The sequence below is a fragment of the Sulfurimonas indica genome (genome assembly GCF_009192995.1).
Lineage (GTDB): Bacteria > Campylobacterota > Campylobacteria > Campylobacterales > Sulfurimonadaceae > Sulfurimonas > Sulfurimonas indica.
On record NZ_SDID01000003.1, the window covers coordinates 1 to 83,380 of the forward strand.

The following is an 83,380-nucleotide window of genomic DNA, read 5'->3' on the forward strand; positions in this document are numbered from 1 at the left end:
TTCTTCAAGAAAATTGCATTTATGATTTGAACTTAGGTGATATAATTTTTTTCTACAAAAGATTCCCATATGAGATTGATGAGATTGCGCTCAAAAACCTTATAAATGACTTAAATTCAGCTTCTTATAAGTTTATACAGATATACTTTCGCCACTTAAACAAATCTCCTTCACAAATGATTTTTGTTATAAAAATTCCTACGAAAGGTTCATGAATGAAATTTACTAAAATTGCAACTCCTGAACAAATCGATCAAAAATGGGTTTTGATTGATGCTGAAGGTAAAACTTTTGGTCGTATGATCACTGAAGTAGCTACTATACTTCGTGGTAAGAACAAAGCATGTTTTACTCCAAATATTGACTGTGGTGACTATGTAGTTATCATTAACGCTTCTAAAGCAAAATTCAACGGTCTTGGAAAAATCGCTAACAAAGAGTACTTCTCTCACTCTGGTTATTTCGGTTCTACTAAGAGTGTTAAGATGACTGAGCTTTTAGAGAAAAATCCTGAGAAACTATACAAATTAGCAACTCGTGGTATGCTTCCTAAAACTAAGCTTGGTGCTAAAATGCTTAAAAAATTAAAAGTTTACGCTGGTAGTGAGCATCCTCACACAGCGCAACTAGCTAAGTAAGGAGTAATTACATGGCAGAAAAAATCTACGCAACTGGTCGTCGTAAAGCGTCTGTAGCAAAAGTATGGTTAACTCCAGGAACTGGTAAAATCACGATTAATGGTCTTTCATTAGACGCATGGTTAGGTGGACTTGAAGCGAAAAAACTTCGTGTAAAACAACCACTTGTTTTAACAAAACAAAATGAGAGCGTTGATATCGTTGCTACTACTTTAGGTGGTGGTTTCGGTGGTCAAGCTGATGCACTTCGTCATGGTATTTCTCGTGCGCTTGTAGCTTTTAACCCAGAGTTAAAAACTATCTTAAAACCTGAAGGTATGATGACTCGTGATTCACGTGTTGTTGAGCGTAAGAAACCAGGTAAACGTAAAGCACGTCGTTCTCGTCAGTTCTCAAAACGTTAGTATTCTTGTGGAATTTTATGTTCTACTAAGGTTTCTTTAGAAAACGTTAATCGTTTCACAACTTTTTTATCAAGAGATTTTCTCTTGGTAAAACCTCTCTTTTTTATAAACTCACGCAACTTACAACTTTTTATACTATAATTTCAAGCATTATGAGATTATTACTATTTTTATCCCTATTTTTTACACATATTTTTGCATCGACACTGCAGCTTGCAACTTCTGCCAATCCATCAAGGCTCAACCCTATCTTGGCAACGGACTCCTCCTCTTCGGAAATTACTGGCTTTTTATTTAATGGACTTGTAAAGTATGATAAAGACAACAGAGAGATAATTGGAGATTTGGCAAAAAAGTTTTACTTTAAAGATGATACAACACTTGTCTTTGAGTTGCGTGAGGGAGTGAAGTGGCATGATGGCAAGCCTTTTTCTGCAAAAGATGTTCTTTTTACCTACCAAACACTCATCTCAGATAAAATAGCTTCCCCATACTCTTCAGGATTTCGTTTTGTAAAAGATGTAAAAGTTTTGGATGATTATACTGTTGAAGTTGATTATAAACAGCCTTATTTTAAAGCGCTAGAGACTTGGATGATGGGCATCCTTCCAGAGCATATCTTAAAAGATGAACAAAATCTGATGAACTCTTCGTTTAATACCCATCCAATCGGTACAGGACCTTACAGGCTCACGCAGTTGGAATTTTCTCAAAACATTGAACTCTCAGCATTTGATGACTATTTTGAAGGACGTCCCAAGATTGATAAAATTGCTTTTCATGTTATAGCAGACCCGATGACACGCCTTTTAATGCTAAAAAACGGGGAACTTGACATGGGAAGTATAGAGCCGCTTGTCATGGAGAGGCAACTCAAACGTGATTTTTTTGAAAAGTTTAATATCTATGAGCAGATTTCACTCTCCTACACATACTTAGGATTTAACCTACGTAAAGAAAAGTTTGCTGACCCTCGTGTGCGTGAGGCACTCTCTTTGGCGATTAACAGAGAAGAGTTGGTTGATATTTTGTTTTTCAAACATGCAAAAGTATGTACCGGTCCCTTTCTTCCGGGAAGCAGTGCGTTCAATCCGGATATAAAAGCGCCAAAACAAAATATAAAGCGCGCACGTGAGCTGCTACGTGAGGCTGGATATGATGAAGAGCACCCTTTTACATTCGAGATAGCAACATCAAACTCAAGTTCGATTCGTCCCTATGCAGCAGAGATATTGCAGTACCAACTGCAAAAAGCAGGTGTAGTTGTAAAACTTCGTGTGATGGAGTGGCAGGCCTTTTTAAATATGATGGTTTTCCCGCATAAGTTTGATACTGTACTTTTAGGTTGGGGACTCTCTCCAACACCGGACCCATATCTTTTTTGGCATAGTGATAGTGATAAAAAAGGAGGCTTTAATCTGGTAGGGTATCATAACAAAAAGATAGATAGACTCATAGAGGAGTCCCAGTCCCTAATTGATAAAGAGAAGTTGGCAAAAATTTGGCGTGAGATGTTTACTATTATCACTCAGGATAATCCTTACCTTTTTCTCTATATTCCAAACTCCATTACCGCAGTAAATAAAGATATCAAAAATATTGAACCGGCCCTTGGCGGTATCTGGCATAACTATATTTCATGGGAGAAAAATTGATTATACTATTTGATTTAGACGGAACACTTATAGACTCAACGGAGGCTATTTTAGAGAGTTTTCATAATGCATTTGATTTTTATGGGTACCCGCATCCAAGTGATGATGCTATTAAAGCCTTGATAGGACATCCACTAGATATTATGTTTGGGCACCTTGGAGTAGAGGAAGATAAAGTGTGGGATTTTGTAACAGTTTATAAAGAACATTACAGAGACATATCAACACAAAAAACAGTGCTTTTACCTCACGCAAAAGAGGCAGTAGAACTTGCAGGCTCTTTTGCAGAACTAGGTATCGTTACGACAAAAACCGGAAAATATTCACGTATTCTAATGGAGTATTTTGGTCTGATGGATAGCTTTAAAGTGCTTATCGGGCGTGAACATGTAGAACATCCAAAACCTCACGCAGAACCTATACTTAAGGCATTGGAAGCTGTTGACATAGAAGAAAAGTCTCATGTCTGGATAATTGGAGATACTGAACTAGACATTATAGCAGCAGATGCGGCTGGTATAAACAGCATTGGAGTGCTGAGTGGATATGGTACGGAAGAGACACTGAAAAAATTCACAAATGTTATTTTTAGTGATGCATATGAAGCTGTGATGTGGTTAAAAAGTGGAAATTTATCACACAATTAACTGACATTATAATCTACACTATATCATCAAGCTATATTTAAGTGCCGGTTGCCTAAAATACAGATAAATTGAATTGATAGAGAATACTTAAATATTTCTTGACAAAATAGAAGGAGAATTTATGCTAGAAATTAGATGGCATAGTCGTGCTGGTCAAGGGGCTGTAACAGGTGCTAAAGGTTTAGCAGACGTTATTTCTACAACTGGAAAGCACGTTCAAGCGTTTGCATTCTATGGTTCAGCAAAGCGTGGAGCTGCTATGACAGCATACAACCGTGTTGATGATAAAATGATAATGAATCATGAAAAGTATATGGAGCCTGACTATGTCTTTGTAATTGACCCTGCGTTAGTATATACATCAGATGTGACTATTAACCACAAAGATACTACAAAGTATATTATCACAACGCATATGACTACAGATGAACTTATTGCTTCTCAACCGAAACTTGAAGGCAAAGAAGTATATACTGTGGACTGTATCCAGATTGCGCAAGATACTATTGGTCGTCCTATTCCAAATACACCGATGCTTGGTGCATTTATGAAAGTATCTGGAATGTATGATATAGAGTTCTTTAAAGAGAGTATGCAGAGAATTCTTGCGAAATTACCACAAAAAATCATTGATGCAAATATGATCGCTATTCAGCGTGCATATGATGAAGTGAAATAAGGAGCTGATGATGGCAAACACAGGTTGGGATGAATTTGAAATTGGAGCAATGCTTCGTACTTTTGATGGAGCGATAGAAGATATCGCCGGAACACTTCAAGAAGACCGTAATTACTCACCAAACAGCTCTTTTACTGCAAGTGTAGCTGACTGGAGAATTGAAAAGCCGGTTTTTAATAAAGACTATTGTATTGATTGTCAATTTTGTTGGGTATATTGTCCAGATATTTCTATCATTTCAAGAGATAAAAAGATGATTGGTGTAGATATGGATCACTGTAAAGGGTGTGGTATTTGTGTTGAGGTTTGTCCAACAAATCCTAAATCACTTTTAATGTTCCCTGAAAAAGCAGACGAAGAGACAGAAATAGCAAATTGGCCTGCTAAAGAAGATAAGGAGAAATAGATGGCATTTGATAAAATGGAATTAAGAGATATCGAAGTATGGGATGGAAACTTCGCTGCAGCTCAAGCGATGAGACAGTGTCAAATCGATGTTGTTGCTGCATACCCAATTACTCCATCAACTCCTATTGTTGAAGGTTATGCAAAATTTTTAGCAGATGGTTATGTTGAAGGTGAATTCGTAATGGTTGAGTCTGAGCATGCTGCAATGTCAGGATGTATCGGTGCTGCTGCTGCTGGTGGACGTGTTGCAACTGCAACATCTTCACAAGGTTTCGCACTTATGGTTGAAACACTGTATCAGGCATCTGGTATGCGTTTACCGATTGTTCTTAACGTTGTAAACCGTGCACTTGCTGCACCATTAAACGTTAATGGTGACCACTCTGATATGTATCTTGGACGTGACTCTGGTTGGATTCAGTTTGATGCATACTGTCCACAAGATGCGTATGACTTAAACTTCATCGCATTCCGTGTTGCAGAAGACCATGATGTAAGATTGCCAGCAATGGTTCACCAAGATGGTTTCATGACTTCACATACTGCACAGGGTGTACATACTATGGATGATGATACAGCATATAGCTTTGTTGGTGATTTCAAACCTATGAATGATATGCTTGATTTTGAGCATCCGGTAACGCATGGTGTACAAACAGAAGAGGATTGGCACTTTGAGCATAAAGCTCGTCAACACAATGACCTTATGACAAAAGTTTTTCCAAAAATCGAAGCTGCTTTTGATGATTTTGAGAAACTTACAGGTCGTCGTTACAACCTTGTAGAGAAGTATGACCTAGATGATGCAGATGTTGCTGTAGTTTGTATGGGTACTTCAGTTGAGACTGCTCGTGAAGTTGCAAAAGAGATGAGAGAAAAAGGAATCAAAGCAGGTGTTTTGGGACTCCGTGTTATTCGTCCATTCCCATTCTTCCAAATTCAAGAAGCACTCAAAGATGTAAAAGCTATCGCTGCACTTGACAGATCTTCACCAAACGGTGCTCCGGGAATGCTCTTTAATGAGTTGGCTGGATGTCTGTTTAACACAGATACAAAAGCTATGCTAAGTGGTTATGTATATGGTCTTGGTGGTCGTGATTTAACGAAGAAACATTTAACAGATCTTTACACTGAACTACAGGCAAATGTAGATGCAGGAAAAATCACTACTCCATTACAGCAATTTATCGGTGTTCGTGGACCGAAATTAGCATTTTTATAGGAAGATATTATGAGCGAAATGAAAAAAATTAAAAACTTAAAAGAGTTTTCAACATCGGCTGACCGTTTTGAGGGTGCAAACCTTCTTTGTCCTGGTTGTGCTCACTCTATCATTGTTCGTGAAGTTTTAAATGCTACTAATGATGATTTAGTACTTTCAGCATCTACTGGATGTCTTGAAGTTTGTACGGCAGTTTATCCATATACTTCATGGGATGCTTCTTGGATCCACATCGGCTTTGAGAATGGTTCTACTGCGGTTGCAGGTGCTGAGGCAATGTACAATGCACTCAAGCGTAAAGGTCGTCTAAAGCAGCCTGACCGTAACCCTAAGTTTGTATCATTTGCAGGTGATGGTGCTTCTTACGATATTGGTTTCCAGTGGATCTCTGGTTGTATGGAACGTGGTCATAATATCATGCACGTTGTTCTTGACAATGAAGTATATGCAAATACTGGTGGTCAGCGTTCATCTTCAACACCTATCGGTTCATCTTCCACAACAGCACCAGCTGGTCGTGTAAGTTACGGTGAGAAGAAAAACAAGAAAGATATGGTAGCTATTATGGCAAGCCATGGTATCCCATATTCTGCACAAGTTGCACCAAACAAATGGAAAGATATGGTAAAGAAAATCCAACACGGTATGGCAGTAGATGGTCCTGTATTTATCAATGCAGTATCTCCTTGTACAACTGAGTGGAAATTCGATCCTAAAGATACTATGATGCTTACAGACTTAGCAACAGATTCATTAGTGTTCCCACTCTATGAAATCATTGATGGTCATGAGTTAAATATCACTTACAGACCTAAAAATGTTGTGCCTGTTGAAGAGTATCTTGCAGCACAAGGGCGTTTCAAGCACCTCTTTAAAGATGAGTACAAGTATCTCATTAAAGAGTGGCAAGAGCGTGTAGATGCGAACTGGGCGTACTTAAACCGTCGCGAAGAAGCTCGCGTATAGTCGCGAACTTTTAGCTTCACAGCATCTTGCACTTTTCTCAGTTACGGCAGGCTATAAGCCTAGCCTTAAACTGAGGAAAGCACAATCTACTATAAATCTAAAACTTCTTTATCCCTTATATTTCAATAGTAAATTTTCTTATTTCAATTAATCATTAAACTTTTTTGCTAAAATACTTCTAATTAAATTGAAGGACTTACACAATGCCATTATTAGACTCTTTTACAGTTGACCATACAATCATGCCGGCACCTGCAGTGCGTAAAGCAAAAACAATGAAAACACCACGCGGAGATAAAATCACTGTTTATGATCTGCGTTTTTACAAACCGAACAAAGACAAAATGGATGGACGTGGCATCCACACCTTAGAGCACCTTTTCGCAGGTTTTATGCGTGATTATCTCAACTCTAAAAATGTAGAGATAATTGACCTCTCTCCAATGGGTTGTCGTACAGGTTTTTATATGTCAGTTATCGGTACACCCGATGAAAAAAGAGTGGCTAAAGCTTGGAAAAAAGCGATGAAAGATGTGCTTAAAGTAAAAAGCAAAAAAGATATTCCTGAGTTAAATATCTATCAGTGTGGTACCTACAAAATGCATTCATTGAAAAATGCAAAGAAAATTGCTTCTGATGTACTTTCTCATAAGATTGGTGTAATGGATAATGAGAAACTGAAACTCTCAAAGAAAAAACTAAAAGAGATAAGCACATCATGCTCGTAGTTGTTCCAATGGACAGTACGGATGTACAAGAAGCAAAGATTACACCGGTACTAGAAGCAAAAACATGGGCCGAGTTACGCATAGAAGAGGGTGAACTTGTTGAAGTACTGCATGCAGATGCGTTTGATGCCTTTGAAGCATGGCCAGAGGCTGTTGTAGTGTGCAGTGACGGGGAGCCTGTTATGGATTTTATCAATATGTCCATGATGGTGCTTGTTGCACATGCACAAAAGACAATTGATGAGATTGTTGAAGCTTTTCTTTTCCGTGAGTTACACGATCTAGCTTATTAGCGATGCAGTTAGAGCAATTCTTAGAGCTTTTCAATCCGCTTCCGGGGAATCATTACATCCAAGTAACAACAAAACCGGATGCTACAACAAAGGCTCTTTTAAATATGATAAAAGAGGTAGATGGTGAGTTTCGACTTGCCATCTACGCTGAAGATGAGTTTGAACTTGATAACTCTTTAGCTGATGCAAAAGTACAGTTTGTGCAAAAATTCAATGTTCCTTTTCGAACGCTTCCACGTGACAATGATATTGTCATTTTTAAAGATATCCTCACGCAGCATAGCAATCCAAAACTCCTTTTAAAAATTGCCTATACAACTCTTGCAAATACAGCAGATATTGTCATTATGGAAGCAAAAGGAAAAATGGATATAGAAGCGACAAAACAGCTCTTAGAAGATTTTGAATTTCGTGCACCTAACTATATAGATGTATTAGATGAATATGACCTGGTTATGGCAAAAAAGATGCATATGTGGGGCAATGGTTTATAAGCTCTAATTAGATAAAATACAATACAAAAAAGTTTTAAGGCAAAAAAGGTTTAAACAAGTATGAATGAGAGCAAAAATTTTTTACGTACAATAGTTGAAGAGGATCTAAAATCGGGTAAATATAAAGAGATAGTTACAAGATTTCCTCCTGAGCCAAATGGTTTTCCTCATATTGGACATGCGAAGTCTATCTTTATTAACTTTGGTATTGCACGTGATTATAATGGTCGCTGTCACTTACGCATGGATGATACAAATCCAACAAAAGAAGATACAAAATATGTAGAGGCACTTGAAGATGCTGTGAAGTGGCTTGGATATGAATGGGACGGGAGTATTCGTTTTACATCTGATTATTTTCCTAAGCTCTATGATTATGCGATTGAGCTTATTAAAATGGGTAAAGCTTATGTTGACTCACTTACAGAAGATGAGATCCGTGAGTATCGCGGAAGCGTAACAGAGCCTGGAAAACGCAGTAAGTATGCCGATCGTAGTGTAGAAGAGAACCTAGACCTGTTTGCGCGAATGAAAAAAGGCGAATTTGCCGAGGGTGAGCATGTTTTAAGAGCCAAAATTGATATGGCAGCACCAAATATGAAGATGAGAGACCCTCTTCTTTACCGCATCAGACATGCACATCACTTTAGAACAGGGGATGAGTGGTCAATTTATCCTATGTATGATTTTGCACACTGTCTTTCTGACTATATCGAAGGTGTAACTCACTCTATCTGTACTTTAGAGTTTGAAAATAACCGTGATATCTATGACTGGGTATTAGATACACTAGAGCTTAAACCACCACGACCTTATCAGCATGAGTTTGCACGTCTGAACATAAACTATACGGTTATGAGTAAAAGAAAGCTTCTAGAGCTCGTTGAGGGTGGCTACGTGAGTGGCTGGGATGATCCTCGTCTGCCAACAATTGCCGGCTACAGAAGAAAAGGCTACACGCCAGAGTCAATTTTAACTTTTTGTGATCAGATAGGGATTGCTAAAGCAAATTCAGTAGTAGATGTTTCACAGTTAGAGTTTTGTATCAGAGATGATCTGAACAAAAAAGTGCCACGTGTTTTATGTGTACTCAATCCGCTCAAAGTTACAATAGAAAATTATGAAGGAAGTGAAGAGATTGATGCTCCATACTATCCGCATGATGTACCAAAAGAGGGAAGTCGAAAACTGCCTTTCTCACGTGAGATTTACATTGAACGTGAGGATTTTGAAGAAAATCCTCCAAAAGGTTACTATCGCCTTACACCAGAGCAACCAGTACGACTTAGACATGGCTATATCATTGCATGTAAGGAAGTTGTCAAAGACGCTGATGGTAATATCACAGAGATAAAAGCAGAGTACTATCCTGACTCTAAGAGTGGACGTGATACAAGTGGCATTAAAGTAAAAAGTGCAATTCAGTGGGTAAGTGCAGCAGATGCTAAAGCCATAGAAGTAAGACTTTATGACAGACTCTATGCTACTGAATTTCCAGAGGGTGTAGAAGATATAAATCCAAATTCTCTAAAAGTTGTCAAAAATGCTCTGATCGAGCCTGCTGTTATTACAGAAAAGCCAGATGTGAGATTTCAGTTTGAGCGTGAGGGCTATTTTTATGCTGATCCAGTTGATTACAGTGATGAAAAACCGGTTTTTAATAAGATTGTAGGACTGAAAGACTCTTGGGGTAAAAAGAAGAAAAAAACAACAACAGATAATAGAGCAAAACCACAAGAGAAAAAAGTTCAAATTGACGGTGAAGTCGCTCCAATGACTCCAGAGCAGCAAGCTCTTTTTGACAAGTACACAGCAGATTTAAAACTCAATAGTGAAGTGGCAAATACACTTGCACGTGATGCATATCTTTCAAAGTTTTATGAAGAGGCATTATCTTCACTAAAGAGTCCTGTAAATCTGGCAAATATGGTTGCAAATGAAGTTGCACGTGAGATAAAAGAGCAACAGTCAACTGAGCTGAAATTTACTCCCAAGCAGATAGCCGAGCTTGTAAAGATGCTTGATGAAGAGACAATTTCAAGTAAAATTGCAAAACAGGTCTTTGAGGAGATGGCAAAATCTGGAGAAAATCCAGCTAAAATAGTTGAAGAGAAAGGACTGGTGCAGATAAGTGACCCTGCTCAAATCGCACCTATTATAGATGAAGTCATTGCAAAAAATCCGGATAATGTTGCAAAATTCAAAGCAGGAAACAAAAAACTCTTAGGCTTTTTTGTCGGTCAGGTACTCAAAGCTACAGGGGGTAAAGCAAACCCTAAAATAGTCAATGAACTAGTTGCAAAAAAGTTACAATAGAAGTAGAGACTTGTGATGAATAGTTTTGATGATGTGCAGCACTCTATAGCGCTGAGTGAAGATGGCAGTTATACTGCCTACTCAAAAGAGTATGATGAGCATTATCACTCTACAAAAGATGGGGCACTTTCCGAGTCACTCTACAAACATATCATTCCTGCATACAAGCTCACGCAGGGAAAAGATGAACTCCATATTTTAGATATTTGCTATGGCTTAGGGTTTAATACCTTAGCCACTGTTTTATATTATAAAGAACATGCTCCAGAGAAAAAACTCTTTATCTACTCTCCTGAACTTGACAGCTCTTTGGTACAATCACTTACAAATTTCAATTATCCGCAAGAGTTTGCATCTTTACGTGAAATAATAGAAGCAATATCTAGAGATGGGGTCTATAGAGATGAGACTTTAACTATAGAAGTTTTTTTAGGAGATGCGAGAGAGTATATAAAACAATTTCAAAAGAAGTTTGATATTGTCTATCAGGATGCTTTTTCTCCAAGTGCGAATCCTATGCTTTGGACAAAAGAGTATTTTGCAGATATTAAAAATGCCATGAAAAGTGATGGGGTAGTAACGACCTATTCGACTGCACTCAAAACTCGACTCGCTCTTTATGAAAATGGATTTTTAGTATATTTGAACAAAGGTGAGCACTTTCGTAATGCTACACTTGCTTCACTCAAAGAACTTGGAGATTATGAACTCGTTGATATGCAACATAAAATCAGCTGTAACCCTGGTGTAGAACCTCTAAGTGATGCTAGTGTGTAGCTATCACATCTAAAAACTCTTCACCAAACTGCTCATATTTTTTCATCCCGACACCATTGACTTCTAGCATCTCTTCTTTGTTTGTCGGCATATCATTGGCTAGATGTTTGAGTGTTTTATCGCTAAAGATGATATACGCTGGTACACCCATTTCACTTGCAAGTTCTGTTCGCTTTTCTCGCAGCTTTTCAAATAGTTCTCTGTCAAAATCAAACGCTTCAACTTGGCGTACTGCTTTTGCCTTTTTATCTACTTGTAGACGTGAAGATTTGATATCTACAAGCTTTTGAGACTTTAATATGCTAATGGCATCTTGCGTGAGCTTGAGCGTTGAAAAATCTCCAACCGTTAAAATTTTGAGTTCCAAAAGCCGCTCCACAATGACAAACCACTCTTTCTTGCTTAGGTGTCCTCCAATGTCATAAACAGAGAGTCTGTCTGCAGCATTGGCTAAAATTTTCTGTTCACTTGAACCCCGCAGGATATCGATGATGTAGTTTTTTCCAAAGTTTTGTTCTGTCTTATAGATGGCGGAGAGCAACATTTGCGCCTCTTTGGTAATATCTTGGCGTTTGTCATCAGACTCCAAGCAGTTGTCACAGCGACTTTCACAAGGCTCTAGTGTCTCATGAAAATATTCGGCTAACTGTTTATGAAAACAGATCTCACTTGTAGCATACTTGTAGATGGTATCGATCTTTAGACCAAGGTGCTCTTTGTAAGCTGCATCATCAATATCATGCAAAAAGTGTTTATGTTGTACCATGTCCCCTGCATTAAAGAGCAGCAGTGCTTCACTGTCCTCTCCATCACGTCCACCACGTCCAATCTCTTGGTAATAATTCTCCAAAGACTTTGGCAGACTCATATGCACTACAAAACGGATATCACTCTTGTCTATTCCCATCCCAAAAGCAATTGTTGCAACCATAATGTCCACTTTATCATTGACAAAGATTTTAAAGTTTTGCTCTCGTATATGTTGTGGCAAACCTGCATGATATGCAAGTGACTTATAACCTGCATGATTTAAAAAACTGCTGAGCTCTTCAGCTTTTTTGCGTGAGCTTACATAGATAATGCCGCTCTCATCTTTATGACGAAGTAGAAAGTTTTTCAGCTGAGCTTGACCATTACCTATACGTCTCTCAGCAGAGATAAAGATGTTTTTACGAAAGACACTTCCTTTTAAAAGCAGAGGATTTTGTAATCGTAGCTCACGCAGAATATCATCAGTGACATTCTGTGTTGAGGTTGCAGTAAAGGCTGCTATGGAAGTCTCTGGAAAGTTTGATTTTAAATTACCAAGCAGACGATAATCGTTCCGAAACTCATGTCCCCATTGACTGATACAGTGTGCTTCATCAATAACAAAGAAGTTAATAGGAAGTTGGCGTAGCATCTCAATAGTATTGCCGCTGCTGAGACGCTCAGGAGAGAGGTAAAGAAACTTTAGTGAGCCGTTAAATGCCTGCGTGAGTGTATCATCAATCTCTTCAAAACTTTGTGCCGAGCTTATCATAGCCGCTTCGATATTTTGTGCTTTGAGTGCTGCAACCTGATCTTGCATCAAAGCAATAAGTGGGGAGATCACAATGGTAATGCCATCCATCATCATTGTAGGAAGCTGATAAACAAGGGATTTTCCACCACCAGTTGGGAGTATCATTAATAGGTCTCTGCCATCTAGGATAGCATTCACTCCCTCTTCTTGAAGTTCTCTGAAACTGTTATGACCAAAGATGTCTTTTAAAACTTGATTTTTGATTTTTTATCCTCTAGTTGGTGCAGTATTATTTTATAGTATTTATGGTGTGTATTTGAAAAATATGACAAAGTGTCAATGATTTTTAAAAACTACTCTGAATAGCATCAACTTCATCCCATGTGAGAGAGTTTTTTGTAGTCTGTTGATGTTTGAGTATATGAGCAATATAACGTGCAAACATATCGGTTTCTACATTGACATGCGAGCCTTTTTTATAGTTCTTAAAGAGTGTCTCTTTCATTGTATGGGGAATGATTGTTAGGCGAAAACTATCATCGGCTATATCATTTACTGTAAGGCTCACACCATCGATGGTAATGGAGCCTTTTGGTACGATGTAAGGGATGAACTTTTTATCTACCTTGATAAAAATATCATAGGAATTGCCATTGTTTTTAATGGCTTCAATTTCTCCGATAGTATCAACATGCCCTTGGACGATGTGCCCTTCAAATCTATCACCCATAGCCATAGCAGGCTCGATATGAACTTCATTTTTATAGTTCTCTATGGCTAAGAGCTTTTGACTCTCTGGGCTAAGTTCCACTGCAAAGCCGTCATGATTTACTTCAATGACGGTCAGACAGGCACCATTGATGGCGATAGAGTCACCCAAAGCAGCTTTATGTTTTGATTTGATTGTCAGTTTTGAACCGACAAAGCTTTTAACAGTTGCTACTTCTCTTATAAGTCCTGTGAACAAGGTTTTTCCTTTCTGCCTCGAAAGAGGCTGGCTTTAGAATACTATCTTTCCATCTTCTTGCAGATCACGAATGATTTTTTTTGCTTTTTCATGCCCTGCATAAGCAGCTTTACGACAGTAATCAAGTGCTTTGTCATTATCCTGCTCGCATCCTATGCCCTGGTCATAAAGTAGTCCAAGGTTGTAAAGCCCCTCTGGAAGTCCTGCTTCAGCAGCACGTGAGAAGCAGATAAAACAGCGTGCATCATCTTGAACCACACCGTGACCCTCTTTGTAGAGTGTTCCAAGGTTGTTAAATGCTGCTGCGTGACCACGTTTTGCAGCCTCTTCATACCAAAAAGCAGCCTCAGAGTAGTTTTGGATACAGCCAAGTCCACGCTCAAGCATAAGTGCGACTTCATACATTGCCGGTGGTACTTCACGTACTGCTGCTTCCATATGCAATTCATGTGCTTTGAACATATCATGTTCTACCCCGCCGATGCCATTCTCATAAAGGATGGCAAGATTAAAAAGTGCATAGGGCTGTTTTGCTTCTGCTGCTTTTGTATAGAGCTCAAGTGTTTTGGCCTCATCAACCTCACATCCTTGTCCCATTTGATGCATATAGCCCAAAGATGTCATAGCATCAACGTTGCCTTGCTCGGCTAGTTCACTGTAAAGTTTATAGGCTTTTTCATAATCTTTTGCATTATATGCAGCATTTGCTTCTTGAATCATTTTTCCTCATTTTCTGTGCGAATATTTTGTCTAAAAACTGTTTTATTGCCTTTTGCCGCAGCTTTTGCCTTGCGTATTTTTTCAAGCAGATTTTCTTTGGTACTTAAGTGTTCATCGCGAATTTTATACTCACCGCTTCCATCAACTGCTTCATCATAAACAAGTATTTCTGGTACATAATCTTTAAACAACTCTTTGCTCACCTTAAAAACCTTAATTAATTGAGTTTATATTATGCAAATGATACTGAAAAATGATAAAATTCCATTTAAAATTTCGGTTTACATACAATTCAGAACTAATATTTCATACAGGCAAATTTGATTTTCTTAACGTTTGAAAAATATTAAAAATGCAAAAGCCTTGCTTCAATATCAGTTCTGAATTGTATTTGATTGTGAGGGTACAGATGAATTATGATGTAATAGTAGTAGGTGGTGGTCATGCAGGTGTTGAGGCCTCTTTAGCAGCAGCGCGCATGGGAAATAAAACGCTTTTAGTCTCTATGCTTGCTGAAAACGTGGGAGCGACTTCGTGTAATCCTGCGGTGGGTGGTCTTGCAAAAGGACACTTGGTACGTGAGATAGATGCTCTTGGTGGCGAAATGGGACTCATTACCGATGAAGCCGGAATACAGTTTCGCATACTCAATCAGACAAAAGGGCCTGCAGTTCGTGGAAGCCGTGCGCAGATAGATATGGACAAGTACCGTGTCATAGCCCGAAATAAAATACTCACAACGCCAAATCTAGATCTTGCTCAAGATACGGTTGAGTCTTTAATCATTGAAGATGGTGAAGTAAAAGGGGTAAAGACAGCGCTTTTAAATGAGTACTTCGCACCAAAAGTCATCATCACAAGTGGAACATTTTTAAACGGTATCATTCATATCGGTGAGGTGCAACAAGAGGGAGGACGTTTTGGTGAACAAAGAAGTGTAGGGCTCTCGGCATCGCTTAAAAATGATGCAGGGCTTGACATGGCACGTCTAAAGACGGGAACATGTGCTCGTATTGACAGCTCTACGATCAATTTTTCTGTAATGGAAGAGCAAGGTGGAGATGAATTGCCAAATCCATTTTCATTTAGAACAGATAGAGAGGAGTTTCGCAGAACCAAAAAACAACTGCCATGTTATATCGCTTATACAAATGAAGAGACACACAACATCATCGAGTCAAATTTTTACCGTGCTCCGCTTTTTACAGGTCAAATTGCCGGAAAATCGCCACGCTACTGTCCATCCATTGAAGATAAAATCGATAAATTTCCAGACAAAGAGAGACATCATCTCTTCATTGAACCACAAACAATGGACAATACCGAGTGTTACATCAATGGTCTTTCAACTTCTCTGCCACCGGAAGTGCAGCGTGATATGATTCGCTCAGTCAAGGGGCTTGAAAATGCAAAGATTGTCCGTTATGGATATGCCATAGAGTATGACTTTGTGGACCCACGTGAGTTGAAGCACTCGTTAGAGACGAAAAAAGTAAAAGGGCTTTATCTTGCTGGACAGATAAATGGTACAACAGGATATGAAGAGGCAGCTGCGCAAGGGCTTATGGCAGGGATTAATGCTTCGCTTGCATTGCAAGGTAAAGAGCCTCTGATTCTTCGTCGTGATGAGGCTTATATCGGTGTTTTAATTGATGACCTTGTTACAAAAGGGACAAACGAGCCGTATCGTATGTTTACCTCACGTGCAGAGTACAGACTGCTTCTGCGTGAGGAGAGTGCGGATACTCGTCTGGCTCATTATGGAAATGAACTTGGTCTTATAAATGATGAGTTTTATGAAAAAGTCAAGGAAAAAGATACACAAATCCGTTATGGTGCACAGCTTTTAGAAGAGACAAAGTTCACACCAAACAAAGAGTTCAATGCCCTTTTAGAGTCAATGGATGAAGCACCTATTAAAGATGTCTCAACCGTACAACAACTTGTAGCTCGTAAAAGTTTTACGGTAGAGAAGATGCTTAAACTTGTGCCGGAGTTGGAGAAATTTGATGAGTATATCAAAGAGGAGATCTTGGTAGAAGGGAAATATGCTCGTTATATTGATAAACAGACCCTAGAGATAGAGCGTATGAAAAAGTACCTTAAAGTAAAAATCCCGGAAGGTTTTGACTTTACAGGGGTGAGTGGTCTTTCAAAAGAGGTTCAAGAAAAGCTTGCAGCCTTTAATCCACCGACACTCCAAGCGGCTATGAATATCTCGGGAATTACACCTGCGGCCATCGAGATTTTACACATATATATTAGAATGGCGGCAAAAAAATAATGCGTACATTTTATTATGTCCATACGGGACACCGTATCGGTTTAGACAGGTTCCGTAGAGCTGCTGCAATACTGAGCACTTTACAAAATGAAGATATTACCTTACTTACATCTGATTATAGAATTGCACAGGTTGCAAGAGATTTTGGCATAGAGAAGAGTGTTGGCATTGATGTAGTTCGTAATATCCCACAGATATCACATAATGGTGATAAACTAATCTTTGACTCTAGTGAAGCAAACCCAATTATGCTCGATGACATGCGAACGTATTTCTCAAAATTTATTCGTATCAGCGATGATATCTATGATATAAAAGCCCAAGAAGAGTTTTTGATCTCGCCTTACTTAGAAGGTGAGGGAATTTGTAATGCAGTAGCAGTAAGTGATGCATTTTTCGGAGATTTTGAAAAAGATGTGGAGCTGACTTATTTTTTCGGTGATGATGATTATGAGAAAGATTTAGAGAAGCATTTTGACTTCATCGAAGATCTGAATCCTCACTTGCAATTAGGATTTTACTATTTTCTGGATTATGAAGATATGCTTAAAGAAAAATTTAAAAATAGTTTTGAGTTTGAAGAGTATGAGACAATGATACAAAGAAGTAAAATTCTGCTCACTACATCACCGCAGGCAGTTTTGGATTCCCTCGCATCAGGCGGCAGACCGGTTTATTTCCAAAGAGAAGATTATCCAAGAGATTTCGTGCCTTTTTTTGATACTTTGAATGTTCCGATTCTTAAGAATTATGATAAGAATCACTTATCTGTGATTTTAGAAACGATAAATGATAGAAAATATGAGAAAATAGAACAAAATAGTAACAAAATTGCTCAATTTATAAAAGATAGCTTAAATTTATAAATAATTAAAACTTATTTGGTATATAATAAGGCTTTAAGACTAAAAAATTTCACAAATAAGTGAGTGAACATGAAAAACAGTAGCCGTAGAGGTTTTATGGGTAAAGCATTTGGTGCCGTTGCAGGCGTTGGTGCAGTAGCTTCCTTATACGCGATGAAGAGATCTTGGGATCCTTTACCGAGTGTAAAAGCAGCTGGATTCACTACTCTTGATATGTCAGCATATAAAGAGAATGAATTAGTAACAGAAAAATGGAGAGGGAAGCCTATCTTCGTTTTAAAGCAAACTGCAGAGATGGTTAAAAAAGCAAAAAGTAATCCTAAAGATATAGAGAGACTTATTAAAGTAGGAAATGACTACTTTATGGTTTGTCTTGGTCTTTGTACACACCTTGGTTGTATTCCAGGATATAATCCGGAAGAGAAAAGTTTCTTATGTGCATGCCATGGTGGTATGTATGATTTTACAGGTGATGTGACAAAAGCTCCACCACCACGTGGTCTTGATATTCCTCCATTTAAAATTGACGGGAACAAGCTGGTTTTAGGTGAAGAAGGACCTGAATATAAAAAGATGCTAGAAAATGGCACAACACTAAGAGCATAGGCGAAAGGAAGATAAATGGCACATTTTACAAAAGCTACAAGCCTGCACGATTGGTTAAACCAACGTTTAGGTATTGATACTGTTCGCCGTGTTATGGCAACAGAGTATTGGATTCCTAAGAATATCAACTTCTTATGGGCGATGGGTATGGTTCTTGCAATCACATTTGGTCTCTTATTGATTTCGGGAATCTTTTTATTAATGTATTATCAGCCAAATGTTGCAACAGCATTTGACAGTGTAAACTATACAATCATGCAAGAAGTTGGGTATGGATGGTTATGGAGACATATTCACGGTGTAGCTGCATCGGTAGTATTCTTGATTATTTACATTCACATGTTTACGGGTATCTACTATGGTTCATATAAAAAGGGCCGTGAGATGATCTGGCTCTCAGGTATGCTTCTTTTCGTTGCATTTTCAGCTGAGGCTTTCTCTGGGTATATGCTTCCATGGGGGCAAATGTCTTATTGGGCTGGTATGGTTATTACTAACCTTTTTGCTGGTGGTAGCTTACATGCTGATGGTTTAGTTGAATGGATCCGTGGGGATTATGTTCCTGCTCAAGCATTCTTAAACCGTTTCTTTATGCTGCATGTACTTCTTATTCCGTTGGCGATTTTAGGGCTTATCGGTTTACACTTTGGTGCACTTCGTATTCCACACGTAAATAACCAAGATGGTGAAGAGATTGATTTTGAAGCAGAAGCTGCAAAATATAAAGCTGGTGATAAAGCAAATTCAAAAGTTATTGCATTCGTAAATGACTTTATGTCAAAAGATATGATGGTTGTTGGAATCTACTTGATTTTCTTCTTCTATCTTGTTTTCTATCATTATGATTTTGCAATGGATCCGGTTAACTTTGACCCTGCAAATGGTCTTAAGACTCCAGCACACATCTACCCTGAGTGGTACTTCTTATGGTCTTATGAGATCCTACGTCCGTTCTCTACTGATGTTGGTCTGATCGCATTTGCATTTGCACAGGTTATTTTCTTTGCACTTCCGTTCTTAGACAAGTCACCAAATGCAGTACCTGCATCACGCCGTGGTCTGTTTAAATTCTGGTTCTGGGCAATGTTGATCGATATGATTATTCTGACTGCTATGGGTAAAGTTCCACCTGAAGGCCTCTTCAGTACTATCGGTCTTTATGCAGCACTTACATTTATTGGTCTATGGATAGCACTTCCATTTATCACTAAATTCGAAAAAAAAGTTTAAGGAGTAAAAAGTGAAAGAATTATTTATATTAGCGGTTGTAACTGTTTTTACTCTTTTAACGTACTATTTAGTTGAGCCTTTTGCACACTCTCAAATGCATAAGCATGTAGAGAGTGAAGGTTTTGCATATAAAGATCTTCCGGCACTCACGAAAAAAGGTGATGCTGCTCGTGGTAAAGACTTAGTAATGGGTGCTGGTGCTTGTGCTGGTTGTCACGGTATCGAAGTTGAAGGCATGCCAGCTCCAATGGACCCTGTAACTGCAGCGCAGTCTTATGGTGTTAATCCACCAGATTTATCAAATGCAGGTGCTGTTTTTGATCCTAAGTTTTTAGCAGCACTTATTAAAAATCCTGCACATGCTTTAATGGTTGAGCATAAGTTTGATGCGAACAAAGGTCAAATGCATCCTATGACATCATTCTATGGTGCTGGTGGAGATTTAGACCAAGAAGTTGCTGATATGGTTGCATATTTACAATCAATTGCTCCAAAAGCTGAAGAGTTGACTCCTAAAATGGCATTTGAGACTGCTTGTGGTAGATGTCATGCAATTCACTATCCGTATGTAAAAGATGGTGAAGCACATCCAGCTTGGACTCAAATTGGTGAGAAGCCAACATTTAAGAAAAAACAAGATGCGTTGGCATTTGAGACAAAAGTTCTTGATTACCAAGATGCACTTACAAAATATATGGGTACACTACCACCAGATTTAAGTATGTACATCCGTTCACGTGGTGAGCACTACATCAAAACATTTGTTGAAAATCCTCAGAACTACCTAAAAGGTACTGCAATGCCACGTGTTGGTGTAAGTGCTGAAAGTGCTGAGAAAATCATCGAACATTTAGAAGATGTTGGTGACTCTAAACGTCATATGCGTGAAGAGATTGGTAAAAATGTAATGATCTATATCATCATCTTTGCAATCTTTGCAATCCTTTGGAAAAAAGAGGTATGGAAAGAGCTTCACTAAGCTTTCTTCCTCTTTTTGTCTCCATACCTTTGGTATGGGGACACCCTCCTTTATTACCCTTCTTAAAGTATAGCTTCGATATAATCACTCTATGAGATTTAGAGATATTAAAAAACGACAAAAAAACTCCCAAAAATTAAAAGAAAAAATAAGTGTCAGATATGCATCCTATCCAGATAGAATAAAAGCACTTATTACTGATATGTTTATGATATATGCACCTATTTTGTATCTGATTACCTATGTTGTTATGGGTGGCAAAGATGCCTTTCAATCTTCACAGATGGCACCACTTTTAGGAGTAACATTATATGGGGTCATTTACGCATTTTTACTTGCTAAGTTTGGTCAGACTCCAGGGAAAAAAGCGTATGAGATAAAAGTTGTTGATGATACTACGTATGAAAATATTGGCTTTTTTAGAGCATTGTTGCGTTTCATTGCTTTTTTATTTTCAGCAACAATTCTTTTTGGTTTACTGACACCTTTTTACAGAAAAGATAAAAAAGCACTCCATGACATTATCTGCTCTACTGTAGAAATCTACGTAGATAACAAACATAGCATTTAATATTTCTGATATTTCTGTATAATGGCTCTATAAAAAAGGGAGTTTTATATGAAAAAATTATATCTGTTGTTTATGGCACTCTTTTCGATGAGCTTTGTTGCTTGTTCGAATATGGAAATCGGTTTTGAGGAAGAGAGTATCTTTTATCGTGGTGGTGTGGTCTATATCTATCTTGATGAAGATATGAAAAGTGATGCAAAGTATCGCGTCTATATCAATAATGAAGATACGGAAATCTCGTTGATACCGGGATATAAAACACGATTTGGAATCAAGCCGGGTGACACACATATAGAGATAGTTCATGGGCGTGAGAGTGCTGCTATAAATATGCATTTAGAGGGATCTAAAAATTATTATCTCCGTGTACAAAAAGCACAAGATGGGCAAATGGAAATTGCAGAGGTAAAAAAAGATAGTATCGACAGTTCTGTACAAAGTACTCCGTTGTATGTAGATGAAAATGAAGAAAAGTCTGAAAAAACAGAAGCTAAAGTAGAGAAGTCTGCAGATACAACAGAATCTATAGAGAAAAAAGAGACTCCGCAGAAAAAAACTGAACAAGAGTCTATTGATGAGAAGTCTGTAGATAAGCCCAAAGAGGGTGAGACAACCTTTTATTATGATCCGCTTGAAGGTGAGTAAAGCTAAATTCAACTACGCAGGCTATAATACATTTAATATAAAAGATAGGAAAATAGATGCTAATAGACAGCTATGATAGAGTTGTTGATTATCTCCGTATTTCAGTAACTGAGAGATGTAACTTTAGATGTCAATACTGTATGCCTGAGAAACCTTTTTCTTGGGTTCCAAAAGAGAATTTACTCTCTTTTGAAGAGCTTTTTGAGTTTGTCAAAGTCTGTATAGATGAGGGTATCCGTAAGATACGCATTACAGGTGGAGAACCACTTTTGCGTGAGGATATAGACAAATTCATTAAGATGATTTATGATTATGAGCCTTCTATTGACCTTGCGATGACAACGAATGCCTTTTTACTTAAAGGTGTGGCACAAAAACTCAAAGATGCAGGACTGAAGCGTATCAATGTAAGTATAGATACATTGAAGCCGGAAATTGCACAAAAGATAGCCCAAAAAGATGTTTTGGCAAATGTTCTTGATGGTGTTGATGAAGCACTTCAAGTCGGTCTGAAGGTCAAGGTTAATATGGTGCCTATGAAAAATATGAATGCCGATGAGATTGTAGATGTCTTGGAGTATGCAAAAGAGCGTGGTATGACGATTCGTTTCATAGAGTATATGGAAAATGCCTATGCAAAAGCCGGTATTTCAAGAGTAACAGCAAAAGAGGTCCTGGAGATTTTGTCTCAAAAGTACAACTTTGTAGATGAAGGGTTTGAGAAGGCTTCACCATCAAGGTATTATAAGATGGATGATGGGTATCGCTTTGGAATTATTGAACCGTATGGTGATGATTTTTGTAAAGAGTGTAACCGTATCAGACTTACTGCTGAAGGACATCTCATACCGTGTTTGTATTTTGATGAGGCGATGAGTATCGCAGAGTCTGTCAAAAAAGGTGACATTAAAACAGCAGCTTTGGTTTTAAAAGAGGTTGTCAGAAACAAACCTGAAAAGAATCGTTGGGGTGGAGATGATGATGAGGTCTCCCAACGTGCTTTCTATGAAACCGGTGGATGATAGAGATAGATGATATATCTTGTTGAACACTTCTACTCTATTCAAGGTGAGGGAAAGTTTGTAGGAAGCCCGAGTCTCTTTTTCCGTTTTGGTGGTTGCAATATGCGCTGTGAGGGCTTTGGATGCAGCGAAGTAGCTCCTGATGGAGTAGAGGTTGTAGGGTGTGATACTGTTTATGCAGTGAACAAAGAGCATTTTGCAAATACATGGATACCGATCAAAGACCATCAACAACTCTTAAATGTTTTAGAGCAGTATGAACTGCCTCACGCAGTCGATATAGTCCTCACTGGTGGTGAGCCGCTTATCTATGCAAATGATGCAGTGTTTGTAAAGTTTTTAGAGGCTTTGGTAGCAAAGGGGCATCGCATAACATTTGAGACAAATGGCTCTTTGGATGTTGATTTTGAGAAATATCCGGTATATAAGAGTTGTGTTTTTGCACTCTCTGTAAAACTCTCAAACTCGAATGAACCTCTTGCAAAACGTCTGCGTGGAGATGTGATTTTTAACATTGCATCTCACGCAGAGGAGGCTTTTTTTAAATTCTCCATCGACAGAGATTCCATTAATATGGCTTTAGAAGATGAGATAGAGAGCATCACTATGCATGCACCAAAGCTCCAAGTATATTGTATGCCGCTTGGTGGAAACAAAGCAGATGTGGAGGCAAATACAGAGCCTCTGATCGAGTTTTGTAAAGCAAAAGGGTATAACTTTAGTGACAGACTTCACATCAGAATCTGGGATGAAAATAAAGGAGTGTAAGCATGATAATACGAAAACTGTTTAAATTTGAAAACGCTCATGTTGTGCGGGGGTGTTCTACTGTAAAATGCCGCAGCTCCGTACACGGGCACTCCTACAAAGTAGAGCTTCTTTTTGAATCAAATTTCTTAGACAATGGGCAGATGGTTTACGATTTTGGTCTTATGAAGCAAAACATGAAAGATTTGGTTGAGAGCTTTGATCATGCTATTGCGCTTTGGAGCGGAGATGATAAAGAGTACCTTGAAGCTATGAAAAAACACTCTGCACGTTGGGTAGAGTTACCAGTCTCTCCTTCAGCTGAACAATTTTCTCGTGTGATATTTGTAATGATAGATAAGCTTCTCTCTCTGACATCAAAAGTAAATGGAGAACGTGAAGTAAAACTTCATTCTGTAATAGTGCATGAAACAGATACCGGATATGCACAATGTTTTAAAGATGATGCGTACTCTAAAGAGATGGGTAATATTGACCTGCATGAGATATCTTTCTCCAAGCAGATACATACAGATTTTAAAGATGCAAGACTCTGGGAGAAAATTTTACAAGAAGAGAGCTTTCTTAATCCCTCTTCAGTTTAAGTCGGCACTTAAAAACTGACAAAATCTTTAAAAGTATCACTTGTAAAACTAAACTTCGTACTGATAACTTTTACGTCACTTCCCTCTTCTATAAATCCACATGATTCGCTGATAATTATGAAACTGTTTGCCTCGGCAAGAGGTGATATCATTCCTGGTGAGAACTGCTCACATACGGTAAAAAATTTTCCGTCAAAATATCCTGGAGTCACAGAGCGTCTGCCAGCACGCAGTTTATAGTTATTTTTCATTTTTGCAGTGATGGGTTGGATGAATTTCTCACGTGCTCCACTCATAGCGTAGATGATAGCACGGCCAAAAAGTTCAAAGTTCAGTGCAGCTGCCAATGGATTTCCCGGAAGATTGAGAATGACCTTATCACCAATTTTTCCAAATGTTGTCGGTTTTCCCGGTTTTATCTCTACCTTATCAAAGAGTATCTCGTACCCAAAAGTACCGAAAGCCTCTTTTGTAAAGTCTGCATCACCGACACTTACCCCACCACTTGTAATGATGATGTCACAATCAAGTGCACTCTTTATATGTGCATGAATATCTTCTAAGGTGTCGTGCGCTGTACCGATAAATTCGACTTCACACCCAAGTTCTTTGGCACGAGAGAGCAGAGTAGGTGTGTTAGTATTGTAGAGTTGATACTCTGTTACTTGCTCAAAGTGCATTTTCAGCTCATTTCCTGAAGCAAAAAGGGCAATACGAGGTTTTTTATGTACCTTTATATGACTAATGCCCTGAGAAGCAAGAAGTGTGATCTGGTGGGCATCAAGCTTTTGTCCTTTGTGTAAAAGAGCTTGTTCTTTTTTGATGTCCTCTCCTGCAAAACGGATATGTTTGGACATGGTCAGATTGTGGGGCAATTCTATACCACCCTCGCACTCTTTTGTATCTTCAACAGGAACGATACACTGCGTTCCCAAAGGGATACGGGCCCCTGTCATTATTTTGATCGCTTCTCCATGAGAGAGCTCACCTTCAAAGTTGTCTCCCGCAAAGATAGTACATTTTACTTTGACACACTTCCCACTGTCTTCTATCTTTACTGCATATCCATCCATTGCTGAATTGTCATAAGGCGGAAGATTATGCGATGCTGTGATATCTTCTGCCAAGATGTATCCTAGAGCCTCTTCGATAGGGATGATTTTTAATGATTTTGGTTTTATATTTGTATAGATTAGTTCAAGTGCTTTTTCAATTGTAACTGCCATAATGGGACTACCCCTTTTTTAAATTGACATATTATAATATAATTTCGCTATGAATGAAATGTATAACATGGGTTTAGACCTACACTCTTGGAGTGCGGTAGCAGTTTTAGGTATGATTTTTTTAAATCTTTTTATATTGATCAGTGCAAAAGATCTTGCAAAGTACAAAAGAGCCAACTCTTTGTACTGGATGCCTTTGGAGATAACAGTGCTTGGTTCACTGCTTTTTACAGGTATCGTGATGATGGCGGCAAAGCATCTTGACTTTAGTCTAGAAAATATAGCGATGATACTACTTGGTATCATTTTAATCGTTTTAGAAGCAAAACGTCTCAAAGCTCTAAAATATCTCAGCACAAAAAAAGAGCATGCGTTTAATGCTTACAAGCCGTTTGCGCGAACGATTTTGCAAGTAGAGTTTGTACTGGTTTTTCTAATGAGTCTATGGATGTGGTTGGTATAAGATGATCTACCTCTTACATGCAGATGCCGGTAAGGAGCAGCTCCGCATCAAAGGAGAAGATTTTAAGTATCTCATCAAAGTACGCCGTCACGCTGTAGGAGATGTGATTGCATTTCGCAATAAAGAAAATCTCCAAATGCTCTCTCGTTATAAGCTGAAAGATATTGCACCGCGTGAGGCTCTTTTTGAATTGCAATCTTGTGAAATTGTTATGGTCCAAGCAGAGAAAAGTCTGCATATTGGCTGGTGTGTTATCGATAACAAATCCGTTGAAAAGGTACTCGCTTCACTCAATGAGATAGGTGTGGCAAAGATCACTTTTATTTACTGTGAGCGTAGTCAAAAGAACTTCAAACCTGACTTTAAACGATATGAACGTATCATCGAGGCATCCAATCAGCAGTGTGGACGAACAGAGCTTATGGAGTTTGATAGCTGTAAAAATATAGAGAGTTTTATAGAACTCTATCCTGATACAAAAGTATTTGATTTCACTGAGAAAACCTTAGAGTGTGAGAGTGATTTCCAAACAGTACTTATCGGCTGTGAAGGTGGCTTTTCGCCACGTGAAAAAGAGTTCTTGAAAAATCAGGAAGTTTTTCGGCTTGATACTCCAATGGTACTGCGTTCAGAGTCTGCAACGCTTGCCGTAGCATCAAAGATTTTACTTTAGGTTAATTTTAAAAAATATTTAGGTATAATTCGCTCCATAAAATTCCGCACCCATACGGAATTAAAAAATATATCGATATTCGCACACAAACGAGTATCAAAAGGTAAAAGTATGAAAAAAGGTATCCACCCAGAATTAGTAGACTGTACAGTTACATGTGCATGTGGTAACAGCTTTGTTACAAAGAGTCAAAAACCAGAGATGAGAATCGACATCTGTAATGAGTGTCACCCATTCTTCACAGGTGAAGAGCGTATGGTTGATACTGCTGGTCGTATCGAGAAGTTTAGAGCTCGTTACGGAAAAAAATAGTCAAGAAACTCTCTTGCTAAGTCTAGTTCCAACTCCCATTGGAAACATAGGCGACATCTCACTCAGAGCCATTGAGCTTCTGCGTGAGGCTGATATACTTCTTTGCGAAGATACTCGCGTTACAAAAAAACTTCTCCATATATTACAAGAACGTTATGATTTTACTCCTAAAGAAAATCAAGAATTTATCTCGCTGCACTCGCATAATGAGTCAGCTTTTGTTGAAAAACTCTCTCCCTCTTTTTTTGAGCAAAATATTGTCTATGTAAGTGATGCAGGGATGCCGGGAGTGAGTGATCCTGGTCAGACACTGATTCGTTACTGTATAGAAAACGAAGTAGAGTATGATGTACTTCCGGGTGCAAATGCTGTGCTTACCGCTTTTGTGGCAAGCGGATTTTGCGAGACACAGATGCTCTTTTTTGGTTTTTTGGACCATAAAGGCAGCTCACGCGAAAAGCAGTTGCAAGAAGCGATGCAAAATGGTTATACAACAGTTCTGTATGAATCACCACACCGCCTTGAAAAACTTCTGCGTGAGATAAGTAAAGTTGATGCAAGTCGAGAACTTTTTGTAGCAAAAGAGCTGACGAAAAAATATCAAAGATATCTTCATGGATCAGCAGAAGAGATTTTACAAAAGCTTGATGGAAACTTCAGAGGTGAATGGGTTGTTGTCATTCAAGCAGGTGAGTCTCACGCAAGTTCTGCAATCAGTGAAAGGGACATCTTGGCACTTGATCTGCCTAAAAAAGTGCAGGCAAAGCTTATATCAAAAATAACAGGAGAAAACACAAAATCCTGTTATCAACGCTTACTTGAAAATTAAAAATCAGTTTTTATAAAAATATTTATCTAAGATTTACATTTTGACGTTTTTTTTGGATAAAATACCTACATGTTAATTTATGCCAAACAACCAATATACTATCTTATCAATCATTATCCGCAAAAGATAAAAACACTTTATTTGGCGAAAGAACTTGATAAAAAAGAGTATTCACGTCTGATGAAAATGGGTTTTCCTATAAAACGCATACCTAATGAAGCAGCTGTGAAGATGAGTAAAAATGCAAACCATCAGGGTTTTTTGGCAGAAGTTGAAGAGTATACACTGCATGAGTTTAAAAGCTTTTTAGATAAAGATTTTGTACTTGTATTAGCAGGTTTAACGGATGTTGGAAATATCGGTGCGATTGTGCGAAGTGCGTATGCTTTGGGTGTTGATGCTATTGTTGCATGTGGTGTGAAAAAGCTCAATCTTGAGCCACTACTGCGAACAAGTACGGGTGCACTTTTTGATATGCCTTTTGCTTTGGAGCATAATATTCATAATGTACTTAATGATTTAAAAATGTCGGGTTTTAGATCATATGGTGCAGATATGGGAGGCATAGATATTCGCCAAGCAGAGATTGTGAAAAAGAGAGTGTTGGTTTTAGGTAATGAGGGAGAGGGACTTACATCACGTGTGAGTTCAAAACTAGACACCATTGTAAGCATAAAGATGGCACATGATTTTGACTCGTTGAATGTAAGTGTAGCAGGTGCTATTTTAATGGATAGGATGAGATATGAGTGAAGCGTTAGATAGATTAAAAGATATTGGTGCACAGAAGATTTATGAAGATACACATATCCCGATAGGACATGTACAAGCTATACTCTATGAGAGTTTTGACGGGTTGAACAAGATTCAGTTTGTCGGATTTATCTCTATACTTGAGCGAGAGTATGGAGAGGATTTAAGTGCAGTTCGTTCTCGTGGAGTTGGCTATTTTGATGAAAAAAATGCACCTGATGAAGCCATCACGGATGATGCCATATTTAAATCTTCAAGTAATAAAAAAAATCTTACAATCCTTTACATCATTTTAGCGATCATACTTTTTATCATTGCCATCTCTTTTTCTATGCAATCAGCGAACGATACACTGGACAATGCCATCAAAGAGAATAAAATCATCGAAGATGCAAAGAAAAACATTGTTGTAGATGCAAACATAAGTGATAATAACAGTAGTGATGAAAATGCTTCACTGACAAATGATGAAAAGACTACAGTTGCTCCCGTAAAAGAAGAAAAAGCTCTTCCTCAGAGCTTGAAGATCATAGCAAGAACAAAAGTGTGGCTTGGTTACATTGATGCCGCGACAAATAAAAAGTACCAAAAGATTTTTGAGGGGGAGTTGGATTTAGACCCTACAAAAGAGTGGTTGCTTTATTTTGGACATGGTTATATTGATGTGATTATTAATGGAGAAGAGATAAAGTATAATGAAAAAAATACTTTGAGACTGCACTATGAAAATGGTGAGATCAAACAAATTTCCATCAATGAATTTAGAAGATTAAACAGAGGTAATACATGGTAAAACTTTTACTTTCTCTCCTTTTTCTCTACAGTTTTGCTTTTGCGCAGGATGTAGAGCCTTTGGAGGATGTAAGTGTTCAAGAAGATCCTCTGACGGTTAAAATCAAGAGCTTTTTGAATGAAAAAACCTATGAAGAGAACAAAGGTTTTATCGATGCTATTTTTGATCCCCAAAGTGCATTTTATTATAATGACAGAGTTGATGCGGTAAAGGTTGTACAAACCTTAAAAGAAAATGGCCTTTTAAAGCTTTTTTTTAACTCTCCACAAGAGTTTCAACTCAATTTCAAAACAAACGGTTCACCACTCTTTTTTGTTAAACTGATGAGTGATACACTCAGAAGCATAGGATACTACCGTTATGTAACAACAGCTTCAAATCTTGATGCTTCAGAGTTTACATGGAGTATAAACCTTACTTCAGAGTATGCAACGGATCCACTGGTACTACAAAATCAGCTTCATAAAAGTTCCTGTGAGATTATAGATATAGAAAGAAATGCCCCAAAAGAGTGGACATATATCATAGATATCTCCAATGCAAAGCTCAATGTTAAGACCCTGCATGATAAAGAAGAGATTAAACTCAAACGCTCACTCTATGCACATTGGCTCAATGTCTCAAAGATAAGAACACTCAAAATCAAAAGTTCAAGACGTAACAGTTGGTACCCTAATATTGCTTATTATGACAGCTCTTTGCATCTTGTAAAGATTATAAAAAGAGATAAAATCTACAGAGAGATTCTACTTAACATTCCAAAAAATGCAACATATATCAAAATCTCTGACCTCTATACACTCAAAAATGTAAGGGATGAACTCACGCTAATGCCAAAGGGAAGACGCTAGTTTCTCAAGAATGTTATCTTATTCTAAATATTTTTCGCTAAAATAGCATCAATAATTTTAGGGCACCTCTAAAAACTCTAACAACTCCCAGAGGGATAAAACAAAGATGAAGTTGTGAAGAACTTTTTTTGAGCCATAGCTAAAGCTACGGTGATGAAAAATTCTTTGCAACTTCGCTTTGTTTTATCCTCCCTGCGGGCATAAGAGAAAAGTCCATACTCTGCGTTAAAAGTTATTGCTTTAGCTACGGCTAGAGCTTTAAACTTTTGCCTTGATTATGAAATTTTCTCTTATGCTGAGAATTGTTAGGGTTTTTAGAGGTGCCCTTAAGAGGGCTAAATATGTTTGATGAGTTTACATTTAATAGAGTTGAGAGACTTCCGAAGTATGTCTTTGCAGAGGTAAATGACATAAAAATGGCGGAACGCCGTGCTGGTAAAGATGTCATAGATTTTTCTATGGGTAATCCTGATGGACCAACCCCAGAACACATAAGAGACAAACTTGTCGAATCTGCCCAAAAAACAAAAACTCATGGATATTCTACATCCAAAGGTATTCCAAAACTCCTCAAAGCGATTGCGGACTGGTATGAACGTCGTTATGACTGTCAGCTTGATCCAGAAACTGAGTGTGTGGCTACAATGGGTTCTAAAGAGGGATATGCCCATTTAACATATGCTATCACAAACCCTGGTGATGTGGCAGTGGTTCCAGACCCGACCTATCCAATTCATGAGTACTCTTTTATCTTGGCAGGTGGGAATGTTATCAAGTTTGGTATCGAGTTTGATGAGCACTATCGTTTGGATGAAGACAAATTTTTTGAAAACTTAGACAAGGTTTTCAAAGAGAGCTCTCCAAAACCAAAGTATGTACTTGTAAACTTTCCACACAATCCGACAACAGCTACGGTAACTCCTGAGTTTTATGAGAGACTTGTTGCGATGGCAAAAGAGAAGCGTTTTTATGTCATCTCTGATATTGCTTATGGTGATATCACTTTTGATGGGTATAAAACACCGTCAATTATGCAGGTAAAAGGTGCAAAAGATGTAGCAGTTGAGTCATTCACACTCTCAAAAAGCTACAATATGGCAGGTTGGCGTGTTGGTTTCTTTGTAGGAAACAAAAAGCTCATCGGTGCACTACAAAAGATTAAGTCATGGCTTGATTACGGAATGTTTACTCCTATCCAAGTTGCTGCAACAGTTGCTCTTAACGGTGATCAGCAGTGTGTACGTGATATCACAGAGAAGTACAATCACCGTCAAGAGGTCCTTATTGAGGCATTTGGTCGTGCAGGTTGGCATATCGAGAAAAATGAAGCGACAATGTTTAGCTGGGCGAAGATTCCTGACTGTGTGGCACATTTGGGCTCACTGGAGTTTTCAAAGCGCCTCCTAACAGAAGCCGGCGTTGCTGTGGCACCGGGAATTGGTTTTGGTGAGTATGGTGAGGGGTATGTGCGTATCGCATTAATAGAAAATGATAACCGTATCCGTCAGGCAGCAAGAAATATAAAAGAGTTTTTAAAACAGTTTGACGGCTGTAATCAAGAGAGCAAAAAGTAATGATAAAAGTTGGAATAATCGGTGTAGGAACTGTTGGGACTAGTGTTGTAAATATCTTAAAAGAGAATGCTGATGTCATCTCAGCACGTGCTGGTCGTGATATAGTGGTCAAGAGCGGTGTTGTCAAAAATCTTGCAAAAGATAGAGGGCTTGATATTACGCTTACAGATAATGTTGATGATATCTTAAATGATAAAGAGATTGATATTGTAGTTGAGCTTATGGGTGGTGTTGAGGAGCCTTTTGAAGTTGTAAAACGTGCGCTTGAATCTGGTAAAGCAGTTGTTACTGCGAACAAAGCACTTCTAGCATACCACAGATATGAGCTTCAGGAAATTGCCAAGGATATAGCATTTGAATTTGAAGCTTCGGTGGCTGGCGGTATTCCAATCATCAATGCATTGCGTGATGGTCTTTCTGCAAATCATATAGAATCAATCATGGGTATCATGAACGGTACGTGTAACTATATGATGACGAAGATGACAAATGAGGGTGTGGCATATGATGTGATACTCAAAGAAGCTCAAGATCTAGGATATGCAGAAGCTGATCCAACTTTTGATGTGGGTGGTTATGATACTGCACATAAATTGCTTATCTTAGCATCTATTGCGTATGGGATTGATGCAAAACCTGAAGATATCCTCATTGAGGGTATTGAAAATGTTACCCAAGATGATATCGCTTTTGCAAAAGAATTTGGTTATGCAATTAAACTTTTAGGAATTGCGAAAAAAGACAAGAATGAAGTAGAGCTTCGTGTACATGCCTGTCTTATCAAGCAAGATGAGATGATTGCAAAGATTGACGGTGTAATGAATGGTATCAGCGTTGTTGGTGACAAAGTGGGTGAGACACTTTACTATGGACCGGGTGCCGGTGGCGATGCGACAGCATCAGCTGTAGTGGCAAATATCATCGATATTGCAAGAAGTGGAAAATCTACACCGATGCTTGGATTTAACCGTCCGATGGAAGGCAATACGCTGACACTCAAACCAAGTGAAGATATTGAGAGCAAATATTACCTGCGTATCAATGTTTCAGACAAAACAGGCGTGTTAGCAAAGCTGACAAAAATCTTTGAGACACACAATATCTCTATAGAGACAATGTTACAGCGTCCGAGTGAAAATGAGCGTGCAAATTTACTTATCTCTACACATATAGCAGTTGAAAAAGATATTCAGGCGATGATGTCTGAGCTTGAAGCTCTTGATTTTGTACATACTAAGCCTATGATGATCAGGATAGTATAAAAAAGAGATGAAAATCTTAATTACTGGTGCGAGCAGCGGTCTTGGGGCTGAGTTTGCACGCCAGTATGCCTCGTCAGAAAATGAACTCTATCTTCTTGCACGAAGAGAAGAGAAACTCCTCCAACTTAAAAATGAACTTTTCGATAAATGTAAAAAAATCAGACTGATTGTAGTTGATGTAAGAGATTTTGAACTACTGCAAAATAAGCTGCATGAGATAGAGGCTCTCGATATGGTCATCCTTAATGCCGGTATATCCTTAGGGCATTCCCATACAGAGATGCCAACGATAGCAGAGTTTAAAAATCTCTATGATGTTAATGTCCTCTCGCAACACGCAGTTTTAGAGGTACTTTTACCAAAGATGCAAGCACAAAAAAGTGGCAAAGTTATCTTTATCTCTTCTCTCTCCTCTCTGTTTACCATGCCAAGTGCAAAGGTTTATGCTTCATCAAAACGTGCACTCAATGCTTATGCGGAAGGTATTCGATATAAATATGCTTCGTACGGTATCAAAGTAGTAACAATTTTGCCTGGATTTATTAAGAGTGAACTTACCGATAAAAATGATTTTAACATGCCTTTTTTACTTGAAACAGATGAGGGTGTGAGACGGATGAAACAGGCGATAGATAGAGGTAGAGAGCTTTATGCTTTTCCGCTTAGATTTTATTTAATCATTCGGATTTTGAGTTGGCTTCCATCTGCCTTAAGGCAAAGAATTGTAAACTATCTTGCTTGATTATTGACTGCAGATTTTTTAACAATATTTTATAAAGATAAAAGTAGCCGAGGCGATTGCGAAGTAAACTTTCGCTGAAATCCTCCCTTGCTCACGAGCTTCATAAAACATTGTTAAAAAATCTTATTGGACTATGAAGATAGTTATAGGGAGAGCGGGAAAAATGGAAAATATAGAGACGATAGACAGTGTATGTACCTACTGTGGTGTTGGGTGTGATATAGCAGCACATGTTGATATAAAAGAGAACAAAATCAAAAAGATTTTTGCGCATCCTGATGGTGTGGTTTCACAGGGGAAGCTCTGTATCAAGGGTAAGTATGGTTTTGACTTTGTAGATGCAGATGACAGATTAAGAATTCCACGAATTCGTAAAAGCTTTTTAGAGAAAAACCCTGCTATTAAAGAGGCTGTTGCTTCTGCTTTGGTTGATTTCGATGATACATGGTATGAGTGTGATTTAGATGCCGCAACTACTGCCTGTGCGATGAAGCTGGGAGAGATTCAAACGAACTATGGTCGTAAGGCTGTGGCTTCCATCGGTGGAGCGCGTACTTCTTGTGAATCTTCTTACTTTTTCCAAAAATTTACCCGTCATACACTGAACTCTCCTCACGTAGACAACTGTGCGCGTGTTTGTCACTCTCCATCACTTAAAGGTATGCGTGCAACTATTGGTGAAGGTGCTGCAACAAATCCTTACAATGATATCTACAATGTCGAGTTTATGATAGTTATTGGTTCCAATACAACAGAAGCACACCCAATCATTGCCAATAGAATCCTTGATGTGGCACGTGAGCATGATAATTTGGCTGTTTTTGATGTACGTGAGATAAAACTGCACCGTTTTGCAAAATACAAAGCAATTATGCCGCATGAAGCAAATCTGTTGATACTCAATATGCTCGCTTATGTCATCATCGATGAAGAGCTTTATGATGAGAGTTTTATAGAGGACAGAACAAAAGGTTTTGCAGAGTTTAAAGAGAAGATCTTAAATGACCCGTATGCAAATCCGGACTATTTTAATGAAATAGAGGGCTATGAATACCTCTCAAAACTTGTGCGTAAAGTAGCGCGTGAGTATGCTCTGAAGAAGTCAATGATTTTCTGGGGACTTGGGATTACTGAGCATTTAGATGGTTCATATGCTGTAATGGCTATAACACACCTTGCTCTTATGACAGGTAACATCGGTAAGGCAGGAGCAGGACTTATGCCGCTTCGTGGTCAGAACAATGTTCAAGGTACTTGTGATATGGGAATGCTTCCATATTATGACCCTGATTATCAGGAGCCAAAAGAAGTTGGTCTGATGACACCACAGCTTGTCGATGAGATGCTTGAAGGCAGACTCAAGGCAGTACTGAATATTGGTGAAGATCTCACGCACATCCATCCAAATCTCAATAAAATCGACCGCGCATTTGAAGAACTGGAGCTTCTTTTTGTACAAGAGCTCTTTATGACAGATGTAGCAAACCGTGCGGATATTGTTGTGGGTGTCAAATCTGCATATGAAAAAACAGGTGTCTATGTCAATGCTATGCGTCGTTTGCATCTCTCTCAGCCACTTGTTAAATCAGATCTGCCGGATGACTGGGAAGTACTTCAAATTTTAGATAATAAAATGGGAGGTGATGCCAACTATAAAAGTTCACAAGATGTTTGGCAAGAGGTGCAACGTGTAGCGTATCGCCGTTTTAGTGGAGCAGATTATCACAGACTTGAGAAGCATCGCAAACGTGGACTGCAGTGGCCGGTTCATACCGAAGATACACCAATTTTGCATCAACTGGACTTTAGAACAGATGATGGTTATGGATACTTTAAGTATCATCAGTACAAACTGCGTGGAATGATAGAGGAGATAACAAACAAAAATCTTCAGGGCTACCATCTTACAACAGGACGAACACTAGCACATTACAATAATGCAGCACAAACAAAGCGCAGTGACAAGCTCAATGACAGATATGATGAAGATATCTTACTTGTATGTGAAGAGGATGCTGCTGACTTTACGAGTGAAAAAGTGATACTCAGAAGTGAGTTTGGAGAGACAAATCCGCTTAGAGTAAAGATTACAAATAAAGTGCGTCCTAAGACACTCTTTGCAACCTTTCATCATGCCAAAAGTCGTATCAATGCATTGTTTGGTGATGCAAGGGATGAATTGATTCTTACGGCTGCTTTTAAAACCATAAAAGTTGAAGTAATTAACTGCTAGATGAGCAGAGCAAAAGGCAATATAGCCGAAGATAAGGCTTGTTCCTATCTGCTTGAAAATGGTTATGAGATAGTTGAGAGAAACGTCTACTCCCGTTTTGGAGAGATTGATATCATTGCATCAAAAGATGAAGTTCTTCATTTTGTTGAGGTAAAAAGTGGTGAAAGTTATGAGCTTGCCATTCAAAACATCACTCCCTCAAAACTCTCCAAGCTCATTAAAACCGCAAATGTCTATATGAAGAAAAACGGCTACAGTGGTGACTACAGTTTTGATGCTGTAGTTGTTCTGCCTCAAACTATAGAGATAGTAGAGAATATTACGCTCTAGTCCTCTTTGCTTAGATCTGCTTCATCCAAGATAGTAAAAAACCCTGCAGGTTCCAGTACTCCAAAGGTTGCAAATAAAATCTTGCCGTTTTGGTCTAAAAAGTAGTGACGTGGTGCACCAAACTTTTCAAACTTGTCAGGAATAGCATGCTGGTCACGTGAGAGATAAATGACCACATAATCTTTTTTAAGTCTATCCATTACACTCTTTTGAGAAAGTGTTTTTTCTTTAAATATCTTACAAAACTTACATGCATCGGCACCGATAAAGAGGTAAATATTTTTATGCTCTTTTTGTGCAAGTTTAACTCCAGCCTTATAGTTATGAATCCAAGAATCAGTTTCATAAGAAAGAAGTGAAGTGATAAATAATAAGCTTAGCAGTAGTGTTTTCATGGCGTAATTATAATGCAGTAGATTTAAGATGAGATTATTTTTAAAAGTGTTGCCATTTGTTAATAGTACGGGTAGTATAATTTCACATATTATTATATATATTATAAGGAAATATTATGAAAAGAAGATTACCTTGGTGGTTGGGTGGTATTTTAATGTCCCTGCTGCTTCTTTTTACTTTTTCAGTATTTGGTGCTGATCGTCCTATTGGGGCATCAACATATGTGCCGTATTATGCTGGTATTTTGTTTGGAATGGATCCAGAACATTATACATATCTCAAAGAGATAGAAAAAGCCGGTGCATGGGAAGGTGTAATGCTTTTAGGAGTTTTTGTGGGTGGATTTATTACATCTGTATTTATAACAAAATCGTTTCGTTTTAGTGTTCGTCCGACAGCATGGAAAGTATATAAAAACACTTCTGTCAAATCTCGTCTTATTTGGAGCTTTTTTTCCGGATTTTTACTTATTATCGGTGCACGTCTGGCAGGTGGATGTACTTCAGGACACTTTCTCTCAGGGATGAGCCAAACTGCTTTTAGTTCTATGATATTTGGCGGCGTAGTCTTAGCGACACTGCTTGTAACTGGAAAACTATTTTATAACACAGGAGAGCCAAAATGAGTATAGGCGAATATTTTGATTTTGTACTCACTCGAACGGAAGCAATGTATAACATTGTACAGTTTGAAGGACATGGCTCTTTTTGGCTTGTTTTTGTTATAGGTATCTTCTTTGGTGGTATTATCCAGTATACACGCGTTGACAAGTTTGAAAAAATTGCAGGTTTTGCAATGGGAAAAGATACCATCATCCCAAAAATGCTTTTTTTGGCTATAGGTATTACTAGTATTGCTCTTTATTTTGAGATACAAATGGGTTATGCATCATACCACCCGAAACCGATCATATTGCAAGGTCTTATTATGGGAGGTATTATCTTTGGTGTTGGTATGGCAATCATGGGAAAATGTCCGGGAACTGGACCTATTTCAATCGCGGAAGGTCGTATAGATGTTTTAGTCGGAGCTTTCGGTGGTATTTTAGGCGGCTGGCTCTTTACGAAATATTATGATGATTTCTTTAAACCTTTGATGGGGCATGATTATGGCAAATCTACACTTGTGAGCGTGGGTGGAGATTATGCAACGTTTTTTGTATTTGTCTTTGGAATCGCTTTGATCTTAATTGCAATCTTGATACCAAAAATGGAACTTTTTGATGATGCTGACCTCTCTTTACTGGAGCACGATGAAAGACCGGATGTCAAAGCCGAAAAAGAGCATGAAGAGTTTGAACTCGTTAAGTAAGAAATGGACATAAGCGTGATATAATTTTTCCAATATTAGTATTGGAGATTTTTTATGGATGCAAAGATATTTTTTGGCTCAAACGAGGCCACAAAAGAGGAGTGGAGTGAAAGATGTTCTCCATACAGTGGAGATGTAGTTTCACGGGCTCCAATTTGTAATGAAGAAGATGCAAAAAAAGCACTGCAAATAGCACAAGATGCTGCAAAATTTGCCAAGAAATCCACACTTGCACAGCGTTGTTCTTGGTTGCTCGATGTAGCACAAAAACTGCGTGAACAAAAAGAAGATATCGCAAAAACTATCACTGATGAAGTAGGTAAACCTATTACCTATGCACGTATTGAAGTAGAGCGTTGTATTGAGACCATTACGCTCTCTGCTGAGACGATGCGAACAATGGCTGGAGAGACGATTAATACAGATGCAATGGCAAGTGGTAAAAAGACGATGGCATTTTTCCGTCGTGAGCCTGTAGGTGTTGTTGTTGCCATTACTCCTTTTAACTTTCCGCTCAATCTTGTAGCACACAAGCTTGGCCCTGCTTTAGTAGCAGGAAATGCAGTGGTGCTCAAACCTACTCCGGAAGCTCCACTTACTGCGTATAAGTTTGCAAAACTTTTCATTGCGAGTGAGTATGCTATTGCTGATGCACTCTCTGTTGTCTATGGCGATGCAGAAGTAGGTTCTGCGCTTATCACTTCGGATATTCCTCGTGTTATCTCTTTTACCGGAAGTGTACCGGTCGGTAATATCATTACAAAAAGCGCAGGCATTAAAAAAGTAGGACTGGAGCTTGGCGGTAATGCTGCAACTTTCATTGAAAAATCGGCTGATTTGGCAATGGCCGCTACAAAATGTGCACTTGGTGCTTTTGTGAACTCCGGTCAGGTTTGTATATCTTTGCAGCGTATCTATGTTGAAGCAGATATTTATGATGAGTTTGCAGAACTCATGGCGCACGCTACAAAAAAACTCAAAGTTGGTAGCCCTTATGATGATGAAACATTTATGGGACCGCTTATCGATGATGAGGCTTGTGCAAGAGCCCTTCATTGGGTTGAATCTGCCATAGAAGAGGGTGCCATTCCACTGCTTGTTCCTCATGTTGAGGGACGAATCTTTCATCCGTGTGTCATGGCAAATGTTCGTGATGATATGGCGATTGTCTGTGAAGAGGTCTTTGCTCCTATTGTCTCACTTGTAAAAGTTGAGAGTTTTGATGATGCAGTTGATCGAATGAATAACTCTCCGTACGGACTACAATTTTCAGTATTTACCAATGATTTGAGTCTGATGAATCGCGCTGTTGATGAGCTTGATGCGGGTGGCATTGTCATTAATGATATGCCGACACTGCGTTTTGATATTCAACCGTATGGAGGTGTGAAACTCTCAGGTGTCGGACGTGAGGGTCCACGCTTTGCCATCGAGGAAATGACGGAGATAAAAAGCATTGTCATCTGCTAAAAAGAGAGTCATCATATCTGCTTGTATTTTGGGTGAATATTGCCGTTATGATGGTAAAACGAAAAAAATCTCTGCAGTTGAAGAGGCTTATAGAGGATGGGAAATTATCCCTTTTTGTCCTGAAGCACCGCTCTTTGGTACGCCACGTGAGCGTATCAATGTAGTTGATGTTAATGGTGAACATAGAATTATCACTGATGAGACAAATGTTGATGTGACAAAGAAGCTGCGTGAGGAGATAGAGAGATTTTGTAAAGAGCATCCTCACGCAGATGCTATTGTGCTCAAATCCAAATCACCATCATGTGGTTATGGAACAACTCCCATTTTAGATAAAGATAAAAATGAGCTAGCAAAGGGTAATGGCATTGCTGCTGATATTTTTAACCTATTTTACAAAAATGTGCAGATTCAAGATGAGAATCAGTTTATATCCGAGTGAGTTCTCTGTCATGAGAGAGATAAAAACGGTCAAAATCATTGGCAATGAAGCAGTTGTTTTTGTATGAATTTTGTATCTCATCACAAATATCCTGTGCAGTATAGTCACTATTTTTTGAGTATCTTGCACTTATGTGTGTGGCTATAAGATTTTTTACTTGATGTTTTTGAACCGATAAACCTAATGCTTTTGCCGTAGTGTGTAAAAACTTTGTTGGCAGAGCATCATAAACTTCTTGCGTGTATGTACTCTCATGAACTAAAAGGTCAAGCTTGTCAAGATAAGAGCTTAGTACTTCCGGATCACTGTTATCCCCCGCTATAATGATTCTGCGTCCTTTTATTGGTTCAAGCATATACTCACGTGAGATAAACTCTTTTCCTTCAAAAACAATGTCGTTTCCACGTTTTAGTTCACCATAGAGTTGGGATGGTTCTAGTCCATTATTACGTAGTTTTTCTTCATCGAGCTTGTTTGTTATATCTTGCTCTTTTATATAATAGGCAAAGCTCTCGATGGAGTGTACAAGTGGTAAAACCTTGAGAGAGAATTTGTCAAAATGAAAGCTTGCACCTGCTTCTATCTCAATGATAGTTAGTTCGTAGCCAAGATGCTCATGCGAAATGTCCAGAATACAGGGGAGAAATTTATTGAGGCCTTTTGGACCATATATTGTAAGTGGTGCGAGTGATTTGTCAAGTGTTTTAGAAGAGAGAAGACCCGGCAGTCCAAAGTAGTGATCGCCATGCAGATGTGTGATAAATATGGCTGCAAGTTTACCGATAGAGAGAGATGTTTTTAAAAGTTGGTGCTGGGTAGCCTCTCCACAGTCAAAAAGATACCATTTGTTGTCTTGGTCAAACTCAAGTGCAAGTGCTGAAACATTTCTCTCTTTTGTCGGTTTACCGGCACTTGTACCTAAAAATGTCAATCGCAAACTTTACTCCTTGAGCATATCACTTTTCAATCGTTTAAATGCATCTTCTATAATATCTTTGGATACTTTACAGTTTAAGTCCTTATAATAACTGTAAACCGGTTTACGATTTTTGTAGATATCCATTCTTATATAACCTGATGGGAAGTTTGAAAGCGCTTTTTTGTCTGCATTTTGATTTGAATTACATGCAATGGCGCTCTTACGTGAGACCTGTAGTTCATAGGGACAGTTTTCATCAAAATCATAGAGATTTACGAGGGTGTCTGAGATGAGTTTATCAGCGGGGAATACGACTAAGCGAAGACACGCTAAATGTGTCAAAGATTTGTCATATTTTATGACAGTAGCATTGTCACTGCAGGCATTGAACAACAGCAAAAAAGAAAGAGTGATAACGAGTTTTCGTATATACATAATGATTATGGAATTTTAGGTGCTGGTATCTTCTTTCCTAAGAGAGCATAGCTCTTACCGACACGGGCAACAGGTTCATAATCAAGTGTGATTTTTTCTTTGTCTGTAATTATGGATTCGTCAATATATTGTGCTTTTATCTCTACGACCAAGGGGATTGTTTTTGAATTTTTCAGGTCAATCTCTTGATAGAGTTCGCAAAAAAATGCACTTGGTGTTCCTTCTACTATTGGTGGAAAATCTTCTGCTATTGTTTTTGTTTTGATATGAAAAAGTTCTGCTTCACTCTGTGAGCTTGCAAGCTCTTTGGAGCTAAAATGCATCTGTTGGAGAAGAGACTCATTGACCATACAGATAGTGCATTTTTTGTGCTCTCTTAGATTTTTGAGTGTATCTTTTTGACTGCCGTCACTTTTGTGTCCAATACTTACAACCATTGTAGGAGGCTCAGAACTAAGCCCCATAAAGTAACTAAAAGGAGCAATGTTAAGAGTCCCTTTTGCATCTTGCGTACAAATCCAAGCAATCGGTCTTGGGATGATGGTCTGTGCCATAAGTTGATATCGCTGTGTGAGTGTTTTTTCTGCATAGTCTACTACCATGTTAAAGTCCTACGATATGTTTGAGATTATCTAACATACCATGTTTTTCTTTAGGGGTTTCTTCTTGTGGACCTTTGTAAGCATCATCTGGCATAACATTTTCAGGTGTACCATCAACATTGACAACTTCAAGTACCGGATGGATAAGCTCACGCAGCTTTTTCTGTACAACCATTTTTGTTGTCATCAAGCTCATAGAACATCCTCCACAAGCACCTGTTAAAGTGATGTATACAACACCGTTTTTTACACCTAAAAGCTCGATGCCACCACCGTGAGAATTAACATACTCACTTACTTTTGGAATATAATTTTTGAGTGCTTCATATAAATCTTCATCTAAAAACTGCATGAACAAACCTTCTCTCTTTTTTTATAATTATAGTTTACAATATTTAAGATAATCTTATCTAATGATAATAATCATAAAAACTTATTAATACTTTTGTAACATTTTTTTTCTAAACTTCTATAAAATAAATTTCTGGGAGAAATAATGAGAAAAATTGCGATATCGATTTCACTATTCGCTGCTTCTCTTTTAGCAGAGTCAGTAGTAGAGATTAATCCAATCAGTGTTACTGCAACAGGGGTCGAAGAGAATGTTTTGGAGCAGCCGCTAAGTATTGCTACAAAAGCCGAAGATGAGATAAAACTTGACCAGGTTGTTTTTCAAAAAGATCTGTTAAACTCGCTCTCTGGTGTGAGAATCGAGCAGACAGGTTCTGTTATCGGGCATATGACAGCTATTCGTATGCCAATTAATACTGGTCCATACTATCTTTTTATGCAAGATGGGATTCCCGTACAGTCAGGAGGGTTTTTTAATCACAATGGCTTGGCATATACGACTTTTCAATCAGCAACGTCTGTTGAGGTTTTAAAAGGAGCTGGAACTGCACTCTATGGTTCGGATGCTGTTGCGGCAGTTGTCAATGTACAATCAGCAAAGGCCCCTTCAAAAACAAAAGAGATAATTATTAAAGGTATGGGTGGAAGTAATGGGTATGGTTCTGCTTCTATTGAGATGAGTGACTCAATTGATAAAGAGAGTGGATATAGAGCAAATGCATCTTATATGCACAGCGATGGTTGGAGACAACACACAAAAACAGATAGAGCTGAAGCAAATATTCGTTATGATAAAACACTTAACAGTGATAATGATATGAAAGTTGTTTTCAACTTTTCAAAAACAGAGGCTGATCAGGCAGATACCTTTAATGATTATGAAAACATAACAAATGGTTCGACTGCTGCAAGTGATGACAGTAAATATTTTGATGCTTTAGAGCAGACAAATGTTCAAAGAAAATTTGATTATGCACGCCTCTCTTTAGAGTGGAGTAATTACTCTTATGAGGGTTTAGAGATTAGCACAACACCATATATAAGGTACAATCGAAATCGTTATGTTGCTACATGGGAACCAAACCTTCCAAGTAATGACAATGAAATGGTAACGTTAGGCTTATTACAAAAGAATACACTTGATGCTTCATGGGGACGTTTTATTGCAGGGTTTGATGCAGAATATACACAATCATCTCTGAAATATAATCAAGACTTTGATAACAATGTTACATCGTGGAGTGGTTCAACCTTTTATCCTGCAGGACCAATTTATGATTATGATGTAGATTATATGGCAATAGCTCCGTATATGCATGCTGATTATAATGTTAACAAAGAAATAATCTTAACAGCAGGTTTGCGTTATGACTATAATAGATTTGATTATAACAATAATTTGAGTGATGGTGCTGATGCCTCTGGTAAATATTATCGTCCTGCTGACAGAACAGACAGTTTTAACCATGTAAGTCCTAAGTTATCACTGAGTTTTAGACCAAATAAAAGTATAAATGCATATATCCGCTATGCAAATGGTTTTAGAATCCCACAGGCAACACGACTCTATTCAATGAAAGCAGGGTATGAGAATATAACACTTGATCCAGAAAAAACAAATACTTATGAAGTTGGTCTCAAAAACAGACTCAATGATAAAGTATTAACGGAGATAGCACTTTATTATATGACGATAGATGATACGATTACAGAGTATAGACCAACTGTTGGGGATAGATATTATGATAATGGTGGAACAACGATTCATAAAGGTATTGAATTGACACTTGATGCAAAAATGAGTCAGGATTTTGCAACACATATCGCCTATTCATATTCAAAACATAATTATGATAATGATATAAATTATGGTGATAATGAGATGGCAAAAGCACCAAATAATTTGGCAAATGTTCGTCTGATTTATACACCAAGTGAGATAAATGGTTTAACTCTAATGGGTGAATGGCAGTATGTTGGTTCATACTGGATGGATGATGACCATACTGTTGATAGATATAAAGGTTATAATATTGGCAATTTAAAAGCAGATTATGTTCTTAATAAACATTTAACATTTTATGGAAAAATTACCAATATTACAGATGAAAAATACTCTGTGAACTCTTATTACGCTTATGGAAAAGAGAACTACACACCAGGTGATCCAAGACAATTTTATGCAGGATTGAGCTATAAATGGTAAAAAGTTACAAACTACATAAGTTCTTTGGACTCTCTGCAGGGCTTGTGGTGCTTATTTTAAGTGTCACAGGTTTTTTTCTTGACCATGATAACTGGAACTTTCTCTATACAACAACGATAAAACACTACCCAGACTCACTCAATGATGTCGATAAAAGACTCTTTACTTCTTACAATGTAGATTCACAGAACCATGAACATATTTTAGTCGGATCAAAACGTGGACTCTATGAAAGTTATGATGGTGGAAAAACTTTTCAAAATATTTTAGCTTTACAGATCAATGCCATCAAAAAAGCAGATAATGATAAAATTTTTTTAGCAACATCAGAGGGTATTTACACTATAAACAATGATAAAATTCAAGCATATATGCTTGGGGGAAAATATATCAATGCAATGAGTATTTGGGGAAATACTTTAGCAGCTGTAGAGGATAAAACGACAATTTATCTTATCGATATAAAGAACAAAAGAATTGAACAAAACCTACATGTATATCTGCCGAAAAATGCTTTGCGTGAGGATATCAAACTCTCTCGTTTTGTAAGAGACCTGCATTATGGAAGAGGGCTTTTTGATGGAGATATTTCACTCTATATCAATGATTTTGGAGCGATTGTTTTAACATTGTTGGGAGTGAGTGGGTTTTTTATCTGGTACTTTATTTATAAAAAGAGAGCTGCAAAAAGCTCACGCAAGTGGATTAAGTATCATGCAAACATTGTAACGATTATGTCCGCTGTACCCGTACTTATTCTCTTGGTAACAGGTATCTTTTTGGACCATGGTGAGGGGCTTGGAGAGTTTATGAAACGTACAGCAATTCCTCACGCAGTGCTTCCTCCTGTTTATGATAGCCTAGAGCATGATATATGGTCGATTGACTATGATGGAAAAAACTTACGAATCGGTAACAGATATGGAGTGTACAAGAGTGATGATTTAAAGCATTGGAGTTTAGAGAGTAGAGGGTTTGGCTACTCTTTAACACGAGATGGCAATTTGCTCTATGTTGGCGGTATGGGAGCGGCAAACAGAGTTTATGACAAAGAGTGGAAACTTCTTCCAAATACACCGCATATGTTTAAAGATATAGTAAAAGAAGATGACAAAAAAGTCTTTTTCTCTGCACATATGACAGATCTAGCTCTGCCAAAATTTCAAGATATTACGCTATATTCTCTTCTTTTAACATTGCATGATGGGACATTTTTTGCATCATGGTGGGTATGGATAAATGATTACGCGGCATTTGCAACGCTGTTGCTTTTTATAACGGGAATATTACGTTGGTGGAAGAAAAAGAGGCTCACGCAAAGAGCTTGACTCCTGCGTGAGATAGCAGTTATTTAAAGAGTCCTGCCATATACTCTTCGATATCTCCAGGTGTACCAGAGATTGACATGAAGTTACCCATGCTGAGGTTTGGATACGAGATAGCAAGATAGTATTTTGGGTGTAAAATCTTTGCTTCATCACCTTCTATCATCACCATATATGGTAAAAATGCAGTATGCTTTTGGCCTTTTATTTCAGGAACATAATACTTTTCACCTTTTTCAGTCGGCATTGCGATACCATAAAGTGTAGCCTTGCCTGCCTGAATTTTAAAGGCAATATTGTCAGCTGCATTTTTCTCGAGCTTCTGTACTAAATTATCCCCTTTTGCAACTTCTATCATATCTTCATAGTAAGGCATACCCATCATAAAGTGGTATCCTGCGATATCATCATCGTCAAGACCGTCTTGTGAACCTTTGAGTGTTCCAAAAGCATTTGCAAGTTTAGCATTTACCTTTTTAGCATGCTCCTCTTTGAAGTCATCCTGCATAAAAGCATGCAGAAAATATTCAGGATTTGTAAGGACAAGCTCATTATCACTACTGTTTACAAGCACTTTTTGTACAGCTGCAAAAGCTCTGTCCTCTTTTGAAGCATCATTTGTCAATGTCGGACATGTATAGGCAATAACATGATAAGAAGGATCTCCCATTACATCATACTCTCCAATTACTTTTAAGCCATTATCATGTAATGCACTTTTGACATCATTGACACTTTTAAATGAAGCATACTCATAACTACTGACATTGTCAGCGACTAGGCTTGCTCCCAATAGCATTGTAACCAAGCCACTTAATAGAATTTTTTTCATTTTCTCTCCAGAATATAAATTTTAAATTATTATAATTCATTATAGTTAATAAGAAGAAAAGTATTTTCAAAATTTTGTGATTTAAAGAAAAAGGAGAAAAAAATCCCAAAATTTAGCACATTTTAGATATAATCGCGTAATTTTATAAAAGAGAAAAACATAATGAACGTCAGAGAAGAATTTTTAAAATTTTTTGAATCAAAAAACCATACAAGAGTGGCTTCTGCACCTTTGGTACCAGATGATGCAACACTCCTTTTTAACAATGCGGGGATGGTCCCTTTTAAATCAATCTTTACAGGAGAAGTCCCACGTCCTGCAAATCCTCGTGCAACTTCGTGCCAGACATGTATCCGTGCGGGTGGAAAGCATAATGACCTTGAAAATGTTGGACATACTGCTCGTCACCATACATTTTTTGAGATGCTTGGGAACTTTAGTTTTGGAGATTATTTCAAAGAAGATGCTATTGCCTATGCATGGGAGTTTATCACAGAGGTACTCAAACTTGACAAAGATAAGCTTTGGGTAACAGTACATGAGAGTGATGATGAGGCAGAAGAGCTTTGGAAGAAACATATTGCAGCTGATCGCATCATGCGTTTGGGTGATAAAGACAACTTCTGGTCTATGGGTGATACTGGACCGTGTGGACCATGTTCTGAGATCTTTTATGATCAGGGTGCTGAACACTTTAACGGTCCTGAAGATTACATGGGTGGTGAGGGTGACAGATTTTTAGAGATCTGGAATCTGGTTTTCATGCAGTATGAGGTAAAAGAGAAAGGTGGTGAGAGAATTCCGCTTGCAAAGCCTTCTATCGATACTGGAATGGGACTTGAACGTGTTGTAGCGATCAAAGAGGGAGCACTTTCTAATTATGGTTCAAGCCTCTTTATGCCTATTATCCGTAAAGTGGAAGACCTTATAGGTAAAGAGTATGTTTATGCAAGCGGTGCATCATACCGTGTTATTGCAGATCACATCAGAACAGCTGTTTTTCTTCTTGCACAGGGTGTGAACTTTTCAAATGAGGGACGTGGATATGTTCTTCGAAGAATCTTGCGTCGTGCTGTTCGTCATGGTTATCTTCTAGGTTTCCGTGAGCCTTTTATGCATAAGATAGTGGATACTTTGGTAGATATCATGGGTGAAGAGTATGACTACTTGGCAAAAAAATCAGCAGCTGTTAAAGAGCAGATAGAGCTTGAAGAGGCACGTTTCTTTAAAACGATTGAGTCTGGAATTGCTCTGTTTAATATGGAACTGCAAAATACAAAAGAGGTATTTAGTGGGGAAGTTGCGTTTAAACTCTATGATACATACGGATTCCCACTTGATTTGACAGAAGATATGTTGCGTGAAAAAGGGCTTGGTCTTGACTCTGTAAAATTTGAAGCGCTTATGAGTGAGCAGAGAAGTCGTGCAAAAGCTGCATGGAAAGGCAGTGGTGATGATGCTGTTCAGGGTGATTTTAAAGAGCTCTTAGAGGAGTTCGGTGAGAATGAGTTTGTAGGGTATGAGACAACACACCAAGCAAGTAAGATTCAAGCACTTCTTGATGAGGAGTTTTTACGTGTAGAGGCACTGCTTCCTGGTCAAAAAGGATGGGTATTTTTAGATGTAACACCTTTTTATGCTGAGAGTGGTGGTCAGTGTGGCGATATCGGCGAGCTCGAAGGCAAAGCAAAAGTTTTTGATACAAAGAAGTTCTTTGGTCTGAATCTCTCACAAATCGAGGCAACAGCAGAACTGAAAGTCGGTGAGAGTGTTGATGCAAAAGTAGATATCTCACGTAATGAGATCACAAAACACCACTCTGCAACACACCTCCTTCACGCAGTACTTTATGATGTTCTTGGTGAACATATTTCGCAAGCAGGTTCCCTTGTTGAAGCAAATAGATTGCGTTTTGACTTTTCACACCCTAAAGCGGTAAGTGAAGCAGAACTTGCTGAGATTGAGGAGCGTGTAAACACAGAGATTATGCGTGCCATTTCTGCAAAGACAGAGGTTATGAGCATAGAAGATGCGAAAAAGTCAGGTGCAAAAGCACAGTTTGGTGAGAAGTATGGTGATGAAGTTAGAGTTGTCAGTTTTGCGGATGCTTCCATAGAGTTTTGTGGTGGTGTGCATGTTGACAACACTGCAAATATTGGCTCATTTATCATTACAAAAGAGTCTGGGGTGAGTGCAGGTGTGCGAAGAATTGAAGCGGTTTGTGGTAATGCCGCATACAACTACTTTAAAGAGCAACGCTTACTTCTAAAATCTGCTCAGAGTGAAGTGAAAAATCTTGATATCATTGCCGGTATCAACAGACTCAAAACAAACATCACTGAGCTAAGAACAGAGTTAAAAGAGGCTCAGGAATCTGCAAAAGTAGAGATAAAAGCAGAAGATATCAATGGAGTGGCCGTTGTCATTGATGAGTTGCCAAATGGAGACATCAAAGAGAAAATCGATGAGCTGAAAAACCAAAACGAAAAACTCTGTGCAATGCTTTTTCAAGTAAAAGGGGAGAAGGTTCTTATAGCTGCCGGCGTAAAAGGCTGTGATGCAAAAGCGGGTGAGTGGATCAAAAAAATCGCACCGATTCTAGGTGGAGGTGGCGGAGGTCGTCCTGATTTTGCACAAGCTGGCGGAAAAGATAAGTCTAAACTTCCTGAAGCAAAAACAGAGGCACGTAACTTTATAGAGGGAGTTCTCTCATCATGAAAGAGTATATGATTGAACTTTTTGCTGACTACAGAACACAGATAGTATTTTTACATGTACTCTCTGCTGTTGTTTGGGTTGGGGGTATGATAGCTATGCGTTTTGCAGCACACCACTCTTTTGTGCAGATTGAATCACCACTGCACAGGCTTGAAAGAATATCTCAAGCACTCAAGCGTCTTTTTACGATTGTCTCACCTTTTGTAATACTACTTATCATTACCGCGGTCATTATGGCTGTCGGTCTTGGTTTTCGTTCGGCTGCAGTTGATACAAACGGTAATGTGATTGATGAGTATGCGATGCATATTTATAATCTTGTCCATGTCAAAGAAGTTATCTGGATGATTATGGCAACAAATCTTACAGCCATGATTTTACGTCGTAACAAAGCACAAAAACTTTTAGATAAAGGTGATACGGCAGGTGCGAAAAAAGCACTCGAACTTATCGGAAAGTATATGGTCCCAGTAAACATCGTTCTTGGAATCATTGCAATTTACCTTGGAGTAACGCTTCGTAATGCCTATTAGATTATGCTCCTCTTCAGAGACTCGGGCCCAGTTGCTGCGTGAGGCAGGGATTGCATTTATTCAAGAGAGTGTAGAGTTCGATGAAGAGAGTATAGCCGCATCAAGCCCGAAAAATTTTGTCTATCAGGCAACAGTAGGAAAATACGAGGCAAATCTCAAGGCTTATGGCTTTGAAGATTATCCGCTTCTTGTTGCTGATACTGTTGTAACCTCCCAAAATCAAATCCTTCGAAAAGCAAAATGTAAAGATGATGCTCGTAATATTTTAATGACACAGAGTGGAAATATTACCAGCATTATCACCTGTTTGATTTATCATGCGAAAGATAAAAAGATTGTAGATATCTCTAAAACTGATTATCTTTTTGCAGATTTTGATGCAGATGATTTAGAATCGTATCTAGAGAGTGGCAGGTGGCGAGGTAAAGCCGGAGCTTGTATGGTTGAGGGTTTTTGTAAGTCATATATTAAAGAAGTGCGCGGCTATGAGAGTACTGCTATGGGTCTGAGCGTGGAAGTGCTTCAAAGGTTTATGTGATGCAGAAAAAATCTTTTATTCTTATTTTTCTTATCGTCATGGTCGCTTTTTTTATGCTTTGGCACTATATGGATTATATAAAGCATGAGAAGAAAGATTTAGAGTATCGTATTTATAAAGAAGAAGCACTCTTTATGCAAAAAAATTTAGCTTCTATGATTGATGAGAAGAAAAAGTCAACTACAGCAATCGCTCTTACTTTGGCTTCCAATGAGATGTTGCCGATACTGATTAAAAACAAAAAAGAGCTCCATAAAAAAATCAACAGCTTGATTTTCAATTTTGAACATTACACAAATTATAAAAATATCTGGGTACATATCATAGATAAAGATGCAAACTCAATCTATCGAAGCTGGACAACACTCAAAGGTGATACTTTTTGTCAGACAAGAGAGGATTTGCAGTATGCCATAAAAAAACGAGAGACCGTCTCCCTAATCAGTGTTGATATCTTTAGTATCAACATAAAAGCAATCGTTCCTTTTTATAACAAAAAAAATGAGCTTATTGGTCTTGTAGAAGTTGTTTCACACTTCAACTCAATCTCGAAAAAATTAAAAAAACTGGGTGTCGATTCGGTCGTTGTAGTAAATGAAGAGTACTCAAAATATATAAAATACCCATTTACCAACATGTATATTCAAAAATGTTATATTGCAAATTTCGATGCACCGCAATCTCTACAGGAGTATCTTAAAAACAATAATATCAAGCAATATTGTAAAGATATGACAAGAGTTGAAAACGGTTACATTGTCTCAGCTTACCCATTAAAAGATTATGATGGGCATAAACTTGGTTTCTATATAATGTTTAAAAAAACAGAGACCATTTCCACAGAGGGGTTGGACTTCTTTGTTTTTCGATGGTCTGTTTTTGCCATTTTATTGTTGATGGCGCTTGCTGGAGTAGTGAATATTACACTTTATTATATGATGCGAAAACAGAAGAGCTATTATAAAAATATTATTGATACTTCTAGTAATATTATGCTTGTCAATGACAAAAAGAAGATTATCGATGCAAATAAGACATTTTTCGAATACTTTAAGAAGTATAAAACCGTAGATGAATTTCGTAAGGAAAATACCTGTATATGTAACTATTATGTAGAAGAAGAGGGGTATCTAGACAAAGGCTCTGTAGCATATGGCTGGTTGGATTTTGTCTTAGCCAACAAAGATAAAATAAACAAAGTCAAGATGGAAATTGATGGAGAGATATACTATTTTCTGGTTAATGCTTCATTGATTTCACAAGAGAAAGAGCATTATAGTGTTATTTTTTCCGATATTACAAAAGAAGAAGAGTATAAAAAAGAGCTAGAGATACTTAACGTTAAAGATACTTTGACAAATGTTTATAATCGAAGATATTATGAGCAGGCAATCGAAAAAGAGATGTATAATGCAAAACGTTATGGATATAATCTCGCTGTAATTATGTTAGATATTGACTTTTTTAAAAAGATTAATGATGAGCATGGACATAGTGTTGGTGATGAAGTTCTTGTATTTTATGCAAAACTTATAGAACACTCTTTACGTGAGAGTGATTCTTTATGTAGAATAGGAGGAGAAGAATTTATAATTATTCTTCCGCATACAAATCGAGATGATGCATATAAGATTGCTGAAAAATTGAGAATTTTTATACAAAAAAGTAAAAAAATTGTTCCGATAACGATAAGTTTTGGTGTAACAGAGTACATTAGTGGTGAGAGTAAAGATTATCTCTATAAAAGAGTAGATGAAGCACTCTATGAAGCAAAAGAGAGTGGACGAAACAGAGTTGTTGCCAAATGATGTTTTATAAAAAAGAGTTAGATGCTCTCAAGCGTGCTGGACGATATAGAAAACGTGAAGTAGTACAAAAGAGTTTAAAAGATTTCGCATCAAATGACTATTTGGGTTTAGCGCACCATAAAGAGCTACATACGCTAACGTGTAATCTCTTACAAAAGAATGATGTACATGCCACAAAAGCCTCCATGCTTGTGAATGGCTATCATCAAATCCATAAAGATTTTGAAGATGCTTTGTGTGAGGCAAATGGTTTTGAAGCAGGCATTGTGCTTGGAAGTGGTTTTAATGCGAACATTGCTCTTATTGAATCACTTGTCCGTAAGGGTGACAGGCTTTTTATGGATGAGTTGTATCATGCTTCGGGAGTTCTTGCTTCACAACTTCACAACATTGATGTAACATTTTTCAAACATAATGATATGCATGAACTGCGTGAGCTTTTAAAAAGCTCTGGGGCAAAGAGAAACATTATAGCTGTTGAGGGCATCTACTCTATGGATGGAGATCTCTGCTCACGTGAGGTATTTACTATTGCAGATACGTTTGAAGCGATTTTGATTGTTGATGAGGCACACAGTAGTGGAGTTCTTGGAAAGCGGCTTATGGGTGTCTATGAGCATTATGGCATTGATATAAAAGCAAATCATATCAAGATGGGAACCCTTGGAAAAGCGTATGGAAGTTTTGGTGCTTTTATTTTGGCATCAGAGCATATTGCCCTGTATCTGCTCAATCGTGCCAAGCCGATTATCTATGCGACCTCACTTTCTCTTTATGATACACTTTTAGCACACCAATCACTCAACTATATTCTATCTCATGCCCAACAGTTAAAAGAAGAGGTACAAAAGAGACAAGAGATAATCTCTAAAGAGCTTGGCATTAGTGTTGAGGGTCTAATTGTCCCAGTGGAAATTGGTGACAATAAAAAAGTCATAGAGATAAAAGATAAACTACAAGAGCTTGGATATGCCGTTGGTGGTATTAGACAGCCTACAGTCCAGAGTGCTATCATCCGTTTAATCGCTCGACTTGGTCAGAGTAGTGAAGATCTGCGAGAGCTTTGCAGGGAGCTAAAAAAAGTATTATGATTACGATAAAAAAACTCCAAATTTCACTTGATGATGCCAAGCTTGTTGATATTGCTTTTACTATTCAATCATCGCTTGCCCTTATTGGTCAGAGTGGTAGTGGTAAAAGTCTTACACTCAAAGCGCTTTTGGGTATGTTACCAAAAAGTATGAACTCTACGCTAGAATATGATAGTGATTTTAGTTTTGTAGCAGGAGAGAGCATAGGTTTTGTACCGCAAAATCCTTTTACAGCACTCTCTCCACTTACTAAAATAAAAAAGCAGTTTTTTGTGGATGAGAGCAGAATAGAAGAACTTTTTAATGAAGTAGGTCTCTCTTTGGAGCTTTTGGAACGATTTCCTCCAGAGCTCTCAGGTGGACAGTTGCAGCGAGTTGTTATTGCTATGGCTTTAGAAAAACGTCCTAAACTGCTTTTGTTGGATGAGCCAACGACAGCATTGGACCCTGATACAAAGATAAAGATACTTGAGCTTCTTCGTAACTTACAGCAAAAAGAGGGTTTTACTATGCTTTTTGTAACACATGATATGCTTTCAGCGAAAGAGCTGTGTGAAGAGGTCTGTGTTATTAAAGATGGTCTTTTAGTTGAACGTGGCAGTATGCAAGAAGTTATCACATCGCCAAAAGAAGCATATACAAAAGTATTAATTGAAGCAAATTTTGCAAACAGGAATTTTAGAGAATGATAAAAAAGATATTTATTACACTTATATTATTGGGGTTTTTATCGCCATTTGCGATACTTGCCTATTACTATTTTAATTATGATTATGATATCTCTTCACTTACAGAATATCACCCGGCACAGACAAGTCGTATCTATGATAAAAATGGAGAAAAAATAGCTAATATCTTTGATAAACAGCACCGTTATTATGCTCCTTTTGAAGAGATACCACCACGTATCATAGAAGCGCTTGTAGCCATTGAAGATACAACATTTTTCGAACACCCTGGTGTAAACTTCGATGCGATTTTTCGTGCGATCATTAAAGATATCAAAGCAAGAAAGATGGTTGAGGGTGCGAGTACGATTACACAGCAGCTTGTAAAAAACAAACTTCTAACAAGAGAGAAAAAACTCTCACGTAAGATAAAAGAACTTATCTACTCTTTTAAATTAGAGAATGCATTAACAAAAGAGCAGATTTTAGAGCGTTACTTGAATGAGATCTATTTTGGACATGGATATTATGGAGTAAAGACAGCAGCAGATGGTTATTTTCATAAAAAGCTTGCAGATTTGACACTCAAAGAGATGGCTATCTTAGTAGGGCTTCCAAAGGCACCAAGTACCTATGCTCCGACAAAAAATTATGAGATTTCGATGGGAAGAGCCAATCGTGTAATTACAAGAATGTATACACTTGGCTGGATAGACGATACTACATTTGAGAGTGCACTTGCTGAGAGTCCGACTGTATATGATGATACATTGACACAAAACAGAGCGCCTTTTATCGTAGATGAAGTAGCCCGTCGATTTAAAAAGATGGGACTTGATGATCTGAAAACAGGAGGTTATGAGATCTATACAACGGTTGACCTCCGCTTGCAGCAAGCAGGCCGTGAGTCACTGCAGTATGCTTATAACCTGGCGTTAAAGAGAATTGAAAAGTATAAAGTAAAAGAGCAAGAAGAGCTCAAAAAAGCTCAAGAGAGAGGGGATACAGAGTTTCAACTCCAAGATGTCAATGTCTCTCAACTCAATGGTGCTTTGGTCTCACTCGATAGCAAAACGGGAGATATCTTAGCCCTTGTAGGCTCTGTTGATTATAAGAAGAGCTCGTACAACCGTGCCACACAGGGAAAACGCCAACCTGGTTCTGCTTTTAAACCTTTTATCTATCAAGTAGCCATAGATTTGGGTTACAGTGGTGCGACACAGCTTGTTGATATTGCCAAAACATATGAGTATGAAAAGAATGGTGAAGAGATGAAGTGGCGTCCGAAAAACTATGAAAAAAACTATAAAGGACTCATTACCCTGCGTGAGGCATTGATTCACTCACGTAACCTTGCTACTATCAACCTTGTCAATGATATCGGACTCGCCGAACTACTCAGAGATTTGAAAAAATTCCATATCAAAAATATTCCGAATGATCTCTCTATCTCACTGGGGACTATGTCTATGTCTCCATTGGAGCTGGCACAGTACTATACCTCTTTTTCAAACTATGGCACGCAAGTCGTTCCTCATCTTATACTCTCAATCGATAAGAACAATGAGACGGTGTATGAGAAAGAAGAGCTCTCTTACTTTATTGCAAAACCTACGCAGTCTTTTATTATGACGACAATTTTACGTGATGTAGTTAATCGTGGTACGGGGCGTAGAGCTAGAGTAAAAGGGATAGAACTTGCTGGTAAAACAGGAACGACAAATAACAATATCGACGGATGGTTTGCAGGGTATTCACCAACGATTGAGACAGTTGTATGGTTTGGTAATGATGATAACTCACCAATGTACAAAAGAGAGACAGGTGGACGCATTGCTGGTCCTGCTTTTGCCAATTATTTTAGAAATGTGTTAAGACTCTACCCACAGGTAAAGAGAAAGTTTGATGTGCCAGAGGGTATCATTGAAGTAAATATGGGTGGACGAAAAGAGTACTTTAGTGATATCTCAAAACCACCGAGATCAGAACAGATCTCTGATCCCCAAGAGGAGTTGGTTTTTTAGTGTTTACATCTAGAGTTTTAAAGAGATAGTAAACATCGCTCCCTCGTTTACATTTTTGACAGTGATGGAGCCACTGTGTTTTTGGACTATCTGTGAGCTCATATAAAGACCGATTCCTGTCCCTTTCCCATCTGCTTTGGTTGTGACATTTGGTTTAAAAATTGAGCTAATAACAGCAGATGGGATACCCCCTGCATTATCTTCAAACTCAATGATTCCAGCGTTTTCATTTTTATAGGTACGAATGCTAATGAAGCGATTTTGAATAGCTTTTTCATTAAAAGCATCTATGGTATTGCTGATAAGATTTAAAAAGAGATGTTTAAACTCATTGACCTGTCCACGAAGCACAATATCTTCTTGCGTCTCTACATTGACAGTAATGGTATTTTTGAGCAGTTCATCTTTCATAAGAACCTGTACGCTCTCCAAACACTCTGTAACTGAGAAATCCTGTGCATCTTTGGATGGTCTGAAAAATGTTCGAAATTCATTGAGGGTATTTATCATATGTGTTATTTGCATATGTGTCATCTCTGTTACTTCTTTGATGTAAGCTTCATCAACAAGCCCATTTTTAAAATCATTGAGTAGCATATCATTCATCATACTGAGTGAATTAAGCGGCTGCTTCCATTGGTGTGCCACAGCGTCCATCATCTCCCCCATAGCTGCCATCTTAGACTGTTGACGAAGCATCATATCTTTTTTTGAGAGCGAAGCATTTTGGGCTACGTTGCGTTTGTCTATCTGTTTTAAAAAGTAGGTGTGATTTTTAACAAGTTTGGCATTTTTTTTCTTTTGGTTGTAGTAGAGCCCAATCAGTTCTTGGGTCTTTTCATAGAGTTTATCACAAGAGCTCTCATGGAGCTCTTTGATCTTTGAACGTTTGAAAAGTAAGTTTATCTCATCTATGAGCTTTTTACTTTCATCATCTTCTTGCTGCATAGTAGCTCTTTAAGAAAAAGCCCTGTTAAGCGCACAGAACATCGCTTTTATCGATGCAACAGTGATATCATTATCTGCTCCGACTCCAAAGCAAGAGAGGATCTCTTTGTTTTGGATTTCGATGTATGCGACTGCTTTTGCAGAGCTTTTGTCTCCACATGAGTGTTCAGCATATGATTTGATTGTAAAATCATTCTGATACTCTTTCATGAGTGCATTTTTGCATGCATCAATTGGGCCATTGCCTTGACCTTCAGATGTAATCTCTTTGCCTTCATAGAGATACTTAAGCGTACATTTTGACACACCGTTATCGGTAGTCAGTGAGACATCTTTAAAAGTGATATGCTCTTTGACTCTAAAGTAAGTATCTTTAAATACTTCCAAAATCTCTTCAGGACTTAACTCTCTACCTTTTTCATCACTGAGTGCTTGCACAGCTCGACCAATCTCAGGATGCATTGCTTTTGGAAGCTGGTAACCGTAGTTTTTCTCTAAAATGTATGCTACACCACCTTTACCTGATTGAGAGTTGATACGGATGATGGACTCATAAGTCCTTCCAACATCAGCAGGGTCAATTGGCAAGTATGGAACCTCCCAGAAAGGGTCTTCTTTAGCATTTTGGTAGGCAAGACCTTTATTAATAGCATCTTGGTGTGAACCAGAAAATGCTGTGTATACAAGTTCTCCAACATATGGATGACGTGGGTGCGTTGGAAGTTCTGTAACACGCTCAACTATCTCGACTACTTCATTAACATCAGAAAAATCAAGTCCACTGTCAATGCCTTGTGTTGTCATGTTGAGTGCCAATGTGATGATGTCAACATTTCCTGTACGCTCACCATTGCTTAAAAGTGTTCCCTCAACTCTGTCAGCTCCTGCTAAAAGTGCAAGCTCAGTTGCTGCGATGGAAGTGCCTCTGTCATTGTGTGTATGCGTTGAGATGATGACATTTTCTCTATTGTCCAAATGTCTGCTCATCCACTCGATCTGGTCTGCATAGATATTTGGTGTAGCCATCTCGACAGTTGCCGGTAAGTTGATGATAACCTGACGTGTGTCACTGATACCCCAGCGAGCAGTTACTTCATTAGAGATGCGTGCAGCAAACTCCAACTCTGTCCCCGTGAAACTCTCTGGAGAGTACTCCAAGAAGATTTCCCCGTCATGTTCAGCTTCATACTTTTTCACCAAATCAACACCTTCAAGTGCCAAAGCGATAATCTCTTCTTGTGTTTTAGAAAAGACTATTTTCCTTTGTGCAACTGAAGTTGAGTTGTAAAGATGCACCGTTGCTTTTTTTACACCGCGAAGTGCTTCAAATGTTTTGGCAATCAAATGCTCACGTGCCTGAACAAGTACTTGAACCGTTACATCATCAGGAATTAGGTTGTCATCTACAAGTTTACGTAAAAAGTCAAATTCTACTTTAGAAGCAGAAGGAAATCCCACCTCTATCTCTTTAAATCCGAGTTTGAGTAAGAGTGTAAAAAGTTCAAGTTTTTTATCCATGTCCATAGGGTTTATAAGTGCTTGATTACCATCACGTAAATCTACACTACACCAACGAGGCGCTTTTGTAATTGTATTATCTGGCCATTTTCTGTCTGGCAAATCTATTTTTGGATAAGGCTTATATTTGCCTTTTGGAATGTGATTCATTATGAATCCTTTCACTTGAAGTTTTTTAATAACACACTCTTACATTTGTTATTAATGACGGAATTATAGCGAATTTGGAAGTTTTTAAAAAGAATTTTTGAAGTTAGTTTTTATTTTAAAGGATAATTTTTATTGTTTAAGGTGCTTTTCTCCCAAAAAGGGAGAAATATTAGCACTGGTAAGTAGTTTTAAACTCGTAAGCAGTTGGACGACCCTCATCTGGGAATACGTCACGCTCGAATTTGTAACCTTGGTATGTATTGATCATTTCATCAGTAAATACTGGTTTTAGGAAGTCATGATCTGCAATAAGACCCTCTAATGCTTCACGTAGTGTGTGTGGCATTTGTTGGATTCCTCTTTCACGAATCTCATCAAGAGTAAGTTCAAACAGATCTTCATCCATTGGACCAACAGGAGTCAGTTTGTGTTTGATTCCATCAAGTCCAGCCATCATCATTACAGCGAATGCAAGGTAAGGACAAGCAGTAGAATCTGGGAATCTCATCTCAATACGAGTAGCTTTTTCACCTGCACCATAAGGGATACGACAAGCAGCTGAACGGTTTTGTGAAGAGTAAGTAAGAATACTTGGAGCTTCAAAACCAGGGATAAGACGCTTGTAAGAGTTTGTTGAAGCATTTGTAAATGCAGCAACAGCTTTAGCGTGTTTGAAGATACCAGCAGCATAGTTAAGTGCTAACTCTGAAAGGTTACCGTAGTTTCCTTCTGTATAGAAAAGGTTTTTACCATCTTTCCAAAGTGATTGGTGAACGTGCATACCGTTACCATTGTCACCATAAAGTGGTTTAGGCATAAATGTAGCAGTTTTACCATTGAGGTGAGCGATCATTTTTACAACATATTTGTATTTTTGAACATTATCTGCAGCAGTGATGATATCACCAAAAACGATACCGATTTCACCTTGACCCTGTGCAACTTCGTGGTGACCAAGAACAACTTCAAGACCAACTTGCTCTAAAACTTGCATCATCTCAGCACGCATATCTACCATAGAGTCTGTTGGTGCAACTGGGAAGTAACCACCTTTAGTACCTGGACGGTGTGCAGTATTGTACATATCTTCATAGTGTGTATTAGAGTTCCACTCACCCTCTTCAGAATCTACTCTGTATCCTGCTTCATTGATGTTATCAACAAACTTCACATCATCGAAGATAAAAAATTCATTCTCTGGTCCAAAGTATGCAGCATCAGCAATACCGATCTCTTCAGCATGTTTCAATGCTTTTTTAGCGATTGAACGTGGACATTTTTCATAAAGCTCACCTTTGTAGATATCAAAAATATCACAAATAAGGATTACTGTCGGATCAGCAGTAAAAGGATCTAAGAAAGCTGTTGGAACGTCTGGTTTTAAAATCATATCTGATTTGTTGATTGGTTGCCACGCTTCGATTGAAGAGCCGTCAAATGGAAAACCATTCTCTAAGTTCTCAGCATTTACTGCAGAGTAGCGGTAAGTAAGGTGATGCCATGCACCTTTTATGTCTGTAAATCTTAAATCTACGAATTGAACATCATTATCTTCACAAAATGTAAAGAATTCTTCTATACTATTAACGAATTTTCCCATTAATTTTCTCCTGATTTTTATCTGCACATAGTATATCTCATAAATTAATAATGGCAGGTTTAATTTTGATTAAAAAATAGTCATCTTGTTGATTTGTTTCGTAAAGTTATAGTTTTATATGTTTGTGGTCATTACGCAAGAAATTAAATTTAGCGAAAAGAAACAAAGTAGTAACTTTATTCTTTTAAGATACTGCAACCAATAGGAGTTTGATGTTTTTTAGACTCTTTTTTTATTTCTCCCATAATTACATCGAAATTTTCTAACAGACTTTGTGCTTGTATTTCTAGAATAGCAGCAGAGACACTTAAAAGATTGAAATTTCTTTGAATCCCAAATCTATCTTGAGTACTAATATAACCTCTTTGTCTGTCATCTCGAGAATATATGGATGATACCTCTTCTTTAAATTTTTTTTGAATGCTCCCAACAGACCGATATACAGTTGGGTAGTCTATATTTTTAAAGCCGACAAAAAAATCATCACCTCCAATATGTGCTATAAAACTCTTACTGCTAAACTCTTTTTTTAGAATTTCACTAAAGAGTAAGATTACCCGATCACCAGTACGAAAACCATAACTGTCATTAAAAGGTTTAAAGTCATTGAAGTCAAAATATACAAATGTATGAAAAGACGATTTATCAGTGTGGAAGGACTCTTTTATAAACTTTTTTATACTGTCATTACCAGGAAGCTTTGTCAATGGATTTTTTTGTGTTGCTAAGGCAACATTTCTTTTATAAGAGATACTTAAGAGGTTGTTTGAGTTGATAAACCCCAGATATTTGCCATTATTCGTTACAAATAGGCCTTGCAGGTCACCTTTTGCATTATGATACACTTCTAAAATTTTATCAACGCTCCAACTGATTTCAACACGAACAATATTTTTATCTTTGATATATTTGCTTAATTTCTTTCCATTGTCATCATTCTGTACCAAAGACATACCATATTGGGAATATGATAAATCTCTTATCTCATTTTCACAGATTATACCTTTGACAATACTGTGTTTGTCAATGACAGGTATAAAATGAAGCTCTTTATTCTGTTTAAAGTATTGGAAAATTTTTTTAAAATTTAGATCTTCTATGAATAAAGGAACCATATATGTTATTTGTTTAGAGTCAATACTATTAGCAGTATGGGTTCTAGAGTCATCTTCATAGATTTTTTTGATATTGAGATAATTTTTTTGAATATTTGCTATATCTAATGTCGGTTTTTGAACAAAATAACCTTGTAGCAGATTGGCACCTATCTCTTTACAGATATAATATTCTTCTTTTGTTTCTACACCTTCGGCTATAACAGTTATACCCATTGTATGAGCGATATTGATAATATGCTGACAAAAAAGTCTCTTTTTATTGTCATTTTGTATATTTTCTATAAAAAATCTATCGATTTTGATAAAGTCTGCTTCTGCGTAGTAAAGCATTTGAAATCCTGCTATACCTGTACCGAAATCATCAATGGCAATAGCAAAACCACTCTGTTTGTATCGTCGTACAAGATTTGTTACAGAGCTTGGATCACTAAGGGTACCTCGTTCACTTAATTCAAAACAGGCACACTCTTTATCGAGTTTGTATTTTTGTAAAATTTTTTCGGTATTTCCAAGTTTAAAATCAGGCATATAAAGAATACGGTTATCAAGATTATAAAATATTTTTAGATTTTTAATATCTATGTTTGAAAACTTCTCGAAAGCTTTGAGTCGTAGTTCAATATCTAACTGATATAAGATACCATCATGAAATGCTTCATCAAAAAGAGCGAAAATAGAATGAAAACCACCTGCTTTGTCAACATTTCTCAAAAGAGCCTCTACAGCGAAAATTTCTCCACTTTGAATATGTACTATTGGTTGAAATGCAAAATCAAGTTCTGCAGTAATTGTTTTCCATCGGTTACTTAGCAATATATCTCTTTCTTTGGTGTTGAAAAATTATAGTGTAGCTATATTACGAAGTGATTACAGAGTTTAAAACTTTATTCTAAAAGTTGAGCCTTCATTCTCAATACTCTCAACTTCAAGTTTAAAACCGTGAAGATTGACAATGTTGTTGACTAAAAAGAGCCCAAGTCCGAGGGAGTTGTTCCATTTGTTTGTATGGGCTCTGTAGAATTTTTGTGTGATGTTCTCTAAGTCTTTTTTAGAGATTCCTATACCGGTATCGACAACTTCAAAGCTATCTTTAGTGATGTTGATGTGTACTTCATCTTCAGAGTATTTAAAAGCATTCTCAATTAAGTTACATGCAACGATACCAAAGAGTGTCTCATCCGCTTCTATTGTGATATCTTTATCTCCACTGATGATTGTCTCTCTGTTATGGTAGTTGATTTTTATATTGTCAACACATTCACTGAGTAGCTCATAGAGGTTTATTTTTCGTTTTTTGAGGTTTTGCTGCCCGCTGTCAAGTTTGATAGAAAGGCGGAGTGTATCTATGAGCTCACTAAGCTTTACACCGTTTTTATGGATTTTTTCCAAGAATTTTTTACGTATATTTGGATTGATATCTGCATCATCAAGCAGTGTTTGTGAGTAGCCGTTCACAACGGCAATAGGGTTTTTAAACTCATGAGAGATTGCAGAGATGATATCATCTTTTTGTTTGTTGGACTCTTGAAGTCTTTGGGTGTATTTTGATTTTTGCTTCTCTTTTTTTACGATGATTTGTGAGACTTTTGTTAAAAGATTGGTAATGTATGCAAACTCTTGAGAGTAATCAGAAGAGATGTAGGTAGATTTTTTCTTTTTTGTCAAAGATTTTAAAAAGTCAACTATCTTATTGGTTTCATACTCTATCTCTTTATTGACTTTGTAGCTTGCCATCAAAACAGCTATAAAGAAGATAATGATAGCTGCAAGGATTTTCAGACCAAGGCTGAATATTTCATTCTGGATGCCATTGATCTCCTGTGCCAGACGGATATAGATTATTTTATTGTGGATGGTGAACTTTTTAACAACATAAAGCAGGTCTTTATCAAGTGTTTTGGAGTGTCGGATTTTATAACCGATGCCATCTTCCCTTGCCTGCATAATCTCATCACGATATTTGTGATTATCCATCGTTGTTTTATCTTTATGTGATTCTGCAAGAATATTACCGTTTTCATCAATAAGTGTCAGTCTCAGATTGAGTCTCTTTTTGACATCAAGAGCAAGTTTATCAAGGTTAGTATCATTGTTGATAGTAAGTGAGAGAAGTTCAATGTCCTGCGTGAGAGCATCTTTACTACTCGCAATATAGAACTCATAGGTCCAGTAGTAAACGATACCACCGACAATGAGAAAGAGGCTGAGAAAAAGTGTTAAAAATTTTCTAAGAACTATTTGATGAAACTTTAACAACTTCTACCCCCTTATTGTATTTATAGATACAATTTTAACAAATTAGTTGTGAAAGTTCCCACCTATTTTGATATAAACTAAAAGATTTGCAACGGCAATGGCACGAGAAGCGATTTTTTCACTTTTTCTCAGTGCACGAAGCATTTTGTGATACTTTTTAAAAGAGTTTGACCCTTCAGCCTGTTCAACAAGGTTTCTCTCTATCATTTCATAAAGATCATCCGCTTTGTTCTCTTCGATAAGTACCTCTTCATACATCTCCTGTAACTCGTCAACATCATCAATGTTGATCATGGTTACTGTAGTTTTAATCGCTGTTACAGTTGAAGCTTGCATAGGGAGTGCATACTCATTAATCGTCTTTACATCCAAGTCGTTACATACATCTGTAAACCCACGGATGAAACTGCGTGTATTCGCACAGGCACGTGAAAGCTCATTTGTGATTTTAAGGTATGCCACAACCTGACGAAGATCTCTTGCCTCTGGAGTATAAAGTGCTAAAATCTTAATGATGGCATTATCTATCTCATCAGTTTTAGAACTTACATTTTTAATGTGACTCTTTGCATCATTGAATTTTTGTGTATCACAATCTTTGAGCGCTTCTAAAATAAGCTCATTGGCTTTTACAAGCCCTTCACCTATTTTTGTTATTTTTGTTTTAACATCATTTAAATTAGTTTGAAATGTCTGTAGCATTATCCGAATCTCCCTGTAATATAATCTTCTGTCTGTTTCTCTTTAGGATTTAAGAAGATGTTTTCTGTTTTGTCATACTCAATTAAATCGCCCAAGTACATAAATGCAGTGTAATCACTGATACGTGAGGCTTGCTGCATATTGTGTGTAACGATGGCGATACTCACATCTTTTTTAAGCTCAACGATGAGCTCTTCAATAGCACCTGTGCTTATTGGGTCAAGCGCTGATGTTGGTTCATCAAAGAGAAGAACTTCCGGTTTTACTGCAACTGCACGTGCGATACAGAGACGTTGTTGCTGTCCTCCTGAGAGTCCCATTGCAGACTTGTCCAATCTGTCATGGACCTCTTTCCAAAGAGCTGAACCTTTAAGTGCCGCCTCAACTCTGTCTTGGAGTTCACTTTTGTTCTTGATGCCAGCAATTTTTAATCCATAAGCGACATTATCAAAGATGCTCATTGGAAAAGGTGTCGGTTTTTGAAAGATCATCCCAACCTTTTGACGAAGCTCGATGAACTCATTCTCTTTTTTAATCTCTAAAATATTTTGGTACTTTCCAGTCTCAAAATCAAGCAACTCAATTTTGCCATCATATTTATTTCCAGGATAGAGATCATGGATACGATTCATAGAACGAAGCAGTGTTGATTTCCCACAACCACTTGGTCCGATGAGTGCTGTAATTTTATTTTTTTCAATTGGGAGTGTAATACTCTTTAGTGAAGGATGCTCCACTCCAGAGTATGTAAAAGAGAATTTTTTGATTTTCATTACCGGCATATTAAAGTCCTTATTTTTTATTTCTTGTTATAAATCGACCTGTAAGGTTGATGATGAGTACCAAAACAGTAAGAATGAATGATGCGGCCCACGCCAAATCACGACTGGATTCCTCAGGCTCATTTGCCAAGTCATAGATACTCACTGTCAGTGATGGAAAACTCTCACCCAGGTTCAGACTAAAATAGTTTGAAGTCTCAGATGTAAAAAGCAGGGGTGCAGTCTCTCCGATGATACGTGCAAATGCAAGGAGTATCCCTGTCATGATTCCTACTTTTGCAGCTTTGATGACAATATCGATGATAACTTTGTACTTTGAAGCACCAAGTGCGATACCTGCCTCACGCAGCTCACGTGGAACAAGGCTAAGCATGGAGTCTGTTGTATTGATAACAACAGGAATCATCATAATTGCAAGTGCAATGGCACCTGCGAAACCACTTGTCCCACCCATCGGTACAACAACGATAGCATAAACAAAAGCACCAATGACAATGGAAGGTGCCGACATCATAATGTCTGAGAGGTCACGAATAAGTGCGGCATAACGTCCTTGTCCATACTCTTGAATGTAAATACCTGCAGTCATTCCAAGTGGAATACCGATGAGTGAAGCAAGACCTGCTAAGATCATCTGTCCTACGATAAGGTTACGAAGACCACCTTCGATGAGGTCATTTAAAAAGAGTGAAAAATGAAAAGAGCTAAGCCCTTTCATAAAAAGTGTGATAAGAATCCATGCTAAAAATGCAAGACCAACCCCTGCTGATAAAATTGAGAGTGCTAAAAAGATTTTATTGATTAAAAGTCTCATTATTTAGCCTTTTTCAAAAAGTAGAATTTTGCAAGTGAGATGACCGCAAAAGAGATGATAAAAAGAATAAGTGCAAGATAAAAAAGTGCACTCTCACCAAGACCGCTTGCTTCACCAAAGTTGTTTGCCATTGCAACTGGAATGGAAATAGTTGGATCGTTGATCGCTTTTGGAAGTACAAAGATTGAACCAATAAGAAATGCAACTGCCATCGTCTCACCAAGAGCACGACCGAGTGCTAGGATGATCGAACCTATGATACCTACTTTTGAGTATGGGAAGATAATGTCTTTAATCACTTCAAATTTTGTAGCCCCTAAGGCATAAGCGGATTCTTTGAGTACTGCAGGAGTTGTGTTCATACTGTCACGTGTAATAGCTGCCATAAATGGTAAAATCATAACACCAAGAACAAGACCGGCTGTTAAAAGGGAGACCTGATATCCCCCAACAAGATCAGCAACAATAGGTGCAAAATAGTAAAGTCCCCACATACCAAAGATGATACTTGGGATTGCAGCAAGGAGCTCAATGGCAATACCTACAACGTAAGAGATGTTTTTTGGTGCAATTTCTGCTAAAAAGACTGCAATTCCCATCGCAATTGGAAGTGCAAAAGTAAGGGCGATGATGGTTGTAAGCAGTGTTCCTACAATTGGTACAAGTCCGCCGTAGATGGTCTTTGTAACAGTGTCATCTTCATCATCCAAAAGCATCTCATCATCATCTTCATCGAGAATCATATCGTCTTCGTCTGCTATGGCATCATCTTCTGCATCATTTGCTACAGTATCAGCCCTCAAAGATGGAGTTTCAACTACAATTTCTTTGTTCCAGTCAGGATTAATAATAAAATGTAGTCCAAACTCATCAATAGCAGGTTTCGCTGCAGAATAGAGCGTGATAAAGATACCGATTAAGAGTACAAAAACAAGTGTCGCACTTGAAAGTGAGAGCTTTTGAAAGATTTTTTCCATATAAAACCTTAAGAGAAATTAATGACGGAATTATAGTGAAGTTTGATTACAAAGAGGTTACAAAACAGGTATGCCAACTCTAAAAGAGTGGCATAAGGGAGAAAATGAAATTTTGAAATTTGTTTTTGGGGCTTTTGAAAAGATTGGGAGGAATTATCTAATTCCTTTTTCTTCCCAATATTTTCTTATTTTGTTTGTTAGGCTCTCTGGTAATGGAACAAAACCTAAACTTTTAGCGATATCTTGACCGTTTTTGTATGCCCAGTCATAGAATGCTGTTACTTTTTTATCCATCTCTGGTTTCTCAGATGGCACTAAAATGAATGTAGCTGCTACCATTGGGTAAGAATCAGCTCCTTTAGGGTCTGCGATCACTGCATAGAAATCTTTTGCAGGATTGAGTGCTGCTTTTGCTGCTGCTGCCTGGAAGTTTTTCAGTTCTGGCTTGATGTAATTTCCTGCTTTGTTCTCAACTGTTGCCATTGCGATGTCGTTGTTTTTAGCATCTGCATAGTCAATATATCCTACAGAATAAGGAGTTTGCTTTAGAAGTGCTGCCACACCTGAGTTTGTTTTTCCACCGATGTGGTGATCACCAGGCCAGCTGAGTGATTTTTTCGCACCATACGTCTTTCTCCATTTTTTTGAAACTTTTGAAAGATAGTATGTAAAGTTGTATGTCGTTCCAGAACCGTCTGCACGATGAACAAATGTTAATTTTTTGTGTGGAAGTTTCATACCTTTGTTTGCATCTGCAATGATTGGGTTATCCCAGTATTTGACACTTCCGTCTGCAATGGCAACGATAGCTGCACGTGAGAATTTAAGATTATCTATACCTGGAAGATTATAACCCATTGTGATAGCACCAACAACACCTGGGAATTGGTACAGACCACTCTTTTTAAGAACTTTTGGGCTTAAAGGTTTATCAGTACCAGCAAAATCAACTGCACGAGCTTTTGCATCTTTGATTCCTTTTGAAGAACCTTTTTTAATATAGTCAATTTTAATACCTGTCTCTTTATTGTAAGCCTTAATCCATTTTTGATATACACTGTATGGAAAAGAAGCACCACTACCTTTGATTACATCATTGGCACTAAGACCAGCTACTAACACTGAAGAAGCTAGAGCAATTTTGATCACTTTTGTCATTTGTTACACCTTTAAAATTTAAGTTGTCGAAGTATAAAACAGTTAGATTACAAATTGATTACATAAAATTTGCAATTTATCTGTTAAAACTTTATGATAGCATCCAACTGCACACGTTCATAATCTGCTTCTGGTTTACCATCTGTTTTGCCTGCTAAAAGTGTATTGTAAAAGAGTGTTGCAGCAAGATATGTTCTTTTGCCAAATTTATATTTTGCTCTAATGGCATGCCCTTTAGCTGCAGTACCACCACCAAAATTATCAGAGTCACTATGCGCACCTACTACTGCATCTGCCTCAAGATATGTATAAGAGTATTTTAGCTGCCAATCATGAACTTTTTTTGCTTTTCCTATTTTGACTGCTACATCATAACCAAAGTTTTTATCACTTGCTGCACTGTTGTATGCTATCCCCGCAGCAAGTGCCAGTGGTTTGCCATATACATCTTTAAACTTAAGTTCCCCAAATGCTTCTAAAATATGGTAATCATTTGCAAAGACACCATTTACCAAAGTATTACCCATACCTGTATCTTTATTGGTACCGTAAATAGGTGTATTTCCTTTAACACCGTCATAATAATAAACGCCTGCACCTAAGTTTAATTGAGAGTTTTCCAGTTTAATCTTCTCTACATATTGTGCAAAAAAGAGGTTGATAGTATCTTTGGCAGTAACCTGCTCTGCATATGTTGGTTGACTGATACCGAAGTTAATGATACGAGAGTCATTTTTATAGTTATAACTTGCACCATTGAATGAAAGGTCATTATCCCAAATAAGCTGTGATTTGATTGGTCTATATATCATATAGGGATGTCTTCCGACTTTTATTGTAGAGTCTCCACTTTTATATGCAATGTCTAAAATGTTAAATCTCAGTGACTGCCAAAAGTAATCACTTAAAGGTTTTGTATCTAAAAATGTCTGATTTCCAGAAGTTGGATTTCCATAGCCACTTCTCATACCAACGTCAAATTTTAGATTTTTAGTTAAATCAATAGCTGCTACTAATCTTAATCTATATCTGTTGTGATAAGTGTACTTGTTTGTACTGTCGGTTCCATCTTTGTAGAAAGTCTCTTTACTTTCATAGCGTAATCGTAGATCACCTGCAAAATGAAATCTTTCAAGGATGTCATGTTCAATTCCCGTAAGGTGAGCAACATTTTTATGTTCGAGGGGTGTATTTGGAGTTGCGTGGAGTGCAACTGAGCCTAAAGTTAAAGTAGTTAATGTTGATAAAACGATTTTTTTTATCATTACGGTTCCTTTTCGTTTATTTGGCGAAAGTATAAAACAGGAAGGTTACATAATGATTACAAAAAAAGTTGTCCATCGTAAGAATCCTTAAGGCTTATTTCTTCTTTCTTGTTTTTGAAATACGATTTGTATTTGCTTTGTATTTTGTTTTTTTTAACTTCTCTACAGTCTGTGTTGCGATATTAAGTATATCACTCACAACGCAAACATCATCTTTAACGAACTCCTCTCTATTTTTTTCAAAAATATAAAAAAGTTCTGTAAAATCTATCTCTTTTAAAAAAGGATACAGATCTGTAGATTTTTCTTCTTCTAAAATCCAGTGGCTTAAAATGCATATAATCAAAAACTCTGGCATATATGCTGGTTTATCTTTGTAATATATTGAAACTTGTTGCGCCATAGCATCATAATAATTTATAAGCGGTTCTTCCAATTTTGCTATTTTTCGTAGTTCCGGATAGGTTTTTGCAGATTGAACCAAATTAAGAAGATAATCAACATTGACAACGACTTCTTGAAGCTTTGCAGTCAGATATCTAAGTGTAGTATATACATATTCTGTTTCTTCTTTTGTTCCTACTTTCAATTCAAAGTCATTCTCCTCTACTTCTGTAAAGTATCTCTCAAGAGCAGTTCGGGAAAAAACAAGAATAGCCTCTGTTTTAACACTGTTTAGCATAGTAGGCTTAATTCGATTTTTACAGTTATTGCTTACATTATGAGTGGCTTCTAATATATTATTAGAAAGTAACATATTCTTTAACATACAAATTCTCCTATAAACAATCATATCTCCTCTGAGCCAAGAACCCAGAGGATTTAATAATTCTATTTTTATACTATTACGGCATTTTTTTCAGTGCTTTTAAAGCGTCAGAAAAATCTTCATATATATCTTCATATGGAACAAGTTCTGGTATAAGCCCAATATTTTCAAGCATTGCCTTTGGTTGCTTTTGGATTCCACTAAGAAGTACTTGAATACCTTTTTGTTCCAATGCCAAAACAGCATCTTCAATGGCATACATACCACTTTGATCAATCATTGGCACATTTTCCATTCTTAAAATTACATATTTGACTTCAGGAAGATCTTGAATGATTGTTTTAAAGTGGGAAACAAATCCAAAAAAGATTGGTCCATCAAAGTGTTGAATATAGATTTTCTTTTTAAGTTCTTCTGGAATATTGGATTCATCTGGAAGCACTCTCTCACAATTTGATAGCATGTTCCCAGTAGATTTTGCTTCTGCCAAATCTGCCATCTGTTTCATAAAAAGTAAAGAGGCAAGCACTAAACCAACACCGACAGCTTGAAGCAAATCAACAAAAACAGTAAGAGTCAGCACAAGTATCATCACAACTGCATCAGCACGAGGTATATTTTTGATGTGTTTTAAACCTTTATAATCAATAATCCCTATACCAACAGAGACTAAAATCCCAGCAAGAACAGGGAGTGGAATAAGTTTGGCATATGCTCCTGCACCAAGAAGAACGACTATTAATACTATAGAGTGAATCATTCCAGAGAGTTTTGTCTTTCCACCTGAGCGGATATTAACAACAGTTCTCATGGTAGCACCAGCACCAGGAAGTCCACCGATAATACCGGCAAAAGCATTCCCTACCCCTTGACCAATAAGTTCTTTATTTGAGTCATGTTGTGTTTTTGTCATATTATCTGCAACAACAGAGGTTAAGAGTGAATCGATCGCACCTAAAGCCGCAAGAGTAAGTGCCGGAATGATGAGAACCATAGGATGATGCCAGTCCATGTTTAAAAGAGTATCAATGTGTACATCAGGCAAACCTTTTGGTATATCTCCAATAATTGGAACATTTAAAGCCATAACTGTTGATACTATCGATAAAACTATAAGTGCTACTAGTGTTGAGGGGATCGCTTTTGTAACTTTTGGAAAAAGGTATATAATGGCGAGGGTTGCAGCTGAGAGTATAAATGCTTGGACATTGATGCCATTAGCAATTGACCCTATATTTGCAAAAACATCTATGATAGTTCCAGGCGATTTCATTCCAAAAAATGGGAAAAACTGAAAAATGATAATGATAAAACCGATTCCACTCATAAATCCAGAGACCACAGGATATGGCATATATCGTATATATTGCCCTATACGAAACACTCCCATAAGTACGAGAAAAATTCCAGCCAAAACAAATGTAGCGACAATGGTTCCAATGGCTGCTTCAACTGATCCGTATATGGCTATCTCTCCTGCAATAATTGCAGAAGAGACAACCGTCATGGGACCTGTTGGACCAGATATTTGCGTACTCGTTCCACCAAAAAGAGCCGCGAAAAATCCAAGAGCTATAGCACCATAAAGTCCGGCAATCGCTCCCATTCCAGACTGAACACCAAAAGCAAGTGCCAAGGGAAGTGCTACAACGGCAGCTGTAACTCCACCAAATATATCCCCTTTAAGGGTTTTTGGATTAAACAGATTTGTCATTGTTTTTCCCTTTTTGTGATTTTTCTTGCAAAAGAGGTTTAAAGGTCGATTCATCTGGGTCATAGTACTCAATCTCTCCACTCTCTAAATCATATATCCAACCATGAAGATGAAGTTCCCCGGCATCTACCGCCTCTTTAACATAAGGGTACGTTAAAAGATTTTCTATCTGAAACACTACTGAAATCTTTTCAGTAAGCCGTAAAATCTCTTCTTGTGTTGCATCTTTTGATTTTGCCAGCAGTGCTGTCTCTTTTGCTTTTTTTCCAAGCGAAAGCCATTTTTTTGTATGAACAAAGGGCTTCTCATCTACATTTGTATAGAGTGTTGCTATAGCTCCACAATGGGTATGCCCACAAATAATAATCTCCTCAACCTCTAATGCCGTAACAGCATACTCAATACCGGCAGCTGTTGCATGATAGTCCTCATCTGGTTTGTAAGGTGCTACAAAATTTCCAACATTGCGTAGTACAAACAGTTCACCAGGACCTGTTTGAGTAATAAGGTTTGGAACAACTCTTGAATCAGCACAGCCAATAAAGAGTGCTTTTGGATGTTGCCCGTTTTCTACTAAATCGAGCAGCTCAGCTTCATGTTTTTTGAAGTAACTTTTTTTAAACAGATCGTTTCCGTTGAGAATGGTGCTGTTTTTGACCATAAGATCTCCTTCATAATAATAAAATTTATAAATTGTGTTGATGGGTTGTATATAAAATTATGAAGCGATAGGGGGTCTATAAAGAAGTAAGGAGAGTTTAAAGGAGTTTTTTTTCTGCGTGTTACAATATTGAATCAATATAGTCGAAAAAACTGAGTATGCAAAAAAATCATTTGTAAATTCATCGATTTGATCTTTCTCTTTTTCACACTCTTTTTCGTACTCTACAGCGGTATATTTAGTAGTTTTTTCTATGTCACATTGAAACTGATTTGTAAATGCATTTGCATTGATAATAGCGATGTAAAAAAAAGTAATCACAAGAAGTAGTGTCTTTTTTGTTGCTATCATCCATTTCATCCTTTCATTTGAATGCTAAAAATATGCTTCTGATGATATTGTAGCGCAGGGTGGTAAATAAATTGTTGATTTAGAATAAGTTTTAACCAGGGACTTCTTGATCAGACACCATCTACTCGTAGAACTTTTGTATTGCCAACCATTAATTCAACCGTCATAAATATTCGTTTAAATACAGACTCCTGACGATACTCCAAGTTGTGTTTTTTACAGATATCTTTTACTATCGGTTGCATTTTTTGATAAAAAGAGTGTGGCATATTTGGAAAGAGGTGATGCTCTACCTGATAGTTTAAAAAGCCATGTAAAAAGTCGATAAAATCACTGCCTGTATTATAGTTTACACTTCCCATAATCTGTCGAAGATAGTACTCACCTTGAGATTTGTGAGGTGTTGAGAACTGATAGATATCTTCTGCTGAGTGGTTTGGAACGATAACCAAAAATGAGTGAAGATTTGCGAAAAATTCACCAAGCAGTAAAAATCCAAGGGCAGTTCCTACAGCGCTCCAGCCCCATGGCAAGAAAAGTAATGGAAGAAAAACAAATTGAAAAAGTCCATATGGAAGTAGGTACTCTTTCCATAACTCTTGCCCTCTTTTTGTAAATGGAGAGAAGTCATAACGTTGTGTTCTTGGGTCGTTCATTGTTTTATTGTCTTTATTTTCTAAGATTCTTTGTGTATTTGGAGCATAATAAGCAAGTTTCCAGATACCTGCAAAGATATATACAACTGCATATTTCATCCACATAGGAATTTTTGCATTATGAAGCCACTCAAGATTTTTTTCAACATTGTCAGGATCATCAAGTTCACCAAGATGGTAATGGTGCATAATGTTATGTTCATATACCCATGCATCCGGTTTTATCCAATCAAGCCAGTCGATGTAGCGTCTCCAACCTTTTGCATAACCTGCTTTTGTATATCTGTACGGAATATTTGGTACTTTATCGTAAGCACCATGAAGAATTGGGTGTGTTACATTTGCCCAGCGAGCGACATTTCCTACGCCGATAAGGAAGGCTCCAAGTATTCCAAAAAGCCAAAAGTCCAAAGTAGACATTCCTGAATTGTAAGTGCTCATTATTGTAACAGCTGCTATAAGAACAAAACCACTGATAGTAGCAAATCGTCCCCACTTTTCAAGTTTTAAAAGGTGCTCAAAATCCTCTTTTCCTACTTCTATTGTCTGTTTTATCTTATCGATATCGCGTTGTAATTGCTCTTTATCAACCTCTTCATACGGTGTGTATTGTACATCTTTTTTATTGAGTGTTTCATAGCTGGTGAGTTTTGACAAATTTTACTCCAGTTTCATATTTTTCGCAATTATAGATAAATTATATTTAAGTTATGTATAAATAAAGGATATAGCTCAGAACTCTTTTATCTAATGTAAATATCATTTTGGATAGAATAGCAACAATTATAATAACTGGAGATTTTAATGGACGCAGCCAAATATATTTGGATGAATGGAGAGTTTGTAGCTTGGGATGATGCAAAAGTACATGTACTCTCACACACACTGCACTACGGAAATGGTGTAATTGAAGGAACAAAAGCTTATAAAACTGAGAAAGGGTATGCGATTTTTCGTTTGAATGACCATACAAAACGATTAAAAGAGTCAGCGAAAATGACACTTATTGATATTCCTTACAGTGTCGAAGAGATGAATCAGGCACAAATCGATCTGATCAAAAAAAATGAATTCACAGGAGACAATGTTTATATCCGTCCTTTTGCATTTTTAGGTTATGGTGTAATGGGTGTTTATCATAAGGATGCACCGGTTGAGACTGTTATGGCTGCATGGGAGTGGGGTGCATACCTTGGTGAAGAGGGAATGCGTAAAGGAATCCGTCTTAAAATTGCTTCGATGACAAGACCTGCAAACACTTCAAATATGGGTAAAGCAAAAGCAACGGCGAACTACCTGAACTCACAAATGGCAAAATTTGAAGCGATTGACTGCGGTTATGATGAAGCACTTTTACTTGATGATCAAGGTTACATTGCTGAAGCAAGTGGTGCATGTTTTTTCATGGTAAAAGATGGAGAGCTCATCACACCTCCAAATGACAACTCACTCGCTTCAATTACACAAAAAATGGTAATTGAGATGGCTGAAGATATGGGCATCAAAGTAATTCGTCGTCGTATTACCCGTGAAGAGGTTTATGTTGCTGATGAAGCATTTTTAACAGGAACTGCTGCAGAGATTACGCCTATTGCTGTTGTTGATGCAAGAGAGATAGGAACTGGTTCTCGTGGAGAACTGACAGAGAAAATCCAAAGTGGATACTTTGATATTGTGTTCGGTAGAAATCCAAAGTATGAGCACTACCTCACGTACATAGATTAATAAAAGGGAAATAATTTGAAAGAGAATATACTAATGGCTTCAGATATGAATGACTATTTTAACAAGAAAAAGAGTCAGGGAGGTGGTTTTAAACAAAACTCTTCTGGCGGGAACAGTGGAGGACCGAGTGGTCCACAGATGCCAAATATGAACTTTAACATGGGTGGAAAAAAAGCTGCATTTATTTACTTTATAGTGGCTATTGTAGTTGTTTTAGTTCTTGCGAAACCTTTTACGATTATTGAAGAGGGACAGCGTGGTATTTTAAGTACAAATGGTAAATACCAAGACCAAGCACTTCTTCCAGGATTGCACTTTATTATTCCGGTCATTCAAAAGGTCTATATTGTAGATACAAAAGTTCGTATCATCAATTATGCTTCTCGTATTGATTCCATTTCAACACGAGGTGATGGAATTATTACGAAACCGGCAGTTACTGTTTTAGATAAACGTGGACTTCCAGTATCTATTGAGCTGACTGTTCAGTATAGACTAAATGCTCAATTTGCAGCGCAAACTATCTCTAACTGGGGATTTAGCTGGGAAGATAAGATTATCAACCCTGTTGTTCGTGATGTAGTTCGTAATGTAATTGGTAAGTATGAAGCAGAGTCGCTTCCGCAAGAGCGTAATGTAATCGCTGCTGAGATTGAAGTGGGAATCAGAAAGAGCGTAGAGTCTCTTAAAAACTCTCCTGCAATACTGCAATCTGTACAACTTCGTGAAATTTTACTTCCTCCAAAAGTAAAAGAACAAATTGAACGTGTTCAACTTGCAAAGCAAGAGGTTCAACGTGCAGAGCAAGAAGTACAGCGTGCAAAACAAGAGGCACTCAAACGTGCTGCAGAAGCTCGCGGTGTTGCTGAAAAAGCAAGAATTGAAGCTCAAGGTAAAGCAGATGCCATTACAATTGAAGCAAAAGCAAAGGCAGCAGCAAATATTGCCATCGCAAAATCTTTAACATCGAAACTTCTACAATTAGAGCAGATGAAAGTGCAAAGCAAGTTCAATGATGCTCTGCGTGAGAACAAAGATACGAAAATCTTTTTAACACCTGGTGGTTCTACACCAAACATCTGGGTAGATATGAAAGATGCTAAGAAAAGAACAACGGCACGATAATTATGGAAGAGATCCTCAATAGAGTAGATTGGCAGAAGCAGGAACTTTTGCCGGTCATCGTTCAAGATGCACTAACAAATGAAGTGCTGATGATGGCATATATGAATCGTGAAGCACTTGAACTCTCACTCAAAACAAAAACAGCACACTACTTCTCACGTTCAAAACAGCGTATCTGGAAAAAGGGTGAGAGCAGTGGACATACACAAGAGATACAATCTTTCAATATTGACTGTGATAATGATACACTCCTTATCAAAGTAAAACAAAACGGTGTGGCCTGTCATACAGGCCGCAAGTCATGTTTCTTTACAGAGCTTGAGAGTGGTAAGCTAGAGAGTGATGTTGAGATAAATACAGAAGCTGCTTATGGTGTCATCGATACACTCTACCATACGATCCAAGAGAGAAAAAATGCAGATCCTTCAACTTCATGGACAGCCAAACTACTCTCAAAAGGTGAAAATACAATCCTAAAAAAAGTTGTCGAAGAGGCAGGAGAGTACTGTTTTGCACATAAAGACAATGATGAAGAGGAGATGGTATATGAAGCAGCGGACCTTACGTACCATATGTTAGTTGCCCTTGCTTCAAAAAACATCTCACCTGACAGAATAAAGCAAGAACTTGCTCGCCGTTTTGGTATGAGTGGAATCGCTGAGAAAAATTCGAGAAAAGATTAAGAGATGAAAATAAAGGTGCAAAGCTTTATAGATGGACTTATAACATATGACTATATTCTTTTTGGCTCTGTACTGACACTTTTTGTACTTTTTATCGTTTTAGCAATTTTACTCAGACGCAAGTTGATGCTTGCCATCTTTTTGGTACTTCTTGCATTTGTAACGTTTTTACTCGGTCCTACGCTAGGCTATATAGGTCTGCATAAGTTCCTTTTTAAGAATCATACAGAGCTTATAGAGCAGAAAAAGTTGAACTTTTCTCAGGCGGTTGTAGTCAAAGGGCGACTTGTCAATGACTCCAACTTTGATTTTAAATCATGTAAAATTACGGCAAGTGCTTACAAAGTTACACCAAATAAATATAAGAATTATATATACAAGCTAAAGCCTTTTAAAAAGATGTCGATAGTTGAGAAAGATATCAAAAAAGGTGAGACAAGAGAGTTTAAGATAATTGTCGAGCCTTTTACCTATAAACGAGATTATAATATCTCATTGGGAGCGAATTGTAAATGACACTACTAAATATTTGGCACTATGTTGTCCTTGGAGTTATTTTCTTTATATTTGTAAGTGGTGTTATCGCATCACTCAAGCAGAACGATGCAAAGATGAAATACTCTATGCTCTTCTCTATAACGCTCATTACGATATTTTTGGCTGTTTTTTCTGTTTTTGTGGTAGATAAATATACTAAAAAAGTAGAACTGTATAAACTTAAAAACAAACGAATCTTGGGGATTGGCAAAATCATTTATACAGGTGTTGTTAAAAATGTCGGAAATTATCCGATAGGAAAAGTCACATTTGATATCAAACTTGTCAATAAAGGGCATGCTACAGGTAATGTCAAAGGCGGAAATTTTTATAAACCAAGCGGGTTTATCAGTTTTTTCTCTGGCGGATTTAACAGAAATAGCAAACCGCAAACAATTGAAAAAGAGTTTATTGTTGCCAAGAACCTGAAACCTGGGCAGTCAAAACATTTTCGGGTATATTTTGACTATCCGCCATACTTTAGTTCAACCGCCCACTTTGCAAAAGTGTGGGGACACTAGTACTTCAGTCCCACTTTTTTCAAAGCCTTGTTGATATGCTTTATCTGCTCATTTTTATCTCTACACCACTGTGGTGCTAAGAGAGAGTCATCATTAATGCCTGCTGTTACTCTCTGGACGGTTACATTTTCTGGTTTCATAAGTATTGATTTTACAAGAGTGTCGAGATAAAGCTCTTCACTGATAGGTTTAAACTCTCCACGACTGTATTCGTTTGCCAGTGCTGTTCGTTTTACAACATAGAGCGGATGGTATTTTACAGAGTCTATACCCCACTGATATGCTTGTTTGGAGGTCTCCAGCATCATCTCCTGTGTTTCACCCGGAAGACCAAAGATAAGATGCCCACAGACATTCAGTCCTGCTTCTTTTGATTTTAATATCCACTCTTTTACATTGGCACTGTCATGGCCTCGATTGATTTTATCAAGTGTTGCATCATACACAGATTGAATTCCAAACTCGATCCATATCTCTTTTGTCTTTGCCAATTCGCTGAGATATGCAAGTGTTTCATTTGTGATGGAGTCACTACGTGTTCCAATGCTAAGACCTACAACATCATCAAATGAGAGTGCTTTTTCATAAAGCGCTTTGAGAGTTTCAAAGGGAGCATAGGTGTTTGTAAATGATTGAAAATAGACAAGAAACTTCTGTGCCCCATACTCGTTTCTTTGACGTTTTGAGATGGCAGAGAACTGCTGTTCTAACTGCAAAAGCTGTTTTTCAAGAAATGGATTTTCATTGGAGTCAAGATTAAGGTGGAAGCCTTTTAACTCCTGGACTTCATCCCGTGAGGCTGAAAACGAGTCATTCTCACAAAATGTACATCCGCCTTTAGCTACCGTTCCATCGATATTTGGACAGGTAAAGCCTGAGATATTGATGCCGACCTTGTAAACTTTAGCACCAAACTTCTCACGCAGGTAGCTACCATAGGTATATATTTGCTTCATTAAACTATATATTTACCTGTGAAACAAGCAGTACAGTAGCTCTCATCTGTTGCATTGACACTTCTTAAAAGTGAAGCTTCATCAAGGTATGCAAGAGAGTCCGCTTCAATAAATTCACATATCTCTTTTGTACTCATATTGGATGCAATGAGTTTGTCTTTGTCTGGTGTATCGACTCCATAGTAACATGGGTCAGTTGTCGGAGGCGAAGAGATTCTCATATGCACTTCAGAAGCACCAGCCTCTTTTAACATTCGAATGATTCTTTTTGAAGTTGTACCGCGAACGATAGAGTCATCGACTACGATAACACGTTTGCCTTTGATGATATCTGTCATTGGAGAGAGCTTCATTTTGACCTTCAGATCACGCATCTCTTGTGTTGGTTCAATGAATGTACGACCGATATAGTGGTTTCTCATAATTCCCATCTCATAAGGGATACCACTCTCTTGAGCATAACCAATAGCAGCTGGAACACCGCCATCTGGTACAGGAATAACAAGATCTGCCTCTACAGGTTCAATACGTGCTAACTCTTTACCCATATTTTTACGTGTTTCATAAACAGACTGTCCAAATACAGATGAGTCTGGGCGTGCAAAGTAGACGTACTCAAAGATACAGTGTTTTGGAGTTGCTTCAAACACCTTAATACTTTGTGGTGCTTTTCCCTCTTCAAACACGATCAGCTCACCCGGTTCTACATCACGAATGAAAGTAGCTCCGACAAGGTCAAATGCACATGTCTCTGATGCAACGATATATCCACCGTTTGGAAGGCGTCCAAGACTAAGTGGTCTAAAACCGTGTCTATCACGCATAGCAAACATCTTTGTACGACTCAAAAATACAAGTGAAAATGCACCTTCAATTCTCTCTACTGCATCGATGATTCTGTCAAGCAGTTTGTCTTTTGTACTCTTTGCAATAAGGTGGATAAGATTTTCTGTATCCATAAAGGTTTGAAAAATTGCACCTTTTTCAATCAGTCCGTTACGAACTTCTTCTGCATTTGTAAGGTTTCCATTGTGAACGATAGCCATCTCACCAAGGTCATAACGAGCAAATACAGGTTGTGCATCCAGAATCGAATCATCACCAGCTGTTGAGTATCTTGTATGTCCGACTGCCGCAGAGCCTTGTAGTGTTTTGAGGTTCTCTTCATTAAAGACTTTCATAACCAGACCACGGTCTTTTATCGTATGAACTTTATGTCCGTCAGCTGAAGAGATTCCAGCAGCCTCTTGACCACGGTGTTGGAGTGCATGTAGAGAGAAGTAAGCAAGCTTAGAAGCCTCTTCATGTCCAAAAATTCCTACAACTGCACATTTTTCATTCATATTTTCGCGCAAATCTTATCCTTAGCAATAGTTCTAAAATATTAGTGCAATTATACTCAAAATATCTATAAATAATCTCAAAGCTATCTTAATTAGAGAAGATAATTAATTTTACATTGTGGAACTTTTTTTGCTATACTTGTTTAAAATAATGTGTAGAAGGCTGTCTGTATGGATATTGTTTTACGTAACAATCTTATTCTGATTACGACTGGATTTGATACACTAAATACTGAGTGGATGCGTGAGTTTTTAAATCAGCATACACGTGGAATGCTTTTCTTACCAAAGGCTGTACTTGTTTTTAGAAATGAAACACTCAAAGAGGTTCGAGAGAACTTTATTCGAAAATTGAGTGAGTACCATGCACAGACACATGACTTTAATCATGAGTTTTTCTTACGCTCTATGCTCAAATTTGGTACACAGCCCATTAAGATAGAACTCAGCAAACTTGAAGAGCCCGAAGTCGTAAAAGTACACCTTTATGCGTATGATAAAAATACGGTGCTTATCTCCCTTGACTCTCCAAACTCATGGGTAACGAACTATCTGCGTTCACAGCTAGAAGTCTATGTAGAGCGTGGTACAGATATCTCTTTGGTTGTTGATGTGAGTGATTACAAGGCTAAGGCACGACTTGAAAAAGCACTGAACAAGCGTCACATCCTACACTATCAGATTCAATATACGTACGACAATCATTTTATGTCAAAACTCTACTCTGATTTTGCCAACTTCTCATTTGGAGATCTGTCCAAAGCGGATGAGTTAGATGAGAAAAAAGAGTTTTACACTATCTTGGAGTGTCCTATCGGAGCGAGTCAGGATGCACTTAAAAAGAGTTATAAAAAACTTACAAAAGTCTATCATCCAGATAAAATCATTCATGAAGCTCCACATATGGTAGAACACTATACACAAAAATTTCAACTACTTCAAGAGGCTTATCAGGCACTGCGCGTGATTAACGGGTAAGGTTTTTTCTGCGGTTTTGTTTTGACAAGTGCTTCAAAATCATCACTGCTGTAGAGTGCCAAAGAGGCTCCTTGCATCTGTAAAAGTTCTTTTGAAAATCCTCGTTTTGAAAAAAAGACTATCTGGTTTGGTTCAATACCCAGTTTTTGACACTTATCATTGATCTTATGCAGCTCTTTTTTGTTCACTTTATGATTTGTCCATTTACACTCGCCAACATAGATACGACCATTTTGCGTGATGGTTAAGATGTCTATCTCAAGATTTGCATCCCAATAACTTCCAGAACTTACAATATGAGCATCACGCAGGTTGTAGTTTAAGAGTACTTCTGAGAGCTCTTCATAGACTAAACTTGTGTAACTATTATGACGTAGCTCAAAATCTTTTAAAAAGGCATCATATTTTCCTGCTTCTATCTCTTTGATATGAGGAACAACGAAGTAAAACCAGAAACGGATAAACGGATGTGTAAAGAGTACTTTATGTGAGATACGATGCCGTGCCTCTCCGCGTTTGAGTTTTGTACGAGGGTACTTGTCACGGGGATGTTCCTCACGTGAGTACTCGAGTTGAATCAGCCCTTTCTCTTGTAGGTAGTTGAGTGCTACACCACCATTTTTATTATTTAGACCGGCTTTGTTAAAAGCAGAAAAGATACGTCTGTCCCCTGTTGCAAGAGCTTTGAGAAGTTTTCTGTTGATAGCATCATTGAGTGTAAGAGAGCGCATCTTTTCATCGATGATGTCAAAGTTGTCAAGTATGAGTGTTTGGATGAGCTCTGAGATGGGTTTTGTAGTGTCTATATCCCAATCAACTCCGCCAAAGACAGCAAAGTAAGCAATTTGCGTCTCCATATCATCAGGATAATTTTGAAAGTAAAAAGAGCGAAACTGCTCTAAAAGTTTCATATTTGTCATAAGAGGTATTGTAGCATAGTTTTTGTTAGATACCCTTACATCTCACTGGCAAACTTTATGGTATCAATGCCATATTTTTCACGCAGTTTCTGTGAAGATTTACTTAAAGTATGCATTTTTTGTTCATCATTAAAGCCGATGAGAGAGAGCTCTTTGCGTGAGTGTTTGGTAAAGCTTGAACAGTTTATGGAGAGTCGAATGACTTGCAGTCTTCTTTGTATGTCGGCTTGTGTAAAAAGCTCCAGACAGAGTGCATCGAACTTTTTTTCTGTGAAAATCTCAGCTTTTGAGATGTTTATATGTGATTTTTGATTCATTTCATAATTGATACTGAGGTGAAAAACTGTCGGAATGACATCAAGTTTAAAAATCGCATAAGAGAGGTGCCGTGCCAATATATGCACTCTGCGACGCAGTTCAGTTCTATCAAAAAGAGGATCAAAAGTACGTGATATGCCGATGGATTTTCTTTCCCGCTTGACCTCAATAGCAGCATCACTCTCTCCATTGACCCGTTTGTAAAGCTCTTTTGCATAGGGTCCCCATGACTCCAATGTTCCACGACGCTCACGCAACTCTCCAAGTGTGTGAATCTGTGCTGCGTGAAGTTTGCGCTTCATACTTCGACCAATGCCTGCGAAATCTTCTACTTTGATAGGATTGACAAAGGTGTCAAAATCCCAGCGATAAATTGTTTTACATCCAAAAGGTTTGGCATAGGATGTGGCGAGTTTTGCAATGTAGCGTGTATGTGCTGCTCCGATGGAGACGGGAAGACGCAGCTCTTTTTTGATCTCATGTCTGAGTCTGTCGATAAACTCCGGGACATCTTCATCTACTACCCAACCGCTCAAGTCTCCGTAAAACTCATCAATGCTAGCCTGCTCGATAAGTGGAATCTTGCGTGAGAGAAAGTCATGAAGTTTATGTGAAAGCTCTTGATAGAGGGACATATTTGGTGCTTTGATGATAAGGTGGGGACAGAGCTCTTTTGCCTCACGCAGACTCATCGCTGTTTTGATACCGTAAGACCGGGCTTCATAGCTTGCTGTTGTTAGTATACCCCGAAGTTTGCCATTTTCCATAAAGGATTCGATGTCATCATCTTTTTGTTCATAGGCTTTGTAAAAAGTAGGAACAAAGCTTCCGGAGTTTTCAAAGTTGACTGTCTGGTTTTTTGCCTCACGTGAAAATATCTTGGTATCGCTTCGCCCACCGATAACTACAGCCTTATGTTCTAGATATGGCTCTTTGATGCGGGCAGCACTGACAAAAAAACAGTCTATATCTATGTGAATCTTCACTTTTTTCCTCTTTGGATAGAAAATTTTTGACAAAGTATAGATAAAAAATAAATAGAGTGAAAATGTATGACAGATTGACAACTATTTTAGTCACTTCATAGTTACATTTATTTTTTGGGGTTTATTAAAGTTGTGGCTCCGGATACTGGATTCGAACCAGTGACCA

The 83,380-nt window shown here is 37.8% G+C and carries 86 protein-coding genes; 55 read left to right on the forward strand and 31 right to left on the reverse strand.

Annotated features, from left to right (window positions below):
* The 14 genes from ES948_RS10970 to ES948_RS02060 form a co-directional block, all read left to right on the forward strand.
* Positions 1–215, forward strand: a 215-nt coding sequence (locus ES948_RS10970) for a hypothetical protein (protein WP_223176036.1), incomplete at its 5' end; no start/stop codon positions are given.
* The gene (gene rplM, locus ES948_RS02000; protein ID WP_152183263.1) at positions 216–638 is read left to right on the forward strand and encodes a 50S ribosomal protein L13; all 423 of its coding nucleotides are present in this window, start codon (positions 216–218) and stop codon (positions 636–638) included.
* A gap of 11 nt (positions 639–649) precedes the next feature.
* Positions 650–1,042, forward strand: a complete 393-nt coding sequence (gene rpsI, locus ES948_RS02005) for a 30S ribosomal protein S9 (protein WP_152183264.1) — start codon at positions 650–652, stop codon at positions 1,040–1,042.
* Between the two features lie 152 nt (positions 1,043–1,194).
* A complete protein-coding gene (locus tag ES948_RS02010) occupies positions 1,195–2,697 on the forward strand; it encodes a peptide-binding protein (protein ID WP_152183265.1) in 1,503 nt (500 codons plus the stop codon).
* Entirely contained in the window at positions 2,694–3,344 is a 651-nt protein-coding gene (locus tag ES948_RS02015) for an HAD family hydrolase (RefSeq protein ID WP_152183266.1), read from the forward strand. Before ES948_RS02010 ends, ES948_RS02015 begins: the two co-directional genes overlap by 4 nt.
* 121 nt (positions 3,345–3,465) lie before the next feature.
* Positions 3,466–4,023, forward strand: coding sequence for a pyruvate flavodoxin oxidoreductase subunit gamma (locus ES948_RS02020; protein ID WP_152183267.1), 558 nt, complete (start codon positions 3,466–3,468; stop codon positions 4,021–4,023).
* 10 nt (positions 4,024–4,033) lie between these two features.
* Positions 4,034–4,429, forward strand: coding sequence for a 4Fe-4S dicluster-binding protein (locus ES948_RS02025; protein WP_152183268.1), 396 nt, complete (start codon positions 4,034–4,036; stop codon positions 4,427–4,429).
* On the forward strand, positions 4,430–5,653 hold the full coding sequence (locus tag ES948_RS02030) for a 2-oxoacid:ferredoxin oxidoreductase subunit alpha (protein WP_152183269.1): 1,224 nt from the start codon (positions 4,430–4,432) through the stop codon (positions 5,651–5,653).
* Positions 5,654–5,662: 9 nt separating this feature from the next.
* On the forward strand, positions 5,663–6,619 hold the full coding sequence (locus tag ES948_RS02035; protein WP_152183270.1) for a thiamine pyrophosphate-dependent enzyme: 957 nt from the start codon (positions 5,663–5,665) through the stop codon (positions 6,617–6,619).
* 203 nt (positions 6,620–6,822) lie between these two features.
* The gene (luxS, locus tag ES948_RS02040) at positions 6,823–7,347 is read left to right on the forward strand and encodes an S-ribosylhomocysteine lyase (protein ID WP_152183271.1); all 525 of its coding nucleotides are present in this window, start codon (positions 6,823–6,825) and stop codon (positions 7,345–7,347) included.
* Positions 7,338–7,640: a hypothetical protein gene (locus ES948_RS02045; protein WP_152183272.1), complete on the forward strand. Its 303-nt coding sequence runs from the start codon at positions 7,338–7,340 to the stop codon at positions 7,638–7,640. The genes luxS and ES948_RS02045 overlap by 10 nt, the downstream gene beginning before the upstream one ends.
* Before the next feature lie 2 nt (positions 7,641–7,642).
* Entirely contained in the window at positions 7,643–8,134 is a 492-nt protein-coding gene (locus tag ES948_RS02050) for a hypothetical protein (protein ID WP_188109423.1), read from the forward strand.
* A 60-nt stretch (positions 8,135–8,194) separates the two neighbouring features.
* Positions 8,195–10,450, forward strand: a complete 2,256-nt coding sequence (locus ES948_RS02055; protein ID WP_152183273.1) for a glutamine--tRNA ligase/YqeY domain fusion protein — start codon at positions 8,195–8,197, stop codon at positions 10,448–10,450.
* A gap of 15 nt (positions 10,451–10,465) precedes the next feature.
* Positions 10,466–11,227: a tRNA (5-methylaminomethyl-2-thiouridine)(34)-methyltransferase MnmD gene (locus ES948_RS02060; RefSeq protein ID WP_152183274.1), complete on the forward strand. Its 762-nt coding sequence runs from the start codon at positions 10,466–10,468 to the stop codon at positions 11,225–11,227.
* Here the strand turns inward: ES948_RS02060 and recQ are convergent.
* The 4 genes from recQ to ES948_RS02080 form a co-directional block, all read right to left on the reverse strand.
* Entirely contained in the window at positions 11,217–12,995 is a 1,779-nt protein-coding gene (gene recQ / locus ES948_RS02065) for a DNA helicase RecQ (RefSeq protein ID WP_152183275.1), read from the reverse strand. The two genes, ES948_RS02060 and recQ, sit on opposite strands and share 11 nt — an antisense overlap.
* Positions 12,996–13,077: 82 nt before the next feature.
* Entirely contained in the window at positions 13,078–13,698 is a 621-nt protein-coding gene (ribE, locus tag ES948_RS02070; protein ID WP_152183276.1) for a riboflavin synthase, read from the reverse strand.
* A 33-nt stretch (positions 13,699–13,731) separates the two neighbouring features.
* Positions 13,732–14,418: a tetratricopeptide repeat protein gene (locus ES948_RS02075; protein ID WP_152183277.1), complete on the reverse strand. Its 687-nt coding sequence runs from the start codon at positions 14,416–14,418 to the stop codon at positions 13,732–13,734.
* Positions 14,415–14,621, reverse strand: coding sequence for a hypothetical protein (locus ES948_RS02080; protein ID WP_152183278.1), 207 nt, complete (start codon positions 14,619–14,621; stop codon positions 14,415–14,417). Before ES948_RS02080 ends, ES948_RS02075 begins: the two co-directional genes overlap by 4 nt.
* Before the next feature lie 206 nt (positions 14,622–14,827).
* Between ES948_RS02080 and mnmG the strand changes: the two genes are divergently transcribed.
* The 10 genes from mnmG to ES948_RS02130 all read left to right on the forward strand — a co-directional run bounded on the left by mnmG (position 14,828) and on the right by ES948_RS02130 (position 23,973).
* Positions 14,828–16,702, forward strand: coding sequence for a tRNA uridine-5-carboxymethylaminomethyl(34) synthesis enzyme MnmG (gene mnmG / locus ES948_RS02085; protein ID WP_152183279.1), 1,875 nt, complete (start codon positions 14,828–14,830; stop codon positions 16,700–16,702).
* Complete coding sequence (locus ES948_RS02090; RefSeq protein ID WP_152183280.1) at positions 16,702–17,568, forward strand: hypothetical protein; 867 nt, start codon at positions 16,702–16,704, stop codon at positions 17,566–17,568. The genes mnmG and ES948_RS02090 overlap by 1 nt, the downstream gene beginning before the upstream one ends.
* A 69-nt stretch (positions 17,569–17,637) precedes the next feature.
* Positions 17,638–18,174, forward strand: coding sequence for a ubiquinol-cytochrome c reductase iron-sulfur subunit (petA, locus tag ES948_RS02095; RefSeq protein WP_152183281.1), 537 nt, complete (start codon positions 17,638–17,640; stop codon positions 18,172–18,174).
* A gap of 15 nt (positions 18,175–18,189) precedes the next feature.
* The gene (locus tag ES948_RS02100; RefSeq protein WP_152183282.1) at positions 18,190–19,404 is read left to right on the forward strand and encodes a cytochrome b; all 1,215 of its coding nucleotides are present in this window, start codon (positions 18,190–18,192) and stop codon (positions 19,402–19,404) included.
* Between the two features lie 10 nt (positions 19,405–19,414).
* The gene (locus ES948_RS02105) at positions 19,415–20,383 is read left to right on the forward strand and encodes a c-type cytochrome (RefSeq protein ID WP_152183283.1); all 969 of its coding nucleotides are present in this window, start codon (positions 19,415–19,417) and stop codon (positions 20,381–20,383) included.
* A gap of 91 nt (positions 20,384–20,474) precedes the next feature.
* Complete coding sequence (locus tag ES948_RS02110; protein ID WP_152183284.1) at positions 20,475–20,954, forward strand: RDD family protein; 480 nt, start codon at positions 20,475–20,477, stop codon at positions 20,952–20,954.
* A 48-nt stretch (positions 20,955–21,002) separates the two neighbouring features.
* A complete protein-coding gene (locus ES948_RS02115; RefSeq protein ID WP_152183285.1) occupies positions 21,003–21,599 on the forward strand; it encodes a hypothetical protein in 597 nt (198 codons plus the stop codon).
* Between the two features lie 56 nt (positions 21,600–21,655).
* On the forward strand, positions 21,656–22,621 hold the full coding sequence (moaA, locus tag ES948_RS02120) for a GTP 3',8-cyclase MoaA (RefSeq protein ID WP_152183286.1): 966 nt from the start codon (positions 21,656–21,658) through the stop codon (positions 22,619–22,621).
* A 9-nt stretch (positions 22,622–22,630) separates the two neighbouring features.
* The gene (locus ES948_RS02125; RefSeq protein ID WP_152183287.1) at positions 22,631–23,389 is read left to right on the forward strand and encodes a 7-carboxy-7-deazaguanine synthase QueE; all 759 of its coding nucleotides are present in this window, start codon (positions 22,631–22,633) and stop codon (positions 23,387–23,389) included.
* 2 nt (positions 23,390–23,391) lie between these two features.
* Positions 23,392–23,973, forward strand: coding sequence for a 6-pyruvoyl trahydropterin synthase family protein (locus ES948_RS02130; RefSeq protein WP_152183288.1), 582 nt, complete (start codon positions 23,392–23,394; stop codon positions 23,971–23,973).
* Between the two features lie 8 nt (positions 23,974–23,981).
* Here the strand turns inward: ES948_RS02130 and ES948_RS02135 are convergent, their stop codons facing one another.
* Complete coding sequence (locus tag ES948_RS02135) at positions 23,982–25,199, reverse strand: molybdopterin molybdotransferase MoeA (protein ID WP_152183289.1); 1,218 nt, start codon at positions 25,197–25,199, stop codon at positions 23,982–23,984.
* Between the two features lie 49 nt (positions 25,200–25,248).
* Between ES948_RS02135 and ES948_RS02140 the strand changes: the two genes are divergently transcribed.
* The 12 genes from ES948_RS02140 (at position 25,249) to ES948_RS02195 (ending at position 36,014) form a co-directional block, all read left to right on the forward strand.
* Complete coding sequence (locus ES948_RS02140; RefSeq protein WP_152183290.1) at positions 25,249–25,662, forward strand: hypothetical protein; 414 nt, start codon at positions 25,249–25,251, stop codon at positions 25,660–25,662.
* A gap of 1 nt (position 25,663) precedes the next feature.
* Positions 25,664–26,335, forward strand: a complete 672-nt coding sequence (locus ES948_RS02145; RefSeq protein ID WP_152183291.1) for a 16S rRNA (uracil(1498)-N(3))-methyltransferase — start codon at positions 25,664–25,666, stop codon at positions 26,333–26,335.
* 111 nt (positions 26,336–26,446) lie between these two features.
* The gene (gene rpmE / locus ES948_RS02150; protein WP_152183292.1) at positions 26,447–26,647 is read left to right on the forward strand and encodes a 50S ribosomal protein L31; all 201 of its coding nucleotides are present in this window, start codon (positions 26,447–26,449) and stop codon (positions 26,645–26,647) included.
* A 13-nt stretch (positions 26,648–26,660) separates the two neighbouring features.
* On the forward strand, positions 26,661–27,476 hold the full coding sequence (rsmI, locus tag ES948_RS02155; RefSeq protein WP_152183293.1) for a 16S rRNA (cytidine(1402)-2'-O)-methyltransferase: 816 nt from the start codon (positions 26,661–26,663) through the stop codon (positions 27,474–27,476).
* 69 nt (positions 27,477–27,545) lie between these two features.
* Positions 27,546–28,229, forward strand: coding sequence for a 23S rRNA (guanosine(2251)-2'-O)-methyltransferase RlmB (gene rlmB / locus ES948_RS02160; protein ID WP_152183294.1), 684 nt, complete (start codon positions 27,546–27,548; stop codon positions 28,227–28,229).
* Positions 28,222–29,022 carry a hypothetical protein gene (locus ES948_RS02165; RefSeq protein WP_152183295.1) on the forward strand — a complete coding sequence of 267 codons (801 nt, stop codon included), beginning with the start codon at positions 28,222–28,224 and terminating at the stop codon, positions 29,020–29,022. The genes rlmB and ES948_RS02165 overlap by 8 nt, the downstream gene beginning before the upstream one ends.
* Complete coding sequence (locus ES948_RS02170; protein WP_152183296.1) at positions 29,016–29,873, forward strand: hypothetical protein; 858 nt, start codon at positions 29,016–29,018, stop codon at positions 29,871–29,873. Before ES948_RS02165 ends, ES948_RS02170 begins: the two co-directional genes overlap by 7 nt.
* A 341-nt stretch (positions 29,874–30,214) precedes the next feature.
* Positions 30,215–31,447, forward strand: a complete 1,233-nt coding sequence (locus ES948_RS02175; protein ID WP_152183297.1) for an LL-diaminopimelate aminotransferase — start codon at positions 30,215–30,217, stop codon at positions 31,445–31,447.
* Entirely contained in the window at positions 31,447–32,709 is a 1,263-nt protein-coding gene (locus tag ES948_RS02180) for a homoserine dehydrogenase (RefSeq protein ID WP_152183298.1), read from the forward strand. The genes ES948_RS02175 and ES948_RS02180 overlap by 1 nt, the downstream gene beginning before the upstream one ends.
* A 7-nt stretch (positions 32,710–32,716) precedes the next feature.
* Positions 32,717–33,451 (forward strand): SDR family NAD(P)-dependent oxidoreductase, encoded by a 735-nt coding sequence (locus ES948_RS02185; protein ID WP_152183299.1) that lies wholly within the window; start codon positions 32,717–32,719, stop codon positions 33,449–33,451.
* Between the two features lie 163 nt (positions 33,452–33,614).
* Positions 33,615–35,684: a molybdopterin oxidoreductase family protein gene (locus ES948_RS02190; protein ID WP_152183300.1), complete on the forward strand. Its 2,070-nt coding sequence runs from the start codon at positions 33,615–33,617 to the stop codon at positions 35,682–35,684.
* A complete protein-coding gene (locus ES948_RS02195) occupies positions 35,685–36,014 on the forward strand; it encodes a YraN family protein (protein ID WP_152183301.1) in 330 nt (109 codons plus the stop codon).
* On the opposite strand, the gene ES948_RS02200 is transcribed toward ES948_RS02195, so the two are convergent.
* A complete protein-coding gene (locus ES948_RS02200; RefSeq protein ID WP_152183302.1) occupies positions 36,011–36,409 on the reverse strand; it encodes a thioredoxin family protein in 399 nt (132 codons plus the stop codon). The two genes, ES948_RS02195 and ES948_RS02200, sit on opposite strands and share 4 nt — an antisense overlap.
* Positions 36,410–36,525: 116 nt before the next feature.
* Between ES948_RS02200 and ES948_RS02205 the strand changes: the two genes are divergently transcribed.
* The 4 genes from ES948_RS02205 to ES948_RS02220 are packed head-to-tail and all read left to right on the forward strand — an operon-like array spanning position 36,526 to position 39,633.
* On the forward strand, positions 36,526–37,035 hold the full coding sequence (locus ES948_RS02205) for a YeeE/YedE thiosulfate transporter family protein (protein ID WP_152183303.1): 510 nt from the start codon (positions 36,526–36,528) through the stop codon (positions 37,033–37,035).
* On the forward strand, positions 37,032–37,721 hold the full coding sequence (locus tag ES948_RS02210) for a YeeE/YedE thiosulfate transporter family protein (protein WP_152183304.1): 690 nt from the start codon (positions 37,032–37,034) through the stop codon (positions 37,719–37,721). Before ES948_RS02205 ends, ES948_RS02210 begins: the two co-directional genes overlap by 4 nt.
* A gap of 54 nt (positions 37,722–37,775) precedes the next feature.
* The gene (locus ES948_RS02215) at positions 37,776–39,191 is read left to right on the forward strand and encodes an aldehyde dehydrogenase family protein (RefSeq protein WP_152183305.1); all 1,416 of its coding nucleotides are present in this window, start codon (positions 37,776–37,778) and stop codon (positions 39,189–39,191) included.
* Positions 39,178–39,633 carry a 2-thiouracil desulfurase family protein gene (locus ES948_RS02220; RefSeq protein ID WP_152183306.1) on the forward strand — a complete coding sequence of 152 codons (456 nt, stop codon included), beginning with the start codon at positions 39,178–39,180 and terminating at the stop codon, positions 39,631–39,633. Before ES948_RS02215 ends, ES948_RS02220 begins: the two co-directional genes overlap by 14 nt.
* Here the strand turns inward: ES948_RS02220 and ES948_RS02225 are convergent.
* From ES948_RS02225 to ES948_RS02240, 4 genes are read right to left on the reverse strand one after another with little or no spacing between them, the layout of a single operon-like run.
* The gene (locus ES948_RS02225) at positions 39,620–40,570 is read right to left on the reverse strand and encodes an MBL fold metallo-hydrolase (protein ID WP_152183307.1); all 951 of its coding nucleotides are present in this window, start codon (positions 40,568–40,570) and stop codon (positions 39,620–39,622) included. The genes ES948_RS02220 and ES948_RS02225 overlap by 14 nt on opposite strands.
* Before the next feature lie 3 nt (positions 40,571–40,573).
* The gene (locus ES948_RS02230) at positions 40,574–40,987 is read right to left on the reverse strand and encodes a hypothetical protein (protein WP_152183308.1); all 414 of its coding nucleotides are present in this window, start codon (positions 40,985–40,987) and stop codon (positions 40,574–40,576) included.
* A gap of 5 nt (positions 40,988–40,992) precedes the next feature.
* A complete protein-coding gene (locus ES948_RS02235) occupies positions 40,993–41,589 on the reverse strand; it encodes a flavin reductase family protein (protein ID WP_152183309.1) in 597 nt (198 codons plus the stop codon).
* A 1-nt stretch (position 41,590) separates the two neighbouring features.
* Positions 41,591–41,941, reverse strand: a complete 351-nt coding sequence (locus tag ES948_RS02240; RefSeq protein WP_152183310.1) for a NifU family protein — start codon at positions 41,939–41,941, stop codon at positions 41,591–41,593.
* 144 nt (positions 41,942–42,085) lie between these two features.
* Between ES948_RS02240 and ES948_RS02245 the strand changes: the two genes are divergently transcribed.
* Both ES948_RS02245 and ES948_RS02250 read left to right on the forward strand, forming a co-directional pair.
* Positions 42,086–44,146: a TonB-dependent receptor gene (locus ES948_RS02245; RefSeq protein WP_152183311.1), complete on the forward strand. Its 2,061-nt coding sequence runs from the start codon at positions 42,086–42,088 to the stop codon at positions 44,144–44,146.
* Positions 44,140–45,474, forward strand: a complete 1,335-nt coding sequence (locus ES948_RS02250) for a PepSY-associated TM helix domain-containing protein (RefSeq protein WP_152183312.1) — start codon at positions 44,140–44,142, stop codon at positions 45,472–45,474. The genes ES948_RS02245 and ES948_RS02250 overlap by 7 nt, the downstream gene beginning before the upstream one ends.
* Before the next feature lie 19 nt (positions 45,475–45,493).
* Here ES948_RS02250 and ES948_RS02255 read toward each other — a convergent pair whose 3' ends face one another.
* Positions 45,494–46,303 carry a hypothetical protein gene (locus ES948_RS02255; protein WP_152183313.1) on the reverse strand — a complete coding sequence of 270 codons (810 nt, stop codon included), beginning with the start codon at positions 46,301–46,303 and terminating at the stop codon, positions 45,494–45,496.
* A 162-nt stretch (positions 46,304–46,465) separates the two neighbouring features.
* Between ES948_RS02255 and alaS the strand changes: the two genes are divergently transcribed.
* The 7 genes from alaS to ES948_RS02290 are packed head-to-tail and all read left to right on the forward strand — an operon-like array spanning position 46,466 to position 55,683.
* On the forward strand, positions 46,466–49,021 hold the full coding sequence (alaS, locus tag ES948_RS02260) for an alanine--tRNA ligase (RefSeq protein ID WP_152183314.1): 2,556 nt from the start codon (positions 46,466–46,468) through the stop codon (positions 49,019–49,021).
* Positions 49,018–49,554 (forward strand): hypothetical protein, encoded by a 537-nt coding sequence (locus tag ES948_RS02265; RefSeq protein WP_188109424.1) that lies wholly within the window; start codon positions 49,018–49,020, stop codon positions 49,552–49,554. Before alaS ends, ES948_RS02265 begins: the two co-directional genes overlap by 4 nt.
* Complete coding sequence (gene maf, locus ES948_RS02270; RefSeq protein WP_152183315.1) at positions 49,544–50,092, forward strand: septum formation inhibitor Maf; 549 nt, start codon at positions 49,544–49,546, stop codon at positions 50,090–50,092. Before ES948_RS02265 ends, maf begins: the two co-directional genes overlap by 11 nt.
* A complete protein-coding gene (locus tag ES948_RS02275; protein ID WP_152183316.1) occupies positions 50,092–51,900 on the forward strand; it encodes a GGDEF domain-containing protein in 1,809 nt (602 codons plus the stop codon). Before maf ends, ES948_RS02275 begins: the two co-directional genes overlap by 1 nt.
* Positions 51,900–52,991: an aminotransferase class I/II-fold pyridoxal phosphate-dependent enzyme gene (locus ES948_RS02280; RefSeq protein WP_152183342.1), complete on the forward strand. Its 1,092-nt coding sequence runs from the start codon at positions 51,900–51,902 to the stop codon at positions 52,989–52,991. Before ES948_RS02275 ends, ES948_RS02280 begins: the two co-directional genes overlap by 1 nt.
* The gene (locus tag ES948_RS02285) at positions 52,988–53,680 is read left to right on the forward strand and encodes an ATP-binding cassette domain-containing protein (RefSeq protein ID WP_188109425.1); all 693 of its coding nucleotides are present in this window, start codon (positions 52,988–52,990) and stop codon (positions 53,678–53,680) included. Before ES948_RS02280 ends, ES948_RS02285 begins: the two co-directional genes overlap by 4 nt.
* Positions 53,677–55,683 (forward strand): penicillin-binding protein 1A, encoded by a 2,007-nt coding sequence (locus ES948_RS02290; protein WP_152183317.1) that lies wholly within the window; start codon positions 53,677–53,679, stop codon positions 55,681–55,683. Before ES948_RS02285 ends, ES948_RS02290 begins: the two co-directional genes overlap by 4 nt.
* 9 nt (positions 55,684–55,692) lie before the next feature.
* On the opposite strand, the gene ES948_RS02295 is transcribed toward ES948_RS02290, so the two are convergent.
* From ES948_RS02295 to ES948_RS02370, 16 genes are all read right to left on the reverse strand, one after another.
* Positions 55,693–56,631, reverse strand: coding sequence for a sensor histidine kinase (locus tag ES948_RS02295; protein WP_152183318.1), 939 nt, complete (start codon positions 56,629–56,631; stop codon positions 55,693–55,695).
* A 9-nt stretch (positions 56,632–56,640) separates the two neighbouring features.
* The gene (leuA, locus tag ES948_RS02300; protein ID WP_152183319.1) at positions 56,641–58,299 is read right to left on the reverse strand and encodes a 2-isopropylmalate synthase; all 1,659 of its coding nucleotides are present in this window, start codon (positions 58,297–58,299) and stop codon (positions 56,641–56,643) included.
* 169 nt (positions 58,300–58,468) lie between these two features.
* A complete protein-coding gene (glnA, locus tag ES948_RS02305) occupies positions 58,469–59,899 on the reverse strand; it encodes a type I glutamate--ammonia ligase (protein WP_152183320.1) in 1,431 nt (476 codons plus the stop codon).
* Positions 59,900–60,075: 176 nt separating this feature from the next.
* On the reverse strand, positions 60,076–61,830 hold the full coding sequence (locus ES948_RS02310; RefSeq protein WP_246153803.1) for a GGDEF domain-containing protein: 1,755 nt from the start codon (positions 61,828–61,830) through the stop codon (positions 60,076–60,078).
* Positions 61,831–61,893: 63 nt separating this feature from the next.
* Entirely contained in the window at positions 61,894–63,273 is a 1,380-nt protein-coding gene (locus tag ES948_RS02315) for a sensor histidine kinase (protein WP_152183321.1), read from the reverse strand.
* A 42-nt stretch (positions 63,274–63,315) separates the two neighbouring features.
* Positions 63,316–63,975, reverse strand: coding sequence for a phosphate signaling complex PhoU family protein (locus ES948_RS02320; RefSeq protein ID WP_152183322.1), 660 nt, complete (start codon positions 63,973–63,975; stop codon positions 63,316–63,318).
* On the reverse strand, positions 63,975–64,757 hold the full coding sequence (gene pstB, locus ES948_RS02325) for a phosphate ABC transporter ATP-binding protein PstB (protein ID WP_152183323.1): 783 nt from the start codon (positions 64,755–64,757) through the stop codon (positions 63,975–63,977). The genes ES948_RS02320 and pstB overlap by 1 nt, the downstream gene beginning before the upstream one ends.
* A 10-nt stretch (positions 64,758–64,767) precedes the next feature.
* Positions 64,768–65,571, reverse strand: coding sequence for a phosphate ABC transporter permease PstA (gene pstA, locus ES948_RS02330; RefSeq protein ID WP_152183324.1), 804 nt, complete (start codon positions 65,569–65,571; stop codon positions 64,768–64,770).
* Positions 65,571–66,548 (reverse strand): phosphate ABC transporter permease subunit PstC, encoded by a 978-nt coding sequence (pstC, locus tag ES948_RS02335; protein ID WP_152183325.1) that lies wholly within the window; start codon positions 66,546–66,548, stop codon positions 65,571–65,573. The genes pstA and pstC overlap by 1 nt, the downstream gene beginning before the upstream one ends.
* A 153-nt stretch (positions 66,549–66,701) precedes the next feature.
* A complete protein-coding gene (gene pstS / locus ES948_RS02340; RefSeq protein ID WP_152183326.1) occupies positions 66,702–67,706 on the reverse strand; it encodes a phosphate ABC transporter substrate-binding protein PstS in 1,005 nt (334 codons plus the stop codon).
* An 83-nt stretch (positions 67,707–67,789) separates the two neighbouring features.
* Positions 67,790–68,971 carry a putative porin gene (locus ES948_RS02345; RefSeq protein ID WP_246153804.1) on the reverse strand — a complete coding sequence of 394 codons (1,182 nt, stop codon included), beginning with the start codon at positions 68,969–68,971 and terminating at the stop codon, positions 67,790–67,792.
* 94 nt (positions 68,972–69,065) lie between these two features.
* Positions 69,066–69,653, reverse strand: coding sequence for a hypothetical protein (locus ES948_RS02350; RefSeq protein ID WP_246153805.1), 588 nt, complete (start codon positions 69,651–69,653; stop codon positions 69,066–69,068).
* 163 nt (positions 69,654–69,816) lie between these two features.
* Positions 69,817–71,454 (reverse strand): SulP family inorganic anion transporter, encoded by a 1,638-nt coding sequence (locus ES948_RS02355; protein ID WP_152183327.1) that lies wholly within the window; start codon positions 71,452–71,454, stop codon positions 69,817–69,819.
* Complete coding sequence (locus ES948_RS02360) at positions 71,438–72,115, reverse strand: carbonic anhydrase (protein WP_152183328.1); 678 nt, start codon at positions 72,113–72,115, stop codon at positions 71,438–71,440. Before ES948_RS02360 ends, ES948_RS02355 begins: the two co-directional genes overlap by 17 nt.
* Positions 72,116–72,172: 57 nt before the next feature.
* Entirely contained in the window at positions 72,173–72,466 is a 294-nt protein-coding gene (locus ES948_RS02365) for a hypothetical protein (RefSeq protein WP_152183329.1), read from the reverse strand.
* Positions 72,467–72,576: 110 nt separating this feature from the next.
* Positions 72,577–73,779 (reverse strand): fatty acid desaturase family protein, encoded by a 1,203-nt coding sequence (locus ES948_RS02370; protein ID WP_152183330.1) that lies wholly within the window; start codon positions 73,777–73,779, stop codon positions 72,577–72,579.
* A gap of 147 nt (positions 73,780–73,926) precedes the next feature.
* On the opposite strand from ES948_RS02370, the gene ES948_RS02375 reads away from it, so the two are divergent.
* Genes ES948_RS02375 through ES948_RS02395 form a run of 5 tightly spaced genes read left to right on the forward strand, consistent with a single transcriptional unit; the run spans position 73,927 to position 77,713 of the window.
* Positions 73,927–74,847 carry a branched-chain amino acid transaminase gene (locus ES948_RS02375; protein WP_152183331.1) on the forward strand — a complete coding sequence of 307 codons (921 nt, stop codon included), beginning with the start codon at positions 73,927–73,929 and terminating at the stop codon, positions 74,845–74,847.
* Positions 74,848–74,880: 33 nt separating this feature from the next.
* On the forward strand, positions 74,881–75,972 hold the full coding sequence (locus tag ES948_RS02380) for a prohibitin family protein (RefSeq protein WP_152183347.1): 1,092 nt from the start codon (positions 74,881–74,883) through the stop codon (positions 75,970–75,972).
* Between the two features lie 2 nt (positions 75,973–75,974).
* Positions 75,975–76,655, forward strand: coding sequence for a bifunctional phosphoribosyl-AMP cyclohydrolase/phosphoribosyl-ATP diphosphatase HisIE (gene hisIE / locus ES948_RS02385; protein ID WP_152183332.1), 681 nt, complete (start codon positions 75,975–75,977; stop codon positions 76,653–76,655).
* A 3-nt stretch (positions 76,656–76,658) separates the two neighbouring features.
* The gene (locus ES948_RS02390; protein ID WP_152183333.1) at positions 76,659–77,171 is read left to right on the forward strand and encodes a DUF2393 domain-containing protein; all 513 of its coding nucleotides are present in this window, start codon (positions 76,659–76,661) and stop codon (positions 77,169–77,171) included.
* Entirely contained in the window at positions 77,168–77,713 is a 546-nt protein-coding gene (locus ES948_RS02395; protein ID WP_152183334.1) for a DUF2393 family protein, read from the forward strand. Before ES948_RS02390 ends, ES948_RS02395 begins: the two co-directional genes overlap by 4 nt.
* Here the strand turns inward: ES948_RS02395 and mnmL are convergent.
* Both mnmL and purF read right to left on the reverse strand, forming a co-directional pair.
* Positions 77,710–78,669: a tRNA modification radical SAM protein MnmL/YtqA gene (gene mnmL / locus ES948_RS02400; RefSeq protein WP_152183335.1), complete on the reverse strand. Its 960-nt coding sequence runs from the start codon at positions 78,667–78,669 to the stop codon at positions 77,710–77,712. The genes ES948_RS02395 and mnmL overlap by 4 nt on opposite strands.
* A complete protein-coding gene (gene purF, locus ES948_RS02405) occupies positions 78,669–80,024 on the reverse strand; it encodes an amidophosphoribosyltransferase (RefSeq protein ID WP_152183336.1) in 1,356 nt (451 codons plus the stop codon). Before purF ends, mnmL begins: the two co-directional genes overlap by 1 nt.
* A gap of 159 nt (positions 80,025–80,183) precedes the next feature.
* Between purF and ES948_RS02410 the strand changes: the two genes are divergently transcribed.
* Entirely contained in the window at positions 80,184–80,990 is an 807-nt protein-coding gene (locus ES948_RS02410; protein ID WP_152183337.1) for a J domain-containing protein, read from the forward strand.
* On the opposite strand, the gene ES948_RS02415 is transcribed toward ES948_RS02410, so the two are convergent.
* Together ES948_RS02415 and ES948_RS02420 are read right to left on the reverse strand one after the other, a co-directional pair.
* Positions 80,963–81,910 carry a DUF234 domain-containing protein gene (locus ES948_RS02415; protein WP_152183338.1) on the reverse strand — a complete coding sequence of 316 codons (948 nt, stop codon included), beginning with the start codon at positions 81,908–81,910 and terminating at the stop codon, positions 80,963–80,965. The two genes, ES948_RS02410 and ES948_RS02415, sit on opposite strands and share 28 nt — an antisense overlap.
* 35 nt (positions 81,911–81,945) lie before the next feature.
* A complete protein-coding gene (locus tag ES948_RS02420; protein ID WP_152183339.1) occupies positions 81,946–83,214 on the reverse strand; it encodes a Y-family DNA polymerase in 1,269 nt (422 codons plus the stop codon).
* Between the last annotated feature and the right edge of the window lie 166 nt (positions 83,215–83,380).

What these genes read in the sequence shown, in the direction of transcription:
- ES948_RS02275 (WP_152183316.1), top strand. Translation starts at nt 50,092, where the DNA reads ATGCAGAAAAAATCTTTTATTCTTATTTTTCTTATCGTCATGGTCGCT.
- ES948_RS02395 (WP_152183334.1), top strand. Translation starts at nt 77,168, where the DNA reads ATGACACTACTAAATATTTGGCACTATGTTGTCCTTGGAGTTATTTTC.
- rpmE (WP_152183292.1), top strand. Translation starts at nt 26,447, where the DNA reads ATGAAAAAAGGTATCCACCCAGAATTAGTAGACTGTACAGTTACATGT.
- ES948_RS02090 (WP_152183280.1), top strand. Translation starts at nt 16,702, where the DNA reads ATGCGTACATTTTATTATGTCCATACGGGACACCGTATCGGTTTAGAC.
- ES948_RS02110 (WP_152183284.1), top strand. Translation starts at nt 20,475, where the DNA reads ATGAGATTTAGAGATATTAAAAAACGACAAAAAAACTCCCAAAAATTA.
- ES948_RS02030 (WP_152183269.1), top strand. Translation starts at nt 4,430, where the DNA reads ATGGCATTTGATAAAATGGAATTAAGAGATATCGAAGTATGGGATGGA.
- mnmG (WP_152183279.1), top strand. Translation starts at nt 14,828, where the DNA reads ATGAATTATGATGTAATAGTAGTAGGTGGTGGTCATGCAGGTGTTGAG.
- alaS (WP_152183314.1), top strand. Translation starts at nt 46,466, where the DNA reads ATGAACGTCAGAGAAGAATTTTTAAAATTTTTTGAATCAAAAAACCAT.
- pstA (WP_152183324.1), bottom strand. Translation starts at nt 65,571, where the DNA reads ATGAGACTTTTAATCAATAAAATCTTTTTAGCACTCTCAATTTTATCA.
- hisIE (WP_152183332.1), top strand. Translation starts at nt 75,975, where the DNA reads ATGGAAGAGATCCTCAATAGAGTAGATTGGCAGAAGCAGGAACTTTTG.
- rplM (WP_152183263.1), top strand. Translation starts at nt 216, where the DNA reads ATGAAATTTACTAAAATTGCAACTCCTGAACAAATCGATCAAAAATGG.
- ES948_RS02345 (WP_246153804.1), bottom strand. Translation starts at nt 68,971, where the DNA reads ATGATAAAAAAAATCGTTTTATCAACATTAACTACTTTAACTTTAGGC.
- ES948_RS02050 (WP_188109423.1), top strand. Translation starts at nt 7,643, where the DNA reads ATGCAGTTAGAGCAATTCTTAGAGCTTTTCAATCCGCTTCCGGGGAAT.
- ES948_RS02075 (WP_152183277.1), bottom strand. Translation starts at nt 14,418, where the DNA reads ATGATTCAAGAAGCAAATGCTGCATATAATGCAAAAGATTATGAAAAA.
- ES948_RS02100 (WP_152183282.1), top strand. Translation starts at nt 18,190, where the DNA reads ATGGCACATTTTACAAAAGCTACAAGCCTGCACGATTGGTTAAACCAA.
- ES948_RS02320 (WP_152183322.1), bottom strand. Translation starts at nt 63,975, where the DNA reads ATGCTACAGACATTTCAAACTAATTTAAATGATGTTAAAACAAAAATA.
- ES948_RS02245 (WP_152183311.1), top strand. Translation starts at nt 42,086, where the DNA reads ATGAGAAAAATTGCGATATCGATTTCACTATTCGCTGCTTCTCTTTTA.
- ES948_RS02130 (WP_152183288.1), top strand. Translation starts at nt 23,392, where the DNA reads ATGATAATACGAAAACTGTTTAAATTTGAAAACGCTCATGTTGTGCGG.
- ES948_RS02060 (WP_152183274.1), top strand. Translation starts at nt 10,466, where the DNA reads ATGAATAGTTTTGATGATGTGCAGCACTCTATAGCGCTGAGTGAAGAT.
- ES948_RS02290 (WP_152183317.1), top strand. Translation starts at nt 53,677, where the DNA reads ATGATAAAAAAGATATTTATTACACTTATATTATTGGGGTTTTTATCG.
- ES948_RS02280 (WP_152183342.1), top strand. Translation starts at nt 51,900, where the DNA reads ATGTTTTATAAAAAAGAGTTAGATGCTCTCAAGCGTGCTGGACGATAT.
- ES948_RS02205 (WP_152183303.1), top strand. Translation starts at nt 36,526, where the DNA reads ATGAAAAGAAGATTACCTTGGTGGTTGGGTGGTATTTTAATGTCCCTG.
- ES948_RS02035 (WP_152183270.1), top strand. Translation starts at nt 5,663, where the DNA reads ATGAGCGAAATGAAAAAAATTAAAAACTTAAAAGAGTTTTCAACATCG.
- ES948_RS02170 (WP_152183296.1), top strand. Translation starts at nt 29,016, where the DNA reads ATGGTAAAACTTTTACTTTCTCTCCTTTTTCTCTACAGTTTTGCTTTT.
- pstC (WP_152183325.1), bottom strand. Translation starts at nt 66,548, where the DNA reads ATGGAAAAAATCTTTCAAAAGCTCTCACTTTCAAGTGCGACACTTGTT.
- ES948_RS02115 (WP_152183285.1), top strand. Translation starts at nt 21,003, where the DNA reads ATGAAAAAATTATATCTGTTGTTTATGGCACTCTTTTCGATGAGCTTT.
- maf (WP_152183315.1), top strand. Translation starts at nt 49,544, where the DNA reads ATGCCTATTAGATTATGCTCCTCTTCAGAGACTCGGGCCCAGTTGCTG.
- rlmB (WP_152183294.1), top strand. Translation starts at nt 27,546, where the DNA reads ATGTTAATTTATGCCAAACAACCAATATACTATCTTATCAATCATTAT.
- glnA (WP_152183320.1), bottom strand. Translation starts at nt 59,899, where the DNA reads ATGGGAAAATTCGTTAATAGTATAGAAGAATTCTTTACATTTTGTGAA.
- ES948_RS02140 (WP_152183290.1), top strand. Translation starts at nt 25,249, where the DNA reads ATGAATGAAATGTATAACATGGGTTTAGACCTACACTCTTGGAGTGCG.
- ES948_RS02375 (WP_152183331.1), top strand. Translation starts at nt 73,927, where the DNA reads ATGGACGCAGCCAAATATATTTGGATGAATGGAGAGTTTGTAGCTTGG.
- ES948_RS02415 (WP_152183338.1), bottom strand. Translation starts at nt 81,910, where the DNA reads ATGACAAATATGAAACTTTTAGAGCAGTTTCGCTCTTTTTACTTTCAA.
- rpsI (WP_152183264.1), top strand. Translation starts at nt 650, where the DNA reads ATGGCAGAAAAAATCTACGCAACTGGTCGTCGTAAAGCGTCTGTAGCA.
- ES948_RS02250 (WP_152183312.1), top strand. Translation starts at nt 44,140, where the DNA reads ATGGTAAAAAGTTACAAACTACATAAGTTCTTTGGACTCTCTGCAGGG.
- ES948_RS02265 (WP_188109424.1), top strand. Translation starts at nt 49,018, where the DNA reads ATGAAAGAGTATATGATTGAACTTTTTGCTGACTACAGAACACAGATA.
- mnmL (WP_152183335.1), bottom strand. Translation starts at nt 78,669, where the DNA reads ATGAAGCAAATATATACCTATGGTAGCTACCTGCGTGAGAAGTTTGGT.
- ES948_RS02010 (WP_152183265.1), top strand. Translation starts at nt 1,195, where the DNA reads ATGAGATTATTACTATTTTTATCCCTATTTTTTACACATATTTTTGCA.
- ES948_RS02355 (WP_152183327.1), bottom strand. Translation starts at nt 71,454, where the DNA reads ATGACAAATCTGTTTAATCCAAAAACCCTTAAAGGGGATATATTTGGT.
- moaA (WP_152183286.1), top strand. Translation starts at nt 21,656, where the DNA reads ATGCTAATAGACAGCTATGATAGAGTTGTTGATTATCTCCGTATTTCA.
- ES948_RS02390 (WP_152183333.1), top strand. Translation starts at nt 76,659, where the DNA reads ATGAAAATAAAGGTGCAAAGCTTTATAGATGGACTTATAACATATGAC.
- ES948_RS02380 (WP_152183347.1), top strand. Translation starts at nt 74,881, where the DNA reads ATGGCTTCAGATATGAATGACTATTTTAACAAGAAAAAGAGTCAGGGA.
- ES948_RS02145 (WP_152183291.1), top strand. Translation starts at nt 25,664, where the DNA reads ATGATCTACCTCTTACATGCAGATGCCGGTAAGGAGCAGCTCCGCATC.
- ES948_RS02055 (WP_152183273.1), top strand. Translation starts at nt 8,195, where the DNA reads ATGAATGAGAGCAAAAATTTTTTACGTACAATAGTTGAAGAGGATCTA.
- ES948_RS02165 (WP_152183295.1), top strand. Translation starts at nt 28,222, where the DNA reads ATGAGTGAAGCGTTAGATAGATTAAAAGATATTGGTGCACAGAAGATT.
- ES948_RS02235 (WP_152183309.1), bottom strand. Translation starts at nt 41,589, where the DNA reads ATGGTAGTAGACTATGCAGAAAAAACACTCACACAGCGATATCAACTT.
- pstB (WP_152183323.1), bottom strand. Translation starts at nt 64,757, where the DNA reads ATGCCGGTAATGAAAATCAAAAAATTCTCTTTTACATACTCTGGAGTG.
- ES948_RS02195 (WP_152183301.1), top strand. Translation starts at nt 35,685, where the DNA reads ATGAGCAGAGCAAAAGGCAATATAGCCGAAGATAAGGCTTGTTCCTAT.
- ES948_RS02360 (WP_152183328.1), bottom strand. Translation starts at nt 72,115, where the DNA reads ATGGTCAAAAACAGCACCATTCTCAACGGAAACGATCTGTTTAAAAAA.
- ES948_RS02365 (WP_152183329.1), bottom strand. Translation starts at nt 72,466, where the DNA reads ATGATAGCAACAAAAAAGACACTACTTCTTGTGATTACTTTTTTTTAC.
- ES948_RS02020 (WP_152183267.1), top strand. Translation starts at nt 3,466, where the DNA reads ATGCTAGAAATTAGATGGCATAGTCGTGCTGGTCAAGGGGCTGTAACA.
- ES948_RS02255 (WP_152183313.1), bottom strand. Translation starts at nt 46,303, where the DNA reads ATGAAAAAAATTCTATTAAGTGGCTTGGTTACAATGCTATTGGGAGCA.
- ES948_RS02185 (WP_152183299.1), top strand. Translation starts at nt 32,717, where the DNA reads ATGAAAATCTTAATTACTGGTGCGAGCAGCGGTCTTGGGGCTGAGTTT.
- ES948_RS02125 (WP_152183287.1), top strand. Translation starts at nt 22,631, where the DNA reads ATGATATATCTTGTTGAACACTTCTACTCTATTCAAGGTGAGGGAAAG.
- ES948_RS02135 (WP_152183289.1), bottom strand. Translation starts at nt 25,199, where the DNA reads ATGGCAGTTACAATTGAAAAAGCACTTGAACTAATCTATACAAATATA.
- ES948_RS02240 (WP_152183310.1), bottom strand. Translation starts at nt 41,941, where the DNA reads ATGCAGTTTTTAGATGAAGATTTATATGAAGCACTCAAAAATTATATT.
- ES948_RS02045 (WP_152183272.1), top strand. Translation starts at nt 7,338, where the DNA reads ATGCTCGTAGTTGTTCCAATGGACAGTACGGATGTACAAGAAGCAAAG.
- ES948_RS02025 (WP_152183268.1), top strand. Translation starts at nt 4,034, where the DNA reads ATGGCAAACACAGGTTGGGATGAATTTGAAATTGGAGCAATGCTTCGT.
- ES948_RS02285 (WP_188109425.1), top strand. Translation starts at nt 52,988, where the DNA reads ATGATTACGATAAAAAAACTCCAAATTTCACTTGATGATGCCAAGCTT.
- ES948_RS02175 (WP_152183297.1), top strand. Translation starts at nt 30,215, where the DNA reads ATGTTTGATGAGTTTACATTTAATAGAGTTGAGAGACTTCCGAAGTAT.
- ES948_RS02230 (WP_152183308.1), bottom strand. Translation starts at nt 40,987, where the DNA reads ATGTATATACGAAAACTCGTTATCACTCTTTCTTTTTTGCTGTTGTTC.
- ES948_RS02215 (WP_152183305.1), top strand. Translation starts at nt 37,776, where the DNA reads ATGGATGCAAAGATATTTTTTGGCTCAAACGAGGCCACAAAAGAGGAG.
- ES948_RS02200 (WP_152183302.1), bottom strand. Translation starts at nt 36,409, where the DNA reads ATGAAAACACTACTGCTAAGCTTATTATTTATCACTTCACTTCTTTCT.
- leuA (WP_152183319.1), bottom strand. Translation starts at nt 58,299, where the DNA reads ATGAATCACATTCCAAAAGGCAAATATAAGCCTTATCCAAAAATAGAT.
- ES948_RS02190 (WP_152183300.1), top strand. Translation starts at nt 33,615, where the DNA reads ATGGAAAATATAGAGACGATAGACAGTGTATGTACCTACTGTGGTGTT.
- ES948_RS02410 (WP_152183337.1), top strand. Translation starts at nt 80,184, where the DNA reads ATGGATATTGTTTTACGTAACAATCTTATTCTGATTACGACTGGATTT.
- ES948_RS02180 (WP_152183298.1), top strand. Translation starts at nt 31,447, where the DNA reads ATGATAAAAGTTGGAATAATCGGTGTAGGAACTGTTGGGACTAGTGTT.
- ES948_RS02210 (WP_152183304.1), top strand. Translation starts at nt 37,032, where the DNA reads ATGAGTATAGGCGAATATTTTGATTTTGTACTCACTCGAACGGAAGCA.
- pstS (WP_152183326.1), bottom strand. Translation starts at nt 67,706, where the DNA reads ATGACAAAAGTGATCAAAATTGCTCTAGCTTCTTCAGTGTTAGTAGCT.
- petA (WP_152183281.1), top strand. Translation starts at nt 17,638, where the DNA reads ATGAAAAACAGTAGCCGTAGAGGTTTTATGGGTAAAGCATTTGGTGCC.
- ES948_RS02350 (WP_246153805.1), bottom strand. Translation starts at nt 69,653, where the DNA reads ATGCTAAACAGTGTTAAAACAGAGGCTATTCTTGTTTTTTCCCGAACT.
- luxS (WP_152183271.1), top strand. Translation starts at nt 6,823, where the DNA reads ATGCCATTATTAGACTCTTTTACAGTTGACCATACAATCATGCCGGCA.
- ES948_RS02295 (WP_152183318.1), bottom strand. Translation starts at nt 56,631, where the DNA reads ATGCAGCAAGAAGATGATGAAAGTAAAAAGCTCATAGATGAGATAAAC.